We start from the raw sequence: 85,518 nt of genomic DNA on the forward strand, positions 1-85,518 counted from the left end.
TCAAATGCACCCGCAGCACGCGACGCATCCATTACTTTTATTAACATATCAGTGGTGGCTTTTTTATCAGCCTGAATGACCACGCTCCCTTGTGGGTTTTCAGCTTTTAAGCGCTCAATATTCGCTTGCACTGCGCGTACATCAATTTGGCGTTTATTAATCCAAATCTCGCCCTTATCAGAAATAGCCACTAAAATATTGGCGCGTTCTTTTTTTACCGCTGTGACGGCTTCTGGGCGGTTTACATCAATACCGGCTTCTTTTACAAACGAGGCGGTAACAATAAAGAAAATAAGCATGATAAATACAACGTCTAGCATTGGGGTCATGTTAATTTCTTCTGCGTCATCTTCTTGAAATAGATTTCCTAATGGGGCTCTCATCATTATTCTCCTAGGATGAGCGACTCTATAAGCCGCTTATCAAAATATTACTTAATGGTCTAAAACCATGCTGTCTTGTAGTAGTTCAACTTCGCGCTTGGCTTTGCGTTGTAAAAACGTAGAGGCAAATACACCCGAAAGTGCACCCACCATACCTGCCATGGTTGGAATAGTGGCTTTAGAAACACCTGATGCCATAGAGCGCGCACTCCCCGTACCGGTAATGGCCATTACATCAAATACTTCAATCATGCCGGTTACTGTGCCTAGCAGGCCAAGTAGCGGACACAAAGCAACCATTACATTTATCAGCGCTAAGTTGGTGTCTAAACGCATTGAGGCACGAGAGATCATTGCCTGGCGAATTTGTTCAGCATTCCAGCTATTGCGCTCTGCACGGTTTTTCCACTGCGCTTTTAGCTTTTGCTTGTAACGACTAAAGCCTTTGAAAAAATAAATAAATCGCTCGAGTATCAATAACCACATCGCGAAGATTAACACCCCGATGACCAAGAGGACTTGGCCACCAGTGTCGAGAAAATCACGGATAGCATTGATTGAGTCAATCAATAGCACCATGGTTTATGCTCCCTTCTCGCTTCGCTGTGCGATGATACCTGCGCTTTGCTCTTGAATAGTAAGCAAAATGTTTTTAGCGCGGGTATTAAGTAGGGTGTATAAAAATACCGTCGGAATTGCCACAACTAAGCCTAGCACCGTTGTTACCAATGCTTGCGAAATACCACCAGCCATTAGTTTAGGGTCGCCTGTACCAAATAATGTGATTGCTTGGAAAGTGTTGATCATACCGGTAACGGTACCGAGTAAACCTAGCAGCGGCGCCACCACCGAGATGATTTTAATAAGCGTTAAATTACGCGTTACTTTTGGCATTTCACGTAAAATAGCCTCGCTTAATTTAAGCTCTAATGTGTCGTGGGCTACATCAGGGAACTGATCTTTTACTTTCATTACGCGGCCAAGTGGGTTGTCATCGCGTGCTACATCATCTTTAAGCTGACGACGTACTTTACCGCCAATAACCAGTAATGAGAAAAAACGCTCAAGTGAAATAAGTAAAGCAATAACACCTACACCCAAAATAACATAACCTACTGTGCCACCTTGATGTACACGCTCTTGCGTATCGGGTGCTTGCACTAATAAGCCTAAAATTGAGCCACCCGTTGGGTCAAGCGCAAACTGTACAACACCGCTTTTAGCATTTTGTAATTCCTGTGCAGTTGCAGTAAAACGTGCTACAGGCTGGCGATTTAACTCGCTTAAGGTATTTGTTACTGGGTTAAATTCTAGGTATTTACCGTTAGAGATTAAGTTAAAAGCACCTACACGCACCACTTCTTGTTGTGCTTTTTCACCACCTTGTACAATTACATCGGTAGTAAAGCGGCTAACTTTGCCTTGCTCTGTCATTTCGCGTTGTAGCTCAAACCATACTTTTTCAATATCTTCGATAGAGGCAAGCTTTGAAGTAGAACCCATTTTTTGAGCAAGCTCATCCATAAAAGTACTACGACCCGCAATTTCAGCTGATACCACAGAAGTTGCAAACTTATTGCTAGAATCACCTGCAACTTGCTGAAGCACGCCAAATAGCTCTTTTAAAGAACCCATTCGTTTAGACAGTGTATCTGTTAGGTTAGCAAGTTTAATTTCGTTTTCTTCAAACTGTGTTTCTAAACGCTCAGACTCGCCAAGCATTTGATTACGCTTTGCTTGTATATTGTTAAGCATTTGTACTTGTTCGTTTTGGCGCGCCATAAATTCTTGTTCGCGTTGCTTGTTTTGCTCGCTTTGAGCCGATTTGCCTTCTTCAAGTGTTTTTAATAGTGAGTCTAAGTTCATAGGCTCAGCTGCCACACTTGCGCCTGCAAAGCTTAGGCTTGCAGCAAAAAGGGCCATTTTTGTCATTTGAGTAAACAGTTTCATCTTCAACCTCTTATTCTGCTGCGTGTACTGGCAGAGTTAACATATCTGGGGCAAGCTGCTTACGCGCAATGCGTAAACCTTTATTAATTTGACTAATTGTGGAATCTGGTAAAGTAGAAAACGACTTAGTGTCGTTATCCCAACTACCAGCTTGCTTACCATCACGTGTTAAATAAATAAGCTCTAAGCGGCCAATGCGCAAAAAGTCTACTTCACGCTCTTTACCATCTACCGTTAGCAGTGAGGTGTAGGCTTCAATAGTGCGTCCGTAATCAACTTCTACTTGGTATGCTTCTAATACGCGGCGGAATTTTTCGCTTGAGTTAATATCTGCACGGTCCATCATTGTGTTTAAAGAGCGAATGCGCTCAGTGCGCTCTTCTTGCAAAAATGGCACATCAAGGGCTACAAATTGCTCAAGCCCTTCAATCATACGCAGCATTAGTGGGGTGATCTGGCGTTCAATAATAGAGACTTGATCCATTGAAAGATTAAGTGACTCCATTTCTTCAATTTGATTATTTAACTGTTTAGTTAATTGCGCGTTATAAACAGTTAAGCCATCGATTTCTTTATTGAGGACTTTAAACTGTTGAAGACGTCCTTGCATTGAATCAGCAATCTTGTCTATTTTTGTTTGTGATTGCGCAGCTGATTTATTTATTTCACTGCTTTTATCGATAACCTTTTCTAAATCATTGGCATGCACTGCAGCACTTGCTGCTACAATACCTGCTAAGATCAATGGTTTAACGCCTTTCATCGCATACACCTTTACTCGTTAATTAGCGGATTTGCTAGTTTGTTTTTTTAGCCTAAACTGACTTCTTTTAGGCTAAAGATTTTCAATGAGTGAAATTGTATAGAGGAATAATGACAGACATGTTGCGCAAAAAAGTCTGTTTTATTACACCTGTAACAAAACAGACTCACTGTGAGTATTGAGGCGATATATACTGGGTAAAACAGTAAATAGATGTAACGTGTTAGCCCATTAGGCCAATAAACTATTAATCGTATTTAGGGTTTGCTGATGGTCGGTGTAATTTATTTTAATTGCTATGGCTTTATTATCAGTTATTAATACTAACGAAGGAAAGCCTTGTATTGGCAAACTTGCATTAAATGCTAACTCCGCATGTAATTTCTGATTCAAAGCCTCTGAGTAAAGCTCTTCAAAAAACTGTTGTTTATCTAGGCCGATTTTTTCAGCTAAGGTAATGAGGGTACTTTCATCAGATGGGTTTTGAGCATGTAGATAATAAGCATGTTGAATTGCCTCTATCATTTGTGGCTCTTTATTATGCGCTCTGGCAATAATTGCTGCTCTGCAGGCTGGATAAGTAGAGCGCCTTGGCTGACAAACCTGCCAAAAATCAAAATTAAACTGTGTTCCCAACATCGCACTAATTTTATGCCACGTGCTTTGGAGCATGGCGCGCATATTTTCTGGCATCGGCTCTTGGCTATCTGGCGCAAGCCCTCCTACTCTGTATTCTATTGTCAGCTGCGAAGACAGCGCAGCTTTTAGCTTTAACCACGTTGGTTTATAACCCCAACACCAACTGCACATAGGATCATGTACATAAATAAGTTTAGTTTTACTCATAGGGCTCCTGCGTGTGTTTTGATACAACTCGATTTCGGCCTCGCTCTTTGGCAAGGTATAAGTATTCATCAGCCTGTTTAAGTGCTGCGCTAAAATGTTCCACGTTATCCACCTGTGCCACACCTATACTACAAGTAATAAATACCCGCTCATTATCATCTGTTAAGATAGCTTGCTTTGCGACACACTGTTTAAAACTATCGGCTATTTTTGTAGCTGCTGAGGCCGTTTCCTTAGGTAAGATAACCACAAATTCTTCACCGCCATAGCGTGCTTTGACTGCAGAGCTTGGAAATTGTGAGTCGAGTAATTTTGTAAACTCAATCAATACAATGTCACCAAAATCGTGACCATAGGTGTCATTTAGTCGTTTAAAGAAATCCAAATCAAGTAATAAAATAGAAAACGGCAGGTATTTTTCAGGCGTTTTAGCGGCTAATTTTAAAAAGTGAGCAGAGATAAAACGCCTGTTCGCGCCACCCGTAAGCTGATCAGTATAGGCATCTTGCGTTTGTGCAAGCGTTATATCGGCAATGGCCAAGTGGCTTTTAAACCGAAAGTATTCGCCAATAAACGAAAAAATAAATACAAGCGTAAACGACGCTAAAAAACGAGACTTTTCAACGCTACCATAAGCAACTTGCCCAAAATCAGGTCCGTACAAAATAACGCTGCAACACAATAATAAACCTAAGCCAAGCCTACAGCCATGCTTTACGCCTAATGCTGCAAAGCACACCACTGGGTAAAACATAAGCCAATAAAGCGCTGTATTTTCTTTCCCTCCCGTGTAAGTCAATGCCACACACATAATAAACACAATACACATACTTATTAATGCAACCATTTCAAGTTTGGCCGTTTTTATAAAATAAAAAGCGCCACTAATAAGGGTAATATTTACCGCTATTAACGAAACAGTGAGTATGGGCGAATACACCTTGTAGTTAAACACCACCAACATGGAGATAACAATAATAGCAATGGCTATCATGGTAAATAACGAAAACGCTTGGCGCTGTTTATCCGAGCTATACACCTTATCGATGTTGATAAGGCTTAACCAACTTTGTCCTGACACTGATTTTTTTGCCATATTTTAAACTCTAAACTTTTGAACCACGTGTGCTAAATTGCAACTTAAGTTTAGTACATTCAGTATAAGTGTTTTTTTAAATTTTTTGTGCTGTAGCGACGGCCAAAGCTTAATACTTAAAAACGCTTTTTAGCACTGATTTGTGCCCACTATAACTAATCATACTTTGTTGCACTGATCCGATAATGGTTTTGTACTGGTGAATAGTTGCCAAACTTATCAATATAATTTTTTGCATTTACACGGCGCTCTGCTAACCACTTGTATGTAATTTTTGAAGCAATGCTTATTTAATTGGCCGAAGCCGATTTCGAGGAATTATTTATTGATAAGGCCAAAGAAACAATACGGTGCGAGTTAAAGTTGGGTGAATACAGCATGAACGCCTTTTTTAATTATTTGTTATAGCGTGTATTTTTAACAAATATTTAAAGGTGTGTCGCTAATAACAAGTTAGATAAGCTCAATTTGAACTTAAAATAAGAATAAAGAACCAGCTATTTGATGATACATATTGAATATACGACATTATTTGCGGTCAAACCCAAACTAACTGGAACGTTCCTACAAATTTGTTATAAAAAAGCGACTGAATACGTATTCAGTCGCTCTTATATACAAGCGTATTTACCATTTTTTAGCTAGACGAACCACGTTCAAGCCATACCAAGCAATAAATACGTAACACACTAGCGGAACAAAAAAGCTTTGCTGTATATTAACAACATCAGCAATGTACCCTTGTAATAAAGGCACCAATGCCCCGCCTACAATTGCCAAACACAACCAGCCAGATCCCTTACTAGTCAATGATCCTAAGCGCTCTATAGCAACAGAAAAAATAGTTGGGAACATAATTGAGTTAAATAAACCAATTGCAAGAACCGCGTACAGCGCAACATCACCTTGTGTAAATATAGTCACAAGTAATAAGGCAATTACCATACAGGCATTAAAAGCCAACGCTTTTGAAGGCGCTATCTTTTGCAGTAAAGCTGAGCCAATAAAGCGACCAACCATAGCTCCGCCCCAGTAGTAGCTGATTAGTGCGGCAGCAGCGTGTTCTTCAAGCCCTGCTATATGCGCTTCACCAAAAAAGTTAACTAAAAAACTACCAATAGCAACTTCACCACCTACATAGCAAAAAATAGCCAGTACACCCATTGTTAAATGGGGTGCTTGTGTTAATGAACGAGTTTCATTAATTGGGTTATTTTCTTCTTTATGCCCTTCTATGTCAGGCAATTTAATAAAGGCGAACACAATCGCAATAATCAGTAAGGCCGCTGCTAACATTAAATAAGGCACTTTTACAGATTCAGCGCTTGCGGCACTAGCCGCTAGTGTTCCCGCTGTACCAAAAAAGAGTATTCCCCCAACATATGGGCCTACTGTTGTACCCAAAGCATTAAGCGCTTGGGCTAAATTTAGCCTTGATGACGCGGTCTTTTCGGGCCCTAGAGCAGCTACGTACGGGTTTGCAGAAACCTGCAAAACAGTTACACCGGCAGCAAGTACAAATAATGCACCTAAAAACAACCAGTATTCATGCACCACTACTGCAGGGTAAAACAGCATACAGCCAATTGAGGCAACCACTAGGCCGGTTAGTATGCCTTTTTTATAACCTAATTGTTTAACCAATATTCCAGCCGGAATAGAGACAATAAAATAGGCGCCAAAAAAGCAAAACTGTACCAGCATTGCTTCAAAGTAAGTTAGGTCAAAAACGCCTTTAAGACGAGGAATTAGTACGTCGTTTAAAACAGTAATAAAACCCCATAAAAAAAACAGTGTGGTCATTGCAGTCAGCGGTAACAGGTAATTTTTATTTTGTTGCTCTTTGACCGCAAATGATTGATTGGTATTTATTTCACTCACGTCATTTTCACTCCATTAACAAGTTGAAAATGATTTTACACGTTTAAGACATATTAAAAGCACAAAATAATTGGAACGTTACAACAAATCACATTCATTCATTAAGGTTTTTTTGAGCCTTTGTGTTTCGCCACTATTTTTAAACTTGTACAAAGCCGTATTAATACCTTCTAGAATAGATAACCAATTAGGCGTTTTTTTGCTAATAGCAAAGTAGAAGGGATTAAACTGAATTGGGTGACTTTCTGGTTCAATAGCACTGAGTAATGCCTGTTTCTCGTTATCGGGTAAAGAGGCATATTTAACCGAGTAAATCAGTACAGCGGGGTCGCCTATAATTAAATCCACACGCTCAGCCGCCAGTAATTTTACAAGCTGTAAATCATCAACGGCGTTAATAATAATAAATTCGTTATTATCCATCATGGCATCAAACTCAGGCGTATTTTGATAGCCCCTGACTACCCCAATACGCGAGCCCTTTAATGACTTTAAATTGCCATTAAACCTATCGGGCTCGCCTCTGCGCTTTAAAAAGCCTATATTGCCGCCTTCAAACGAATTAGAAAGGCCAAGTAATTTTCGACGAGTTTGGTGTGGTACGTAATCAGAAGGTGCGGTATCTTCGATAAAGTATTCTGGCATTAATATATCTGCTTTACCTAATTCAACGGCACGAACAGCTCTTGCCCACGGAACAAATTCAATGTAAACGCTATAGCCAGCACTGTTAAATATAGATACGGTAAATTGATACACCCACCCTTTATTACACAGTTTGTCGCCAATGTAAGGCGGCCAATCTTCAGTAACAACGTGAATAGTTTTAGTGCTGTTAGGTGCGCTAAATAAATAACCTGATTTATAGCGCTCACCTGTTACAGTGTAGGATGTATCGTCCTGCATATAAGTCACAGGGACCTGAGCAAAGCAAAAAGGTGAAAGTAAAAACAAAACTAACAATATGCGCATAGTTACACTTTATTTGGGATATTTCCCTAAAGTGTAGAACTAAGTACGCAAAGTAAAAGAAATTTTATTAAGATAGTTTTGCTCGAAGCTTAGGTTTTATCCCACTTCATTTTATTATTGGTATCACGCGAACTAATAATGGTTGAATCACTACTCTCTACACCACCGAGCTTTGCTAAACGGTCGTACAATACGACATTACAAGTAGCAGCAAGGTTCATACAGCCAATAGTTGGCACGTACACGACTTCATCACACCATTTTAAAACATCTTTTGGTATAGAGCCGTCTTCAGGGCCAAATAAATAAAATGCATTTTCTGGGTGCTTAAAATCAGGCAAAGGAGTCGCGCCTTCAATGAGTTCAATAACCACAACAGTTGCACCTTCTGGTTTAACGCTTTGTAGATTATCAGTGCCATTTAAGGGGATCCGCTCAACAACGTTTTTAGTATCGGTATGAAACTTTTTAGCGTTTAAATAACGGCTACCGGTAAAGAAAACTTGCTTTGCATCGTAGCAACCCGCAGCACGTAAAACACCGCCTACATTTGTAGGGCTTTTAGGGTTTATTAGACCTATGCTAGCTTTTAAGTTGCTCATTAATCGCAATCCTTAGTGGGCCACTCAGCTATGTATAAATCAAAGTCATCAAGATTTACGTCACAGTCTTTTACTGTTTTATCTTTAACGGATATACCTAGCTCATGCATTTGTGATTTTTCGCCATTGTTTAAAAGCGGGTGCCACGATGCTAAACCACGGCCTTCGTGTAATCGGCGATAACTGCAGCTTTGCGGCATAAAAAAGATATCTTTAAGGTTAGCTTTGGTAAGCTTAACGCATGAAGGGACAAGCGTCTGGCGGTTTTCGTATTCGCTACAACCACAAGTGTTGTTATCAAGGTATTGGCAAACAATGTTAGTGAAAATAAGTTCTTCACCTTCGCGTAATTGATCTGTAGCGGTAAACTCGTCTTCATCCTCACTGTCAATAAAGGTGTTTAAACAACATTTTCCGCAACCATCACAAATCGCTTCCCATTCGTTTTGGTTCATATCGGCTAAACTTTTTTTAAGCCAAAACTGTGTATTTGCTAATTCTTGATCAAACATAATTTACTCGCGCCCCTAAAGAGCGCGCATTCTAACGTATTGCAGCTATACGCGCAAAGCCCGTGCTTTTATCAACACGGGCGTTCGGGTATTGTATTATTGCTGCGTAGCAACCCAACGTTTAATTTTTTCTTCTAAAATTGGCATTGGTAGTGCGCCGTCAATCAGTATTTGAGTGTGGAAAGCTTTAATATCAAACTTATCGCCTAGCGCCTTTTTAACGTAATCACGCAGCTGTTTAATTTTAAACTCACCTAACTTGTACGAAAGGGCTTGGCCAGGCCATGCTATATAACGCTCAACCTCTGCAATTACATCGCTTTTAGCCATAGATGAATTAGCTAGCATGTAATCAATCCCCTGCTGACGAGTCCAACCTTTTGCATGAAAGCCAGTATCGAGCACCAAACGCATCGCTCTAAGTTGCTCATCCGCTAAACGCCCATACCACATATAAGGGTCGGTAAATAAGCCAAGTTCTTTGCCTAAGCTTTCTGCATACAATGCCCAACCCTCAGCAAATACGGTGTAGCCACCAAACTTTCTAAAGTCGGGTAAGCCTTCTATTTCTTGCTGTAGGGCAATTTGAAAGTGATGACCCGGTGCAGCTTCATGTATAGAGAGTGTTTCAAGCAAAAACTTTGGCTGTGCTTTTAAATTAAACGTGTTTATATAAAAAATACCGGGGCGTGAACCATCGGGTGCTGGGGCCGCATAAGATGCGCCCGCAGCAGATTGCGCTCGGTAAGGTTCAACCGCTTTAACTACATAGGGGGCTTTAGGGGCAATATCGAATAATAAAGGAACACGTGCATCTATTTTTTGCTTAACATCTTCATACGCAGTTATTAATGCCTCTGGCGTCTCGTAATAAAACTCATCTGAATCACGTAAGTGCTGAAAAAAATCAGCCAATGACCCATTAAATCCAACATCCTGTTTTACTTTTTTCATTTCATCTAAAATGCGTGAAACTTCACTTAACCCAATGGCGTGTATTTCATCCGCAGATAAACTCAATGTGGTATTTTTTTTAATTTGGTATTCATACCATGCTTTACCATTTGGTAAATCACTATAGCCAACCGTTGTACGACTATTAGGAATGTATTCATTAACTAAAAAATCACTCATACTTTTATAAGCCGGTACTAATTGCGTCATAATAAGTGAGCGATACTGCGCTGTGATCGTCTCTTTTTGATCTGAGGTAAATGATTCAGGGAAGTTTTTAATTGGTCCCCAAAATAAAGAGTCTTCAGCACGTTTAACAACATGCGCTGCAAATTGCGGCTGTAGTTTTTTAGCTAAAGGTTTTGGTAAAGAAATACCTTGCTTTAAACCTTCCCCCATTGAGCGTTGAACACTTGCAAGCCAAGCTAAAAAACCTTCGCTGCGCTTTATAAAATGACTATAATCTTCGGCTGTATTAAACGGTTGTGCGCTTTGCCCTGAGCCAAAACCCGCAAAGGTATTATGAGCGCCTGCCATTTGGTTTATTGGCAGCATGTAAGATGGAAATTGCATACCTTCCAAATTAAGCGCCAAATCTCGCGCTAGTATTTCGTAACTTAAAAGTGCCTGCCCTGTTAATTGCGATTTATCAATAAGGGCAAGACGCTGCTGGTACTTTTTATAAAAAGCGTTTTTTTTAGCTAGATTTTTAGATGAAATCTCTGGGGTAAACTTATCGTTGAATTCACTGCGACCACTGTAGGTTGCATTAATAGGTTTAAAGCTCAGTAACTCGTTATAATATTGGGCTACAAGCACATCTAATTGCTGCTCATAAGAAAGCTCTGAAACAATAGCTGCGGGTGCGTTTGACGTGTTTAGCTGTGCACTACTACCTGTGTTATTACTGGTTTGTGTGTTCATACAGCCGCTTAATGCAAACATAACGCCACTAGCAACTAAGGCAAGTTTAATTGATTTCATGATAATCCTTTTTAGTATCGTCAGCCGATTATGCGCATTTAACCTGCGTTAATAAAGTAATTACGATAAATGGCGATTAATCTATTATATTTACACTTTTATATTAGGTTGTTACATTTTAATTAATGAACCGCCATCAGAAGAAAAACACAATGAAAAAAAAGCTACTCAGCGCCTCCGTTGCACTTATGTGTTTAGGAACTTTTAACGCGCAAGCCCTTACTTATGTAACTGCTAAAGCATTAATAGATGTAAAAACAGGTGAGGTTATTCACTCCCCCTTGCTCACAATAGATAATGGGGTAATAACCGAGGTTACTCCAAACAGAACACCAAAAATAACCAAAGATGATCAGCATATTGATTTACCCAAGCTTACTTTAATGCCGGGGCTTATGGATATGCATGTACATTTAACTAGTGACCCAACAGTATCGCGAAGTGAGCGTTTAAGTCAGTCGGTACCACGCATGGCTATTAAAGCCGCGCATTTTGCTAAAAAAACATTGCTTGCTGGTTTTACCACCCTTAGAAATGTAGGTGCACAAGGCTACAGTGTGATTGCAGTACGTGACGGGATTAACGCTGGCGACATTATAGGCCCTCGAATCTGGGCGGCGGGCCCATCGCTTGGTATTACAGGCGGACATTGTGACAATAACCGTTTACCGCCTGAGCTAAAATATACTTCAACAGGGGTAGCTGATGGCCCATGGGCTGCACGCGTAAAAGTGCGCGAAAACATAAAGTATGGCGCTAATGCGATTAAGTTTTGTGCCACAGGGGGCGTTTTTTCTAAAGGAACAAAAGTAGGTGTACAGCAATATTCATTTGAAGAAATGAAAGCGATTGTAGATGAAGCCCATATGCGCGACCTACCTGTAGCGGCTCACGCACATGGCACAAGCGGTATTAAAACCGCCATAAAAGCTGGCGTAGATAGCATTGAACATGCCAGCTTTTTAGATGATGAAGCCATAGAGCTTGCTAAAAAACATGGCACTTGGCTTTCTATGGATATTTACAATACCGAATATACACTAAGCTTTGGTAAGCAAAATGGCGTAGATGAAGAAAACCTCAATAAAGAACGTCAGGTGTCTAAAAAGCAGCGTGATAGCTTTAAACGCGCGGTAAACGCAGGTGTAAATATGGTATTTGGTACCGATGCTGCTATTTATCCCCATGGCGATAACGCAAAACAATTTAGCCGTATGGTTAAATTTGGCATGAGCGAACTACAGGCTATTCAGGCTGCCACGATTAACAGTGCAAAGCTATTAAAAATGGAGAATAAACTGGGTCAGTTAAAACCAGGATTTGCAGCCGACATTATTGCAGTTGACGGTAATCCTCTTGAGGACATTTCTGTGCTTGAGCACATTCCTTTTGTTATGAAAGCGGGCGTTGTTTATAAAAAGTAGTTACAAATACGTGTACTGATTTATAAAAGCATGGAAGTTTCTAAATCCATGCTTTTTAATTTCCGCATAAAAGCTAACCTTAAATTTACCTTTTTGAACAATTACTCACCTACTTCGCAATTAATTTCACTTTTTTAGACTTTTTTATTCACTTAACGAATAATAACTATTACTATTCGCACACTTTAATAAATGCGAATTATTATCAACATGAAAAAATTCAAATACTCTCTTGTTACACTTGCGTGTTTAAACTCATCGTTAGCTGTTGCTGCAACAACAGCTGAAAAAGATATAGAACGCATTAGTGTTTACGAAAAGCAAAATCAAGTTGTAATGAGCTCAGGTCTTGCTACGAAGTCTGATATGTCGTTAATGGAAACACCGGCACCGGTTGTAATCATTGACCGTGAACTCATAGAGTCACAAGGTGTAGATAGCCTCCAAGAACTTGTACGTAACGTGAGTGGTTTAACTCAAGCTGGAAATAACTACGGTATAGGCGACAATTTAGTTATTCGTGGCCTTGATGCTAACTATACCTACGATGGCATGTACGGCGGTGCCGGCTTAGGAAATACATTCAACCCAACGCGTTCACTTACTAATGTTGAGTCGGTTGAAGTACTTAAAGGCCCAGCTACGGGTTTATATGGCATTGGTAGTGCGGGCGGTGTGATTAACCTAATTGAAAAAAAGCCAGAATTTGAAGAAAAACACAAAATTTCTGCCGAGCTTGGTCAATGGGATAGCTATTCACTTGCCTTTGATAGCACCAATGCAATTACTGATGACTTAGCCTACCGCGTAATGGCTAAAACGGCCTCAAGCGATGGCTTTCGTGATTTAAAAGAAGACAGAGACGAGCTGTATACCTCACTTAAGTATGTGCTTAGTGACAAGCAAGACATCATGCTCTCTGCCGCTTACATAAAAGATTCTATCGCGGTTGACTCTATCGGCCACCCTATTCGAATTTATAACGCAGAGACCGCCAATGGGTTAACTGCGGGTGAAGTAACCGGTGCCGATTTAGCAAATGATCCTTCAGGCAACGGTGTACAACTTACTGCCGCGCAACAGGAACAACTTGCTAATTCACTTTCAGCAACCGACGGACTTACACCATATGATTTTGGTACTAACGGTATCATTTCTCCAATGGCAGATGACAATGAAGGTGAAGAGCTTCGCTTTAAGCTAACGCATAATTACTTCATTACCGATGATTTATTTTTAAATCAACAATTACAATACCGTAATTACACATCAAGCTTTGCGCGTCAAACGGGTGCGTTTAACTACGTGTATTCAACACGTGATGGCATTATTAATAATGACCCACGTGCCCCATTAGTAGAAGACGGCGAATTATACCCATTTGCTGCTCGTCGCCAAGAATATCGCCAAGTAGAAGCTGATGAAAAATCTTGGCAGTACTTTTTAGATTTACGCTATGACTTTATGCTTGGTGACATTGATAACGAACTACTCGTTAATGCAAACTACGAAGACAGAAACATTCGCTTTAAGCAGTACTCTATTTACGATGCAGACAAAGTTATTTATGACAGCGAAGGCGAAGTACTTTACCAAGGCACATTACCGTATATTTATGATATGCGCTCGCCAAATTGGCCAACAGGTAACTTTGACGACTACGACCCACTTAAAACCAGTGACTATAATAAAAAAGTACAGGCATGGGGTTTAGGTATTCAACATGTAGGCTACATAACTGATGCGCTTACTACGCGTGTAGGTGTGGCGTATAATCGTATTAAGCAAACGTATGAGCACTTTGGTGTAGATGAGCGTTATAGCTCAAGCCGCGCTGAGCCAACGCCTGAAGCAAACACATCTGACAGTGGCTTAACATATAACTTAGGCGCAACATATCAACCAACTGAAGACTTTTCGGTATTTATTAACCATGCTAAAGGACGCACTGCTTACAGTGTACTTGGTTCAGTAGCAGGCAATGAAGCCGACCGTGAAGATTCAGAGTCTATTAGTAACGATTTAGGCTTTAGATTTAAAGCATTTGATGATCAATTATTAGCATCACTTGTGATATTTGAAAGCGCACGTACTAATTTAGAATACGCTAACCCACTTTATGAAGCCGGTGTATCAGGCCCTGATGTAGTAGAAAGCTACTACGATGGCGAAGAACAAACTAAAGGTGTAGAGCTTGATTTAAATGCACATTTAAATGAGCAATGGAAAGTAAATATAAACGGTGTATACCAAGATGCACGCGATAAATCTAATCCAAATAGCAGCAGCTACGATACGCGTCAAAAAGGTGTGCCATATGTAACTGCTAGTACGTGGGTTACCTACTACGCAGATATGTTTAATTTACCAGAGGCTGTTAATATCAGTGGTGGTATTACATTTGTAGATAACAGAAGCACGAACTCAAGTTCATTTAGTATTCCTGATGGCTATGTACCAAGCTACACCGTTTACGATGCTGCGGTATCGTACACGACCGATAAATGGCATATGCAGCTTAATTTAAACAACTTGTTTAATAAAAAGTACTACTCTAAAGCCATGTTTTTAGGTGGGATGCCAGGCGAAGAGCGTAACGCTAAACTAAGCTTTAGCTACACACTTTAACCCATCTAGGCAATTAATTTACTCCTACAAATATAAGTAGGAGTAAATTAAACTTATTCCTCATTTAGTGCTCTAAAAAGATACCTAGCTAAGCGTTGCTATAATTTATAAGCGTGCTAGCATTACTTTCTGAATTTACTGAAACTTAATAAGCTATGAGTCTATCTGAAAAAAATTTAGCCTTTGTCATGCATTGTGGTGAGATGGGCAGCCGCTGGGGTTTCAATCGTACGATTGGTCAAATGTGTGGTTTGCTGATCATCACCAAAGAGCCAATGACCGCGAACGAAATTGCCGATGCATTAAGTATCTCTCGTGGTAATGTGAGTATGGGTATTAAAGAGCTGCAATCTTGGCAGTTAATAAAAGTACACCACATACCTGGCGATCGTAAAGAGTATTACGCCCCTGCGGGTGAAATTTGGGATATGGCAAACCGTGTATTTGAAGAGCGTAAAAAACGTGAAATAGACCCTACACTTAGTCTTCTTCGGGATAACTTACTCGATGAAGCCAGTAATGAAGAAGAGCTATACGCACAAAAGCAAATGAGTGAAATCCATAACTTGCTGGAAACAGTTACTAAGTGGTCGTCAGAATTACAACGTTTAAGCCCAGAGCAACTAAATAAGCTTATGAAACTAGGCTCTGGCATTGGCAAGGTAATCGATTTAAAAGATAAAATATTTAAAAAAGAACATGATTAAACAAATAAAAAAGCCGCATAGCGGCTTTTTTTATTACACAACAGCGTATAAATTATATTTTTGGATAACCAATTCTATCTGATAGATAGCCCACGCTGGTGGCAAAGTAATATGAGCGGTTCCAGTGCATAAATACTTTGTAGTTATCATACGCTAAGTACATACGCCCATTAATATCGTCTGGCATTACCAGTGCGGCACGTACATCTACATTAGGTAAATCTGAACCATCGGCTCTGCGAACACCTAAAGCTTGCCACTCAGCTAACGAGCGCTCAGAATCGTTCCAGTACTCTAACCATTGCTTGCGCGTTTTAGTGCCACGCTTAAGAACATATTGACTGTCAAAGTTTTCAGGTAGCTTTACTTGGCGACCCCAAGTAAGTGAGTCATTCCAGCCCTCTTGTTTTAAATAATTGGCAATTGATGCAAATGCATCTTCTTTGGTGGTCCAAATATCTTTTCGGCCGTCGTTGTTGTAATCAACTGCGTAGGCGTTAAATGAGGTAGGCATAAACTGCGTCTGCCCCATAGCCCCAGCCCAAGAGCCTTTAAATTTATCAAGCGTAATATGGCCTGATTTTAAAATATCTAATGCCGCCCAAAGCTGGCGCTTATAAAGTGCTTCACGTCGTCCGTCAAAGGCAAGCGTAACAAGTGATGAAATAACATTATGGCCACCTTGGATTGTGCCAAAGTTACTTTCAAGGCCCCATAATGCCACTATAAAGCGTGCTTGAACGCCATATTCTTTAGCTACTTGCTCTAGTACGTCTTTATTTTCTGCATAGAGCTTACGAGCACGATCAATTTTCCATTGTGGTACACGTTTTGGTAAGTAAGTTTCAAGGGTTTCTTTTACCTCAGGCTGGTTTTTATCAGCCGATACGACTTTTTCTTTGTAAGACGCAGTCGCAAATGCCTTGTCTATTAATTTGCTATCGTACCCTTTAGCAATGGCCTCTTGTTTTAAATCACTTAAATAAGTTTGAAATTCGGCCTGTGTTTTAGCGACTACAGAGCCACTTAAACACACTGAGCATAAAATTACGGCTAACTTTTTAATCACTATCAACTCCGTTTTCTTTTCGTAATTGGCTAAGTAAATTTTCTTGTGGCGGTGGAATTTGCAAATAGTAGCCTTTATCGGGATCGGCTAAAGCCTCTTTTACAGTTTCAAGGTCGGCACCGCCTAAATGATCTCGCTTTGCTAAGTTAATGATCATTACATAAATAGGTTGACCAAACATTGCCAGTAAAGGTTCAGGCACTTTACTAAAATCATCTCTTTTTTCAACAAATAAGAAGGTATCCGCTTTTTTCTTACTTTTATATACCGCAGTGAGCATAATGGCCCTATTTAATCTTGCTTAACATTGCCGCACACTATAACATGAGAGTAATAATAAGTTAGAAAAATTAGATTAGAAATTTCATTAAAGGCCTTATTCAGCCTACGTTTATCTAAAATTAATTTCTAATCAGACAAATCAATTGAGCGTGTATGTCGGAACAAATTTTTGAACTAAAAGGGAATCTTTTTACGTTATCAGTATTGCATCTTTATAGCACTGATATTGCCCTTTTAGCAGAACAGTTGTATGTAAAAATAGCCCAAGCTCCTCGTTTTTTTGAAGGAGCGCCTATTGTTGTTAATTTAGAAGAAATTAAAAACAGCTCACTTGATTTTGACCATTTAAAGTCTCTCATTGAGCGTATGAGCTTTAATGCAGTAGGTGTATGTAATGGCTCAGATGAGCAACACACCCAAGCTAAAGCCGCCGGCCTATCAGTACTTAATTACTCTCAAGATGCTAAAAGTGCCCCTGTTAAACAACCAGAGGCACCCAATACCTCTATTGTTGAAAAAAACGTATACCTGCCTGCGCAAGTAATTAATGGTACGGTGCGCTCAGGGCAACAAGTTTATGCAAAAGATAGAGACTTAATTGTACTCGGTGCGGTCAGCCATGGCGCAGAAGTAATAGCCGATGGAAATGTGCATATTTATGGCACCCTACGCGGGCGCGCTATTGCAGGTGCTAAAGGGACAAAAGACGCCTGCATTTATTGCCAAAAACTTGAAGCCGAATTAGTTTCAATTGATGGCAATTATTGGATCAGCGACTCATTACAAGGTGAGCACTGGGGCAATGCAGTACAAATACAACAAAAAAACGAATCATTAGAAATTTCAGCTTTGGTTAAAGGATAAATCTCATGGCAAAAGTAATTGTCGTTACCTCTGGTAAAGGCGGTGTTGGTAAAACAACATCAAGTGCTGCAATAGGCACCGGTTTAGCTTTAAAAGGCTATAAAACAGTTATTATCGATTTTGATATTGGTTTACGTAATCTAGATTTGATTATGGGGTGTGAGCGCCGCGTAGTTTATGATTTTGTAAACGTAATAAATGGCGAAGCCAATTTAAATCAGGCGCTTATTAAAGATAAACGCGTTGAAAAATTGTTTTTACTACCTGCATCACAAACACGTGATAAAGACGCCCTTACCCGTGAAGGCGTAGAGCGCGTATTAAACGAATTAAAAGAAGACTTTGACTACATTGTGTGTGACTCACCTGCAGGTATAGAAGCCGGTGCAATGATGGCGATGTACTTTGCTGATGAAGCAATTGTAACAACAAACCCGGAAGTGTCTTCTGTTCGAGATTCTGATAGAATTTTAGGTATTTTACACAGCAAGTCTAAACGTGCTGAAGAAGGCCTGGAAAATATTAAAGAGCATCTTTTATTAACACGCTACAACCCTGAGCGTGTTGAAAAAGGTGAAATGTTATCGGTAGAAGATGTCAAAGATATTCTATCGATTCCTTTACTTGGTGTTATTCCTGAGTCGCAAGCGGTATTAAGTGCGTCTAACTCGGGGCAACCGGTGATACTTGATGGTGATTCAGATGCAGGGCAAGCTTACGCTGATGCAATTAATCGCTTATTAGGTGAAACAGTCGATTTTCGCTTCTTAGACGTTGAGAAGAAAGGCTTATTTAAACGGATTTTTGGAGGTTAATGTGTCTTTACTTGACTACTTCCGCTCAGAAAAGAAAAATAGCGCGTCATTAGCAAAAGAGCGATTGCAGATCATTGTCGCGCACGAACGTTCTCAACGAGGAACGCCGGATTACTTACCACAATTAAAACAAGATATTTTAGATGTGATCCGTAAATACGTGAACGTAAACACTGATGCAGTGCAGGTACAGTTTGATCAAAACGAAGATGATTTAGCGGTACTTGAGCTCAATGTGACATTGCCTGACGAAGAAAAAAAGTAGTACAGCAAAAAGCGGCATTTAAACTGCCGCTTTTTTCATTTTTAACTAAACTTTACGTTTATAGAAAGGTTAGTGCTCGCGTGTGTTTAGATTATTTAAGCTGATAATCGCTTTTAATCACTTATAAACAATGAATGTGGTAATATGTAGCCACTATTTCGTTATGTATTCGCAATTGCTATGTTTAATCCCCCGCCTTGTTTTACCTCGTTTTCTCAATCAATAGATAATATAGCTCTGCCAGAGAAATTTACGTTTCCATTTTATTATCAGCCCCACGAACTTAGCGCTTTGGCATCAAAGCAATTACAGCAGCAGCTGGCAACGCATCTACCTTATGATGAAAATAATCACCACATTGACGGAAAGATGTTTGGTGTACTAGTTGTACAAAACCCACAAAAACAAATTGGCTTTTTATCGGCTTATTCAGGGCAACTTGAAAATTTAAGTTCTGAGATAAAATGTGTACCTAATGTATCCACAATGGCATTGGAGGATGTGGGTTATTTGAAAGAAAGTAAAATAATTAACGAAATAAACACACAGATACATGCCCTTGAAAATGCCAGTACATTAAATAAATTATCGGCATCGTTAAGTCGAGATACAGAAAAATTTGAGCAGCAGTTACAAGCGCAACAAAGCGTAATGCAAGCCAACAGAAAAGCACGTAAAGAGGCGCGCAGTGCACTTGCGATTGAGCACAGCGATGCAATAACGCCTGAACAACAAGCAAGCTTGAATGAACTGGCAAAACAAAGCATAGAAGATAAAAAACACTATCAAAGCATAAAAGATCACTGGCGCGATAAAATAACTCAGCAACAGCAGACGCTTAATAGCCTTTACGATGAAATAAAACAGTTAAAAAAACGCCGTAAAGTTTTATCTAAAAACCTACAAAAACAGTTATTTGCCCAGTATCAATTTTTAAATGCAGAGCATGAAGTTAAAGATCTCAACGCTATATTTGCAGCTTTGCCAGAGCATACTCCGCCATCAGGTGCAGGCGATTGCGCAGCGCCCAAGCTATTACAATACGCTTATCTTAATAATTTAAAGCCGCTAGCCATGGCCGAATTTTGGTGGGGCGGCGCTCCAAAATCGGCGGTACGCCAACATAAAAACTATTACCCTTCTTGCTACAGTAAATGCCAACCTATTTTATCGCATATGTTAAAAGGCCTTAGCATAGAAGATAACCCACTACTCGTTAACCCTGCTGAAGGTAAAACGCTGCCCATAGTCTATCAAGACGATGATATTGTTATTGTAAATAAGCCAAGCGAGTTTTTATCTGTACCTGGGATCAATATTGAAGATTCTGTGTATTTACGTATTCAAACGCAATTTCCGCACGCTACAGGCCCGTTAATTGTACACAGACTAGATATGTCTACATCAGGTTTACTCGTTGTGGCCCTTAATAAGCGCGCCCACAAAGCACTCCAAAAGCAATTTATTGCCCGCACCATTGATAAACGTTACATTGCATTAGTTGATGGTACAGTGCCACAAGACAGTGGCAAAATAGAACTACCATTACGACTTGATTTTGACGATAAGCCACGCCAACTTGTGTGTTATAAAAACGGCAAACCCGCACTTACTACATGGCAAGTGCTTGAACGTAAAAACAATATTACACGCCTACAGCTCTATCCTAAAACAGGGCGCACTCACCAACTTAGGATACACTGCGCTCATCACTTAGGGCTGAATATGCCTATTTTCGGTGACACACATTATGGTAAAAAAGCCAACAGGTTACATTTACATGCCGAGTATTTGGCGTTAGATCACCCTATTACCCATAAACGTTTAACATTTAGCGTAGCGCCCGATTTTTAATACCAATTCGCATAATTAAGTGATCTATTTTGAAGATGGAAAAACGTGTTGATAGCAAGGCAAAAAAATCGCTATTTAGTTGTTATAAATGAGAATTTTTTAACGCAGATAGCGACACGTTAAGCCCCTAAAAATGATTAAATATTATTGCGAATTGGTATAACATAGCCTGTTAGCTTAAGAAGTGGGTTTAATTGTCCCACTCTTTAAGCACATCTTTAACAAAACTGTAGCGCCAAGAATTAAGTAAATCAGGTTTAATATGATTTACCTTTTGGTCATTGGTGAGTTTCCAATTCCAGCTAATAAGCTGATTAATTTGCTTTTTAGAGGCCATTACATCCTCTGGTATGCCCTGCTCTTTCGCTACTTTAGTGATTTTTTGTTTAATGTCTTTAGCCACTTTTTTATAAGCCGGAAAATCGATTAAACGTTTAAGCACAGGTGGATGCTGATCAACTGGCAGGGCTTTGGCTTTTTCAATACACTTTAGAATTTCGATCCCTGAGCGATTTACTTCCATCGATTCAACACCCGGAATTTGTCTTAGCGTATTTAAGCTCGAAGGCCCACGCTTAGCAATTTCCGTCATGTTGTGCTCTTTAAGCACAAAGTTAAGCGCTAAATTTTTACGAATAGCTTTATTACGACGCCATACAGCTAATTCTTTCAATACCGCTAGCTCGTACGGTTTTAGTTGCCATGCGTTTTTTATATCTTTATAAAGCAGCTCATCTGGGGTTTGAAAGGCGCGTTTATTTGCAATTAACTCGCTCTCATTTATTACAATATCAAATAACTCAGCTTTATTGATACGCTCAATTATTAGTTCAAAACAAGGCAATAAATGAAAGGTGTCAGCGGCTGCATAATCGAGCTGCTTTTTAGTTAATGGGCGCTGTAGCCAATTTGTACGTGATTCACTTTTGTCTATTTCTATGCCTAATAGCTCTTTTACCATTAGCGCAAAGCCCATACAATTACCTTCACCTAAAAGCTGAAGAGCAAATTGTGTATCAAATAATGGAGCAGGTACAAAGCCTGCATATTTTTGAAAAACCTCAATGTCTTCTGAAGGCGAATGCAACACTTTTAGTACGGATGGATCTTTTAATATTTGCCAAAATTCAAATAGCGATAGTTCTGCAAGTGGGTCTATAAGCGCGAGGTGCTCACCATCATATACTTGAATAAGTGCAACTTCAGGGTACAAAGTACGGCGACGCATAAACTCAGTGTCTATGGCTAAAATAGGCTTGTTTCTTATTTGTTCAACAAAGGTATTAAGTTGATTTTGTGTTTCGATCAATTGGTATTGCACTTAATCTCCTACAATAAAAAAGCCGGCTAATGCCGGCTCTTTTATAGTTTACTAATCTTTTAGGGCTCTTCTGAGAATTTTACCTACATTTGTTTTAGGTAACTCATCCCTAAACTCAACGAGTTTAGGCACCTTATAGTTAGTTAAATTATCACGACAGTGATTTATTATATCTTTTTCAGTTAAAGAAGGGTCTTTTTTAACAACAAAAACTTTAACTTGTTCACCACTTACATCGTGTGGAATGCCGATAGCGGCGACTTCAAGTACGCCATCATGCATAGCAACTACTTCTTCTATCTCATTGGGGAACACATTAAAGCCCGATACAATGATCATGTCTTTTTTGCGGTCAACAATGTAGAAGAAACCTTCGTCATCGTATGTGGCTATATCACCAGTGGCAAACCAGCCATCTTGCAAACATTCTGCGGTTGCATCTGGGCGATTATAGTAACCCAACATAACTTGAGGACCTTTAACCCATAGTTCACCGGGTTCACCTTTTGCTGCCTCTTCACCGTTTTCAAGCATTAACTTAATTTCAGTATTAGGAGCAGGTAAACCAATTGAGCCATTGTAACCTTCTAAATCATAAGGGCTTACTGTCACAAGTGGTGCACACTCGGTTAAACCATAACCTTCCATTAATTTAGAATTAGTCACTTTTTGCCATTTTTCGGCTACGGGACGTTGTACCGCCATGCCACCGCCTAATGACATTTTTAAATGACTAAAATCAAGCTCTGCAAACCCTGGTGTATTAAGCAGCCCATTAAATAGGGTATTTACACCGGTAATAGCGGTAAAATTATGCTGATTAAGCTCTTTAACAAACGCTGGCATGTCACGTGGGTTTGTAATTAATACATTTAAACCGCCGTATTTCATAAACGTTAAGCAGTTAGCCGTTAACGCAAATATATGATAAAGCGGTAATGCAGTAACAACCACTTCAGTACCACGGTCTAATACTTTATCTAAACAGCCCGATACTTGCTCAAGGTTACCAACCATGTTGCCATGACTTAACATTGCCCCTTTAGATACGCCGGTGGTACCACCTGTGTATTGTAAAAAGGCTAGATCAGATAAGTTCATTTCTGGACGCGTATATTTTGCGGGGTCACCGGCTAACACATCTGAAAACTTAATTGTATTTGGCAGGTTATAGCTAGGTACCATTTTTTTTATGTATTTAACCACAAAATTAACGATATGCTTTTTAATACCACCGACCATGTCGCCCACTTGGGTAACCACAATGTGTTTTACATCTGTTTTAGCAAGGGCTTTCTCAAGCGTGTCTGCAAAATTAGCCAGTATAAAAATAGCTGACGCGTCAGAGTCTTTTAGTTGATGCTCAAGCTCTCGTACTGTGTAAAGGGGGTTTACGTTAACCACCACACACCCTGCACGTAAAATACCTAAAATAGCAATAGGCGTTTGTAACAAGTTAGGCATCATTACGGCAACTTTGTCACCTTTTTTAAGACCTAAATCATTTTGAATATACGAGGCAACACGCTGTGTCGCTGTATCTATTTCATCATACGATAATGTTTTACCCATATTCGTAAATGCAGGTAAATCTTTGTAATCGGTAAAACTTTTTTCAAACACTTCGAGTAACGAGTTGTAATGCTCAGGATCGATTGTTTCAGGCATACCTTCTGGGTAGCGCTTAAGCCAGATTTTTTCCACTCTTAGCCCCTGTTTATAATTATATTTATATTAACCTTAATCTAAGTAAGGCACTTTAACAATTGAGCAAATACTCTAATGCAGGAATAATCCCACATTTGGCGCTAATTTACAATTAACATGCACCATTTTGCAGCATAAAGGCTTGAATATGCTCAAAACATAACCCACTGCTTTGCATATGGCAATGATGCCCGCCATCTACATTAATTACCTTCAAGTTGTTGTAATAGCTAATATACTTGGCCAAATTTTGTTTTACAAATGAATAACCTTGGTTACCTAAAATTAATTGGCTTGGTGCTTTTAATTGCTTTATTGCACCAATACATTGCGCTTCATTAAACCTAAAACCTGAGTGATTTTTAAGCTTAGGGTCTGTTGTTAACTCATACCCTAGTTCACTTTTCTTAATATTACGACTCATCAACAATGAGATAAGTTCGTTATTTAAATCTGTTGTACTTGCTCGCGCTTCGATAATTGCGGATTCGGATTTATAAATGCGCCGCTTTTTATTGTTAACACGCTCTCTATTGAGTATCGCCTCTTTTAATTGCTGACAAACCTCGTCAGATGGAGTCGTAACACAACCAATCCCCTCAATAAAGGTAACCGAATACACGTATTCACTAAAACAGCTAGCAAATAAACCTGCAACCATTGCCCCCATTGAGTGGCCGACTAAGTGCACCTTCGTTGCTCCTAAGGCCTTTATAATTTGGTACACATCATCAATATAATCAACAAAATAATAATGCGCATCACTGCTTTTCCAATCAGATAATCCATGCCCTGCAAAGTCAATACAATACCAAGTATGCTGCGGATTAACCTTATCAAGCATAGGTGTGAAAGTATTACTGTTATCTAGCCAGCCATGCATAGCAATAACTAGCTCATCACCACGGCCCCTTTGTAAACCACGTAAGGTTATATTTCTTGTTTTTATTTCAAATGGCTGCAAAAGACACCTCTTTTTACGTGCGACATTATTTATAACATACTAGTTGTCAGACCTCTAATACGAAAATATTTTGTATTTTTTGTATTTATAAAGACTCATCTACCAGAAAGCTTTATTACCCTTTTAATAATTACATTTATTATCAATTGGTTATCACCCCCACCGTTATGCCGACTAAATTAAATCTCATGCAATGAGCACGAATTCTTTTCGTCTTTGTAATGCGCATCACTATATTCGCTTCTTTATAATTAACATACATAAAAAAAATGGCTGTATTATTTTAATGACAGTTAATCAGCCTGAATTGTACACTGCGCTTTTTATTCTTACTTCAATTCATTATTATACAAGCGCATGTTGAATTTTACGGGTTGAACTTGTTTAACCTTGGGTCAGTTTATTCACGCTGAGAGTTTAATTACCAACCTGACTAAAATACCTAGCGATAAACCTTAGTCGCCTTTGATAAAATCGTTTATGCAGCGCATGTTTAGTGATTTTGCTGCAAATTCAACACGCCCTAACCATATACAATTGTGGTGCTGTTTTAAAAGCACATTCATAGGGATAAAAATGAAAAACCAACTTAGCTTATTAGCGCTTTTATGTGCATCTAGCAGTGTTTATGCAAGCGATGCACCTAAAAATGTAATTTATATGATTGGTGACGGAATGGGTCCTGCCTATACAACCGCTTATCGTTATTTTAAAGATGATCCAACCACCAAGCAGATTGAAACGACCGTATTTGATACTATTTTAACAGGCATGGCGCGTACTTACCCTGACGATCATACATATGTTACCGACAGCGCTGCAGGTGCAACGGCTCTGAGCAGTGGTCATAAAAGTTATAATGGCGCTATTGCTGTCGACACTGACAAAAAGCCTGTAAAAACCATGTTAGAAATAGCAAAAGAGCGCGGTATGACAACAGCGTTAGTGGCTACCTCGCAAATTAATCATGCCACGCCAGCCAGTTTTGCTACTCATAATGAATCACGTCGTAATTACGATGCGATTGCAAATGAGTACATAGATAACAAAATTGCCGGAAAACTGCCTGTTGATTTAATGTTAGGTGGCGGTACGAAGTACTTTATTAGAGAAGACCGTAACCTAGTAGATGAATTTAAAGCTGCGGGCTATCAATACAACGACGATATAAAAAATCTTGGCCAAATTACGCAAATACCTGCACTTGGCTTGTACGCTCCAATTGGCTTGCCTTATGCGCTTGATGCTAACTCAAATCACTTAACACAGCTCACAGCTAAAGCATTTGATTTACTCGATGGACAAAATAAAGACGGCTTTTTTGTCATGATTGAAGGCAGCCAAATAGACTGGTGCGGTCATGCAAACGATGTAGCCTGTGCCATGGCCGAAATGGATGACTTTGCACAGTCGATTGAAAAAGCAAAAGCCTATATTGATAAAAACCCTGATACTTTATTAGTGGTTACTGCAGATCATTCAACTGGTGGGTTAACCCTCGGTGCGCACGGACAATATAAGTGGGATACAGACGTTATTAAAGGGGTAAAAGCAACAGCTGGCGAGCTGACCAAGCAATTACTCGCTGCCGATAACCTTGAGCCTATTTGGCGCGCCAACACAAATATTGAATACACGCCGGCTAATAAGGTAAAACTTGAACAAGCGAAAAAAATGGGCGAAACAGCGCTTAATTTAGCCATTAAAAGTATTATTAGCGACGCCAGCTTTACTGGCTGGACAACAGGCGGGCACACCGCTGTAGATGTACAAGTATTTGCTTACGGTAAAGGCAGTCAGCACTTTAGTGGTGCTCAAAATAATACCGATATTGCTGATAAACTAATTGGCTTTATTAAACAGTAGCCATCAGCAAACATAAAAAAGCCCGAACCTGTGTTCGGGCTTTTTATTTTTTACTATTACTGGGCTAAGCGTAAATATCAACGCCAATTAAATCTTGTACTTCTGCTCTGCGCTCTAAGTTTGCAAATTCAGTATACGTAGAAATCGCTTTGCTCACTGTTGGGCTTGGTTGGTCATAAATAGTTTGGCTGTACTTTGCATTAGTAGTATTTTGACTAAAGTATTGATTAGCAAGCTCTACACCCGCTTTACTACTTTTTACATAATCCGTATTTGTTTTATTACTGGCGCTATCGTCCGCTAAACCTTGTGGTTTAGAGGGTATAATTTTTGTAGAGGTAACCTTTGCAGGGATATCACCCGTAAAAAAACCAGCGCCAATTGGCAAAGTCATAAATAACTTCCAACAATAAACAGTTTAAAAATTATGATTTAAAAACATTCAATATGCAACTTTTGAGCTTATTCACGACCCGGTAGCTTTTTCCATGTTACTGTATCGCGCACATATTTAGGTTGTGCATCACTTGCTTTTACAACGTCTCCGGCTAAAAAGGCCGTGTCTACATGGTTAAGCATATAGCGAGCATCTGGCAATGTAATATCTGTATTTATGGTTATATTGCTCATGTTTTTAAGTGCATCAGGGTAGCTTTTAAAACCCGTGCCTACAGCAATCGCGTGTTGCTCTTCACAACTTATGTGTTCTTCGCTTAATAGTTCAGGTTTTATAACACACTCTTCATTGACCAATTGCATATGGGCGTTATTTACTTGGTATTGCGCAAAATAAATTTCCCCCATGCGTGCATCTATTGCAGAGTACACTACTGATGCCTGCATTTGTTCGTACGCTTGTTGGGCCATAATGGCCAAGGTAGATAGACCCACTAATGGTAAGTTGGCCGAATAAGCTAATCCTTGTGCAATTGCAACACTAATGCGTACTCCGGTAAAACTCCCTGGCCCTTGGCCAAAACCAATAACGTCTAAATCTTTTAATTTACACTGTGCTTTATTAAGAAGCTCATCAACTAAAGGGAGTATTTTTTGACTATGTTGCTGCGGGCATTCTTCAAAATGATGAAATGTTTGGCCCTTGAAGTGTAAAACTATAGATAACGCTTCTGTAGAGGCGTCTAGGGCAAGAATATTACTTTTAATCATTTTAGTACTCTAGTTAATGTGTTTTAAAAATGTGTTTGCATCTTCTAAGCTTCGCGTGCGGCGCATCGGCGGTAAGCTTTTTAAAAATACTTGGCCATATTGGCGTGTTACTAAACGATTGTCGCAAATAACCAGCACGCCTTTGTCTTTATTATCTCGTATCAAACGCCCTACACCCTGTTTAAGCGCAATAACTGCTTGCGGCAACTGTATATGCGCAAAGGGGTCTTTACCTTGCATTTGGCAATCTTGCATTTTGGCTTGCAGTAATGGGTCATCCGGTGCTGCAAAAGGTAACTTGTCAATAATAACACAGCTTAGCGTGCTACCACGTACATCAACGCCTTCCCAAAAAGAGGCTGTGCCTAATAATACAGCATTACCATGGCGCGTAAATTTTTCGAGTATTATACGCTTAGACATTTGCCCTTGCATATAAACTGGGTAGTCCATTTGTGTGGTTAATCCCTCAGCCACCAAATGCATCATCCGATAACTTGTAAACAGCACAAAACAACGCCCTTTTGCCGATTTTATTAACTCTAGAGTTAATTTTATAATTGCATGAGGCATGTTATCTGCGTGCGATTCTGGCAAATATCGGGGTAAGCATAAAAGCGCCTGATTAGGGTAATCAAAGGGGCTGTCAACCATCATACTCTTTGCAGGGGTAATACCTAAGCTTGCGTTAAAGTGATCGAGCTTATTATCAACCGATAGCGTGGCTGAGGTAAAAACAAACCCGGCGCCAGTGTCTTTCATCATTTGAGCAAATTTAGCAGAGACATTGAGCGGCGTAATATTAACCGTTAAATAACGCCTTGTGGTTTCGTACCAATAACTAAATCCGGTTTGAGCGGTATCAAAAACACGCTCCAACTGGCCTTTAAACGCTAATGTACGTTCAAACGGGTGCTCTATTTTATCGCTTCGCTCTAGGCAGAGTTTTAATACTTGATAAACAAAGTCTAAATCGCTAATTACTCGGTGCAGCGCCGCACAAATCAGTTTGTCGCTGAGTTTTTCACGCCAATCTCCTCGGCTACCATCTACACCAAACTGTAAACGTAAATCAGCCACACTGGTTTCAAGCTTATTTAGGCTTTTTCCTAGTTGCAGCATATCGGGAATTTCTGCACGGTAAATTGCACGCAAATCGTTAATTAAATCCACCAGCTTTTTAGTACTAATGCTTTCCCCAAAATAGTCGCTAGCAATTTCACTAAGCTGGTGTGCTTCATCAAAAATATAAGCGTCGGCTGTGGGCATCAGCTCAGCAAAACCAGAGTCTTTTACTGCCATATCAGCAAAAAATAAATGATGATTTATAACAACTACATCCGCTTCAGCTGCATTTAGGCGCGCTTTACGTATGTAACACGATTGAAAGTCAGGGCACTCTTTACCTAAACAGTTATCGGCTGTCGAATTAACGTAGGGCAGTACTTTTGCATCTTCTTCGATACCAATACAATCAGCTAAATCACCCGAGAGTGTCTCACTTGCAAATTTAGCAACCATTGCAAGCTGATGCATAACATCAGGATCGTCAGTAGGTACATGGGCCACATGTTGGTTAAGCCTATAAGTACATAAGTAATTTGCGCGCCCTTTTAACAGTGCGGTTTTTTTAGATGCGTTAAGTGCTTTTACTAGTTGCGGTAAATCGCGGTGATATAACTGCTCTTGCAAGGCCTTAGAGCCTGTTGAGATAATCGTTTTGCCCTTAGATTTAAGTGCAGGTGCTAAATAAGCAAACGTTTTACCTGTACCCGTTCCCGCCTCAACCACTAACTGCGTGCTATTTTTTAATGCATCGTTAACGGCAACGGCCATATCAATTTGAGGTTGGCGAGGCGTGTATCCCTCTAAAGATAACGCTAACGGCCCGGTTGCACTAAACAGCTGTTTGATAATACCAGTCACTTTACAAAAAATAATAGCGCGATTTTACGTAAGCTATACATCAAGGGCAAGTATTAGCTGATGTTTAAAATAAGAGAAGGGGTTTATGCCATGAAGTAAAATTAGTATTACTTTTAAATATTAATGCCTAGCAGTTAAAAGGCTCAACCTATAAAACATTTATTATAAATAACTTTTATAAGCCAGCTCGTATAATAATACTCAAAACCAAAACAAAACCAAATATTAAATAGCAAGTTACAATAAATAACACGAGTAACTTTACATCAACCAAATGTCTCTTAAAGACATAATAAACCTTTAAAAATACATCATAAACACTGTGACAGTTGATCATCACAAGAGTACCATACGCGGGTTTAAAATTTCCTTTTTTTCTATCGTAAATAAATAGTAAGGTTAGCCAATGAATGCTTGGTATCTCATTTGTTTTCTCTCTGCCATTGCAATTTTTATTGCTTTTGCAAACCAATATATCCTCAAAATGCAAACTACTATTGCCATTACAACTGGCTCAGTCGTTATTTCATTATTATTGATTTTTGCCGTTAAATTATTAGGCGATCAAAATGCGTTGGCCATGACCCAAATCGTCTCTAGCATTAATTTTAATGAATTATTACTCAAAGGTATGCTCGGATTTTTACTTTATGCTGGCGCACTGGAAATTAATCTTATGGCGCTTCGTAAGCAGCGCTGGGAAATAACCGCATTAGTGCTATTTTCTACTATTGCTTCAACTTTTATAGTGGGCTATTTAAGTTTTTATCTGTTCGCCTTATTTGGCTTTGATGTACCGTTTATATACTGTTTATTGTTTGGTGCACTTATTAGCCCAACAGATCCCATTGCCGTATTGGCTATTATTAAACAAATGCGCGCACCAGAGGGCATATCGGTGCAAGTTGAAGGCGAGTCTTTATTTAACGACGGTATTGGTCTGGTAATATTTACAACTATTTTCTCGGTTGCTTTTTATGGTACGGATGCACAATTTGGCGATATAGCAGAGCTCTTTTTTGTAGATGCTCTAGGTGGTATAGCCTTTGGTTTAGCTATTGCTTTAGTGGGTCACTTTTTAATTATTAACAGTCGCGATGTAAATATTCGTTTATTGATAACGTTAACTATTCCTACTGCAGGTTTTGCTGCTGCAAATATTTGGGAAATTTCGGGTGCACTTGCTATGGTAACAAGCGGCATATTGATGGGTAATATTACCCGCACTAAAGCAACAGAGCGCACAGGCCCAGAAGATACACGTTACGTAAAAGATTTTTGGCATGCAACCGACAGCTTTCTAAACGCACTTTTATTTTTAATAATTGGCATGTTAATAGTAACAATGCCAATCACGCTTGGTGAAATTGGTTTAGGTTTATTAATGGTGCCTGCTGTATTACTTGCACGCTTTATAAGTGTCGGAACCCCATTTATATTTTTCAAACGATTTAGAACCTACGATAAACACAGCGTAAAAATACTGACGTGGGGCGGCCTTCGTGGAGGGTTAGCACTTGCAATGGCAGCGGCAATTCCTCGCGAACAAGTGTTTATTGGTGGCTCAGACTTACATAACCTACTTGTTATTGTTACCTACGTTGTCGTTATATTCTCTATTATTGTGCAAGGTTTAACTATTTCACCGCTTATTCAAAGTAGTATTAAATCGGCTGAACAAACTAAATAACATTAATTTTAAACACAGCGAATAAAGCTTTTGTACCTTTATTCGCTGTTATTTAAGTGTTGCAAAAGCGCTTAAAACTTTTACTAATTGTTATACTTTTAGCCAATAGCCTCGCTTTAGTTTAATCCGCTTGAAATGCAAATGAAAACGATTATAATTTTGACTTTTCCTCTTCAGGGCTTTCCGATGTCCATAAATAATTCTCACGTATTTTTTAAATTAATGTCGTTAAGTAAAAGACAGTTTAATTTTATTCTCATGCTTTTAGTCATAACAGTTTTAAGCTTCAGTGCTTCGGCTTCAGAAAGTGAACAAACAAAAATTAAGCAAATTGCTCAACTTGCTGAATATGTAGGGGTAGATTACGTTGCCGCTGTAGGTAATGGAGAAATACTGGATTCTGATGAATACCAAGAAATGAGCGAGTTTTCACATGTTATTCTCGAGCAAGCAAGTCAGCTTTCAAGTCAAACAACTAAATTTAATACCGTAAAAACTCACGCAAAGGCGCTGCATACAGCGATTTCTAACAAAGAGAGTGTAGAAAAAGTACGAAAAGAAAGTTCTGCACTTCGCGAATCTCTACTTACTTTTATGCCTCAGTTATCTTTACCGACAACACTTCTGCCGATTGAGCAAACTAAAGCACTTTTTGCTACTAATTGTTCTATGTGCCACGGCGCAAGTGGGCAAGGTAACGGGCCGCTTGCTAAAAACCTAACACCAGAGCCAACCAATTTTACTGACAAAGAGCGCGCAACCAACCGTTCGCTAATGGGCTTATATGATGCTGTAACAAATGGTATTAACGATACGCCTATGGTTGCTTTTTCACAGTTTAACGAGCAGCAACGTTGGTCACTCGCTTTTTATGTAGGAAGCTTAGCATTCAAAGATGTACAAAAACCCGAAGGGACTTTTGAAAGTGTTACCGCTTCGCAAATTGTAAACCTAAACCCTGCACAATTATCGGCAGGTCAAAGTGAAGCGCAAGCACACTACGTCAAATGGCTTCGTGGTAATCCAGAGCAATTATTTAGCGCTAACAAGAACCCGCTCTCTGTTACTCGAACTCAGTTACTTGCAGCGCAGGCAGCGCATGCTAAAGGTAATTACTCTCAGGCGAGTGACTTAGCAATTAGCGCATACCTAGATGGTTTTGAGCTTGTTGAAAATAACTTAAATGCTTACGACGAAACTTTACGTAAAAACATCGAAGTACAGCTGATGAATCTGCGTCAAACCTTCAAAAACGAGAAAGATGCTGCCATCGTCAACGAAAAAGTAAGTGCGGCGCTAGCACAACTTGCTAAAGCAGATAGTATGCTAAACGAAACAAAACTAACTGATGGTGCACTCCTCTCAGCAAGTTTAGTTATATTGCTACGCGAAGGCTTAGAAGCATTATTAGTTGTTATTGCGCTCATGACTGTACTTATAAAAACGCAGCGCCAAGATGCGCTTAAATACGTTCATGTAGGCTGGGTTATGGCACTCATTGCAGGCGGCTTAACATGGGCAGCAGCGCAAACATTGATACAAATAAGTGGTGCAAGCCGCGAAGTTATGGAAGGTGCAGGCGCCCTATTTGCAGCTATTATTTTGCTATACGTTGGCGTATGGATGCATAGTAAAACCAGTGCACAACAATGGCAAAAATACATAAAAGATAATATTAATAAGCGTCTTGAGTCAGGTACATTATGGGGATTAGCGGGGCTTTCTTTTATTGCCGTATACCGTGAAGTTTTCGAGACGGTATTATTTTATCAGTCGTTATTAACGCAAAGCTCACAAGCGCAGTATTCATCGGTGGCTATTGGATTTGCATTAGGTGTGGCTTTATTAGCGCTTATTGCATGGGTGCTAGTCAAATATTCGATTAAGTTACCTATTGCAAAGTTTTTTGCTTATACCACGTACTTATTATTTGCACTTGCCTTTGTATTAATGGGTAAAGCTGTCATTGCACTACAAGAGGCTGATATAGTTGCTATAAGTTCAATGCCGATAAACTTTGATATTGCACTACTTGGTTTAAAATCTACGTGGCAAGGCTTTATAGCGCAAATTGCTGTTGTAGCCATATTTAGTTTTTATATTTTTAAAGCAAAAAAGCACTAATAAGTAGATAAGGCGTAAAGAACAACACGCCCATAATAGTAAAAAGTCATTCGTGACTTTTTACTATTATTCATTCAGATCATGCCCACGTATCTAAATGTTTATTCCCTTCATCATCTACGGTAATCGCTTTTTCATTATCGGTGTTTGCGCTTTTGTTGCCCTGAGCCTGCGCTAACCTTTTTTTGTTGAGCGTTTGTTTTTTTTCGTTCTCAAGCTTAATTTTTTGTGCTTGCGGCATATTTTGCACACCAGCAATATGAAATGCCCTTTTTGGCTCAAGCTCTAACCGTGAAATTTTCCCTAAAAAAGGGATCATTATATCCATACTCCCCTCCTTAACCTGTTTATTAGTAATTAGATAAGTTGTCTCTTAATGGTTAATTTGCCTACAATTTAAGCATTAAAACAGCTATAAATACTGTTTAGCTATCAATATTATCGGCAGTTATAAGATATGCTTTAATTTGGCAAAAAAAAACTTGCCTTCGCTAGGCGGTTTATGTTTTTATGAATACGAAATTTATTGAAACAGATTAAAGCTTAACGCTCACTAAATAGCGCTAAGCAAAATAGGATAAAAAATGCGCTTAAACCTGACAATAGTACATCATCACCACCATTCACCGGAATAACCTGTCAGGTCTTTCGCTGAGAGGTTATTCCTAAAAGGAACCTCTGGCGATTCAAAACACATTGATTCATTTTCGCCCTGAGGTTCCCCTCGGGGTTTTTAGTTTTTAAATTAAAGGAAAATGAATAATGAGTAACACAAATCGTCTACGTATCGCCATCCAAAAAGGCGGCCGCCTGTCTAAAGATTGTCAAGATTTACTAAAGCAACTAGGTGTTAAATTAAACCTACGTGAGCAACGCTTAATTGCACACTCAACTAATATGCCAATTGACGTACTTCGTGTGCGCGATGACGATATTCCGGGCTTAGTGATGGATGGTGTTTGTGATTTAGGTATTGTTGGCGAAAACGTACTAGTAGAAGTTCAAGCAGAACGTGAACGCCAAGGTGTACCAAGCGAAGTTAGCAAACTAGCTAAACTAGACTTTGGTTACTGTCGCCTTGCACTTGCATGGCCACAAGAGCTTGGCCCGCGTGATAAGAGCTGGTTTGAAGGGAAGCGAATTGCTACAACCTACCCAGAAATTTTAACGCAGTGGTTAAAACGCGAAGGCATCAATGCAAGCACTGTAATGCTAACAGGGTCAGTAGAAGTGGCTCCACGTGCAGGTCTTTCAGATGCAATTTGTGATTTAGTTTCAACCGGTGCAACACTTGAAGCGAACGGCTTAATTCAAGGTGATACAATTTTAGAATCAAACGCCTGTTTAATTCAAAATAAAGACCTTCAAGATGAAGACAAACTAGCGCTAATCAATAAGCTTATGCCGCGCCTTCGTGGTGTTAAACAAGCAAAAGAAAGCAAATACATTATGCTACACGCGCCAAAAACTAAACTTGATGAAATATGTGAGCTATTACCAGGCACTGGCCAACCAACTCTGCTGGCACTTGCTGGTAATGAAGAGTATGTAGCGCTTCACATGGTAAGCAGCGAAACATTATTTTGGGAAACCATGGAGCAGCTTAAAGTCCTAGGCGCTAACTCTATTTTAGTAATGCCAATTGAAAAAATGATGGAGTAAGTACCATGCTTCGTTGGAATGAGGAATCTTCACAAGTACAAGCAGCGGCGCTAATGCGCCCTGCGGTTTCTGCCAGCGCAAAGGTTGAAGCAATATGCCAAACAATTATGAGCGATGTTAAAGAGCAAGGCGATAAAGCCTTACTTGATATGGCTAAAAAGTTTGATAATAGAGCTAACCCTCGTTTACGTGTACCGCTTGATGAAATAAACGCATCAGAGCAAGCACTAAGCGCAGAGCTTAAATACGCAATTGACACCGCTTATGCAAACGTTAAACGTTTCCACGAAGCGCAATTGCCTAAAGATATTAAGTTATCAACCCAACCTGGCGTTGAATGTGAACTGAAATATCAGGCCATCGAAGCTGTGGGTATTTATGTACCAGGTGGCAGTGCTCCACTGCCATCATCGGTTATTATGCAAGGTGTACTTGCACAATTAAGTGGTGCTAAAACCGTTGTACTTGCAACCCCTGTTCAAGGTAATGAACGTATTAACCCTGCCATTTTATATGCTGCAAAACTGTGTGGTATCACAACTTTAATTGAAAGTGGTGGCGCAGGTGCTATAGCCGCAATGGCCTACGGCAGTGAATCAGTGCCTAAAGTGAACAAAATTTTTGGCCCAGGTAATAGTTTTGTAACGATGGCAAAACAGCTTGTTGCGCAAACAATTCCTGGTATGGCAATCGATATGCCAGCAGGCCCATCAGAAGTATTAGTGATTGCAGATGAGCGTGCAAACCCAGAATTTATAGCAGCAGATTTACTCTCGCAAGCTGAGCACGGCGCAGACTCACAAGTTATTTTATTGTGCAACAGCGAAAGTATCATCGAGCAAACGCAGCAGGCGCTTACACGCCAACTTGCAAACTTAAGCCGAAAAGAGACTGCCGAGCAAGCACTGGCTAATTCATCACTTATTTTAGTGGACTCTGTTGAGCAAGCATTTGAGGTATCAGCGCAATATGGCCCTGAGCACTTAATTTTGCAATTAGCAGATTCAACACCTTATTTAGATAAAGTAAAAAATGCAGGCTCGGTATTTGTTGGCGACTACACGCCAGAATCAGCGGGCGATTACGCATCGGGTACTAACCACGTGTTACCTACCTACGGTTACAGTGCAACGTATTCAAGCTTAAACTTGCTTGATTTTTTCCGCACTTACACTGTGCAAACTATTAGCAAAAGTGGCTTAACACAGCTATCAAAAGCTATTTTACCATTAGCAGATGCAGAAGGCCTTGATGCACACGCAAATGCGGTTTCAATTCGTTTAGAGGCAATTAAAAATGAGCAATGAGAGCGCACAAGCGACAAGCTTATTACCACAAAATATTGCAGCACTTGCTGCCTACAGCTCTGCTAAAAGTGAAAAGCTAACAGGGTCAACGTGGTTAAATGCCAATGAAAGCCCGTACGCTAAAAATATTGAACTGAGTATTGAAGATTTAAATCGCTACCCAGATCCACAACCGCAATTGGTTATTGACCGCTATGCTGCGTATGCAGAGCTTGAAAGCGAAAACGTATTAATGACGCGCGGCGCCGATGAAGGCATTGAGCTTTTAGTACGTACCTACTGCGAACCTGCAAAAGACAGCATTGCGTTATTTTTGCCAACCTACGGTATGTACAAAGTAACCGCTGATACCCATAACGTTGCAATCAATGGCTTAACCCAAGCGCTATTACTTGATGGCAGTGTTGATGAAATAGTTGAGGCAGTGGGCAGCTCAAAACTGGTGTTTATTTGTAATCCAAATAACCCAACGGGTAGTTTAACACCGCTTAATAAAGTAAAAGCAATTGCAACAGCGCTTACAGGTAAGGCTCTTGTTATAGTTGATGAAGCCTATATTGAGTTTTGCCCAGAGCAAAGCGCCACCGCACTTATAAATGAATTTAATAATGTAGTGGTACTGCGCACCTTATCAAAAGCGTTTGCGCTTGCAGGCCTTAGAACCGGTTTTACACTTGCACAAGAAAGTGTACTTGCGCCAATTCGCAAAGTAATTGCGCCGTATCCGGTATCGGGTGTGGTGGCAAGTATTGCAGCGCAAGCAATTGCACCTGATGCAATTACATCAATGCGCCGCCAAGTGACTATTTTAAATAGCTTAAAAGCTAAGCTGGTAGATTGGCTAAACGCCTCCCCTGCAGCATTAAAAATTCTCACTGGTGAAGGTAACTTTGTTACCTTAAAATTAGCCAACAAAAACTCCTTTAAAGTAGCACTTGAGCAAGGTTTAGTAATGCGCGCGTTTACCCTATACGGTGAAGACGATTGGCTACGAATTTCAATTGGTAGTGAACAAGAGCTAGAACAAGTAAAAATTTGGTTAGATGGCTTACAAACGCCAGCTACCACAGCACCATTAGCAGGAAACGAAGTATCATGAGTAACCCCTATTTATTTATTGACCGTGACGGCACCATAATTGAAGAGCCAATCACCGACAAACAGGTAGACAGCCTTGAAAAGCTTGCCTTTTTACCTGGTGTTATCCCGGCTTTATTACAGTTACAAGCCGCAGGGTACCGCTTAGTAATGGTATCGAATCAGGATGGCTTAGGCACAGACAGCTTCCCGACTGCTGACTTTGATATAGCACAAGATAAAATGATGGACATAATGCAAAGCCAAGGTATTAGCTTTGATGAAGTATTAATTTGTCCACATTTTGACGAGCAAAACTGCGATTGCCGTAAACCTAAAACAGGTTTATTAACTGAGCTTATGCGCTCTGGCAAAGTTGATTTAGCACGTTCATATGTAATTGGCGATCGCCAAACAGATATTGGCCTTGCTCAAAACTTATGTTGTGAAGGCATTTTGTATGATGGCAGCTGGCCTGCCATTGTTACAAAGCTTACAACTGCCAATCGCGAAGGCCGTGTTACGCGTAACACCAAAGAAACCCAAATTGATGTAGCCATAAATCTAGATCAAACTAAAAACGGTAGCATTGAAACAGGCCTTGGCTTTTTTGATCATATGCTTGATCAAATTCGCACCCACGCCAACATTGGTTTAAACATAAAAGCCAAAGGCGATTTACACATAGACGAGCACCACCTTGTTGAAGACATAGGTATTGCCCTAGGTGTTGCGCTTAAACAAGCGCTTGGCACTAAATCGCAAATAGCGCGATATGGATTTGCACTGCCAATGGATGAGTGTAAAGCAGAGGCACAAATTGATTTATCGGGTCGTGCATCGTTTGTATTAAACGCCAACTTTAGCCGCGAAAAAGCCGGCGATTTAGACGTGCAAATGGTTGAGCACTTTTTCAAAAGCTTAAGCGATAATGCCGCTATTAGCCTTATTTTATCGGTGAGCGACGGTAACTGTCATCACCAAGTAGAAGGCTTATTTAAAGCGTTTTCACGCGCCCTTCGTATGGCAATAGCACAAGACACGAGCCAACAAACAGCCAGCTCTAAGGGATGTTTATGATTGCCATAATTAATACAGGTTGTGCCAATATAAATTCAGTACGTTTTGCTTTTGAACGCTTAGGGCAAACGCCAACAGTCATTACCTCACCAGAGCAATTAACCGGTTTTGAGCGTGCAATATTACCAGGTGTTGGCCATGCATCAGTTGCCATGAAGCGCCTAGTAGATAACGGTTGGCAACAAGCTATAAACGAATACCAGCGCCCGCTTATGGGTATTTGTTTAGGTATGCAGTTACTGTGCGAAAGCACCGAAGAAGGTAATGTACAGTGCCTAGGTAAAATACCAGGGCAAGTAAAAGCCCTCGATGTAGGCAACTTAACGTCGCCGCATATGGGTTGGAATAACTTAAGCGTAAATAAAGAGCATGCACTTACTAAAGGGCTAACACAAGACGAGCAAGTGTACTTTGTACATAGCTTTGCTCACACCGTAAACGATGCAACACTTGTAAGCGGCGAATACGGCCAAACCTTTTCAGCTATTGTCGCTAAAGACAACTACGCTGGTATGCAATTTCACCCAGAGCGCAGTGCAAAAGTAGGCACACGTTTATTACAAAATTTTGTTGATTGGCAGTTATAAACTGCCCATTAACCAACAATAAAGAGATTATTTGTGATTATTCCAGCATTAGACGTATTACAAAATCAAATTGTTCGTTTATACCAAGGTAAATACGACACCGCTCAGTTTTACCCTTTTGAGCTTGGCGCGCGTTTAAAAGAGTACGCCGACAGCGGCGCAGGTAAACTGCACCTTGTTGATTTAGAAGGTGCACGCGATCCAAGTAAAAAACAGTGGCAACACATTCAAGCCGCAACCAAAGCACTTAACGTACCCTATCAAGTCGGCGGCGGTATTCGCTCAGAGCAAGATGTAAGTGATTGGCTAAAAGCCGGTGCTAACCAAGTTGTTATTGGTTCAATGGCGGTAGAAAAACGCGAACAAGTAAAAGCCTGGATTGAACAATTTGGCGCCGAGCACTTTGTTATCGCCCTTGATGTAAATAAAACAGCCACTGGCTGGGCACCTGCTACGCACGGTTGGTTAAGTGAATCTGAGTTTGGTTTACTTGAGCTTGTTGATTTTTATGTAAGCTTGGGCGTTATTGATTTTTTATGTACGGACATCAGTAAGGATGGCACCATGACAGGTCCATCGTTTGAGCTTTACGAAGACTTAACTCGTCACAACAGCACTATTAAAGTGCAAGCTTCTGGTGGCGTAAGTTCACTTGATGACATTAAGAAACTTAAAGAGCTTGGCGTAGGCGGCGTTATTTTAGGTAAGTCACTACTTGATGGCGCATTTAGTGTTGAGGAGGCGTTGGCATGTTATCAAAACGCATAATCCCGTGTTTAGATGTAAAAGACGGCCAAGTAGTAAAAGGCGTTAAATTTAAAGGCCACGAAATAGTGGGCGATATTTTAACAATGGCAAAAGCATACAGCGATGCCGGCGCCGATGAACTGGTTTTTTACGAAATCAGCGCAAGTGTTGAAAAACGCCTACTTGATGTAAATTGGGTAGAGAGCATTGCCCGCCATATTGATATTCCATTTTGTGTGGCTGGCGGTATTAAATCGGTAGCTGATGCAGCACGTGTACTAGAGCGTGGCGCTGACAAAATAAGTATTAACAGCCCCGCTATTGCCCGCCCGGAGCTTATAAAAGAGCTACATGATGAATTTGGTAAGCAATGTGTTGTTGTAGGTATTGATAGCTTTTACGATGAAGTGACCGGCGAATACTTAGTGTATCAATTAACCGGCGATCCTAATGCATCAAGCCGTACACGTTATAAAACCGAGGAATGGGTTAAACGCGTACAAGACTTAGGCGCAGGCGAAATTGTTTTAAACTGTATGAATCAAGATGGCGTACGTAACGGTTACGACTACGAGCAGCTAAGTAAAATGCGCGCATTATGTAATATTCCTTTAATCGCATCTGGTGGTGCAGGCAGTATGCAAGACTTTGTTGACGTATTTAAACAAAGCGAAGTCGATGGCGCATTAGCAGCAAGCGTTTTTCACAAAAATGTGATTAACATTGGCGAATTAAAACAATTTTTAACTGATAACCAAGTGGCAGCAAGACTATGCAAGTAACACAACAAAACCAAACTCAAGTAGATTTTGCTAAAAGCGAAATGATCCCTGCGATTGTTCAAGATGCTCGCTCTGGTGTTATTTTAATGCAAGGATTTATGAACAGCGAAGCGTTAAAAGTTACGCTTGAGAGCAATAAAGTGACCTTTTATTCGCGTTCTAAATCGCGTTTATGGACTAAAGGCGAGTCATCAAAAAACTACTTAAACGTGGTATCGGTTCATACTGATTGTGACTACGACTCAATTTTAGTACTGGCTAATCCAGAAGGCCCAACGTGTCACTTAGGCACACAAAGCTGCTTTGGCGATGACGCTAAACCTAGCCTGAGCTTTTTAGCGCAATTAGAAGATGTGATTGTTGAGCGTAAAAATGATGACCCATCAAAAAGCTACACCGCTTCATTGTTTGCTAAAGACTTAAGCCGCAGCTGTCAAAAAGTAGGTGAAGAAGGCGTAGAAGTAGCGCTTGCTGCAATGAAACACGATAACGATGAGCTAACTAATGAATCAGCTGATTTAATTTATCACCTTACTGTATTGCTTCAACGCCAAGGCTTAGCCCTAGAAGACGTTGTAAAATGCTTGCAAGGTCGCCATAAATAATACAGCGGCTTTATTTAGCGCATTAAAAGGCTCATATTTATGGGCCTTTTTTAGTTATGGTATTTATTTTTTTAAATAGGTTGCGTATGGTGCAGCTTAACTAATTCTTTTAGCGTTGCTTATGAATAAATCAATTATCACAGCCATATGCTTATTGGTATTAACAGGCTGTGCAAGCCAAAAAGCCCCTGCGCCTAAACTAGTAAAAACGCAAAGCACATGTAGCCCACTAAACGCATTACTTAATGCGCACACTAATGGCTTTAATGCAGTAAAAGCAAATAATGTGGGAAATGATTTTATAAACCAGTGGCATGCTAATACCCATTTTATAGGCAATACTTGCACCATTACTCAACATAATAAGCAGTTTAGTTATCAATGCACGAGTGAAAATAAACAAGCCAATGCTACACATCTACATATACAAACAGTGGATAAAATACGTCAATGTTTAGCATCACAAGGCTGGTACGAAAATACCAAAGAGTCAGCAACCTCAATGAGTAGTAACTTTGTTTTGGATGAAGCTCATCCAGTTATCACCTTATTTACCTCTCAAAGCAAAGCGCGCTATATTACCCGTTTTGAAATTGCTCCACCGCTAGGAAATTAAATGCAAAAACCCCCACACTCAAACACCAAGTTAAAAACAGACTGTTTAGGCATATGTGAGCGCCGCAGCGGTTATTGCACTGGCTGCGGGCGAACTAATGAAGAAATATTTGATTGGATCATCCTCAGCCAAGAAGAAAAAATCGCCATTTTAGCGCAGCCTCGCGCTGACTTAAAAAAGCCATAAATTTGCCACTTGCGTGTAACAGGCCCCCTTTAGTATTACTAAAAAAAGTATGGGGTGATCATCATGGCGGCATTATTTGTAATAAACTTAGCGCGCTCAACGCAGCGACTAGCAAATACTCAAATGCAACTTGCACGGGTTAACTTGCCATTTGAACGTATTGACGCCGTAGATGGCGCACAATTGAGTACAGAACAAAAGCTCGTACATTACAGCTTACAATTAAACAAACAAAAGTATCACTACCCGCTCAGCAATGGCCAAATTGGCTGCTATTTAAGCCACCGTAAAGCATGGCAAAAGATAGTGGATGAGAAATTAAAATACGCAATTGTACTTGAAGATGATTTTTATATTGATGACAGCATTCATGATGCGATTAAAAATATTGAGCAGCTGAACCAACCCTGGCAACTTATTAAACTCGCCGCGTATGAAAACCGCACCCGCCCTATTGCCTATCAGCAAAATCTAAATAACCACCAGCAATTAGTAATACATAAAAAACTAATGACTGGCTGTTGTGCTACGGCAATAAGCTATGAAGGGGCTAAGCAATTGCTTAAAGCCACAGCTAAATTTGGCCGCCCTGTAGATTGCGACTTACAACATATTTGGGAAACCCACGTGAATGGTTTTTCGCTTATACCATACCCTGTTTCGCAAAATACAGACATACAGAGCGATATTGCAAGCTGCGATTCTAAAACTAAGGTTAATAAAGCATTTTTGAGGCGTAAAGCACAACAAATTAAAAGCTGTATTTTTAATAAGGTTTATACAAGCGCCTTTGTAAAAAAATTTAAACAGAATGAAAAAGGAGCCTCAAAGGCTCCAAGTTTAATTACTCAACGTTTATAACATCCTTAAAAGTTGAGAACTTGGTATGCCCGTTTGCGGTAATAATGCGGGGGTAACTGCAAATACTTCTGGAATTTTACTTTTGATTTCGTTCATTTTTTTTCGGTTATTTTGTTTATCATAAACATAGTATTTAAGGATATTTCCGTATACATCATCTTTTGCATCAACCTGCTCTAGTGTTTTTAATGCCTTATCGTAATCAGCAAGGTAAATGTATGCCAGTGCTAAGTTATCAGCAGAGCCAACATGTAGCTTCCCTTCAAGCTGTTTTGATAAATCTTCAAGTTCTACAACTGCAAGCTCATAACGCCCTAGTTGTATATACGCGGTTGCTAGTGAATTTTTTAAAAAGTAAGGCGGGTTACTACCAGGCTCATACCATTTTTCGTAAGCACTCAGTATATCTTCATATTGCTCAAGTTTAGAGTAAACGTGATCTAGCAGCCTAAAGCTTTGTAGTTTAATTTCTGCTTCTTCAAAACCAGCAAGTTTATCTCTATTTAAGTGCCATTGTTGTATGCCTTGCGCAGCTTGGTTTAAAAGTTCAGGGTTATCACTTTTTGCCCCTGCTGCACTTTTAAGAAGCTGTGCAAGTTGTTGATTATATTCTTCACTTTTAACAGGAGCCTGAGACGTATTATTACTTTGCTGCTTGTTATCTGAACTACCATCTACAATTTGCGCTGCAGCTAAAGCACTAAAAGACATTGCCGCCGCAACCATAACCAAATATTTACTTTTCATTGTTTTTTCCTTGTTTAACATTTTGATCCTCTGAATATTAAAACTCTTAGAATGAGCAATATTCAAAAGTGGGGGGGTAAAAAAGTTAGGCGAGCTTTTAGCACTTTGCTCTTGTAGCAATAAACTAGCTAAATCCAATTGGTATTTACCTTTTAGCTTTTGCATACACAACTCATCACAGCTAAGTTCGAGTTGCTCTCTTGCTAAACCTGTTAACTTTAAGCAAATAGGATTCCACCAAAAAACGCTTTCTATAAAACAAATAAGCCACGTCCAATAAATATCACCTTGTTGTAAATGGGTTACCTCGTGCTGAATGACTGAATCTAATTCTTCACGATTTACCATCGTCGACTCTAACCAAATAACAGGCTTTATTAATCCTGTAGCAAAAGCTGGCTCTGTATGGGTTGTTAGTCTAATTGAATACTGATTATTGATGTGTTTAAGTTCAGGACTAGGCTTTGAGTTAATGTATAAATTTTTTATAAGCTTTACATATAAGCCCATGCGTAATAAAAACAATCCAAAACCAGCTAAAACTAAAACCGTAAAAACAATACTAAGTGATGGCAATAAGTCCCATATACTCATATCGCTTTGTAATTGATCCTTAATTGCTACTTGTTCAGCGTTTGGTATTAATGCTTTAACATCGGGAATCAATTGCGTCACGTTGAATGTGTAACGATTTGCCCCTTCAAATAACGGTAGCTGGGAAAAGTACTGCCAAGGGATAAACCAACATGCCAAGGCAATCATTAAAATGTAAAAATTTAATCGTGCAGGGGCATTTTTTAATCCTTTTACTGTAAGTAAAATACATAAGCTAATGAGCGTGCAAGTTAGTAAATAATCCGTCATTACCCTCTCCTTTAATCTAACTTCTTATTTTTTAAAAGCGTTTGTAAGTATTCTATATCTTCATCATTTAGCTTTTCTTCTTTGATAAAGTGGGCAATTAAACTACGAGAATTACCTTTAAAAAATCGTTGCATAAAACTAGGCATAGCTTGCTCCGATAACGCGTCTTGTGTCACGATTGTTCTAAAAACAATGGCTCGCCCTTCATGTCCACAGCGCTCAATCGCTCCTTTATGTTCTAACCTATCTACAATAGTTTTGACTGTTGTATAGGCTACTTGTTTATCTTTTTGCTTATCAGCTAAAAGCACTTTATGTAGTTGACTCGCAGTACAGGGTTCTTCCTGCCAGAGCAGCTGCATAATATCCATTTCAAAATCACTAAGTTTCATTGTCGCTCCTATTACTACACTTGTAGTGGTACTGTTACAAATGTAGTAGTTAGAAATCTTAGTGTCAATACAAAATTGACATATGAATAAAAAACACACGGTAGAAATATAAAAGCCTTAGGAAGGTTTTAAAATAAAGACATATAAAACAAGTAGGTATAATTATTAATTGATTTTAGAAAAACATAAAAAACGAGAGTATATTTTCAACTAACGCTTTTTATGTTTTAAGCTTTTTATGAAAGGTAGTGAGGTAACTATGCTTTATCGAGCGCTTGGCTCACATCGGCAATAATATCGGCAATATTTTCAATCCCTACCGATAAGCGAATTAAATCACGGCTTACGCCTGCGCTTGCAAGCTCTTCATCATTTAATTGGCGGTGTGTAGTTGACGCAGGATGACAAGCCAGCGATTTAGCATCGCCAATATTAACTAAGCGTAAAATCATGTTTAGTGCATCAATAAAGCGCGTGCCTGCTTCAAGGCCGCCCGCGATACCAAAGCTTAAAATACCGGATGCTTTACCACTGGTAATTTTTTGGCTCATTGCATTATACGGGCTTGATTTAAGCCCTGCGTAATTAACCCAAAGCACTTTTGGATGACTTTCTAAAAACTCTGCTAACTGCTGAGCGTTTTCGCAGTGGCGATCCATCCTTAAGCCTAAAGTTTCAAGGCCAATTAAAATGTCAGATGCATTTTTAGGGGCAAGCGCCGCGCCCGTATTTCTAAGTGGCACGACTCTACAACGTCCAATAAAAGCCGCTTCAGCAAAGGCATCGGTATACACCACGTTGTGATACGACGGGTCAGGCTCGTTCATCATTGCAAAACGTGTGGCATTGGCTTTCCAATCAAATTTACCAGAATCGACAATCATTCCACCAATAGCTGTACCGTGTCCGTTTATATACTTCGTCAGTGAATGAACCACTATATCGGCGCCAAGTTCAAATGGGCGGCATAAATACGGGGTAGCAACGGTATTATCAACAATCAAAGGCACGCCTTTACTGTGTGCAATTTTTGCTAGCCGTTCAATATCAACAATGTTCCCAGCTGGGTTACCAATTGACTCACAAAATACTGCGCGAGTATTATCATCAATGGCCTTTTCAAATGCCGTGAAGTCATCAGCTTTAATCATACGAGCCTCAATACCTTGGCGTGGTAACGTATGAGCAAATAAGTTATATGTACCGCCATATACTTGGCTGGTGCTCACAATATTAGTGCCAACTTCACACAAGCATTGAATGGCATAGGTAATAGCTGCCATACCCGAGGCGACCGCAAGTGCACCAATGCCCCCTTCCATTGCGGCAATACGTTGCTCAAGCACGGCATTAGTTGGATTCATAATACGAGTATAGATATTGCCTGGTACTTTTAAGTCGAATAGATCAGCGCCATGCTGTGTGTTATCGAACGTGTAAGATGAGGTATGGTAAATAGGCACCGCTGCAGATCTAGTGGTTTCTTCAGACTCGTAACCATGGTGCAGTGCTAATGACTCTAATTTCATATTTATATCCTTTAATATTGTGTTTCTTAAACCTAGCATTTTTAGGTTATAAAATGCACATGAAATATATTTAAGGGTGTTGAACTGATTAAATTTAAATACCTCAACCTTTAAAACATAGTAACTGCGAAGCGGGCAGCGGTTTACTAAAGTAGTAACCTTGAATCAGATCGCAGTCTAGCTTAGCAAGTAATTGTTGTTGTGCTGATGTTTCTACGCCTTCAGCGACCACACTTAAGCCTAAACTATGCGACATTGCAATGGTGGCTTTAACTAAGCTGTAGTCTTCTTGGTTTTCGGTAATACCACAGATAAAGCTGCGATCTATCTTTAATACCTCAAACGGGTATTGTCTTAAATAGCTAAGTGATGAGTAACCTGTGCCAAAGTCATCCATTGATAGTTTAATACCTAGCTTATTAAGTGCATGCAAAGACTCTGTAATATTTGTTTGTACACTCATTAGCACACCTTCGGTAATTTCAAGCTCAACATCTTTCGCACTCACGCCAGTTTTTTCTAACGTGCTTTCTATAAAACTTAATAGCTCTGAATCTCTAAACTGGCTTGGTGATAAATTAATAGCCATGCTGTAGTTTTGTTGAGAGCTTGCCTGCCACCGTGTTAAAAATGCTAATGCCTGCTCAATAACAAACTTGCCAATAGGAATAATTAAACCTGTTTGCTCTGCTAACGGAATAAACTCATCGGGCATAACCTTACCAAGCACACTATTGTTCCAGCGTAATAGCGCCTCAGCCCCAATTATTTTAAGTGTTTTAGCATCGCATTTAGGTTGAAAATACAATTCAAATTCGTTTTTTTCTAATGCAACATGCATTTGCTCTTCTATTGCTAAGCGCCTTTTTATGGCGGTATTCATTTCGTTGGTAAAGCAGGCGTAGGTGTTTCTGCCAAGCGCTTTTGCTTGGTACATTGCTGTGTCTGCATGGCGCAATAAATCAGAGGCTGTTACCCCATTATTAGGGTACAAAGCCACGCCAATACTTAACGTTAATAACAATTCGCGACCATCTATTTCAAAGGGATTTCTAAAGCTTTTTAGTAAGCGTGTAACAATCTCATCAACTTGTTTTTTACTTTTCAGATCTGGTTGTAAAATAATGAACTCATCACCTCCTAATCTGCCTACGGTCGCGTTTTCATTAACTATTTGGCTAAGTTTATCCGCAGCGCTAATAAGTAATGAGTCACCAATTTCATGCCCGAGTGTGTCGTTCACTTTTTTAAAGTCATCTAGGTCGATAAAAATAACAGCAGCTAAAGTATTTTTTTCGCTCGCAGTGTTAATCAGCTGAGTAAGTCGTTTTAAAGAATAAAAACGATTAGGAAGTAGCGTTAAGCTATCGTAATAGGCTTGTTTACGTATAAGTTTGTTTGACTCATGCTGCTCTGTTATGTCGCGAATTATCAGCATTACTTGGTCTGAATGATGTAAATAACTCACTCGCGCTTCGAAATACAACACGCCTTTTGGGACTAAAAGTTCATATTCAAAGCATACAATGCCTTTATTAATTAAAAGTTCTTTAATATTTTCTTCAAATATTTTAGCTACGCCTTTAGGTAACACACTAAACATCGACTTATTTAAAAATTGTTCTGGTTGTAAATGAAGGTTGCTCAAATCATTAGCATGATAATCAACTATGGTACCCTCGGGTTTAAGCAAAAAGTACAAATCAGGAATGGCTTCAAATACTTTTTCAAGCATCTGCTGTTTATCCATGGCTTGTGCTTGTGCCTGCTTTACCTCGCTCAAATCTATGTCAATGCAGTACATTTGCTTTACACCATGTTGATTTGTAAACATAACATGGCTTGAAAACACCGTTACATTGCCCCCATTTTGATGAACTAATGTAAGCTCTGCGGCAGGTATCTCTATATCATTTATAAGCCACTCACTATGGGCGGCTATAACCGCATCTTGCATTGGGGGCGGAATAATTAATTCTTCTAGTCTTTTTCCGGTTGCGTACTCTTTTGTATAGCCATAAAGCAGCTCACTGCCTTTATTCCAGTAAATAACGCGGCGCTGCTCATCGTATCCTTGCACAGAAATACTGTGTATCGCATCAAATAACTGATGCAGCGGATCGTTAAGCACAAATTGATGTGAGAGGGACTGAGTGGTTTTTAATGACTTCATTTATACGCAACCTAGAGTCGTTATTAACACAATAATAGGACGTACTCTTAAAATTAGCACTTTTAGGTTGGTTTTTAAGTGATATACCTTTGCATAAGATATAAAAAAAGGAGCAAAAGCTCCTTTAATAAAACGCTATTATGTTAATCAGCTTGCACATTGATGGGGTGCTCTACCCCCATCCATGCTTTAAATAAGGCCCGTTGAGATAAAGTTGCATTTTTATCAGCAACCACCTTTTTAGGTTTATCATAATCTTGCGATAAAACCAGGGTTGTCGATTGAAGTGCATCTCGGCGAATAAAATCAATCGTCACCTTTTCACCCGCTTTAAATACTTCTAAGCTCGATTTTAAATCTTTTCCAACATGCTGCTTGTTAACCGCCACAATTTTATCGTCAGTAGTTAAACCTGCTTGCCATGCTGCGCCTCCTCTGCGCACATGAGTAAGCGTTAATAATTCACCGCTATTTTTTGCAGTGGCATCAATGCTTGCTAGTGGCTTAGCGCTCTCAGGGCGAGTAAGCTTTAAACCAACTTTACCTAATAAAGCATCAAAATCTATATTAGCTGGGGTGCTCACGTTATCGTGCCACCACGTTGTGTAGTCTTCACCTGTGAGCTCTTTTAATATTGCCAGTACATCTTGCTCAGTAAACCCTTGTGGTAACGTGTGCTTATTGTATAAAGCATTGTGTACTTGGCGGTAGTTAACTTTTGCCTGGGTTGTTTCTAATAAATGTATATCTAGCAACATAGAAAGCAATGAGCCTTCTAAATATATATTGGTGCTGTAATTACGCGCGTGGTCGCCGCCTTGGTTTATCCATTTATCAAAGCTTGTTTCGCTGGCACTTTGTACTTCTCGACCTGGTGTTTGTAAGTGACGATTAATCGTTTTACTCATCACTTTAAAAAACTCATCGGTGGTTTCTATGCCTGAGCGCACTAATAGATGATCTTCAAAGTAGCTAGTAGAACCTTCCGAAATCCATAATAAATTTGAGTAGTTCATGTTGGTGTAATCATAAGGCGCCAGCCCTTTAGGGCGGTATGCTTTTACATTCCAGGTATGAATAAACTCATGCGCGGCGGTACTTATAAAGCCTAAATAATCTTCGCGACTACCAAACCGATCTCTTGGGCGCTGTATAATGGTTGAGTTTAAATGCTCAGTTGCTCCGCCGGCACCCGATGTAGCATGGACCATAAATACATAACGCTCATACGGGTAGCTATTCCAAATAACATTACCTGTGGTCACTAATTTTTTTAAATCAGTCAGCATTAGTTGCTCATCGTAGTTGCCTTCGCCCCATATAACTAGCTCGTATTGGCGGCCATCTACTTCAAATTTGTGAAGTTTGTTAATTCCTGTTTCTATTGGTGAGTCTACCAGTACATCGTAATCTGCGGCTTTAAAACTGTGCTTATTACTCGCATTTTCCATGCCTGATACAGAGCGCCACGCTTTAGGCACCTTTAAATCTACGGTAACGGGTTCTTGGCGAAATGATTCACTAAACATGAAAAAGCCAGATGCATCAATGAAGGCATGGCTATCGTCTATGTGGCGTGCACGTTTGCCTAACTCGTTTGCATATACTTGGTAATCAATATTCACGTGTGTTGGCTCAGCTAAATGCACTCGCCATGTGCTGTGATTAATTTTTTCCCATTTTAATGCATTGCCATTGTCGTCTGTGGCCGCAAAGTAACGTACCCCATTGGCTAAATTTAATATTTCGTAGCGACCAGTACGCCATGCAGGCAATTTAACATCGATATGCGATTGCGCCGACTTTGGAAACTCTACACTTACATTACCTAAATGATGTTGTGGCTGTGTAATACTTAAAGAATAATTTACATCGGCTAACGCAGGGGCTGCACAACAGGCCGCTAACATAGACAGGACAAAACGCTTTTTCATAATGACTCAAAGTTACTTATTATTTGAAATAAGCCTAACAAGGCATAAATTAAAAGTGAATTAAAAACGACAAACAACCTAATAGCTCAGTTTACATGCAGGGTCTAAGTAAAAATGCTAAGTTTTTAATTAGATAACTACACTTAATATGATTTTGTTGTAAACTGAAGGTAATGTAATTAATACGATGGCGGTATGCTTAGGTGTCTGAAAACTCTAACGCTGTAGATAAAAAGTTAAAGCAAGCAATTGAAGCAAGGATAGCCATTGAAAATGCGCGTAAGCTCCAAGTTGATACTTTATCAAATCTAACTGCAAAACTGTCTTTAAGCTGTAAAGGGCTTGATATTGAGCTTGATAATAAACTCGCCAAATTTAGAAGTTCGTTAAATAAAGGTGTCGGGTTTGAAGTATTATCGCCTTTAATAGATGACATTTTATTGTTACTGCAAAACCAAGAGGCGTTACAAACAGCCCATCAGCGAGAGCTGTTTTCGAGCGTACAAACAGCCGGTAAGCTTTTACAAAAAACCAAAGGCTTGCCAGACGATACCCGCCGCACCTTAAGACATTTACTCGACCACGAAATTAATAATGTACAGTCTACGCACGATTACATTCCGATTTTAAATCAGCTAATAAACTTTTATCACCATGCTTTACAGAGCAAACTATCAGCCACGGATGAAACAAGCGCTAATGCTTCTCCTCGTATGGCTAAAAAGCTGTTAGAGCTTGCAAATGAGCTAGTGTTAGAGGATGAATCGACTGAACAAATTAAACAAATAAAAAATGCGATTACCGAAAACGATAATGTAGAAGCACTGTTGCAAGCCGCTTTAAATATAATTAGCGTTGTGGTTAAAAATATCAGTAAAGAGCGCCAATCGGCACAAAGCTTTTTAGTCTCACTTAACCAAACATTAGAAGAGTTGCACTCATCAATTGTATCTACCAGCCAGCACTCTAAATCAATGGGTGAAGAGTTCGATACACTAAATAAACGTATTGAAGGAAAAATAAAGCATTTAAACGAGCAAACCCAATCTGCTACGTCTATTTCCTCTTTAAAAGAATTAGTAGACAACGAGCTAAGATCGCTCAGCCAAGACTTTATTGCTAAAGAGCAGCTAGAAAGAAAAGACCGCGAAACGCTGATTGCCAGTTTTGATGAAATTAACCAGCGAATTGGCAGCTTAGAAGGCAAACTAACTAAATATAAAAAACGCCTAAACGAGCAACGCTTTAAAAGTTTACTCGACAGCCTTACAAAACTTCCAAATAGAGCAGCCTTTGATGAACGTTACAACCATGAGCTTCACTTATTTAATGTGCAGGCTTCGGATGTTACCCTAGTAGTTATTGATGTGGATCACTTTAAGTCAATTAATGATAGATTTGGTCATACTGCAGGCGATATAACCTTACAAGTTATTGCAAAGGCGCTGCAAAAATCAGTAAGGCAGTCTGACTTTATAGCCCGCTACGGCGGAGAGGAATTTGTACTACTAATGCCTGGGCTTTCGTTGTTAAACGCAGCGCAGCCGCTTGAAAAACTTAGAAAAGTGATTAAAAATATTCCTTTTAAATTTAGAGAAAAAGAAATAGAAATCACCATTTCGTTAGGCGCTACACAATTTAAAAAAGGCGATACACCGCTCAAAGCATTCGACAGAGCAGATGACGCCCTCTATGAAGCAAAAAAAACGGGTCGGGATCGCCTTTGTATGAGTAAATAATGTCATAATTCTCAATTAGTTTGAGTGCTAAAGTAAATGACATGCAGTTTTTACATTTAAAGCAACAAGGAGAATGCCGATGTTAATACAGTTAAACCCGACTGGGGTTTTAGATTTACTGTCACAATTGGAAGTTGATTTATTAGAGCAATCTTCAGCCAGTGAACGTTATCGACTTTTTAGAAACTGTGCCTTAGCCGTCCTAAACGTAGGCAGCCACACAGATGCTAGTAATGAAATTTACGACAAATACCAAGACTTTGATATACGCCTAGTCAGTCGCGAGCGTGGCATTAAAATTGAGTTAGAAAACCCTCCCGAAACCGCATTTGTTGATGGTGAAATAATTACCGGTATTCACGAGCATATTTTTTCGGTGATCCGCGATATTTTATTTATTTGCCAAAAATACGAAAAAGATCTTAAACAGCAAAAAGCCATTACCCATATGGTATTTGATATGCTTAGAAACGCAGGCGCACTGCGTGTTAACAGTGAACCAAATATGATTGTATGTTGGGGCGGACACTCAATTAACGAAATAGAATATAAATACACTAAGCAAGTAGGTTACGAGCTTGGTTTACGTGGTTTAAATATATGCACTGGCTGCGGCCCAGGTGCGATGAAAGGCCCGATGAAAGGTGCCACTATTGGCCATGCTAAACAGCGCATTAGCGAAAACCGTTATCTTGGTTTAACTGAGCCTAGTATCATTGCCGCAGAGCCGCCAAACCCTATTGTAAATGAGCTGGTAATTTTACCCGATATTGAGAAGCGCCTTGAAGCATTTATTAGAACGGCGCATGCAATTATTATATTTCCTGGTGGTGCAGGTACTGCAGAAGAATTACTTTATTTATTAGGTATTTTGCTGCACCCAGATAACGAAAAACAGTGTTTGCCTGTTATTTTAACCGGCCCTAAAGAAAGCGAAGCGTACTTTAGCGAGTTATGTAAGTTTGTAGAGCTAACATTAGGCAAAGAAGCCCTTGATAAGTTTGAAGTGATCATTGATGATCCTGCGCTAGTAGGGCAAAAATTAAAATCTGCTATGGCAAGTGTGCGTAATTACCGTAAAAGCCAAGGAGATGCCTACTACTTTAACTGGACACTTAAAATCGATAACGATTTTCAGCAACCTTTTGCACCTACGCACGAAAACATGGCCAGTTTAGATTTACACCTAGAACAGCCTAAGCAACATTTAGCGGCTAACCTACGTAGAGCGTTTTCAGGTATTGTTGCTGGCAATGTAAAAGATGAGGGCCTACGCGCCATAAAAGCACACGGACCCTATGTGTTAAGCGGTGAGCCTGAGTTAATGAAAGATATGGATAAACTATTACAGGCATTTGTAGACCAAGGTCGTATGAAGTTACCCGGTAGTAAGTACGTCCCTTGTTATGAAATAAAAGCATGAGTTTGACTATTTGAAACCCCATTTACTTTTAATTGATGCGCTTAATTTAATTAGGCGCATTTACGCAGTTGATGCTAACCAAACACACCATAGTGAAGAGCACATGCTAAAGGCCAGTTGTGCGCGCGTTGCACACGCGTGCAAAAAGCTTTTACAGTCAACAAATGCCACTCACGCTATCGCTGTTTTTGATGGCGATAAAAGCTGGCGCTATCATTTTTATAAGCAATATAAACACTCTAGGGCCCCCATGCCCGACACGCTCAAAAATGCATTGCACAATTTTAAACAAGCTATAGAGCAAACGGGTATCGTTGTATTTGAACCGATTAACGATGAAGCTGACGATATCATAGCCACCTTAGCCGACAAAGCTGCTAAAAATAAAATAAACAGTACTATTGTTTCTACCGATAAGGGATTTTTACCCTTTTTGAACGACTATATTTGTGTGTTCGATTATTTTAAAAAGTGCTACCTAGATAACAACAGCATCGAGCAGCGTTTTGGCATTGAGCAAAGTAAGTTAATTGATTTTTGGGCCTTAGCTGGCGATAAAACTAACGATGTACCCGGCGTTAAGGGCATAGGTACTAAATCGGCTCAACTTATTGTAAATACCTACGAAAATATAGATAAGGCCATAGAAGACGACGTCCTATCAAGCAGTATTCAAAAAAAGTTAGTTGAGCAAAAAGACATGTATGTTATTTCTAAACAATTAGTCACTTTACGTACAGATATACAGCTAGGCTTTAGTTTAAAGCAGCTAAGGTTACATTAGTCGCATGTTGATAGCACTGTTTAAGCTCACAATTTATACTCTCAATATTGTTGCGAGCATGAGTGAAAAATGATTAAAAAGTTTATAAGGTACTTAATATTAGGGCTAGGATTATATGCGCTCATTGCGACTTTAGTGATCACCTTTTATAAAGATGACCCGCAAGCAATGATTTGGCAAGACCGTGAGGCCTTTAATGAACGCTACATCAAAAAGCTCTCAATTGATGAGGCAGTTACGTTAAATAGTGTACTCGATTATTTAGGCAGCCCAGATTTAACCTATGCCAAGCGCAATAAAGACCAAGTATGGCAGATTGTTTTTTACCGTACTCAGCACCAAACTTCAGATGGCATAACCACAATGGATGAATGCACCGGCTTATTATTTAAAAATGGTGAGTTATTTTTATGGGGCCCCAGCGCCTATACAACTTACCAGGAAAAGATCAGGTGATGGCCAATGGATGAGCCTATTTCAAAACAGTTAGTGCGGTTACTGCATAACACACAGCAAATACTGACTATTTATAATGACAAAACGCAGTGGCAACATCTTTATCCGCTTGTTGTGCAAACAGCCCAGCACTATCGTGTTTTATATCAGCAACACCCGCATGCGTTACAAGCGCGTTTAAGTTTGTACACCAGCAACTACGACTTTGCTACAAACCTCGTTATTAACCAATGTGTTATTAGCACAGCGCTGTGCGCTAGCCAACAGTTTGATGACGAACTAACAGAGCTTTATATTGGCGTTGCTTTGGTAGAGCATTGCTGTGTTGTAGCACAGCATAATAAAATTTCGCAGCAGCAAATGCTTACTCTCAGCGATAAAAAAATATGGCGTTTTCGCCATCAGCTAGCAGCAAAAATGCTGCTCAGTGGGCAGCACCCTACTCAAAATAGCGTGCGTATGTTGGCTAAATTAAATAAATATAAACAAGCTTTATTGAGCAGCAGCGACATCATGCTATACGACAATGCCATAACCTTGTGTGCATTGAGTAATATTATAGCGATGAACATCACTTATACACCCAAAAAGAATCCATTAAATTTTTATAAAGCGCTGGGTGAATTATATGTCAAAACAACTAACCCATTTGCGCAAAGGTTAGTTAAAGATTTAATAGCGCATATAGGCCCACACCTTCCAGGCAGTAAAATTGTTTACAGCGACCAAGCAATGGTTTATCTCGCAAGTGATGAGACTAATAAACATATACTTATTAATGCCAATAATGAGCAAAAACTAGCATGGTACAAGGTTAAAACCTCACTTAAAGATCAGCCACTGCAATGGCTATGTAAAGATAAACGGGTATTATTTTTAGCCTGGAACAATGAGCACTTAGTACGTAAAACGCCAGCGCAAATAAGTTCTAAGGCCGAATTAATCGCATTAGTGAGCCATATAAAAGTAGCGCATGAATATAGCTTTAAGGGCTTAGATAAGTTACTGGCCCCTTTTAGTGAAATAACACAAAAGCTCTGCCAAGCAGTCAGGCCCTATAACAACCAGCACCAAGCCGCCAAAGATTTACGCCATAGCTTGTCGATGGTCGGGTACGATAATGCACCGGCGATTATTCAGCGGGTTATATTTGAGCAACTAGTGGATACATCGCATCATCCGCATAAACACATTGTACTGAATAAACTTAACAGCTTTATTCGTATTTTAGCTTTAATGGTAAGCAATAACCCAAAACAGCAATTTGAACAAATAGCTTTGCCTATCTATGGTTACGTGCACTACTTATTAACCCATTGTAGTGCGCAGCTCTGTGCAAAAGTATGTATAAATAGTGCGCCTAACCAAACCTATAGCGCACCCTTAGCCGCCTTTTTTGGGGTTGAAACGATTAATAATGAGCATTTAAATACTGAATTAGCACAGCTACTGAGTGATAACCCATGGACTAAGCCACTGCTCAATGCTGAGCAACACCCCAAAAAAGAGCTAAATGAGCAGCATAAATTATGGATTAGTTTAAAGGTTGTGGCGCAAAGTGTTTTCAAACCCACCTTACCCTTGACCCCTTGGCAAAAACAAACTTTAAATGCGCAATTAAAAGCACAAGGATTTAAATCTGAGGGTGACTTTTTTGCGCAACTGCAAGGCTTATCGCTGTATAACAGCATTTAAGTCACTTATGCTCAGTATAAGCACAGGTTATACCCTGTATTTATAGTATAAACTGGCAAAATGGGCAATAAGTTGGTATAAATGCGCCCTCAAAATATATCCACATACGTCACATAAATGACCTAACAAGCAGTTACTATTATTAGTAATAATTTATGTGCGTTTTTTATTCTTTTAAAGGAAAAGTCAATGGCCAAACAAACCATCACAGTGATCAAAGGCGACGGCATCGGTCCGAGCATTATCGACTCAGCACTTGAAATATTAAAAGCCGCAGGTTGCGATTTTGATTATGAATTTGTTGATGCAGGCCTTGCTGCACTAGAAAAAACTGGCGAGCTACTTCCTCAAGAAACAATTGATACAATCGCTAAAAACAAAATCACGCTTAAAGGTCCATTAACGACTCCGGTAGGTGAAGGTTTTACGTCTATTAACGTTACATTACGCAAGCAGTTTGGTTTATACGCGAATGTGCGCCCTGTTAAATCATTTGTTGGTACTAAAGCACGTTACGATGATATCGATATCATTACTATTCGTGAAAATACCCAAGGTATGTACTCAGGTTTAGGCCAAGTTGTAAGCGAAGACGGTAACGAAGCAGAAGCTAAATCTGTAATTACTCGCGAAGGCGCTGAAAAAATAATCACCTTTGCTTATGAGTTAGCAGTACGTGAAGGCCGTAAAAAAGTAACCGCAGTACACAAAGCAAATATCTTAAAATCTACCTCTGGCTTATTTTTAAAAGTTGCACGTGAAGTTGCTGAGCGTTACCCGCAAATTGAGTCAACTGAAATGATTGTTGATGCAACATGTATGAAGCTAGTAATGACACCAGAAGAGTTTGACGTTGTAGTAACGACTAACTTATTTGGCGACATTTTATCAGATCTTTGTGCTGGCTTAGTTGGTGGTTTAGGTATGGCACCAGGTGCAAATATTGGTGAAGACGCTGCAATTTTTGAAGCAGTACACGGTAGTGCACCAGATATTGCTGGCAAAAACCTAGCAAACCCTACTTCTGTAATTTTAGCGTCTATCCAGATGCTTGAGCACTTAAATATGGGCGACACGGCTGAGCGTATTCGCAGCGCAGTAGCTGATGTAATTAAATCTGGCGATCGCACAACACGTGACCTAGGCGGCAGCCACGGTACAACTGATTTCACTCAATCAGTAATCGATCGTTTATAATTTAACAAAGTAAATCTTGTTTTAAGCCTAAAAAGCCAGCATCTTGCTGGCTTTTTTGTGTTTTAACATTAGCTAATTACATCACGTGGCATAACTAAGGCATTAACTATAAAGGAATTTCAATACCACGAGCATCACTTTTATACCTCTGGCATTAAGTTCTTAGACAGTTAAATCGAATCGTTTTAATCCAAAAAATGATTAAACATGATTGCTCATGCGCCGATAAAACCCACTTATCACTAATAGCGCAATTAAATAACCTATCGCCCCACCACTTGATGACGATTCACTTTGCGCTTCTTGTACTGAGACTGTTAGCTCACTACTTATAACTTCATTTGTTTGACTGTCTGTGAGCACAAGCTTTACTGTATAACTACCTGCACTTTGGTAATTATGACTTGGGTTTTGCGTTGTACCTAGTGGGCTGCTATCGCCATAATCCCAGCTATACGTATAATTACCAGTCCCCCCTAATGGTGAGCTATTAAATTGTACCGCTAAGTTATTTGCCGTATGGCGTGTACTTAATTGCAGCGGTGCGTTAACACTCAAGGCCTGTTGTTGGCTAACACTTATCCCTTGCGTATCGGTTACTATTAACGCGAGGGTATAATCGCCAGAGTAGCTAAATTGGTAATCTAGGTTTTCAGTTTGCGATACAGGTTCACCATCTATAAGCCAACGTATGTTGTAAGGTGCTTCACCGCCACTTACGATTGCTTGAGCAGATAAAGTCGCACCGCTTAACTGATACGCTAAACTTTCTATTTCTAGCGGCTTTGTGATGGTAATTTGTGTAGTTTGTGTTTGCGTAGCCGTCTCACCCGTTGCCGAAAAGGTAACGCTATAGGTGCCGTAATCTGCATAGGTATGTGTAGGGCTTAGATCAGTGCTCATTTGCCCATCACCAAAATCCCATAAAAATGTATCTGTGGGGGTCAACTTTAAACCTGCTGCCTTAAAGCTAACAGTTGCCTCGTTTATTGTAGTGGTTATTTGTTGTAGCGCGTCATAGCTGAGTAAAAGCTCTGCAGTTTCACTTTCAGGATGTTGACTGACTATTTCAAAGTTAAACCCCTGGGGAGTAAGTACCACCCCTGATTCAGCCTGCTGCGAAAAACTGTAATCAAAATGATCATTAAACTCACTAATGGCCGCTAAGTCTTGATCGCCTAAACCTGCACTTTGCTGATATAAACTAAATGCAGCGTCGCGTACTTGTATGGGTGTATCTGCAAGTGTACTGCTACTTGTACCGCGATAAATTGGCTTTTGATCCGCATCAACCACTAAGTTAAAACCGCCGCCAGGGTGCTCAGTTGTGTTGTTGTTATCCAGTGCACTATTGCTATACCACAGTAAAACCCCCGGTGAATATTGCTCTGCTTGTAAGCCGGCATCCACACCTTTGTGTGCACGTAGCTGTAAATAATAGTGGGCTGCTTTAGCATAAATATAACTACTCACGCGGCTAAAACCATTTAACGCTAAGGTAGACTCTGACTGCTCTGCGTTATTTTGCCAAATCACAGTATTGTTGTGTGTTATTTTTAAATCATCGGCTACAAATCCATAATACTGTGTGTTTGCATCGGTAATATACTCAATACTTAGTGTAATGGTCTGTCCTGCATATTGTGTTAAATCAAATTCATGCATTAAAAACCCATTAGGTTGCTGCGCATCAGCATGTAAAAACGAATCACCACTTATATACGGGCCTATATCGCCATAATAAGGATTTGTCTCGATTGTATAATTACCAGCTAAAGGGGTTTGATTTACCTTTACTTGTACAAGGTCATAATCACGCTCAATACTGTAGTAAGCTAAAAAGCTAAAAGTCAGTGGTGTAGCCGCCTCAGGTAAGGTCACAGTTTGTGTGAGCGTGTGTTTAAGGTTATTACCTGTACCAGAGTAAAATTGAAAATCACCTTCTACCGGGGGTTTAAACTTTTCTAGCTGCTGCGCAAGTGACACTTTAATTTGGCTTTGCTGCTGAGAAAGTGAGCTCGTATAAACAAGCGATTGCTGAGGCTGGCTGTTCACTTCCTCCATGGTTAGGTTAAGCTGGTTAACCCAATTGCCTTGGTATCTGTTTTGTAAATACTCAAGCGCCTGCGCACTAAACATAACGGGCTGTGACCCCCTAGGTCCGCCAACCCAGCTACCCGTAGACATTATTGACCAAGACGATACAGGCTCACCCACCGTATTTGATTGTAAGTCGTATTCATCTGCTAACCCTAAGTCGTGACCAAATTCATGCGCAACGACACCTATACTGGCATCTATTGGGTTTATCGTATAACCCGATAACTTAACGTTACTACCAGAAATACTAACAGGTTCACTGTTTTCATCAAATACGTAGTAGCGGTGAGACCAAATTGCATCAACGCCTAAATAACCTCCGCCGGATTCTTCACCAATACTGGAATGAAAAACCATAACATGGTCGATAATTCCATTCGGCTCGTTGATTATGCCATCGCCGTCAATATCATCTAAATCTGTTAGATCATATTGCGTTAAATCAATATCAAATTGTGCAGTGGCTTTTTCTACCGCTTCTTTTATCAGTGCGGGGGCATTTATATCGCGTGTGCTACCTACTCGCTCTCCATAAGTTTTTGCATTGCTATCTGCCCTAACCCATCCATATACTTGCCCGCTAAACGTTAAGCTAGCACCTGATGCGTCGTAATAATAATCGTATACGCTGCTGAGCATTTCGTTATTGGGCCCCGCAAAACCACCTTTATTAAAAAGTAATTGTTGGTAATGCTCCTTTGTATAGTTTTCGTAGTACATGTCGGTATCAGCATCAACTAGCTGGTTGTCATCGTGCTTTAAATCAGGAAAATCTATTAAAATAGCCAGCACTTTAACTTCATTTAGCCCGTTGTTAGGGCTAGCCGCACTTGCATAATGCAGCTGCTTATTGGCTTGCTTAGCGGTTAAGCGGGCTTTCATAGCCGAAACAGGTTTTAACTGCGAAGGGTTAAGCCGTTCAGTATTCGCTAAGTAGCTTTCAACCGTTGGCTTATTAGTGGCTTGATGGGTATCAGCGCGTTTGTTTAACCAATACTCTATTCTTTGTTTGTTAATAATACCTGGGTCATGCGCACTGGTATTTGCTGCGTTAAGATTTAGGCTGCAAAGGAATAAACCAAGCCCTATTATTTTTTTCACTGTATCTTCCCCAGATAAATTATTGCTCTATCATACCTAATATATGTATTAAGCACAGTGCTCAAATCATCTATTCACTCACTATGCTTACTCAGGAGAATTAGCATAATTTCTTCATATTTTTTATGTAACTACAAATACCGTGCAATTTTTTAGTATTAAAATAAATTAATTTGAAATTTTAATCCAAAAAAACCTTTTCAAGGTTGACACGAGCACGTAAAACCCTTAAAAATAACCCCATATAGAATTTTTAATCTAAAGCAGCATTTTGCTTTTTATAAAGTGACAATTATGAAAAAACAACTTCACCTTTTAATCGTACTCGTAGTGGTCTTAGTGATAAGCCCAGCGGGGATGTATTAAAAAGTGAAATTGCTTTTTAAAAACCCTCGCATTACGCGGGGGTTTTTTTATGCATAAACAGCGCACAGAGGAATGAGGATGAGCAAACAAGAATATAATGGTTCTGAATTAGTTGTTCAGGCATTAAAAGAGTTAAAGGTTAAGTATATCTTTGGCTACCCAGGTGGATCGGTTTTAGATTTATATGATGCACTTTTTCAACAAGAAGATATTGAACATATTTTAGTGCGTCACGAACAAGCCGCAACCCATATGGCTGATGGTTATGCCCGAGCTACTGGCGAAGTGGGTGTTGTACTTGCTACCTCTGGCCCTGGCGCAACTAACTGTATTACAGGTATTGCCACCGCTTATATGGACTCAATCCCGATGGTTGTTTTATCGGGGCAAGTGCCTACAGGCTTAATTGGTGACGATGCATTCCAAGAAACCGACATTGTTGGCTGTTCTCGCCCCGTTGTAAAACATAGTTTTAACTGCAGAAGTGCTGAAGAAATTCCGGCTATTTTGGCAAAAGCGTTTTACATTGCAAGTACTGGCCGCCCAGGACCCGTTGTTGTTGAGCTACCAAAAGATATGCTTAACCCTGCTATTAAGTTTGAGTACAACTTTCCTAAAACCACAGAGCTTAGAACCTACAGCCCAAATACAAAGGGCCACTCTAAGCAAATTCGTAAAGCAGTTACCGCAATTTTAGAAGCTAAAAAACTGGTAATTTACTCAGGCGGCGGCATTATTTTATCTAACACCTCTGAGCAATTAACCCGCTTAGTTGAATCGCTAAATGCACCTATCACTAATACATTAATGGGCTTAGGCGGTATTTCAGGTATTCACCCAAATTACGTGGGTATGCTGGGCATGCACGGCACGCTTGAAGCCAATAAAGCAATGGCAAATGCCGATGTGATTTTAGCACTGGGCGCGCGTTTTGATGATCGTGTAACCAATAACGTGCAAAAGTTTTGCCCCAATGCAACCATCGTTCACGTAGATGTAGATCCGACCTCTATTTCTAAAACCATTAAAGCCCATATTCCAGTTGTGGGCTGTTTAGCCACTGTAATGGAGCAACTACAAGCAGGCATAGATAAAAGTAGCATTCAAATTGATCGCAGTGCCCAAGAAGATTGGTGGCGACAAATTATTAGCTGGCGTGAGCAAAAGTGCCTAAGCTACAACACAGATGGCGATAAAATTAAACCACAAGCAGTTATAGAAGCAGTGTATAAAGCCACTAATGGTGACGCCTATGTAAGCTCTGATGTCGGTCAGCACCAAATGTTTGCAGCACAATATTATCCATTTAAAAACCCTCGCCAATGGATCAATTCAGGGGGCTTAGGCACCATGGGCTTTGGCTTACCAGCAGCTATGGGGGTTAAGCTTGCTTTTCCTGATAAAGAGTCAGTATGTGTAACCGGCGATGGCTCAATTCAAATGAATATTCAAGAGCTATCGACATGTTTACAGTACAACTTGGCTGTAAAAGTAGTTTCGTTAAATAACCGCTCATTGGGCATGGTACGCCAATGGCAAGATATGATTTACGGTGGGCGTCATTCATCTTCATATATGGACTCATTACCTGACTTTGTAAAACTTGTTGAAAGCTATGGCCATGTAGGCATAAAAGTAGATACGTTAGATGAGCTACAACCTGCTATAGATCAAGCTATGAGCATTAATGACCGTTTAGTATTTTTAGATATTAACGTTGATGAAAAAGAACATGTATACCCAATGCAAATCAAACTAGGTGGCATTGATGAGATGTGGTTACGTAAAGGAGTAAAAGCATAATGCGTCGTATATTATCTATTTTATTAGAAAACGAACCAGGAGCCTTATCACGCATTGTTGGGCTTTTTTCACAGCGTGCCTACAATATAGATAGCTTAACAGTGGGCACCACGGATGATGAGTCACTGTCGCGTATCACCATTACTACTATGGGTGATGATAGAATCGTTGAGCAAATTACAAAACAAGTTAACAAACTAGTAGATGTACTTAAAATTATTGATTTGACCGAAATGAGTCACATCGAACGTGAATTATTACTTGTTAAAGTATTTGCCCAAGACGAAACCACACGTGCAGCTGTTACACGTGTTGTTGATGTATTCCAAGGTGCTATTTTAGATATGGGCCGCCAAAGTTACAGCTTACAACTGGTGAGCAGCACAGACAAAATTGAGTCATTTTTAGACACCCTACGCCATGAAACCGACATTATTGAAGTGGTGCGCTCTGGTGCTGTAGGGATCGGCCGTGGTGACAAAGCATTAAAAGCGTAATTAATTAAAGTTTAAGCGTTTTTATTAAATCCCTGCTAAGCAATTAGCGGGGATTTTTTATGTTAAGCCTTGCCTTACAACGCTCTGCATTAATCCCTAATTAGGCATGTGGGAATAAGCTTAACTTAGGTAAGCTCGCTACTTTAATACAGGCAAAAAAAAAGAGCTAAATAGCTCTTTTTTAAAAAATTCTGTAAAGCGCCAATTAAGGGTTTACTTGGTCTTTAAGACCTTTACCTGCTTTAAAGCTTGGGATAGTTGCCGCTGCGATTTGGATCTCAGCACCCGTTTGTGGGTTACGGCCAGTACGTGCTGCACGTTCTTTAACTGAGAAAGTACCAAAACCTACTAATGCAACTGAATTACCTTCTTTTAAAGAAGAAGTTACAGCGCCAGTAAACGCGTCAAGTGCACGTGTAGCAGCAGCTTTAGAGATTTCTGCATCAGTAGCGATTTTTTCAACTAATTGAGCTTTATTCATTGTTAGATTCCTATTCGTTATTATTTTGCCTTCGCAAAACCTATCTTTATGCATTTTTAAGGAGTTAGCAACAGCAAATTGCATTTTTTGCTTAAATACTTCGAAAATGCGTAAAATTTTAATAATTCTCGGTAAAATACAGTGTGTTGGGTTAACTAAAACTTAATTTAAGTACACAAAAGGCACACTTTAAATAACACACTGCTCTATATTTTTTCGATAACTAAGGTCACTTCCCCAACCTCGACACCAAACTTAACAATAGACGTTCGGTTTATCAAGCGTGATTGTGTAACCAGGTACATCCAATCATCAAAATTTACCTCAAGCGTACTGCCGTCATAGGGTAAAGCCACATTGTAGTTCCAATGAAACACACTGCCAGCACTGTTACCGGTTGCAATACCAAGCACGTCATCAGCACGACCCACTAAGCTATTATCGTCATTAAGAGTGACATACCAAATACGCTTTTGTGTTTCACCATCGTCATACACAAAGTCTTCCTCTATAACGCCCTCGTTGCCTTCCCAGCGCGCATTCATAGTAACCACAAGCTTACGAGTGAGTTCGCCTTTATAATCTTGCACAACACCATATGCTTTTAAATCATCACTAAAAAACGCTTTAAAATCAAATTCTGGGGTGCTGCTATTGTAGTGCTCTACTTTTGGCGCGGAGCAGCTCACTAAAAATAGTGCAGCCATTAAAATACATAGCTGTTTAAATTTATTTATATTGCGCATGTTAATTTCCTAATAATTGTTTTCTAAGTGCTGGCTCTGAGGTGTTCGGGCTTAGCCAAATAGCTAAAAACTGATTGGCAAATTGTGAGTCTGTTATCTCACCTAATTTTTTATCATTATGATAAAAAATAGCCTCACCGCTTGGTGATGTTTGTAAGCTCAACGATTCGCCTTTTTTAATGTTAGGCCAAAGAACAAGCAATTTATCAGCATACTTAGCTGATAAATCACTTTTACCTAAATGCTGCCATTGCTCTTTAGTCGCTTTAACAATGTCTTTTGCTGCGAAGTCTCGCAAATAGGTGAGCGTAAATTTAACTGGGTGCACACCCTGTTTGTAAGTCCCTGAAGTGGTATATAATGTAGCGTCGTAAACATCCCAGAATAAATATTCCATACGCGCCTCGCCCACTTTTTTAAAATCCGCCTGCTCTTCGCTAAAGCTCAAAGGGGTAAACAAAGTTGCCATAATCATTGTGGCGGTTATTGCACATTTTTTTGCGGTATTAATCATACAAGCTCCTGTTATTGCTTGCTAATATTCAAAAACGCTTTAATTTTTTGGTTGATAAAAAGTATAAGTGTAAAGGCTGCAGCCCAAAGTGCGCCGTACAGAAGCCAAAATGCCCAAACAGGTGAATAAATACTAAGCACGCCAAATTGAGCGCCAGAATAATAACTAATAGGCGCAAAGGCTAAACACACTAAATAGGCTTGCCAACATTTTAGTTTAGTAATAAACGCCATTGACGTGTTTATGCAAAGCAATAATGCAGCCCATAGCAAGGCTAACCAAAGCGGGAAAGGTGATACTTTAAATTCCAAAAAGTTTAACTGTACAGCCGTGTATTCACATAACAGCGCAATAGGTAAAGCTTTGACTAAGAGCAGCGCGTCATGCTTATGTTGCTTCGATAAAACGAACATAAGCACAACAATAACAGAGGTGTATAATACAGATTGGGCTTCTAAAAACAGCGATAAAAACCACACCGTTTGAAAAAGCACAAAATTAATAATTAAGGGCAATTTCGTCATTTTGACTAGTGAAACGTGGTTTACGCGCCGTTAAATGAACGGTACTGGTTGCTCGCGTTCTAAAAGCGCCTTCGCAGTAAGCAAAGTAAAACAACCATAACCTGTAAAAACGCTCATCAAATTTGTTACTGTCTAGGGTGTCCCAGTTAGCAATGAAGCGAGTACGCCAATCGGCTAATGTTCTAGCATAATGCGCGCCTATGTCGCTAACAGTATGAATAACCATATCGGTGTTGTTTTTAATTTGCTCGCTCATCTCATTAAGTGAAGGCAAACAACCTCCAGGGAAGATATACTGCTGAATAAAATCTGAGTTTTTTAAATAATGTTGATAACGCTGATCGCCAATAGTAATTGCTTGAATAAGCATTGCACCGTCTTCTTTAAGTAGGTTGTTACACTGCTTAAAAAAGCTAGGTAGGTATTCATGCCCTACTGCTTCAATCATTTCTATTGATACTAGCTTGTCGTATTGACCTTCTAATAAACGATAATCGAGCTTAAGCAATGTTATGTTATTTTCAAGGCCTAACTGTTTAACCTTGTTTTCAACATAAGCATATTGTTCATCCGAAATCGTTGTTGTGGTCACATGGCAGTTATAGTGAGTTGCTGCGTAAATGGCAAACGCACCCCAGCCTGTGCCAATTTCTATAACTGTATCACCTTCGTTTATTTCTACTTGCTTACAAATTTGCTTTAACTTGTTTTGTTGAGCGTCCTCAAGGGTTGCCTCTTTTGTTGGATAAACAGCACAGGAATACAGCATTTCATCACTTAAAAATGACTCATATAAATCGTTTCCTAAATCGTAATGGGCAACAATGTTCTTTTTCGACCCAGATTCTGAGTTGCTGTTTTTAAGATGTTTAAATCGGTGGGCTAAGCCACTAAAAAAAGAGAATTTTTTTTCAAATGCATCAAGTTGCTTTTGGTTTATAGCAAAAATTTCGATAAGTTTGGTCAAGTTATCACACGACCATTGCCCAAGAATGTAAGACTCACCTGCCCCCACACTTCCAGACATAGCAAATGCTTTATACATGGCAGTGTCGTTAACGGTAATCGTGGTTTTTAAGTCTGAATGCTGGTGACCAAATACTGTTGAGCGACTGTTCTCAACTAACACTATTTGGCCTATTTCAATACTTGCAAAGGCTTTGGTAACTAACTTTTTATATAAGTTTGTAAACCATCCAGTTTGCTCTTGGCAGTTTATACTCGAGACTTTTTCCATCTTAAACCCTTTATAATTTTGTCACTACCCGCAACTAAGCTAGTTTAACTATACTAAGGTTTTCCTGAATGACCTAAAAAAGGAACCCTTTTTATAAACAGCTTAAGTGCTTGCACATAAATACCTTTGAAAATAGACAAAGTCATCGCAGGAAATTTTTTTAATAATTTATTAACTTCTTGCTTAGTTAACTGGCTTCGCTTTAATCGTAAAGACGCGTCAAATAACAACTCATCTCCACGTTTATTTTCTATATGAATTAATGTGTTATCAGCAGTATGTTGTACCTGCCAATGATAGTCCATATCTAAATTCATAAAGGGTGATACGGAGAAAGCTTTTTTAAAGTTCACTTTTTTTTGTAAGGGCACCAAATAATAATGGCGCTCATTCCAGGGCGTATTACTCACCTCGGCAACCATATATTCAAAGTTGTCGGCGCTATTACCGTAAAAGTAAAAATTTACAGGACTAAAATAAATGCCCATACACCTAAGTTGGCCAAGCATATATATATGTGAAAACGATTCTTTAACCCCTAATTTTTCTATTTGGCATTGTGCACGTTCAAAAATGCTGAGTGGCTCTGAGTTGGATTGTAAAGTTAAATAATCAGCTTGGTTAAACCGCAATGCTTTAAAACCAAATGTACCCAACATAGGATGAATGTTGTTAAGCAATAGAGGATTTTTTAAATCAATCCACATCATGTAGAGAGGGTATTTAAACTTATGACTTTTTTCAGAAAAGCGGCGATGCCTCACATCGCCTAAGTAAACAGCGCTATTCAAATTCAACACCTAACTGCCTAGCGACATCAACCCCACTGCGTACGCCATCTTCATGAAAACCGTTATACCAATAAGCACCACAAAAATAGCTATTGTTTTGGCCATCAACAGTGTGTTTAAGTTTTTGTGCGGCAATGGAAGATTCGTTAAACACAGGGTGATGATAAGTAAACTCACGTAATATATCCGCTTTGTTAATCCCTTCTAAGTGGTTAAGGGTTACACAAAATTGCGTATCAGAGTCTATACCCTGCAGTATATTCATCTGGTAGGTTACAACGGCTGCTTTATCTGTGTTTTCATTAAGTAAATAGTTCCAGCTTGCCCAAGCGGCTTTTCTATCGGGTAACAAACTGGTGTCTGTATGCAAAACTACCGAATTTTCTGTGTATGGAATTGCACCTAATACAGATTGCTCTTGCTCAGTAGCATCGCCAAGTAACGCTAGTGCCTGATCAGAGTGACACGCAAATACCACTTTATCAAATTCAGCTTGTTCGCCATTTTCAAGGGTAATAATTACTTTATCATCTACACGAGTAACTGTTTCAATATCGGTATTTAGTTTTATTTGATCTGCAAACCCTTTGATAAGTGGCTTAATATATTGTTTGGAACCACCAGGAATTACATACCACTGCGGCCTATTTGTAATATCTAATAAACCATGGTTGTAAAAAAAGTTTACAAAAAACTCTACGCCAACATTTTGCATCTCTTTAATGCTGGTTGACCAGATAGCGGCACCCATAGGCAAAATGTAATGGTATTTAAAAAAGTCATTAAAGCCGTGTGTATCCAATAACTGACCTAGCGTTTGATTTTTAGGGTAGTTTTGCTCGCTGTGCATTGTTTTACATAATTTATTAAACTTAACTATATCGCTTAACAAGCGCCAAAACTTGGGCCTAAATATATTCCTTTTTTGGGCAAATAAACTGCCAAAAGTGTGACCGTTGTACTCAAAACCGCTTGCTTGGTTATGAACACTAAAGCTCATTTGTGTTTCTTGTCTATCTACGCCAATGCGCGCAAGTAGTTTTTCAAAGTACGGGTAAGTACGGTCATTAAATACTATAAAGCCTGTGTCTATCGCGCGTTTAACTCCAGCATCAGATATTTCTACTGTTGCGGTATGACCACCAATATAATCATTTTTTTCAAATACGGTAATATCGTAATGTTTATGCAGTAAATGAGCACAGGTTAAACCCGATACGCCAGAACCTATTATTGCTATTTTTTTCAACGGGCTAGTCCTTTTGCTAAACGTAACCAAAGTGGTAACGGTAAGATTCGTAATGCTTTTAAAATAAGTGTAAACCGATAAGGAAAGTGAACTTCTTTACGGCGTTTATTAATTCCCTTAATCATGTAATCGGCAGCCACAGTTGCGGTAACGGCCATAGGCATTGGGAAATCGTTTTTATCGGTCAGAGGGGTTTTTACAAAGCCTGGGTGCACTAAAGTAACATCAACATCGTTTAAGTCGATTGCTAAACTTTTCGCTAAATAGCTTACCCCGGCTTTTGATGCGCCATAAGCCTCTGAGCGTGGCAGAGGTAAATATGTAACACTTGAACTAACAAGTACAAGTTGTCCGCCTGTGCTAATTTTTGGCAAGAGAGCCTCAAGGCAATAACCCATTGCTAGCAAGTTAACCGAAATAACGCGCTCAAACAGGGCGCTGTCAAAGTTACGGGCATCATCAACGTATTCACAGTTACCGGCATTAAGAATAACCTTATCAAAAGCAGTAAACCCAAGGGTTGCTTGCTTTATGTCTTTAAGGTCTGTGGCATCAAACTGACACGCTTTAATATTGGTGTGTTTTTCAAGCTCAGCTAGCTTTTCAAGATTTCTACCGCAAGCGATTACCGTGTTGCCTTGCTTTGCGTACTTTATTGCAAGCTGCTCGCCAATACCTGAGGTTGCACCTGTAATTAAAATATTCATCGCTACCCTGCTCGTTTGTCTATGTAATTTATAATGCCACCCAAAATGGGAATATGCTTGTATAGCATTTCACCTACATTAAAATAGTCGCGGTGGTTAATAATTTTACCTTCTTTAAAAACCAGCTTACTGTGCCCTTCTACCGATATAGTTTTGCCAGAAGCCAGCTTTGGGTGGGCATAATGCATAGTCCAATACAAAAATGCTTTATCATCACGCTCGTAGGTGTCGCTAATATCAAACTGACAATGCTTAACATTACTATATAGATTAGAAAAATATCGGGTAAGCTCGCTTAGCCCGTGTATTTCGTGCATTGGGTCTTTAAATTTAATTTGCTCGCTGTAAATATCATTAAGCAAATGCAGGTTTGATTTATCGAGTTGTTGATATATTTCTACAAATTTTTCTAGCGGTAATGCTGTTTCCATATCACCCCTTAAATGCAGCTATTGCACGCTCGCGAGCTGCTTTATGATCTACGATTGCCGGCCAGTAACATTGCTTATCCGCCCCTATTGACGCTAAATAGGCATGAGGAAAATGAATATGTTTATCTGGCACTTTTTCAAGCTCTGGCAAATATTTACGTATGAATTTACCATTAGGATCAAAGCGCTCACTTTGAGTAATAGGATTAAACACGCGAAAATAAGGTTGCGCGTCACAGCCTGTGCTTGCAGCCCACTGCCAGCCGCCATTGTTAGAGGCTAAATCACCATCAATAAGATGCTGCATAAAAAACGATTCGCCCTCTCGCCAGTCAATTAATAAATGTTTGGTTAAGAAGCTAGCAACCACCATTCTTAATCTATTATGCATCCACCCAGTTTGAAATAACTGCCTCATTGCAGCATCAACGAGTGGGTAACCTGTTTTTCCCTCGCACCAGGCTTTAAAGTCAGCCTCGTTTTTACGCCATGTTACGCTATTGTATTTTTCATTAAAGTTATCACCACGAGAAAGCTTAGGAAATTGCGCAATTAAATGACGATAAAATTCGCGCCAAATTAGCTCGTTTATCCAAGTAAAAGTTTTACTTTTAGAGGTAGTTAAAATATCTGGGTAGCGGTTTTGAATATTAACGAGTAACTGCTTTGGGCTTATAATACCCAGCGCTAAATACGGACTTAAACCCGAAGTGCCCTTGATACTAGGTATATCACGCTGATCGTCGTAACTACTTAATTTGTCGCAAATAAAATTATCAACAATGGTAGCTAAGCTGTCATCATCAACAGGCCATTTTTCTGAGCTACCATCGCCTTTTAATACCGGTGAATTGTTTTTACCTTCTGCCAGCTTTTTTAAAGGCCACGGTAGTAAACTAAAGTGAGTATCTTGATACTGTTTAAGCCACTGTTTTTTAAACGGCGTAAACACCTTATACATTTCGTTACTTTGGTTTTTAACAGTGCCTACAGGTGCTATTACATCGCCTTCATAAAGCGTAAACGTGATATTTTTTTCATCACATTTTGTGAGTATTTGCGCATCGCGATTGACTTCATTTAACTCGTACTCTTTATTGGCAATTACATGTTCTACCTGATGTTTATCGCAAAATGATAAAAGCGCACTTTCACAATCAGCAAAGTAAGGTGCATCAATAATGTGAAACTCTATTGCGTACTGCGCAAGCTGCTCACTTATGTAATTAAGACGTCTTTTTAGTAAGTCAATTTGAATGGGAGCGGCATTGTGTTGTTGCCATTGTTTTTCGCAGATAAAAAAAATGGCCTGTTTAGCGCCATTATTTAGCGCTTCAATAAGCGCTTCGTTAGAAAAAAGGCGCAGATCGCGCCTAAACCAAAAAAGTGTATTCATTATATGCCGTAACGTAATTTTAGTTCATTAGGGTAAGGATTAAAAAACACCTGCTTTTCTAGGTACTCATTAGGGTGTACTTTAAGGTGGTGCTTTAGCAAAGTAAGTGGCACATATAAAGGAACTAAACCTTGACGGTATTCATCGATTGCGTCACGCAATTCTTGCTTTTCAATCTTAGATAAATCTTTTTTAAAGTAACCTTGCAAGTGCATTAACGTATTACAGTTATTCCTACGCGATGCAGGCTTTTTAAGGCCATTCATTAACCCCAGAATGTACTCATCTGCTAAAGCGTTAATATCGTCACCTTTGTAAGTACCAAGTAAGTTACCTAAGTCGCGGTAGGCTTGATAATTATGAGCCATCAATAAGTACTTATATTGAGAATGAAATTGAGTAAGCTTATGTACTGTAAGCGGTTCAGAAGCTAATAGCTGCCACTGTTTGTAAGCGTACACCCGCATTACAAAGTTTTCGCGTAAGTGCATGTCATTTAAGCGACCGTTTTCTTCGCAAGGTAATAATGGATTGTGCTTCATTATTTGCTCAGCAAAAAAACCAACGCCTTCAGATGTGTTGCCGGTGCCCGCTTCGTTATAAATTTTAATTCTTTCCATACCGCAGCTTGGGCTTTTCGCACAAAAAACAAAACCACTTAGGTTTTTAGCTTGCTCTGTAGCTACTTTTTTACCGTATTCAGTTAGCTTAGGCCCAACATCGCCAGTGCCATCTGGGCGACATACTTTTATTGTATCACCCACACGGACTTGGCGAATAGTTGGCCTAGGAATTGGTAAACCAACAGCTACTTCTGGGCAAAAACGCGTGTACTCTACATGTTTTCCAAGTTCATCCATACAAAAGTTAGACTTTTTATGGCCTGTATCAAAACGTACTTTCTCGCCTGCTAAGCAGGCGCTAATACCTATTTTTATTGTGTCTGTTTGCATAAATTCTCTTAATAAATCAAGTTACCTATAGGATTAAGTAACTTACTGAGCCCTTTATTAAAATGTAGCGCACTACTGACTACTGTAAAGCATAAACAGCCATCTTTTGTAAGTGGAGTATGCTGATGAGAGCCATCTTGCCAAATAAAGTCACCTGGCACGTAACTTCCCTCTTCATCACTAAACTCACCATCAAGTAACAGGGTTACCTCAAAGCCTTTATGAGTATGCTCTGGGATCTCTCCTCCTGCACCAATATGTAAAAGGCTTGATCGCAGCGGGCCATCATCAATAGCAACACGCGAGCGAGCAAGCTTACCCACCTGGGTAAAACGCCCATGAGAAATGCGTGTCAAAGCGCGAGGTAATTCATAGTTGTGCTCATTGACTTGTACAGTTACTGGTTCAACTTCGTAAACTTCATCAATGCTAGCATCAGCAGTGATTAAATCTAACAGGTCGATGTCAAAATCTGATGTTTGTAAATCATTGCTCAGATTTAATTCATTAGACACATCAAGCGCCTCACTAAATACATCATTTGCATTGGCGGCTTCGAGCTTTGCTACTTTTGCTTGGCAAACTGGACACATATCAACGTGAATAGAAACCGCAACACTTAACGATGCAGGTAACTGCGCTGAACAATATTGTGCTAGTAAAGATTCACTAGGGTGATGTTTAATCATGCTGATCTCCCATTTCATTACGTAATTTTTGCAAGGCTAAACGCAATCGTGATTTTACCGTGCCTACAGGAATATTAAGTTGTTGAGCAAGTTGCTCTTGCGACATATCTTGAAAGTAAACGCCTCTGACTACCTCTCGCTGTGCAGCTGGCAATTTATCTAGGTAACGTTTAATTTGCTGGTCTTCCAAATGGTCGCTAAATTCAAGTGTTGTATCTTGAGATTCGTTAATAAGTGGCCAAATATCTTCGCTTATGTTTTCTTCTTTATTACTTTTCATTTTACGAAGCATGTCGAATGAAGCGTTACGCATCACGGTATATACCCATGTCGTTGCAGCCCCTTTATCGCTATGATACAAATGTGCTTTACGCCAAACTGAGGTTAATGTTTCTTGTACAAGCTCCATTGCTTGTGCCTCTGAACCAAACTGCTTTATTCCAAAGCGTTTAATTTTTGGCGAAAAATATTCAAATAAGTAAGCAAACGCTCTTTTGTCTCGCGAAGTAGCTACATCAAGCAAAGCTTGCATAAGCTCTGCACTTGGCGTTTCTGGCATGGCAGTATATTTACCTGTATTAGGTTCACAACGTTGTGAAGGTTGTTGACTTACCATAATAATTAATCCCGTGTATGCTTTTGTACACATCTATACGCTAAGCAATTTAAAGCAGATCACATTATTTTAGGCAAATTCATTGTTAATCACAGTATGGAGGAAGTTTAGTAAGTTAGCAAAGTTACTTTCGAACGCAAGTTGCTGTTTTTTATCAATAGATATAGGTAATAATTCAAGCCAGCGCGCGGCAACCCAAGCTAAATTGTCAAATTTAGTTTGCCTGTATAGGCTCGAAAGCTCTTGATTGCTTAAAAATATGTCCTGCAAAGAATCAGACAAACGTTGATTATCGGCCGAAATATCACTGTGGGAGTCATTGTACCAATACGGCGTATTGCAATCGCTTAATAAGCCATGGCGCAATTCACTTTCATCTTGATATACGTCATTTATTTGCACGGTTTTAGCAGCGTACACATCAATGAGTAGCATATTGCTAAGGTCTTGGTCAAAGTCGATAATATCGACTAAGCAGCCCTGAGCGCTAATATTAAATGGCGTATCGTGCTGGTAAGTGCACAAAACAAAACCTTCGTTATTTTGTAGTGCGGTTTTTACCATGTTTAAATACCGAGGCTCAAATATACGTAAACGCGTATAGCCTTCAGGTAGCACAAATATTGGTAATGGGAAAATCGCACGTTTCATAAAGTCTACTTCTTTAAATTACACTGCCATTATTTACGTGCGCTTTTACTAAGTCGATCAGCTTACCTAAATCGAATTATTTTCCCATTATTTAAAAGTTAATCCAACTGCCCATACTTTTTATAACTTGAACCATATAGTAAACACTCATCATGCTTACAACAGGCGCCAACATAAGTGCAAATAACCCTAATTCGTTGCTCATCGTCTTATCCTTTTACACTTATTTAGCTTTAACTTGTGTAGTTACCGCCATTGTAGACTGCGTGGTAACGTCAGCTTGTTCTTGCGCTTGATTAACTAATTGCTCAAGAACTGCTTGGGCATCAAAACTAAGGTTCTGCGAAATTGATTGCTCGAGTTCTGCCGTTGCTTGGTTAATATAGCTTGTTACGTTTTGCGTTATAATATCAGTTACATCTAAGTCCACTTCACTCGCCTGTACCTGCGAAGAACCTAATACTAATAAACTTGCCATAGCGATTTTAATTGAAAGTTTCATAATGGTATTCCTTGTTGTGTATATTGTTTAGACGCAATAACATAATCAAGGGTTGTGCCAACAGAAAAATAAAAATTAAATCATTGATATATAAAGACTATATTAAAAACCATACAGCAATGCAGCATTCAGGCTTAGTTAATTTAACTAACCTTTTTAATTTTTTGACTAATTATTAGTAAATAAATAAAGTTTAACTCTTTACAACTAAAAGTAACTCCCTGCGTTACTCTTTTGCGTGTTTAGCTAATTTCATTTTTTTACCTAACCGATAGGCATCAGCCATACTTAATAACCAAATAACCACCATTAAAGGAAGGTATTTATATTCCCCAAGTTGGGCACATTCACCTGATGGATTACGAGCAGCTTGTAAAATGCCAGAAGCCGTCATTGGGATTTTACCTGCTAAAATTTCATTTGCACTACATTGCGCTACAGCCAAAATATCACCTAATGTCATAAACAAAAGTAGCGTAAATACACCTGCAAAAATGCAGCCTATTAAATGCTTTTTAAGCGAAAAATGCCCTGCCCCAGGATACACAATGGCAGTAAGTAAAACGGCTTTGAGCTCTTTTTTCATGATAAACGTGCCTTAATTGATTGTGACTATACGACCACACTATAACCGATTAATTCCTTTTAAAATCAATAAAAGTAACCAGACTAATTTACATTAACAGTGATGGCATTGAAACATTGAGCGTACACCTGTACACTCAAGTTCAATTGATTAGTGGTAGGACTAGTATGACTATAGATGCACCCTATTCTCGCAAAGAAGAAAAACTCAACGTACTAAGCCATGCACTGGGTATATTTTTTGCTGTGTTTGTAATGTGGGATTTATTTAAACAAGCCACCAGCGTAAAAGCTTATATTAGCACCGCTGTATATGGGGCTAGTTTATTTGTATTGTTTTTATCATCCACACTTTATCACGCCAGTGTGCAGCCAAAAATACGCGCTTTTTATAAAAAGTGTGATCACTGCGCTATTTACGTATTAATAGCCGGTACTTACACCCCATTTTTGTTACTATCCCTTAATGGCGCTTGGTCTTGGGGTACGCTTAGCTTTATATGGGCTGTAGCAATTAGCGGCGTTGCTTATAAAGTGCTGGTTAAAAATGGTAATAAAAAAATATCGCTGGCTACCTACTTACTTATGGGCTGGTTTGCACTCGCGATTGTATACCCGCTTTATTTAAATATTGATGTAAAAGCACTTTACTGGTTACTGGCCGGTGGCATTTTTTATAGCTTAGGTACATTATTTTATAGCGCTAAAAGCACTCAATTTAGCCATGCTATTTGGCATTTGTTTGTGATTGCTGGGTGCGTTTGCCACTACATTTCAATTACTAATTACGTGTATTAATACATGTAATTAGTCATTTTATACCATGCACATAAACCGCATTAATTTGGCTACCCTTTTACGTAAATGCTCGTTTTAGCTTAGGCGATATCACCTAAGCTTTAATTAAAAACGCTGTTTTTTACGGCGTTGTCTATAAGCCTATCATTGTCCTTACTCGCCTAATTTACTAGCTCGATAAACAGCTTGTAACATTTTCGGTACTATTATCCATTTTTTACCCATTTTACCCATTTTACCCACTTACACTTTTCCTAGTTTAAAAATAAATACATTAAAATAAGTGACATAGCTTAATATTTTGAATGTAACGCTATGGCATATCTATTGCTCCTTCAATATAAATGGTCAATGAAACTTTGGCCAAGCAAATACATAAAGGAGATACAAAGTGGGCGCAATACAAGCTGACTCTACAATTAAGGCAAGTGCTACATTAGTAAGTCGCTACTTATACTCAATATTTTACAACCACACTCACTTTTACGTCGATTCCCGCCAAGCAAAGAGATAGGTAACACGCATTGCTGCGTTATATCCCATTAGGCTCTTTGTGATTACATGCAGTTAATCCAACTTAAACTTTACGTTAAAGGAGACGTTGATATGCCAACTAACCAATTTACGATGCAAGACCCTAGAAGCCAATACCAAATGGGACGGACCGAAAAAGACAGTGATCAACCAGACCCAGGCCTAGATGGAATTTTAAAACCTAAAGCAGATCACGGCGAAGATACCTATGTAGGTAGCGATAGATTAAAGGGTCGTAAAGCGTTGATCACTGGGGGCGACTCAGGCATTGGAAGAGCGGTTGCCATTGCATTTGCCAGAGAAGGTGCCGATGTGGTTATTAATTACTTAGCCAGCGAAGAAGCCGATGCGAAAGAAACACTCGATATCTTAAAAGCCAGCGGTAGCAAAGCATGGGGAATTGCAGGCGATATCTCTGATGAGAGTTTTTGTAACGACCTTGTGGCTCAAAGCATTGAAAACTTAGGCTCAATCGATATATTAGTGAATAATGCAGGTAAACAACAGTTTGTTGCAGAGCTAGACGATTTATCTACCGAGCAATTTTGCCAAACATATGCAACAAATGTATTTGCTATGTTTTGGATAACAAAAGCGGCGGTAAAACATATGCCACCTGGCGCAAGTATTATTAATACAACCTCTATCCAATGTTATCAACCCTCTGCTGGGCTTCTTGATTACGCATCGACTAAGGGCGCAATTACAAGCTTTACTAAAAGTTTAGCAAAAATGGTGATTGATAAAGGCATTAGGGTTAATGGGGTTGCTCCTGGGCCAATTTGGACCCCACTTCAACAAAGTGGCGGCCAACCGGCTAAAAAACTACCTGAATTTGGTGATAACGTGCCACTTGGCAGACCAGGTCAGCCTGCTGAGCTAGCACCCACCTATGTATACTTAGCGTCGCAAGAGTCAAGTTACATTACCGCTGAAATAATGGGTGTGACAGGTGGGCAGCATCTACCTTAATCATGCAGGCTCTCTCATATTAGTTAATATCAGCTTATTGATTTTATAAAATAATAGCGGCGTATATAAGCCGCTATTATTACCTAGCCTTTTTTAATCATACCTAAATAAGCCCCACTAAGTATTGGTGTGGCTTTGGTTAACAATGCCTTAGACAGCACCTTAGCTTAGTACTAAAAACCGGTGCTCATACAGCACTATTTAGCTCAGTGTGATCAAGAGCGCGCCAAGTTAGACACGTATAAATTAACTGCTTAAATAAGTTAAACAGATTAAGTGTTATCTTTTTTAGCACGTATTCCGCGAATGAACTCTTCTAAATAAGGCGTAAATTCAAGCGCAAGTGCTATAAATAGCACCGTTGCCAAGTAAGTTATTGGCAAAGGAGAGGCTTTTAATTGCAGCGTAAAGTCAGGAGGAAAGCCACCTGGAGTAAATAAAGCGGTAAATTGTTCCCAATGGCGCGCAACAATTAATACCAAAGCTAACAGGGGTATCATTTCTAAAAAACTGTGTATATGTTGCTCTATCGGACCTACCCTTCGCTTACTTACCGCATAAGTTACATCCCACATTGCTGTAAGCTCATGTAGAAAAAACAGCACAATACAAATGGCAATAATCAAACTATTAACTTCAAAAATTAGAACGAGGATTAACGGTATGCCCACTTCGGCAAACATTAATAAATGAATAAATGACTCTTTAGCACCGCTGGTTGTAGAGATATTATTACGTCGATGACAAAACCAATCAGCAATGCCAGCAGCAACCCAAACAGGGATCACAAAGTACATTAAAATCAATAAAGTTGGGTCAGTCATAGTTTGTTAGTCCTTAATATTTGGTTTTAAAAACCCTCATGCTTAAAACTATATATCTACACTTCATCAGCTTCTTCATTCATCATTCGCGATGTGAAAAACCGTACTTTTCAAATAGTTTATCATTCACTTTTAAGATGGCTTGAGGATTACTTACGTTTTTACGCTTTTACCTTTATGTAAATGAGATACCACTTAAAACGCGCCCATGAGCCGACATTTGGTCTGCTCAATATCTATTTACAGCAAATAAGTAGTTCAAGTGTTATGCCAAATTTCGATGCTAAATTGATTAAATGCCATCTTAGGTATAGGTAGGTTATGAGATGTTTTTTACTTTGCCGTGTATATTTTTGTTGTGGAAAAAGTAGAAAATATATCGCTTATCATTGTAAGTTTTTCATTCACAAAGCTAGTTAAGAAGGTTGTGTTGAAGGGAAAACTACAAGCTGACAAACCCTATTTGTTGTAGATTTACGATAGCTAAAACAAAAAAGTAAGCCGCACACTTGTAATAAAGCAGCCTTTAAAAGCTTCTTTTACGATAGTACGTTTACTACTGCCATCTACACTCGCGCATATTTACTTTGTCGTTTTTAAAGCTAACCCCTTCTAATAATAGCTTTTGGCGCTGCTCTTGGTATTTATCACTGCCTGCCGGGAATGATATTTTTCCTTGGCTGTTTACTACTCTGTGCCACGGTATAACAGAGTCATCAGGCATTTGCTTTAAAAGCCGCCCTACTAGGCGTGAATTTTGCGGATAACCGGCAAGCGCGGCTACTTGCCCATAACTTGCTACAAAACCTGCAGGTATATTTGCAATAATGGTATAGATGAGGGTTTCTTTATCGATATCAGCGCTCATTCACGTACGCCTCACTGAGTACTTTAAATTGCTCCCAAATGGAACGGGCAACGGGCCCATGATGTATGGCATCACGCCTAAATGCACGCACTTCTATACCAAACTGATCTTCTCTGTCGTTTATATGTATTTGCTGCAACAGCCCGGCTTCTATTTCAGGGGCGCAATAGTCTATATTCATCATTGCCCAGCCAGCACCCGCAAGCAAAAACGACTTTAAATTGGTTACATCATCAATCTTCATTAAGGCAGACCCTTTTGAGTAAGAAAGCTTGTCGCTGTCTATGCTTAAGTCGCTTTCAAACATGGCCAAACACGGGTAATTTTGTAGCTCGTTAAAGGTCATGTGCTTAGGGTATTTATTAGTAGATGCAATAATACCAATATTTAGTTTACCAATAGGCAAACTTTCTAAATGCCCTGTTGCATGAAACAAATCAAACCATGGGCCTATGCCTAGCTCAACTTGCCCACTATTTACCTGCTCTAAAGAAACAAAGCGTTTGCCACTGGTTAAATTAAACTCTGTACGCTTAAATAATCTAAAAGTATTACTTATGATCTCGTTATAACTGTCTTTATGACATATTTGTTCGTAGCAAATGCGATATTGTGGCTCGTTACCGAGTGCAAGCTCTTTAGCAAGCTGTGCCAGCTCATCATTTGCATGCAATAGTTGTTGTGCTTCGCGGTGAAAAACACGCCCTTTTTCAGTTAGCTGTAATCGGTACTTGGTTCTATCAAGTAATTCAAAGCCAATTTTTGCCTCTAAGTTTTTAATTGCTAAGGTAAGTGCAGGCTGAGTTTTATGTAATTTAAGCGCCGCGCCACTTAAACTTGCACTTTGTACAATGGCATCTAAAATTTGTAATTGATTCAGCTTCATACTGCGCTCAACATGATCATAAATAAAACTTATTATGTTTCTAAAATTTAATGAATTTTATTTTATATGGTTGCGGCGTATCCTGCACTTAATTATTTTGCCCATCATTGCCACGGAGAAGACATGAAACTCTTTCGTCTATGTATACTTACTACGACTTTACTTACTTTAATGGCCTGTTCAGAGCCAGAGCAGCAAGTAAAAGAAGAGCCCATTAGGCCTGTAAAGTTATTCAATATAGGACATGATTCGCAAACAAATGTGCGCAGTTTTCCTGCTGAAGTGGTTGCTAACCAAGGCTCATACTTAGCATTTAGAGTAAATGGTGAATTGGTAGAGTTTCCGGTTTTAGCAGGTGAAGAAGTTGAGAAAGGCCAGCTTTTGGCAAAACTCGACCCAGAAGATTTTCAATTACAGTACGACGATAGAAAAGCCCGTTATGAACTTGCTAAATCGCAACTTAGTCGTATTGAGCAACTATACGAGAAAAAAATAGCGAGCCAATCAGAGTACGATGAAGCATTGGCTAATATGCAAGTGGCAGAGTCAGCCTTTAAGATTGCTGAAACTAATTTAGAATACAGCGAATTGCGCGCTCCATTTGCAGGTACTGTTGCCAAAGTATTTGTTAAAAACTTTGAAAACATTCAAGCCAAACAAAACATATTACGCTTAGAAACACGCGATTTAATGGATGTTGAGATTCAAGTTCCTGAAAAAATCATTGCGCGTATCAAAAAAGGCAGCGACTACCACCCAACCGTTGTGTTCGATGGTTTTACGAACAAAGAATACACCTTAGATTTAAAAGAGTGGGATACGCAGGCAGATCCGACAACGCTCACTTACAAAGTTGTTTTTTCATTGCCTGTTCCTAAAGACTTTAACCTCCTTGCAGGAATGACCGGGCGTGTATTTATTGATTTATCTAAAGTAACCAGCTCGCAAGTGGCTTACACTATTTTACCAATAGAGTCGGTTTTTTCTGAAGCTAAAGAAAGCGTGTCAGATAACGCTTATGTGTGGATATACAACCCCGAAACCGGCGTTGTTAACAAGCAAGCTGTTAAAGTCGGTCAAGTACACCGTGACGGCATTGAAGTACTGAGCGGCGTTAAAGAAGGCCAAATTGTCGTTTCTGCTGGCGTGCATTCATTAGATGAAGGCATGAAAGTACGCCCATGGAATAAAGAGCGAGGCTTATAATTATGAGCTTTGCACAACTCTCTATAGAGAAAAAAGTAATTAGCTGGATGTTTGCACTACTGCTGTTAATTGGCGGGAGTGTGTCGTACTTTGATTTAGGCCAACTAGAAGACCCAGAGTTTACGCTTAAAACCGCCATGGTTATTACTATGTACCCAGGTGCGTCACCTCAACAAGTAGAGGAAGAAGTCACCTTCCCAATTGAAAATGCAATTCAGCAACTCCCTTACGTTGATTTTGTAACCTCTATTTCATCAAACGGTAAGTCGCAAATATCGGTAGAAATGAAAAGCACCTACCGAAAGGAGCAGCTGCGCCAAATTTGGGATGAAATGCGCCGTAAAATTAACGATTTAGCGCCTTCACTCCCAAGTGGTGTTTACCCGAGCACTATTTTAGATGACTTTGGCGATGTATACGGCGTTATGTATGCGGTTACCGGCGATGGCTACTCTTATGATGAGCTTAAAGATTACACCGATTACTTAAAGCGTGAACTCGTACTTGTTAAAGGCGTGAGTAAAGTAACCATTGCAGGTGAACAACAGCCACAAGTTATGGTTGAAGTGTCTACCCGCAAGTTAGCGCAGCTCGGTATAGCCCCAAGCCATATTTTTGGTTTACTGCAATCTCAAAATACAGTCTCTAACGCAGGTAAAATTAGAGTGGGCGATGAGTCTATACGCTTTCACCCAACCGGCGAATTTAAAGATGTTAAAGAGCTCGAAACCCTACTTATATCAAAGCCCGGTGCTAGCGAGCTTATTTACCTAGGTGATGTAGCCAAAGTATTTAGAGAATACGCAGAAGTACCCAACAATGTTATTCGCTACAACTCAGAGCAAGCACTTTTAATTGGCGTTTCGTTTATGAATAGCGTGAACGTAGTCGATGTAGGTAAACGTATTGACGAACACTTGGCAGAACTTGAATACCAGCGCCCCCATGGCATTGATGTTAAATCGGTTTATAACCAACCTAAAGAGGTAGAAAAATCGGTAGATGGCTTTATTGTAAGCTTGGTAGAGGCCATTGCCATTGTAATTGTGGTACTACTGATTTTTATGGGATTAAAAAGCGGTATTTTAATTGGCGGGATTTTATTACTAACCGTTCTAGGCACCTTTATATTTATGAAGCTGTTTGCCATAGACCTGCAACGTATTTCTTTGGGTGCGCTGATTATTGCCCTTGGTATGCTGGTAGATAACGCCATAGTAGTAACCGAAGGCATATTAATAAATTTAAAGCGTGGCCAAACTAAGTTAAAAGCGGCGGTTAATATTGTAGAACAAACTAAATGGCCGCTACTAGGCGCTACAGTTATTGGTATTACTGCGTTTGCCCCTATTGGCTTGAGCTCAGATGCGACCGGTGAATTTGCCGGTAGCTTATTTTGGGTGTTGTTTATATCGCTTTTACTAAGCTGGATCACCGCCATTACGCTTACACCATTTTTTGCAAATTTAATGTTTAAACAAGATGAGTTTAAAAAAGGTAAAAATGCTGAGGGCGAACAAGACGACGACCCATACCAAGGCTTTATTTTCACCGGCTATAAAGCACTTTTAGATGTGTCTATGCATTATCGTAAAACCACGCTTGTGCTTATGGTTGTACTCCTTTGCTCGGCAGTGGTTGGTTTTGGTGCAGTTAAACAATCGTTTTTCCCTGCCTCTAACACGCCTATGTTTTACGTAGATTACTGGCAGCAACAAGGCTCTGACATAAGGGCGACACTTGAGGGAATTAAAAAGCTTGAAAACTACCTTCAAAAAGAAGAGCTAGTTGAAGAAATAACCAGCACTACAGGCCAAGGCGCTCCACGTTTTATGCTCACTTATGCACCGCAAAAGTCGTACTCGTCATACGGGCAGCTCATTATTAGAGTAAAAAACCGCGAGGCGGTAGCTGTAGTAATGCAAAAAGTGCGAGAGTACTCTCAAAGTACGCCCCTTTCAGCTGAGCTTAAAATTAAGCCGATGGAAATTGGCCCCTCAACCGATGCTAAAATTGAAGCTCGCTTTACAGGTCCAGACCCGGTAATACTGAGACAATTAGCCGCCCAAGCTGAAGAAGTTATCGCACAAGACGACGGCGCTTATAATATTCGTGATGATTGGCGCGCACGTACTAAAATGATTCGCCCACAATTTAACGAACAAAAAGCGCGCCGCTTAGGCATTAGTAAGTCGGACCTTGATGATGTGCTGCTTACTAGCCTTTCGGGCAAGCAAGTGGGTGTATACCGCGATGGTACACAACTACTGCCAATTATTGCTCGCTCACCGGCAAATGAGCGCCTAAATGTAGAAAGCGTTCACGATTTACAAATATACAGCCCAGTACTGGGGGTATTTGTGCCAGTAACACAAGTGGTTGACGAATTTGTAGTTGAATGGGAAGACAGCCTAATTATGCGCCGCGACAGAAAGCGCACAATAACGGTTATGGCCGATCACAACGTATTAGGTGATGAAACTGCCGCCAAGCTTTTTGCTCGCATACGCGGACCTGTAGAAGCAATAGAGTTACCACGTGGCTATAAATTAGAATGGGGCGGCGAGTATGAGTCGTCATCGGATGCGCAAGCCGCTATATTTGGCTCATTACCGCTGGGTTATTTAGCAATGTTTGCGGTAACCGTACTGCTGTTCAATTCACTTAAACAACCTTTAGTTATTTGGGCTACAGTGCCACTTGCCATTATAGGTGTGAGTGCGGGCATGTTAATAATGAATGCACCATTTAGCTTTATGGCGCTACTTGGATTACTAAGTTTAAGCGGAATGCTAATTAAAAACGGTATTGTGTTGGTTGATCAAATAAACCTTGAGCTTCGCGATGGTAAATCGCCTTATCGAGCTGTATTTGAATCGGGCGTTAGCCGTGTACGCCCTGTAGCCATGGCGGCTATTACCACTATTTTAGGTATGATCCCGCTGTTATTTGACGTGTTCTTCCAGTCAATGGCGGTAACGATTATGTTTGGTTTAGGCTTTGCGACCATACTTACGCTTATCGTAGTGCCTGTGCTTTATACTGTTGTATTTAGAATAGACTACGAGCCTAGAAAGTAATTTAAAAGCCTTACAGGACGCTTAAAACGCAGCTTACCTCACCGTAGCTGCGTTTTTTATTATTTAAACCGAGGTTAAAGATGGACATAATAAGCACGCTCATACTAATACTGTGGCCTGTTTATCTTTCGAGGTTAAATTTGCAGCAGCCTGTTTGGTATTTAGGCAAGGCAGAGCCTGTGTAGTGTGGTTATTCCCCATAAATAGGCGATAACGTCGTATAAATGCCAAACAGGCGCTGCCCGAAGGGTTCTGCCTAGGGACAATTTAGTCTTTGTTACTCGGTTTTTACTTATTCTTACTTGTATTTACCTCAATAGAATCACGCCTGCGCAGTAATCGGGATCAATTG

78 protein-coding genes (1 of these 78 cut by a window edge) are annotated in these 85,518 nt (G+C 39.7%); 33 read left to right on the forward strand and 45 right to left on the reverse strand.

Annotated elements, in window-relative coordinates; genetic code table 11:
* The 11 genes from CWC17_RS06965 to CWC17_RS07015 form a co-directional block, all read right to left on the reverse strand.
* Nucleotides 1-383, reverse strand: the 5' portion of a protein-coding gene (locus CWC17_RS06965) for an ExbD/TolR family protein (RefSeq protein WP_138612486.1). 31 nt of this gene lie to the left of the window's left edge; the window shows 383 of its 414 coding nt (coding positions 1-383); the start codon lies at nt 381-383; its stop codon lies off the left edge, out of view.
* A 51-nt stretch (nt 384-434) separates the two neighbouring features.
* Nucleotides 435-962, reverse strand: coding sequence for a MotA/TolQ/ExbB proton channel family protein (locus tag CWC17_RS06970; protein ID WP_055013617.1), 528 nt, complete (start codon nt 960-962; stop codon nt 435-437).
* A 3-nt stretch (nt 963-965) separates the two neighbouring features.
* Entirely contained in the window at nt 966-2,333 is a 1,368-nt protein-coding gene (locus CWC17_RS06975; protein WP_138612448.1) for a MotA/TolQ/ExbB proton channel family protein, read from the reverse strand.
* A gap of 10 nt (nt 2,334-2,343) precedes the next feature.
* Entirely contained in the window at nt 2,344-3,096 is a 753-nt protein-coding gene (locus tag CWC17_RS06980; RefSeq protein WP_055013619.1) for a DUF3450 domain-containing protein, read from the reverse strand.
* A 231-nt stretch (nt 3,097-3,327) separates the two neighbouring features.
* The gene (locus CWC17_RS06985; protein WP_055017084.1) at nt 3,328-3,942 is read right to left on the reverse strand and encodes a DsbA family protein; all 615 of its coding nucleotides are present in this window, start codon (nt 3,940-3,942) and stop codon (nt 3,328-3,330) included.
* Nucleotides 3,935-5,038 carry a GGDEF domain-containing protein gene (locus CWC17_RS06990; RefSeq protein ID WP_055017085.1) on the reverse strand — a complete coding sequence of 368 codons (1,104 nt, stop codon included), beginning with the start codon at nt 5,036-5,038 and terminating at the stop codon, nt 3,935-3,937. Before CWC17_RS06990 ends, CWC17_RS06985 begins: the two co-directional genes overlap by 8 nt.
* Before the next feature lie 627 nt (nt 5,039-5,665).
* Nucleotides 5,666-6,919: an L-fucose:H+ symporter permease gene (gene fucP, locus CWC17_RS06995; protein WP_138612449.1), complete on the reverse strand. Its 1,254-nt coding sequence runs from the start codon at nt 6,917-6,919 to the stop codon at nt 5,666-5,668.
* A gap of 78 nt (nt 6,920-6,997) precedes the next feature.
* Complete coding sequence (locus CWC17_RS07000; protein WP_138540035.1) at nt 6,998-7,891, reverse strand: substrate-binding periplasmic protein; 894 nt, start codon at nt 7,889-7,891, stop codon at nt 6,998-7,000.
* A gap of 89 nt (nt 7,892-7,980) precedes the next feature.
* Nucleotides 7,981-8,493, reverse strand: coding sequence for an RNA methyltransferase (locus tag CWC17_RS07005; protein ID WP_138540034.1), 513 nt, complete (start codon nt 8,491-8,493; stop codon nt 7,981-7,983).
* A complete protein-coding gene (locus tag CWC17_RS07010) occupies nt 8,493-9,005 on the reverse strand; it encodes a YcgN family cysteine cluster protein (protein ID WP_138540033.1) in 513 nt (170 codons plus the stop codon). Before CWC17_RS07010 ends, CWC17_RS07005 begins: the two co-directional genes overlap by 1 nt.
* 96 nt (nt 9,006-9,101) lie before the next feature.
* Complete coding sequence (locus CWC17_RS07015) at nt 9,102-10,943, reverse strand: DUF885 domain-containing protein (RefSeq protein WP_138612450.1); 1,842 nt, start codon at nt 10,941-10,943, stop codon at nt 9,102-9,104.
* 152 nt (nt 10,944-11,095) lie between these two features.
* Between CWC17_RS07015 and CWC17_RS07020 the strand changes: the two genes are divergently transcribed.
* The 3 genes from CWC17_RS07020 (at nt 11,096) to CWC17_RS07030 (ending at nt 15,702) form a co-directional block, all read left to right on the forward strand.
* The gene (locus tag CWC17_RS07020) at nt 11,096-12,367 is read left to right on the forward strand and encodes a Xaa-Pro dipeptidase (RefSeq protein ID WP_138612451.1); all 1,272 of its coding nucleotides are present in this window, start codon (nt 11,096-11,098) and stop codon (nt 12,365-12,367) included.
* A 210-nt stretch (nt 12,368-12,577) separates the two neighbouring features.
* Nucleotides 12,578-14,995, forward strand: a complete 2,418-nt coding sequence (locus CWC17_RS07025) for a TonB-dependent receptor (RefSeq protein WP_138612452.1) — start codon at nt 12,578-12,580, stop codon at nt 14,993-14,995.
* A 155-nt stretch (nt 14,996-15,150) separates the two neighbouring features.
* A complete protein-coding gene (locus CWC17_RS07030) occupies nt 15,151-15,702 on the forward strand; it encodes a GbsR/MarR family transcriptional regulator (RefSeq protein ID WP_138612453.1) in 552 nt (183 codons plus the stop codon).
* A gap of 52 nt (nt 15,703-15,754) precedes the next feature.
* Here the strand turns inward: CWC17_RS07030 and CWC17_RS07035 are convergent, their stop codons facing one another.
* Entirely contained in the window at nt 15,755-16,771 is a 1,017-nt protein-coding gene (locus CWC17_RS07035) for a lytic murein transglycosylase (RefSeq protein WP_138540029.1), read from the reverse strand.
* Entirely contained in the window at nt 16,764-17,051 is a 288-nt protein-coding gene (locus CWC17_RS07040; RefSeq protein ID WP_055013631.1) for a YcgL domain-containing protein, read from the reverse strand. The genes CWC17_RS07035 and CWC17_RS07040 overlap by 8 nt, the downstream gene beginning before the upstream one ends.
* Before the next feature lie 155 nt (nt 17,052-17,206).
* Between CWC17_RS07040 and minC the strand changes: the two genes are divergently transcribed.
* From minC to CWC17_RS07060, 4 genes are all read left to right on the forward strand, one after another.
* Nucleotides 17,207-17,917, forward strand: a complete 711-nt coding sequence (minC, locus tag CWC17_RS07045) for a septum site-determining protein MinC (RefSeq protein WP_138612454.1) — start codon at nt 17,207-17,209, stop codon at nt 17,915-17,917.
* Nucleotides 17,918-17,922: 5 nt separating this feature from the next.
* Nucleotides 17,923-18,732 carry a septum site-determining protein MinD gene (gene minD, locus CWC17_RS07050; protein ID WP_024031716.1) on the forward strand — a complete coding sequence of 270 codons (810 nt, stop codon included), beginning with the start codon at nt 17,923-17,925 and terminating at the stop codon, nt 18,730-18,732.
* A gap of 1 nt (nt 18,733) precedes the next feature.
* Complete coding sequence (gene minE / locus CWC17_RS07055) at nt 18,734-18,997, forward strand: cell division topological specificity factor MinE (RefSeq protein ID WP_004586362.1); 264 nt, start codon at nt 18,734-18,736, stop codon at nt 18,995-18,997.
* Between the two features lie 180 nt (nt 18,998-19,177).
* Nucleotides 19,178-20,851: an RluA family pseudouridine synthase gene (locus CWC17_RS07060; protein ID WP_138612455.1), complete on the forward strand. Its 1,674-nt coding sequence runs from the start codon at nt 19,178-19,180 to the stop codon at nt 20,849-20,851.
* 190 nt (nt 20,852-21,041) lie between these two features.
* On the opposite strand, the gene rnd is transcribed toward CWC17_RS07060, so the two are convergent.
* From rnd to CWC17_RS07075, 3 genes are all read right to left on the reverse strand, one after another.
* On the reverse strand, nt 21,042-22,172 hold the full coding sequence (gene rnd, locus CWC17_RS07065; protein WP_138612456.1) for a ribonuclease D: 1,131 nt from the start codon (nt 22,170-22,172) through the stop codon (nt 21,042-21,044).
* Between the two features lie 51 nt (nt 22,173-22,223).
* A complete protein-coding gene (fadD, locus tag CWC17_RS07070) occupies nt 22,224-23,876 on the reverse strand; it encodes a long-chain-fatty-acid--CoA ligase FadD (protein WP_138540024.1) in 1,653 nt (550 codons plus the stop codon).
* Nucleotides 23,877-23,991: 115 nt separating this feature from the next.
* Nucleotides 23,992-24,843: an alpha/beta hydrolase gene (locus tag CWC17_RS07075; RefSeq protein WP_138612457.1), complete on the reverse strand. Its 852-nt coding sequence runs from the start codon at nt 24,841-24,843 to the stop codon at nt 23,992-23,994.
* 576 nt (nt 24,844-25,419) lie between these two features.
* Here CWC17_RS07075 and CWC17_RS07080 point away from each other — a divergent pair.
* Nucleotides 25,420-26,709 carry an alkaline phosphatase gene (locus tag CWC17_RS07080; RefSeq protein WP_138540022.1) on the forward strand — a complete coding sequence of 430 codons (1,290 nt, stop codon included), beginning with the start codon at nt 25,420-25,422 and terminating at the stop codon, nt 26,707-26,709.
* Nucleotides 26,710-26,773: 64 nt separating this feature from the next.
* Here the strand turns inward: CWC17_RS07080 and CWC17_RS07085 are convergent, their stop codons facing one another.
* The 3 genes from CWC17_RS07085 to yoaA form a co-directional block, all read right to left on the reverse strand.
* Entirely contained in the window at nt 26,774-27,103 is a 330-nt protein-coding gene (locus CWC17_RS07085) for a hypothetical protein (RefSeq protein WP_055013638.1), read from the reverse strand.
* Between the two features lie 68 nt (nt 27,104-27,171).
* On the reverse strand, nt 27,172-27,876 hold the full coding sequence (gene tsaB / locus CWC17_RS07090) for a tRNA (adenosine(37)-N6)-threonylcarbamoyltransferase complex dimerization subunit type 1 TsaB (RefSeq protein WP_138612458.1): 705 nt from the start codon (nt 27,874-27,876) through the stop codon (nt 27,172-27,174).
* Between the two features lie 9 nt (nt 27,877-27,885).
* The gene (gene yoaA / locus CWC17_RS07095; RefSeq protein WP_138540020.1) at nt 27,886-29,802 is read right to left on the reverse strand and encodes a DNA repair helicase YoaA; all 1,917 of its coding nucleotides are present in this window, start codon (nt 29,800-29,802) and stop codon (nt 27,886-27,888) included.
* Nucleotides 29,803-30,208: 406 nt separating this feature from the next.
* Here yoaA and CWC17_RS07100 point away from each other — a divergent pair, with 406 nt between their 5' ends.
* Nucleotides 30,209-31,492 (forward strand): cation:proton antiporter, encoded by a 1,284-nt coding sequence (locus CWC17_RS07100; protein WP_138540019.1) that lies wholly within the window; start codon nt 30,209-30,211, stop codon nt 31,490-31,492.
* A gap of 258 nt (nt 31,493-31,750) precedes the next feature.
* The gene (locus CWC17_RS07105; RefSeq protein WP_249935903.1) at nt 31,751-33,616 is read left to right on the forward strand and encodes a cytochrome c/FTR1 family iron permease; all 1,866 of its coding nucleotides are present in this window, start codon (nt 31,751-31,753) and stop codon (nt 33,614-33,616) included.
* Nucleotides 33,617-33,695: 79 nt separating this feature from the next.
* On the opposite strand, the gene CWC17_RS07110 is transcribed toward CWC17_RS07105, so the two are convergent.
* Complete coding sequence (locus CWC17_RS07110) at nt 33,696-33,944, reverse strand: hypothetical protein (protein ID WP_055013642.1); 249 nt, start codon at nt 33,942-33,944, stop codon at nt 33,696-33,698.
* A gap of 434 nt (nt 33,945-34,378) precedes the next feature.
* Here CWC17_RS07110 and hisG point away from each other — a divergent pair, with 434 nt between their 5' ends.
* The 11 genes from hisG to CWC17_RS07165 all read left to right on the forward strand — a co-directional run bounded on the left by hisG (nt 34,379) and on the right by CWC17_RS07165 (nt 43,126).
* Nucleotides 34,379-35,278, forward strand: coding sequence for an ATP phosphoribosyltransferase (hisG, locus tag CWC17_RS07115; RefSeq protein ID WP_138612459.1), 900 nt, complete (start codon nt 34,379-34,381; stop codon nt 35,276-35,278).
* 5 nt (nt 35,279-35,283) lie between these two features.
* The gene (hisD, locus tag CWC17_RS07120; protein ID WP_138612460.1) at nt 35,284-36,585 is read left to right on the forward strand and encodes a histidinol dehydrogenase; all 1,302 of its coding nucleotides are present in this window, start codon (nt 35,284-35,286) and stop codon (nt 36,583-36,585) included.
* Entirely contained in the window at nt 36,575-37,684 is a 1,110-nt protein-coding gene (hisC, locus tag CWC17_RS07125; protein WP_138612461.1) for a histidinol-phosphate transaminase, read from the forward strand. The genes hisD and hisC overlap by 11 nt, the downstream gene beginning before the upstream one ends.
* Complete coding sequence (gene hisB, locus CWC17_RS07130; RefSeq protein WP_138540014.1) at nt 37,681-38,742, forward strand: bifunctional histidinol-phosphatase/imidazoleglycerol-phosphate dehydratase HisB; 1,062 nt, start codon at nt 37,681-37,683, stop codon at nt 38,740-38,742. The genes hisC and hisB overlap by 4 nt, the downstream gene beginning before the upstream one ends.
* Nucleotides 38,739-39,329: an imidazole glycerol phosphate synthase subunit HisH gene (gene hisH, locus CWC17_RS07135; protein ID WP_138540013.1), complete on the forward strand. Its 591-nt coding sequence runs from the start codon at nt 38,739-38,741 to the stop codon at nt 39,327-39,329. The genes hisB and hisH overlap by 4 nt, the downstream gene beginning before the upstream one ends.
* A gap of 33 nt (nt 39,330-39,362) precedes the next feature.
* The gene (locus CWC17_RS07140; protein ID WP_006793444.1) at nt 39,363-40,097 is read left to right on the forward strand and encodes a 1-(5-phosphoribosyl)-5-[(5-phosphoribosylamino)methylideneamino] imidazole-4-carboxamide isomerase; all 735 of its coding nucleotides are present in this window, start codon (nt 39,363-39,365) and stop codon (nt 40,095-40,097) included.
* Nucleotides 40,079-40,858, forward strand: a complete 780-nt coding sequence (gene hisF / locus CWC17_RS07145; RefSeq protein WP_138612462.1) for an imidazole glycerol phosphate synthase subunit HisF — start codon at nt 40,079-40,081, stop codon at nt 40,856-40,858. Before CWC17_RS07140 ends, hisF begins: the two co-directional genes overlap by 19 nt.
* Complete coding sequence (hisIE, locus tag CWC17_RS07150) at nt 40,849-41,463, forward strand: bifunctional phosphoribosyl-AMP cyclohydrolase/phosphoribosyl-ATP diphosphatase HisIE (protein ID WP_138612463.1); 615 nt, start codon at nt 40,849-40,851, stop codon at nt 41,461-41,463. Before hisF ends, hisIE begins: the two co-directional genes overlap by 10 nt.
* Before the next feature lie 121 nt (nt 41,464-41,584).
* Nucleotides 41,585-42,079: a hypothetical protein gene (locus CWC17_RS07155; protein WP_138540010.1), complete on the forward strand. Its 495-nt coding sequence runs from the start codon at nt 41,585-41,587 to the stop codon at nt 42,077-42,079.
* The gene (locus CWC17_RS07160) at nt 42,080-42,265 is read left to right on the forward strand and encodes a DUF1289 domain-containing protein (protein ID WP_138540009.1); all 186 of its coding nucleotides are present in this window, start codon (nt 42,080-42,082) and stop codon (nt 42,263-42,265) included.
* Between the two features lie 63 nt (nt 42,266-42,328).
* Nucleotides 42,329-43,126 carry a glycosyltransferase family 25 protein gene (locus tag CWC17_RS07165; RefSeq protein ID WP_138612464.1) on the forward strand — a complete coding sequence of 266 codons (798 nt, stop codon included), beginning with the start codon at nt 42,329-42,331 and terminating at the stop codon, nt 43,124-43,126.
* Here CWC17_RS07165 and CWC17_RS07170 read toward each other — a convergent pair.
* The 5 genes from CWC17_RS07170 to CWC17_RS07190 all read right to left on the reverse strand — a co-directional run bounded on the left by CWC17_RS07170 (nt 43,121) and on the right by CWC17_RS07190 (nt 50,765).
* Entirely contained in the window at nt 43,121-44,737 is a 1,617-nt protein-coding gene (locus CWC17_RS07170; protein ID WP_138612465.1) for a M56 family metallopeptidase, read from the reverse strand. The two genes, CWC17_RS07165 and CWC17_RS07170, sit on opposite strands and share 6 nt — an antisense overlap.
* Nucleotides 44,738-44,748: 11 nt before the next feature.
* Nucleotides 44,749-45,129 carry a BlaI/MecI/CopY family transcriptional regulator gene (locus CWC17_RS07175; RefSeq protein ID WP_055013653.1) on the reverse strand — a complete coding sequence of 127 codons (381 nt, stop codon included), beginning with the start codon at nt 45,127-45,129 and terminating at the stop codon, nt 44,749-44,751.
* Between the two features lie 257 nt (nt 45,130-45,386).
* Nucleotides 45,387-46,658, reverse strand: coding sequence for an O-acetylhomoserine aminocarboxypropyltransferase/cysteine synthase family protein (locus CWC17_RS07180; protein ID WP_138612466.1), 1,272 nt, complete (start codon nt 46,656-46,658; stop codon nt 45,387-45,389).
* Nucleotides 46,659-46,761: 103 nt separating this feature from the next.
* Nucleotides 46,762-48,831 (reverse strand): sensor domain-containing protein, encoded by a 2,070-nt coding sequence (locus CWC17_RS07185; protein ID WP_138612467.1) that lies wholly within the window; start codon nt 48,829-48,831, stop codon nt 46,762-46,764.
* Between the two features lie 143 nt (nt 48,832-48,974).
* Nucleotides 48,975-50,765 carry a M61 family metallopeptidase gene (locus tag CWC17_RS07190; protein WP_138612468.1) on the reverse strand — a complete coding sequence of 597 codons (1,791 nt, stop codon included), beginning with the start codon at nt 50,763-50,765 and terminating at the stop codon, nt 48,975-48,977.
* Between the two features lie 203 nt (nt 50,766-50,968).
* On the opposite strand from CWC17_RS07190, the gene CWC17_RS07195 reads away from it, so the two are divergent.
* The 6 genes from CWC17_RS07195 (at nt 50,969) to CWC17_RS07220 (ending at nt 58,059) form a co-directional block, all read left to right on the forward strand.
* The gene (locus CWC17_RS07195; protein ID WP_138612469.1) at nt 50,969-52,504 is read left to right on the forward strand and encodes a GGDEF domain-containing protein; all 1,536 of its coding nucleotides are present in this window, start codon (nt 50,969-50,971) and stop codon (nt 52,502-52,504) included.
* A gap of 79 nt (nt 52,505-52,583) precedes the next feature.
* The gene (gene ppnN / locus CWC17_RS07200) at nt 52,584-53,927 is read left to right on the forward strand and encodes a nucleotide 5'-monophosphate nucleosidase PpnN (protein ID WP_055013658.1); all 1,344 of its coding nucleotides are present in this window, start codon (nt 52,584-52,586) and stop codon (nt 53,925-53,927) included.
* A 10-nt stretch (nt 53,928-53,937) separates the two neighbouring features.
* Nucleotides 53,938-54,711 carry a flap endonuclease Xni gene (gene xni, locus CWC17_RS07205; RefSeq protein WP_138612470.1) on the forward strand — a complete coding sequence of 258 codons (774 nt, stop codon included), beginning with the start codon at nt 53,938-53,940 and terminating at the stop codon, nt 54,709-54,711.
* A gap of 69 nt (nt 54,712-54,780) precedes the next feature.
* Complete coding sequence (locus CWC17_RS07210) at nt 54,781-55,167, forward strand: DUF3192 domain-containing protein (RefSeq protein WP_055013660.1); 387 nt, start codon at nt 54,781-54,783, stop codon at nt 55,165-55,167.
* A 6-nt stretch (nt 55,168-55,173) separates the two neighbouring features.
* A complete protein-coding gene (locus CWC17_RS07215) occupies nt 55,174-56,862 on the forward strand; it encodes a hypothetical protein (protein WP_138612471.1) in 1,689 nt (562 codons plus the stop codon).
* Between the two features lie 189 nt (nt 56,863-57,051).
* On the forward strand, nt 57,052-58,059 hold the full coding sequence (locus CWC17_RS07220; protein ID WP_055013662.1) for an isocitrate dehydrogenase: 1,008 nt from the start codon (nt 57,052-57,054) through the stop codon (nt 58,057-58,059).
* 201 nt (nt 58,060-58,260) lie between these two features.
* Here the strand turns inward: CWC17_RS07220 and CWC17_RS07225 are convergent, their stop codons facing one another.
* The gene (locus CWC17_RS07225; RefSeq protein WP_138612472.1) at nt 58,261-61,260 is read right to left on the reverse strand and encodes an immune inhibitor A domain-containing protein; all 3,000 of its coding nucleotides are present in this window, start codon (nt 61,258-61,260) and stop codon (nt 58,261-58,263) included.
* Nucleotides 61,261-61,704: 444 nt separating this feature from the next.
* On the opposite strand from CWC17_RS07225, the gene CWC17_RS07230 reads away from it, so the two are divergent.
* Nucleotides 61,705-63,429: an acetolactate synthase 3 large subunit gene (locus CWC17_RS07230; protein ID WP_138612473.1), complete on the forward strand. Its 1,725-nt coding sequence runs from the start codon at nt 61,705-61,707 to the stop codon at nt 63,427-63,429.
* On the forward strand, nt 63,429-63,926 hold the full coding sequence (gene ilvN / locus CWC17_RS07235; RefSeq protein ID WP_004586403.1) for an acetolactate synthase small subunit: 498 nt from the start codon (nt 63,429-63,431) through the stop codon (nt 63,924-63,926). Before CWC17_RS07230 ends, ilvN begins: the two co-directional genes overlap by 1 nt.
* A gap of 205 nt (nt 63,927-64,131) precedes the next feature.
* On the opposite strand, the gene CWC17_RS07240 is transcribed toward ilvN, so the two are convergent.
* The 16 genes from CWC17_RS07240 to CWC17_RS07315 all read right to left on the reverse strand — a co-directional run bounded on the left by CWC17_RS07240 (nt 64,132) and on the right by CWC17_RS07315 (nt 75,999).
* Entirely contained in the window at nt 64,132-64,407 is a 276-nt protein-coding gene (locus CWC17_RS07240) for an HU family DNA-binding protein (RefSeq protein ID WP_004586404.1), read from the reverse strand.
* 206 nt (nt 64,408-64,613) lie between these two features.
* Nucleotides 64,614-65,153 carry a DUF3833 domain-containing protein gene (locus CWC17_RS07245; RefSeq protein ID WP_138612474.1) on the reverse strand — a complete coding sequence of 180 codons (540 nt, stop codon included), beginning with the start codon at nt 65,151-65,153 and terminating at the stop codon, nt 64,614-64,616.
* A gap of 1 nt (nt 65,154) precedes the next feature.
* Complete coding sequence (locus CWC17_RS07250; protein WP_502704908.1) at nt 65,155-65,667, reverse strand: chalcone isomerase family protein; 513 nt, start codon at nt 65,665-65,667, stop codon at nt 65,155-65,157.
* Nucleotides 65,668-65,678: 11 nt separating this feature from the next.
* Complete coding sequence (locus tag CWC17_RS07255) at nt 65,679-66,191, reverse strand: DUF2878 domain-containing protein (RefSeq protein WP_138539998.1); 513 nt, start codon at nt 66,189-66,191, stop codon at nt 65,679-65,681.
* The gene (locus CWC17_RS07260; protein WP_138612475.1) at nt 66,166-67,428 is read right to left on the reverse strand and encodes an SAM-dependent methyltransferase; all 1,263 of its coding nucleotides are present in this window, start codon (nt 67,426-67,428) and stop codon (nt 66,166-66,168) included. The genes CWC17_RS07255 and CWC17_RS07260 overlap by 26 nt, the downstream gene beginning before the upstream one ends.
* 53 nt (nt 67,429-67,481) lie before the next feature.
* Nucleotides 67,482-68,219 carry a DUF1365 domain-containing protein gene (locus tag CWC17_RS07265; protein ID WP_138539996.1) on the reverse strand — a complete coding sequence of 246 codons (738 nt, stop codon included), beginning with the start codon at nt 68,217-68,219 and terminating at the stop codon, nt 67,482-67,484.
* Nucleotides 68,212-69,468 (reverse strand): NAD(P)/FAD-dependent oxidoreductase, encoded by a 1,257-nt coding sequence (locus CWC17_RS07270; protein WP_138539995.1) that lies wholly within the window; start codon nt 69,466-69,468, stop codon nt 68,212-68,214. The genes CWC17_RS07265 and CWC17_RS07270 overlap by 8 nt, the downstream gene beginning before the upstream one ends.
* A complete protein-coding gene (locus CWC17_RS07275) occupies nt 69,465-70,175 on the reverse strand; it encodes an SDR family NAD(P)-dependent oxidoreductase (protein ID WP_138539994.1) in 711 nt (236 codons plus the stop codon). Before CWC17_RS07275 ends, CWC17_RS07270 begins: the two co-directional genes overlap by 4 nt.
* Nucleotides 70,176-70,177: 2 nt before the next feature.
* The gene (locus tag CWC17_RS07280) at nt 70,178-70,606 is read right to left on the reverse strand and encodes a nuclear transport factor 2 family protein (RefSeq protein WP_138612476.1); all 429 of its coding nucleotides are present in this window, start codon (nt 70,604-70,606) and stop codon (nt 70,178-70,180) included.
* A gap of 1 nt (nt 70,607) precedes the next feature.
* Nucleotides 70,608-72,002, reverse strand: coding sequence for a deoxyribodipyrimidine photo-lyase (phrB, locus tag CWC17_RS07285; protein WP_138612477.1), 1,395 nt, complete (start codon nt 72,000-72,002; stop codon nt 70,608-70,610).
* A complete protein-coding gene (locus tag CWC17_RS07290; RefSeq protein ID WP_138539991.1) occupies nt 72,002-72,955 on the reverse strand; it encodes a YbgA family protein in 954 nt (317 codons plus the stop codon). Before CWC17_RS07290 ends, phrB begins: the two co-directional genes overlap by 1 nt.
* 8 nt (nt 72,956-72,963) lie before the next feature.
* Nucleotides 72,964-73,644, reverse strand: coding sequence for a ChrR family anti-sigma-E factor (locus CWC17_RS07295; protein ID WP_138539990.1), 681 nt, complete (start codon nt 73,642-73,644; stop codon nt 72,964-72,966).
* Nucleotides 73,637-74,260, reverse strand: coding sequence for a sigma-70 family RNA polymerase sigma factor (locus CWC17_RS07300; RefSeq protein ID WP_055013851.1), 624 nt, complete (start codon nt 74,258-74,260; stop codon nt 73,637-73,639). The genes CWC17_RS07295 and CWC17_RS07300 overlap by 8 nt, the downstream gene beginning before the upstream one ends.
* A gap of 69 nt (nt 74,261-74,329) precedes the next feature.
* On the reverse strand, nt 74,330-74,911 hold the full coding sequence (locus CWC17_RS07305) for an LON peptidase substrate-binding domain-containing protein (protein WP_138539989.1): 582 nt from the start codon (nt 74,909-74,911) through the stop codon (nt 74,330-74,332).
* Nucleotides 74,912-75,134: 223 nt separating this feature from the next.
* A complete protein-coding gene (locus CWC17_RS07310) occupies nt 75,135-75,413 on the reverse strand; it encodes a hypothetical protein (protein WP_138612478.1) in 279 nt (92 codons plus the stop codon).
* Between the two features lie 226 nt (nt 75,414-75,639).
* Nucleotides 75,640-75,999, reverse strand: coding sequence for a hypothetical protein (locus CWC17_RS07315; RefSeq protein ID WP_138539987.1), 360 nt, complete (start codon nt 75,997-75,999; stop codon nt 75,640-75,642).
* 167 nt (nt 76,000-76,166) lie between these two features.
* On the opposite strand from CWC17_RS07315, the gene trhA reads away from it, so the two are divergent.
* Both trhA and CWC17_RS07325 read left to right on the forward strand, forming a co-directional pair.
* Complete coding sequence (trhA, locus tag CWC17_RS07320; protein WP_138612479.1) at nt 76,167-76,796, forward strand: PAQR family membrane homeostasis protein TrhA; 630 nt, start codon at nt 76,167-76,169, stop codon at nt 76,794-76,796.
* Between the two features lie 606 nt (nt 76,797-77,402).
* Entirely contained in the window at nt 77,403-78,302 is a 900-nt protein-coding gene (locus tag CWC17_RS07325) for an SDR family oxidoreductase (protein WP_138612480.1), read from the forward strand.
* A gap of 272 nt (nt 78,303-78,574) precedes the next feature.
* On the opposite strand, the gene CWC17_RS07330 is transcribed toward CWC17_RS07325, so the two are convergent.
* From CWC17_RS07330 to CWC17_RS07340, 3 genes are all read right to left on the reverse strand, one after another.
* Entirely contained in the window at nt 78,575-79,126 is a 552-nt protein-coding gene (locus CWC17_RS07330; protein WP_138612481.1) for a diguanylate cyclase, read from the reverse strand.
* Between the two features lie 556 nt (nt 79,127-79,682).
* On the reverse strand, nt 79,683-79,994 hold the full coding sequence (locus CWC17_RS07335; RefSeq protein ID WP_138539983.1) for an MGMT family protein: 312 nt from the start codon (nt 79,992-79,994) through the stop codon (nt 79,683-79,685).
* Nucleotides 79,984-80,880 (reverse strand): LysR family transcriptional regulator, encoded by an 897-nt coding sequence (locus CWC17_RS07340; RefSeq protein ID WP_138612482.1) that lies wholly within the window; start codon nt 80,878-80,880, stop codon nt 79,984-79,986. Before CWC17_RS07340 ends, CWC17_RS07335 begins: the two co-directional genes overlap by 11 nt.
* A 123-nt stretch (nt 80,881-81,003) precedes the next feature.
* On the opposite strand from CWC17_RS07340, the gene CWC17_RS07345 reads away from it, so the two are divergent.
* Both CWC17_RS07345 and CWC17_RS07350 read left to right on the forward strand, forming a co-directional pair.
* Nucleotides 81,004-82,086, forward strand: a complete 1,083-nt coding sequence (locus CWC17_RS07345; RefSeq protein WP_138612483.1) for an efflux RND transporter periplasmic adaptor subunit — start codon at nt 81,004-81,006, stop codon at nt 82,084-82,086.
* Nucleotides 82,087-82,088: 2 nt separating this feature from the next.
* A complete protein-coding gene (locus tag CWC17_RS07350; protein WP_138612484.1) occupies nt 82,089-85,166 on the forward strand; it encodes an efflux RND transporter permease subunit in 3,078 nt (1,025 codons plus the stop codon).
* The last annotated feature ends 352 nt before the right edge of the window (nt 85,167-85,518 follow it).

It is taken from the genome of Pseudoalteromonas sp. S3785, assembly GCF_005887365.1.
Classification (GTDB): Bacteria; Pseudomonadota; Gammaproteobacteria; order Enterobacterales; family Alteromonadaceae; genus Pseudoalteromonas.

Coding starts and splice junctions, on each gene's coding strand:
- CWC17_RS07250 (WP_502704908.1), bottom strand. CDS start 65,667: ATGATTAATACCGCAAAAAAATGTGCAATAACCGCCACAATGATTATG.
- hisB (WP_138540014.1), top strand. CDS start 37,681: ATGAGTAACCCCTATTTATTTATTGACCGTGACGGCACCATAATTGAA.
- CWC17_RS07240 (WP_004586404.1), bottom strand. CDS start 64,407: ATGAATAAAGCTCAATTAGTTGAAAAAATCGCTACTGATGCAGAAATC.
- tsaB (WP_138612458.1), bottom strand. CDS start 27,876: ATGATTAAAAGTAATATTCTTGCCCTAGACGCCTCTACAGAAGCGTTA.
- CWC17_RS07185 (WP_138612467.1), bottom strand. CDS start 48,831: ATGAAGTCATTAAAAACCACTCAGTCCCTCTCACATCAATTTGTGCTT.
- CWC17_RS06985 (WP_055017084.1), bottom strand. CDS start 3,942: ATGAGTAAAACTAAACTTATTTATGTACATGATCCTATGTGCAGTTGG.
- CWC17_RS07020 (WP_138612451.1), top strand. CDS start 11,096: ATGAAAAAAAAGCTACTCAGCGCCTCCGTTGCACTTATGTGTTTAGGA.
- CWC17_RS07350 (WP_138612484.1), top strand. CDS start 82,089: ATGAGCTTTGCACAACTCTCTATAGAGAAAAAAGTAATTAGCTGGATG.
- CWC17_RS07330 (WP_138612481.1), bottom strand. CDS start 79,126: ATGACTGACCCAACTTTATTGATTTTAATGTACTTTGTGATCCCTGTT.
- CWC17_RS07310 (WP_138612478.1), bottom strand. CDS start 75,413: ATGAAACTTTCAATTAAAATCGCTATGGCAAGTTTATTAGTATTAGGT.
- CWC17_RS07000 (WP_138540035.1), bottom strand. CDS start 7,891: ATGCGCATATTGTTAGTTTTGTTTTTACTTTCACCTTTTTGCTTTGCT.
- CWC17_RS07030 (WP_138612453.1), top strand. CDS start 15,151: ATGAGTCTATCTGAAAAAAATTTAGCCTTTGTCATGCATTGTGGTGAG.
- CWC17_RS07080 (WP_138540022.1), top strand. CDS start 25,420: ATGAAAAACCAACTTAGCTTATTAGCGCTTTTATGTGCATCTAGCAGT.
- hisD (WP_138612460.1), top strand. CDS start 35,284: ATGCTTCGTTGGAATGAGGAATCTTCACAAGTACAAGCAGCGGCGCTA.
- CWC17_RS07315 (WP_138539987.1), bottom strand. CDS start 75,999: ATGAAAAAAGAGCTCAAAGCCGTTTTACTTACTGCCATTGTGTATCCT.
- minC (WP_138612454.1), top strand. CDS start 17,207: ATGTCGGAACAAATTTTTGAACTAAAAGGGAATCTTTTTACGTTATCA.
- CWC17_RS07340 (WP_138612482.1), bottom strand. CDS start 80,880: ATGAAGCTGAATCAATTACAAATTTTAGATGCCATTGTACAAAGTGCA.
- CWC17_RS07290 (WP_138539991.1), bottom strand. CDS start 72,955: ATGCAAACAGACACAATAAAAATAGGTATTAGCGCCTGCTTAGCAGGC.
- CWC17_RS07165 (WP_138612464.1), top strand. CDS start 42,329: ATGGCGGCATTATTTGTAATAAACTTAGCGCGCTCAACGCAGCGACTA.
- CWC17_RS07180 (WP_138612466.1), bottom strand. CDS start 46,658: ATGAAATTAGAGTCATTAGCACTGCACCATGGTTACGAGTCTGAAGAA.
- CWC17_RS07085 (WP_055013638.1), bottom strand. CDS start 27,103: ATGACTTTGCCAATTGGCGCTGGTTTTTTTACGGGTGATATCCCTGCA.
- CWC17_RS07230 (WP_138612473.1), top strand. CDS start 61,705: ATGAGCAAACAAGAATATAATGGTTCTGAATTAGTTGTTCAGGCATTA.
- hisG (WP_138612459.1), top strand. CDS start 34,379: ATGAGTAACACAAATCGTCTACGTATCGCCATCCAAAAAGGCGGCCGC.
- CWC17_RS07005 (WP_138540034.1), bottom strand. CDS start 8,493: ATGAGCAACTTAAAAGCTAGCATAGGTCTAATAAACCCTAAAAGCCCT.
- minD (WP_024031716.1), top strand. CDS start 17,923: ATGGCAAAAGTAATTGTCGTTACCTCTGGTAAAGGCGGTGTTGGTAAA.
- hisH (WP_138540013.1), top strand. CDS start 38,739: ATGATTGCCATAATTAATACAGGTTGTGCCAATATAAATTCAGTACGT.
- CWC17_RS07245 (WP_138612474.1), bottom strand. CDS start 65,153: ATGCGCAATATAAATAAATTTAAACAGCTATGTATTTTAATGGCTGCA.
- CWC17_RS07110 (WP_055013642.1), bottom strand. CDS start 33,944: ATGGATATAATGATCCCTTTTTTAGGGAAAATTTCACGGTTAGAGCTT.
- CWC17_RS07275 (WP_138539994.1), bottom strand. CDS start 70,175: ATGAATATTTTAATTACAGGTGCAACCTCAGGTATTGGCGAGCAGCTT.
- CWC17_RS07220 (WP_055013662.1), top strand. CDS start 57,052: ATGGCCAAACAAACCATCACAGTGATCAAAGGCGACGGCATCGGTCCG.
- hisF (WP_138612462.1), top strand. CDS start 40,079: ATGTTATCAAAACGCATAATCCCGTGTTTAGATGTAAAAGACGGCCAA.
- CWC17_RS07325 (WP_138612480.1), top strand. CDS start 77,403: ATGCCAACTAACCAATTTACGATGCAAGACCCTAGAAGCCAATACCAA.
- ilvN (WP_004586403.1), top strand. CDS start 63,429: ATGCGTCGTATATTATCTATTTTATTAGAAAACGAACCAGGAGCCTTA.
- CWC17_RS06975 (WP_138612448.1), bottom strand. CDS start 2,333: ATGAAACTGTTTACTCAAATGACAAAAATGGCCCTTTTTGCTGCAAGC.
- CWC17_RS07040 (WP_055013631.1), bottom strand. CDS start 17,051: ATGCTCACTGCGGTATATAAAAGTAAGAAAAAAGCGGATACCTTCTTA.
- trhA (WP_138612479.1), top strand. CDS start 76,167: ATGACTATAGATGCACCCTATTCTCGCAAAGAAGAAAAACTCAACGTA.
- CWC17_RS07015 (WP_138612450.1), bottom strand. CDS start 10,943: ATGAAATCAATTAAACTTGCCTTAGTTGCTAGTGGCGTTATGTTTGCA.
- CWC17_RS07170 (WP_138612465.1), bottom strand. CDS start 44,737: ATGACGGATTATTTACTAACTTGCACGCTCATTAGCTTATGTATTTTA.
- CWC17_RS07155 (WP_138540010.1), top strand. CDS start 41,585: ATGAATAAATCAATTATCACAGCCATATGCTTATTGGTATTAACAGGC.
- CWC17_RS07295 (WP_138539990.1), bottom strand. CDS start 73,644: ATGATTAAACATCACCCTAGTGAATCTTTACTAGCACAATATTGTTCA.
- CWC17_RS07255 (WP_138539998.1), bottom strand. CDS start 66,191: ATGACGAAATTGCCCTTAATTATTAATTTTGTGCTTTTTCAAACGGTG.
- CWC17_RS07190 (WP_138612468.1), bottom strand. CDS start 50,765: ATGAAAAAGCGTTTTGTCCTGTCTATGTTAGCGGCCTGTTGTGCAGCC.
- hisC (WP_138612461.1), top strand. CDS start 36,575: ATGAGCAATGAGAGCGCACAAGCGACAAGCTTATTACCACAAAATATT.
- CWC17_RS07160 (WP_138540009.1), top strand. CDS start 42,080: ATGCAAAAACCCCCACACTCAAACACCAAGTTAAAAACAGACTGTTTA.
- CWC17_RS07105 (WP_249935903.1), top strand. CDS start 31,751: ATGCTTTTAGTCATAACAGTTTTAAGCTTCAGTGCTTCGGCTTCAGAA.
- CWC17_RS07210 (WP_055013660.1), top strand. CDS start 54,781: ATGATTAAAAAGTTTATAAGGTACTTAATATTAGGGCTAGGATTATAT.
- CWC17_RS07300 (WP_055013851.1), bottom strand. CDS start 74,260: ATGGTAAGTCAACAACCTTCACAACGTTGTGAACCTAATACAGGTAAA.
- CWC17_RS06980 (WP_055013619.1), bottom strand. CDS start 3,096: ATGAAAGGCGTTAAACCATTGATCTTAGCAGGTATTGTAGCAGCAAGT.
- CWC17_RS07100 (WP_138540019.1), top strand. CDS start 30,209: ATGAATGCTTGGTATCTCATTTGTTTTCTCTCTGCCATTGCAATTTTT.
- phrB (WP_138612477.1), bottom strand. CDS start 72,002: ATGAATACACTTTTTTGGTTTAGGCGCGATCTGCGCCTTTTTTCTAAC.
- CWC17_RS07175 (WP_055013653.1), bottom strand. CDS start 45,129: ATGAAACTTAGTGATTTTGAAATGGATATTATGCAGCTGCTCTGGCAG.
- CWC17_RS07215 (WP_138612471.1), top strand. CDS start 55,174: ATGGATGAGCCTATTTCAAAACAGTTAGTGCGGTTACTGCATAACACA.
- CWC17_RS07060 (WP_138612455.1), top strand. CDS start 19,178: ATGTTTAATCCCCCGCCTTGTTTTACCTCGTTTTCTCAATCAATAGAT.
- CWC17_RS06970 (WP_055013617.1), bottom strand. CDS start 962: ATGGTGCTATTGATTGACTCAATCAATGCTATCCGTGATTTTCTCGAC.
- hisIE (WP_138612463.1), top strand. CDS start 40,849: ATGCAAGTAACACAACAAAACCAAACTCAAGTAGATTTTGCTAAAAGC.
- CWC17_RS07260 (WP_138612475.1), bottom strand. CDS start 67,428: ATGGAAAAAGTCTCGAGTATAAACTGCCAAGAGCAAACTGGATGGTTT.
- ppnN (WP_055013658.1), top strand. CDS start 52,584: ATGTTAATACAGTTAAACCCGACTGGGGTTTTAGATTTACTGTCACAA.
- CWC17_RS07305 (WP_138539989.1), bottom strand. CDS start 74,911: ATGAAACGTGCGATTTTCCCATTACCAATATTTGTGCTACCTGAAGGC.
- CWC17_RS07280 (WP_138612476.1), bottom strand. CDS start 70,606: ATGGAAACAGCATTACCGCTAGAAAAATTTGTAGAAATATATCAACAA.
- CWC17_RS07025 (WP_138612452.1), top strand. CDS start 12,578: ATGAAAAAATTCAAATACTCTCTTGTTACACTTGCGTGTTTAAACTCA.
- CWC17_RS06990 (WP_055017085.1), bottom strand. CDS start 5,038: ATGGCAAAAAAATCAGTGTCAGGACAAAGTTGGTTAAGCCTTATCAAC.
- CWC17_RS07010 (WP_138540033.1), bottom strand. CDS start 9,005: ATGTTTGATCAAGAATTAGCAAATACACAGTTTTGGCTTAAAAAAAGT.
- CWC17_RS07335 (WP_138539983.1), bottom strand. CDS start 79,994: ATGAGCGCTGATATCGATAAAGAAACCCTCATCTATACCATTATTGCA.
- CWC17_RS07345 (WP_138612483.1), top strand. CDS start 81,004: ATGAAACTCTTTCGTCTATGTATACTTACTACGACTTTACTTACTTTA.